At 59.1% G+C, this 111,271-nt stretch carries 109 protein-coding genes and 2 tRNA genes (2 of these 111 only partly in view); 53 read left to right on the top strand and 58 right to left on the bottom strand.

Features of this window, described 5'->3' with window-relative positions; translation table 11 throughout:
* On the top strand, positions 1-627 hold the 3' portion of the coding sequence (locus C5F71_RS20210; protein ID WP_070995105.1) for a LysR family transcriptional regulator. It extends 312 nt beyond the left edge of the window; 627 of the gene's 939 nt are visible here — the last part of the coding sequence; its start codon lies beyond the left edge, outside the window; the stop codon is at positions 625-627.
* A 251-nt stretch (positions 628-878) separates the two neighbouring features.
* On the opposite strand, the gene C5F71_RS20205 is transcribed toward C5F71_RS20210, so the two are convergent.
* From C5F71_RS20205 to C5F71_RS20195, 3 genes are read right to left on the bottom strand one after another with little or no spacing between them, the layout of a single operon-like run.
* Positions 879-1,421 (bottom strand): DUF2937 family protein, encoded by a 543-nt coding sequence (locus tag C5F71_RS20205; protein ID WP_029292341.1) that lies wholly within the window; start codon positions 1,419-1,421, stop codon positions 879-881.
* An 11-nt stretch (positions 1,422-1,432) separates the two neighbouring features.
* A complete protein-coding gene (locus C5F71_RS20200; RefSeq protein WP_029292340.1) occupies positions 1,433-2,209 on the bottom strand; it encodes a class II glutamine amidotransferase in 777 nt (258 codons plus the stop codon).
* A gap of 30 nt (positions 2,210-2,239) precedes the next feature.
* The gene (locus tag C5F71_RS20195; RefSeq protein ID WP_029292339.1) at positions 2,240-2,704 is read right to left on the bottom strand and encodes a hypothetical protein; all 465 of its coding nucleotides are present in this window, start codon (positions 2,702-2,704) and stop codon (positions 2,240-2,242) included.
* A 90-nt stretch (positions 2,705-2,794) separates the two neighbouring features.
* Here C5F71_RS20195 and C5F71_RS20190 point away from each other — a divergent pair, with 90 nt between their 5' ends.
* Positions 2,795-4,849, top strand: coding sequence for a S9 family peptidase (locus C5F71_RS20190; RefSeq protein WP_104911805.1), 2,055 nt, complete (start codon positions 2,795-2,797; stop codon positions 4,847-4,849).
* On the opposite strand, the gene C5F71_RS20185 is transcribed toward C5F71_RS20190, so the two are convergent.
* On the bottom strand, positions 4,846-5,136 hold the full coding sequence (locus C5F71_RS20185) for a hypothetical protein (RefSeq protein ID WP_029292337.1): 291 nt from the start codon (positions 5,134-5,136) through the stop codon (positions 4,846-4,848). The genes C5F71_RS20190 and C5F71_RS20185 overlap by 4 nt on opposite strands.
* Before the next feature lie 81 nt (positions 5,137-5,217).
* On the opposite strand from C5F71_RS20185, the gene C5F71_RS20180 reads away from it, so the two are divergent.
* From C5F71_RS20180 to C5F71_RS20165, 4 genes are all read left to right on the top strand, one after another.
* A complete protein-coding gene (locus tag C5F71_RS20180) occupies positions 5,218-5,904 on the top strand; it encodes a spermidine synthase (RefSeq protein ID WP_070995103.1) in 687 nt (228 codons plus the stop codon).
* Between the two features lie 71 nt (positions 5,905-5,975).
* Positions 5,976-6,350: a YajD family HNH nuclease gene (locus C5F71_RS20175; protein WP_003210675.1), complete on the top strand. Its 375-nt coding sequence runs from the start codon at positions 5,976-5,978 to the stop codon at positions 6,348-6,350.
* 182 nt (positions 6,351-6,532) lie between these two features.
* Positions 6,533-7,000, top strand: a complete 468-nt coding sequence (locus C5F71_RS20170) for an RNA methyltransferase (protein ID WP_003210674.1) — start codon at positions 6,533-6,535, stop codon at positions 6,998-7,000.
* 69 nt (positions 7,001-7,069) lie between these two features.
* On the top strand, positions 7,070-7,411 hold the full coding sequence (locus C5F71_RS20165; protein WP_029292335.1) for a DUF2892 domain-containing protein: 342 nt from the start codon (positions 7,070-7,072) through the stop codon (positions 7,409-7,411).
* Between the two features lie 104 nt (positions 7,412-7,515).
* On the opposite strand, the gene C5F71_RS20160 is transcribed toward C5F71_RS20165, so the two are convergent.
* Entirely contained in the window at positions 7,516-8,748 is a 1,233-nt protein-coding gene (locus C5F71_RS20160) for a hypothetical protein (protein WP_070995101.1), read from the bottom strand.
* Between the two features lie 12 nt (positions 8,749-8,760).
* A complete protein-coding gene (locus C5F71_RS20155) occupies positions 8,761-9,210 on the bottom strand; it encodes a YcgN family cysteine cluster protein (protein WP_029292333.1) in 450 nt (149 codons plus the stop codon).
* Between the two features lie 154 nt (positions 9,211-9,364).
* On the opposite strand from C5F71_RS20155, the gene C5F71_RS20150 reads away from it, so the two are divergent.
* Complete coding sequence (locus C5F71_RS20150) at positions 9,365-9,958, top strand: nitroreductase family protein (protein WP_029292332.1); 594 nt, start codon at positions 9,365-9,367, stop codon at positions 9,956-9,958.
* Between the two features lie 47 nt (positions 9,959-10,005).
* On the opposite strand, the gene C5F71_RS20145 is transcribed toward C5F71_RS20150, so the two are convergent.
* From C5F71_RS20145 to C5F71_RS20120, 6 genes are all read right to left on the bottom strand, one after another.
* On the bottom strand, positions 10,006-13,413 hold the full coding sequence (locus tag C5F71_RS20145; RefSeq protein WP_104911804.1) for a hypothetical protein: 3,408 nt from the start codon (positions 13,411-13,413) through the stop codon (positions 10,006-10,008).
* 135 nt (positions 13,414-13,548) lie between these two features.
* The gene (locus C5F71_RS20140; RefSeq protein ID WP_104911803.1) at positions 13,549-14,481 is read right to left on the bottom strand and encodes a D-2-hydroxyacid dehydrogenase; all 933 of its coding nucleotides are present in this window, start codon (positions 14,479-14,481) and stop codon (positions 13,549-13,551) included.
* A gap of 113 nt (positions 14,482-14,594) precedes the next feature.
* Positions 14,595-14,888: a YcgL domain-containing protein gene (locus tag C5F71_RS20135; RefSeq protein WP_029292329.1), complete on the bottom strand. Its 294-nt coding sequence runs from the start codon at positions 14,886-14,888 to the stop codon at positions 14,595-14,597.
* On the bottom strand, positions 14,885-16,018 hold the full coding sequence (rnd, locus tag C5F71_RS20130) for a ribonuclease D (RefSeq protein ID WP_070995099.1): 1,134 nt from the start codon (positions 16,016-16,018) through the stop codon (positions 14,885-14,887). The genes C5F71_RS20135 and rnd overlap by 4 nt, the downstream gene beginning before the upstream one ends.
* A gap of 122 nt (positions 16,019-16,140) precedes the next feature.
* Positions 16,141-16,797 carry a class I SAM-dependent methyltransferase gene (locus C5F71_RS20125; protein ID WP_104911802.1) on the bottom strand — a complete coding sequence of 219 codons (657 nt, stop codon included), beginning with the start codon at positions 16,795-16,797 and terminating at the stop codon, positions 16,141-16,143.
* Between the two features lie 90 nt (positions 16,798-16,887).
* Positions 16,888-18,261 (bottom strand): glutamine synthetase family protein, encoded by a 1,374-nt coding sequence (locus C5F71_RS20120; RefSeq protein ID WP_104911801.1) that lies wholly within the window; start codon positions 18,259-18,261, stop codon positions 16,888-16,890.
* Between the two features lie 657 nt (positions 18,262-18,918).
* Here C5F71_RS20120 and C5F71_RS20115 point away from each other — a divergent pair.
* Positions 18,919-19,761, top strand: coding sequence for a cache domain-containing protein (locus tag C5F71_RS20115; RefSeq protein ID WP_104911800.1), 843 nt, complete (start codon positions 18,919-18,921; stop codon positions 19,759-19,761).
* A gap of 203 nt (positions 19,762-19,964) precedes the next feature.
* Here the strand turns inward: C5F71_RS20115 and C5F71_RS20110 are convergent, their stop codons facing one another.
* Positions 19,965-21,419 carry an MDR family MFS transporter gene (locus C5F71_RS20110; RefSeq protein WP_256588163.1) on the bottom strand — a complete coding sequence of 485 codons (1,455 nt, stop codon included), beginning with the start codon at positions 21,417-21,419 and terminating at the stop codon, positions 19,965-19,967.
* Between the two features lie 116 nt (positions 21,420-21,535).
* The gene (pobA, locus tag C5F71_RS20105; protein WP_104911799.1) at positions 21,536-22,729 is read right to left on the bottom strand and encodes a 4-hydroxybenzoate 3-monooxygenase; all 1,194 of its coding nucleotides are present in this window, start codon (positions 22,727-22,729) and stop codon (positions 21,536-21,538) included.
* Positions 22,730-22,908: 179 nt separating this feature from the next.
* On the opposite strand from pobA, the gene C5F71_RS20100 reads away from it, so the two are divergent.
* Positions 22,909-23,823 carry a helix-turn-helix domain-containing protein gene (locus C5F71_RS20100; RefSeq protein ID WP_029292322.1) on the top strand — a complete coding sequence of 305 codons (915 nt, stop codon included), beginning with the start codon at positions 22,909-22,911 and terminating at the stop codon, positions 23,821-23,823.
* Here C5F71_RS20100 and C5F71_RS29090 read toward each other — a convergent pair.
* Together C5F71_RS29090 and C5F71_RS20095 are read right to left on the bottom strand one after the other, a co-directional pair.
* Positions 23,797-23,970, bottom strand: coding sequence for a hypothetical protein (locus C5F71_RS29090; RefSeq protein WP_166647834.1), 174 nt, complete (start codon positions 23,968-23,970; stop codon positions 23,797-23,799). The genes C5F71_RS20100 and C5F71_RS29090 overlap by 27 nt on opposite strands.
* A 99-nt stretch (positions 23,971-24,069) precedes the next feature.
* Entirely contained in the window at positions 24,070-24,975 is a 906-nt protein-coding gene (locus C5F71_RS20095) for a LysR family transcriptional regulator (RefSeq protein ID WP_029292321.1), read from the bottom strand.
* Between the two features lie 113 nt (positions 24,976-25,088).
* Between C5F71_RS20095 and C5F71_RS20090 the strand changes: the two genes are divergently transcribed.
* Positions 25,089-25,955 (top strand): MBL fold metallo-hydrolase, encoded by an 867-nt coding sequence (locus tag C5F71_RS20090; protein WP_029292320.1) that lies wholly within the window; start codon positions 25,089-25,091, stop codon positions 25,953-25,955.
* 34 nt (positions 25,956-25,989) lie between these two features.
* Positions 25,990-26,604 carry an NAD(P)-dependent oxidoreductase gene (locus C5F71_RS20085; protein WP_104911798.1) on the top strand — a complete coding sequence of 205 codons (615 nt, stop codon included), beginning with the start codon at positions 25,990-25,992 and terminating at the stop codon, positions 26,602-26,604.
* Positions 26,605-27,136: 532 nt separating this feature from the next.
* Here the strand turns inward: C5F71_RS20085 and C5F71_RS20080 are convergent.
* On the bottom strand, positions 27,137-28,441 hold the full coding sequence (locus C5F71_RS20080) for an IS4 family transposase (RefSeq protein ID WP_104910675.1): 1,305 nt from the start codon (positions 28,439-28,441) through the stop codon (positions 27,137-27,139).
* A gap of 399 nt (positions 28,442-28,840) precedes the next feature.
* On the opposite strand from C5F71_RS20080, the gene C5F71_RS20075 reads away from it, so the two are divergent.
* Together C5F71_RS20075 and C5F71_RS20070 are read left to right on the top strand one after the other, a co-directional pair.
* Positions 28,841-30,028 carry a cyanate transporter gene (locus C5F71_RS20075; RefSeq protein WP_104911797.1) on the top strand — a complete coding sequence of 396 codons (1,188 nt, stop codon included), beginning with the start codon at positions 28,841-28,843 and terminating at the stop codon, positions 30,026-30,028.
* Positions 30,029-30,165: 137 nt separating this feature from the next.
* Entirely contained in the window at positions 30,166-31,122 is a 957-nt protein-coding gene (locus tag C5F71_RS20070) for a LysR family transcriptional regulator (RefSeq protein ID WP_029292317.1), read from the top strand.
* 17 nt (positions 31,123-31,139) lie between these two features.
* Here C5F71_RS20070 and C5F71_RS20065 read toward each other — a convergent pair whose 3' ends face one another.
* Entirely contained in the window at positions 31,140-32,042 is a 903-nt protein-coding gene (locus C5F71_RS20065) for a LysR substrate-binding domain-containing protein (RefSeq protein ID WP_029292316.1), read from the bottom strand.
* A 129-nt stretch (positions 32,043-32,171) separates the two neighbouring features.
* On the opposite strand from C5F71_RS20065, the gene C5F71_RS20060 reads away from it, so the two are divergent.
* Positions 32,172-32,363: a hypothetical protein gene (locus C5F71_RS20060; RefSeq protein WP_029292315.1), complete on the top strand. Its 192-nt coding sequence runs from the start codon at positions 32,172-32,174 to the stop codon at positions 32,361-32,363.
* Positions 32,364-32,396: 33 nt separating this feature from the next.
* On the top strand, positions 32,397-32,789 hold the full coding sequence (locus tag C5F71_RS20055; RefSeq protein WP_092234331.1) for a VOC family protein: 393 nt from the start codon (positions 32,397-32,399) through the stop codon (positions 32,787-32,789).
* A gap of 28 nt (positions 32,790-32,817) precedes the next feature.
* Here C5F71_RS20055 and C5F71_RS29085 read toward each other — a convergent pair whose 3' ends face one another.
* The gene (locus C5F71_RS29085; RefSeq protein WP_166647833.1) at positions 32,818-32,964 is read right to left on the bottom strand and encodes a hypothetical protein; all 147 of its coding nucleotides are present in this window, start codon (positions 32,962-32,964) and stop codon (positions 32,818-32,820) included.
* A 167-nt stretch (positions 32,965-33,131) separates the two neighbouring features.
* On the opposite strand from C5F71_RS29085, the gene C5F71_RS20050 reads away from it, so the two are divergent.
* The gene (locus C5F71_RS20050; protein ID WP_092234328.1) at positions 33,132-34,106 is read left to right on the top strand and encodes a nitronate monooxygenase family protein; all 975 of its coding nucleotides are present in this window, start codon (positions 33,132-33,134) and stop codon (positions 34,104-34,106) included.
* 784 nt (positions 34,107-34,890) lie between these two features.
* Here the strand turns inward: C5F71_RS20050 and C5F71_RS20045 are convergent.
* Together C5F71_RS20045 and C5F71_RS20040 are read right to left on the bottom strand one after the other, a co-directional pair.
* Positions 34,891-35,421: a PadR family transcriptional regulator gene (locus C5F71_RS20045; RefSeq protein WP_104911796.1), complete on the bottom strand. Its 531-nt coding sequence runs from the start codon at positions 35,419-35,421 to the stop codon at positions 34,891-34,893.
* Positions 35,397-36,326, bottom strand: a complete 930-nt coding sequence (locus tag C5F71_RS20040) for a LysR family transcriptional regulator (protein WP_070996410.1) — start codon at positions 36,324-36,326, stop codon at positions 35,397-35,399. The genes C5F71_RS20045 and C5F71_RS20040 overlap by 25 nt, the downstream gene beginning before the upstream one ends.
* A 117-nt stretch (positions 36,327-36,443) precedes the next feature.
* Here C5F71_RS20040 and C5F71_RS20035 point away from each other — a divergent pair, with 117 nt between their 5' ends.
* From C5F71_RS20035 to C5F71_RS20025, 3 genes are all read left to right on the top strand, one after another.
* Positions 36,444-37,244 (top strand): oxepin-CoA hydrolase, alternative type, encoded by an 801-nt coding sequence (locus C5F71_RS20035; RefSeq protein ID WP_104911795.1) that lies wholly within the window; start codon positions 36,444-36,446, stop codon positions 37,242-37,244.
* Between the two features lie 129 nt (positions 37,245-37,373).
* Positions 37,374-39,059, top strand: a complete 1,686-nt coding sequence (locus tag C5F71_RS20030; protein WP_029299048.1) for a long-chain-fatty-acid--CoA ligase — start codon at positions 37,374-37,376, stop codon at positions 39,057-39,059.
* 3 nt (positions 39,060-39,062) lie between these two features.
* A complete protein-coding gene (locus C5F71_RS20025) occupies positions 39,063-40,247 on the top strand; it encodes an acetyl-CoA C-acyltransferase (protein ID WP_104911794.1) in 1,185 nt (394 codons plus the stop codon).
* Positions 40,248-40,633: 386 nt separating this feature from the next.
* Here C5F71_RS20025 and C5F71_RS20020 read toward each other — a convergent pair whose 3' ends face one another.
* Both C5F71_RS20020 and C5F71_RS20015 read right to left on the bottom strand, forming a co-directional pair.
* Positions 40,634-41,836: a 3-oxoadipyl-CoA thiolase gene (locus C5F71_RS20020; protein ID WP_104911793.1), complete on the bottom strand. Its 1,203-nt coding sequence runs from the start codon at positions 41,834-41,836 to the stop codon at positions 40,634-40,636.
* A 2-nt stretch (positions 41,837-41,838) separates the two neighbouring features.
* Complete coding sequence (locus C5F71_RS20015; RefSeq protein ID WP_104911792.1) at positions 41,839-43,371, bottom strand: 3-hydroxyacyl-CoA dehydrogenase; 1,533 nt, start codon at positions 43,369-43,371, stop codon at positions 41,839-41,841.
* 160 nt (positions 43,372-43,531) lie between these two features.
* Between C5F71_RS20015 and C5F71_RS20010 the strand changes: the two genes are divergently transcribed.
* The 3 genes from C5F71_RS20010 to C5F71_RS20000 all read left to right on the top strand — a co-directional run bounded on the left by C5F71_RS20010 (position 43,532) and on the right by C5F71_RS20000 (position 46,216).
* Positions 43,532-43,960, top strand: a complete 429-nt coding sequence (locus C5F71_RS20010) for a PaaI family thioesterase (RefSeq protein ID WP_092234306.1) — start codon at positions 43,532-43,534, stop codon at positions 43,958-43,960.
* Positions 43,957-45,288 (top strand): hypothetical protein, encoded by a 1,332-nt coding sequence (locus C5F71_RS20005; protein WP_256587938.1) that lies wholly within the window; start codon positions 43,957-43,959, stop codon positions 45,286-45,288. The genes C5F71_RS20010 and C5F71_RS20005 overlap by 4 nt, the downstream gene beginning before the upstream one ends.
* Positions 45,289-45,427: 139 nt before the next feature.
* A complete protein-coding gene (locus tag C5F71_RS20000) occupies positions 45,428-46,216 on the top strand; it encodes an IclR family transcriptional regulator (RefSeq protein WP_029299054.1) in 789 nt (262 codons plus the stop codon).
* Between the two features lie 49 nt (positions 46,217-46,265).
* On the opposite strand, the gene C5F71_RS19995 is transcribed toward C5F71_RS20000, so the two are convergent.
* From C5F71_RS19995 to C5F71_RS19965, 7 genes are all read right to left on the bottom strand, one after another.
* The gene (locus C5F71_RS19995; RefSeq protein WP_104911791.1) at positions 46,266-47,210 is read right to left on the bottom strand and encodes an electron transfer flavoprotein subunit alpha/FixB family protein; all 945 of its coding nucleotides are present in this window, start codon (positions 47,208-47,210) and stop codon (positions 46,266-46,268) included.
* A gap of 16 nt (positions 47,211-47,226) precedes the next feature.
* Entirely contained in the window at positions 47,227-47,991 is a 765-nt protein-coding gene (locus tag C5F71_RS19990) for an electron transfer flavoprotein subunit beta/FixA family protein (RefSeq protein WP_104911790.1), read from the bottom strand.
* Positions 47,992-48,022: 31 nt separating this feature from the next.
* Complete coding sequence (locus C5F71_RS19985) at positions 48,023-49,162, bottom strand: acyl-CoA dehydrogenase family protein (protein WP_070995823.1); 1,140 nt, start codon at positions 49,160-49,162, stop codon at positions 48,023-48,025.
* A gap of 12 nt (positions 49,163-49,174) precedes the next feature.
* The gene (locus C5F71_RS19980) at positions 49,175-50,371 is read right to left on the bottom strand and encodes an acyl-CoA dehydrogenase family protein (RefSeq protein ID WP_029299057.1); all 1,197 of its coding nucleotides are present in this window, start codon (positions 50,369-50,371) and stop codon (positions 49,175-49,177) included.
* A 40-nt stretch (positions 50,372-50,411) separates the two neighbouring features.
* A complete protein-coding gene (locus C5F71_RS19975; RefSeq protein ID WP_104911789.1) occupies positions 50,412-52,517 on the bottom strand; it encodes a 3-hydroxyacyl-CoA dehydrogenase NAD-binding domain-containing protein in 2,106 nt (701 codons plus the stop codon).
* A 173-nt stretch (positions 52,518-52,690) separates the two neighbouring features.
* Complete coding sequence (locus tag C5F71_RS19970) at positions 52,691-54,055, bottom strand: MFS transporter (RefSeq protein ID WP_050493012.1); 1,365 nt, start codon at positions 54,053-54,055, stop codon at positions 52,691-52,693.
* Positions 54,056-54,112: 57 nt separating this feature from the next.
* On the bottom strand, positions 54,113-55,366 hold the full coding sequence (locus C5F71_RS19965) for an OprD family porin (RefSeq protein ID WP_104911788.1): 1,254 nt from the start codon (positions 55,364-55,366) through the stop codon (positions 54,113-54,115).
* A gap of 845 nt (positions 55,367-56,211) precedes the next feature.
* Between C5F71_RS19965 and C5F71_RS19960 the strand changes: the two genes are divergently transcribed.
* Complete coding sequence (locus C5F71_RS19960) at positions 56,212-56,943, top strand: hypothetical protein (protein WP_104911787.1); 732 nt, start codon at positions 56,212-56,214, stop codon at positions 56,941-56,943.
* Positions 56,944-57,064: 121 nt separating this feature from the next.
* On the opposite strand, the gene C5F71_RS19955 is transcribed toward C5F71_RS19960, so the two are convergent.
* The 8 genes from C5F71_RS19955 to dapA all read right to left on the bottom strand — a co-directional run bounded on the left by C5F71_RS19955 (position 57,065) and on the right by dapA (position 62,859).
* Positions 57,065-57,664 carry a DUF4326 domain-containing protein gene (locus tag C5F71_RS19955; RefSeq protein WP_104911786.1) on the bottom strand — a complete coding sequence of 200 codons (600 nt, stop codon included), beginning with the start codon at positions 57,662-57,664 and terminating at the stop codon, positions 57,065-57,067.
* Positions 57,661-58,104, bottom strand: coding sequence for a DUF488 family protein (locus C5F71_RS19950; protein WP_104911785.1), 444 nt, complete (start codon positions 58,102-58,104; stop codon positions 57,661-57,663). Before C5F71_RS19950 ends, C5F71_RS19955 begins: the two co-directional genes overlap by 4 nt.
* Before the next feature lie 8 nt (positions 58,105-58,112).
* Positions 58,113-58,787, bottom strand: coding sequence for a hypothetical protein (locus C5F71_RS28965; RefSeq protein WP_158682878.1), 675 nt, complete (start codon positions 58,785-58,787; stop codon positions 58,113-58,115).
* 382 nt (positions 58,788-59,169) lie between these two features.
* Positions 59,170-59,259: transfer RNA gene (locus C5F71_RS19940), tRNA-Ser, on the bottom strand.
* An 83-nt stretch (positions 59,260-59,342) separates the two neighbouring features.
* Complete coding sequence (purC, locus tag C5F71_RS19935) at positions 59,343-60,056, bottom strand: phosphoribosylaminoimidazolesuccinocarboxamide synthase (protein ID WP_003211975.1); 714 nt, start codon at positions 60,054-60,056, stop codon at positions 59,343-59,345.
* Between the two features lie 28 nt (positions 60,057-60,084).
* Complete coding sequence (locus tag C5F71_RS19930; protein WP_032857872.1) at positions 60,085-60,843, bottom strand: MBL fold metallo-hydrolase; 759 nt, start codon at positions 60,841-60,843, stop codon at positions 60,085-60,087.
* 4 nt (positions 60,844-60,847) lie between these two features.
* Positions 60,848-61,963: an outer membrane protein assembly factor BamC gene (bamC, locus tag C5F71_RS19925; RefSeq protein WP_104911783.1), complete on the bottom strand. Its 1,116-nt coding sequence runs from the start codon at positions 61,961-61,963 to the stop codon at positions 60,848-60,850.
* Positions 61,964-61,980: 17 nt separating this feature from the next.
* Complete coding sequence (gene dapA, locus C5F71_RS19920) at positions 61,981-62,859, bottom strand: 4-hydroxy-tetrahydrodipicolinate synthase (RefSeq protein WP_070995812.1); 879 nt, start codon at positions 62,857-62,859, stop codon at positions 61,981-61,983.
* A gap of 260 nt (positions 62,860-63,119) precedes the next feature.
* On the opposite strand from dapA, the gene C5F71_RS19915 reads away from it, so the two are divergent.
* Positions 63,120-63,680 carry a glycine cleavage system protein R gene (locus C5F71_RS19915; RefSeq protein ID WP_029299075.1) on the top strand — a complete coding sequence of 187 codons (561 nt, stop codon included), beginning with the start codon at positions 63,120-63,122 and terminating at the stop codon, positions 63,678-63,680.
* An 11-nt stretch (positions 63,681-63,691) separates the two neighbouring features.
* Positions 63,692-64,165: a peroxiredoxin gene (locus tag C5F71_RS19910; protein WP_070995811.1), complete on the top strand. Its 474-nt coding sequence runs from the start codon at positions 63,692-63,694 to the stop codon at positions 64,163-64,165.
* Positions 64,166-64,252: 87 nt separating this feature from the next.
* Here the strand turns inward: C5F71_RS19910 and C5F71_RS19905 are convergent, their stop codons facing one another.
* The gene (locus tag C5F71_RS19905) at positions 64,253-64,492 is read right to left on the bottom strand and encodes a sulfurtransferase TusA family protein (protein WP_029299077.1); all 240 of its coding nucleotides are present in this window, start codon (positions 64,490-64,492) and stop codon (positions 64,253-64,255) included.
* 95 nt (positions 64,493-64,587) lie between these two features.
* On the opposite strand from C5F71_RS19905, the gene C5F71_RS19900 reads away from it, so the two are divergent.
* On the top strand, positions 64,588-66,021 hold the full coding sequence (locus C5F71_RS19900; RefSeq protein ID WP_029299078.1) for a M48 family metalloprotease: 1,434 nt from the start codon (positions 64,588-64,590) through the stop codon (positions 66,019-66,021).
* A 73-nt stretch (positions 66,022-66,094) separates the two neighbouring features.
* Here C5F71_RS19900 and C5F71_RS19895 read toward each other — a convergent pair whose 3' ends face one another.
* The 4 genes from C5F71_RS19895 to rpoE all read right to left on the bottom strand — a co-directional run bounded on the left by C5F71_RS19895 (position 66,095) and on the right by rpoE (position 69,952).
* On the bottom strand, positions 66,095-67,525 hold the full coding sequence (locus C5F71_RS19895) for a DegQ family serine endoprotease (RefSeq protein WP_092234285.1): 1,431 nt from the start codon (positions 67,523-67,525) through the stop codon (positions 66,095-66,097).
* A 252-nt stretch (positions 67,526-67,777) separates the two neighbouring features.
* Entirely contained in the window at positions 67,778-68,734 is a 957-nt protein-coding gene (locus tag C5F71_RS19890) for a MucB/RseB C-terminal domain-containing protein (protein WP_092234282.1), read from the bottom strand.
* Positions 68,735-68,750: 16 nt separating this feature from the next.
* Positions 68,751-69,338, bottom strand: coding sequence for a sigma-E factor negative regulatory protein (locus tag C5F71_RS19885; RefSeq protein ID WP_029299081.1), 588 nt, complete (start codon positions 69,336-69,338; stop codon positions 68,751-68,753).
* Between the two features lie 32 nt (positions 69,339-69,370).
* Positions 69,371-69,952, bottom strand: coding sequence for an RNA polymerase sigma factor RpoE (gene rpoE / locus C5F71_RS19880; protein ID WP_003172477.1), 582 nt, complete (start codon positions 69,950-69,952; stop codon positions 69,371-69,373).
* Between the two features lie 469 nt (positions 69,953-70,421).
* Here rpoE and nadB point away from each other — a divergent pair, with 469 nt between their 5' ends.
* Complete coding sequence (nadB, locus tag C5F71_RS19875) at positions 70,422-72,038, top strand: L-aspartate oxidase (protein WP_104911782.1); 1,617 nt, start codon at positions 70,422-70,424, stop codon at positions 72,036-72,038.
* On the opposite strand, the gene C5F71_RS19870 is transcribed toward nadB, so the two are convergent.
* Together C5F71_RS19870 and C5F71_RS19865 are read right to left on the bottom strand one after the other, a co-directional pair.
* A complete protein-coding gene (locus tag C5F71_RS19870; protein WP_092234256.1) occupies positions 72,007-72,459 on the bottom strand; it encodes a hypothetical protein in 453 nt (150 codons plus the stop codon). The genes nadB and C5F71_RS19870 overlap by 32 nt on opposite strands.
* Positions 72,443-72,697 (bottom strand): succinate dehydrogenase assembly factor 2, encoded by a 255-nt coding sequence (locus C5F71_RS19865; protein ID WP_017736358.1) that lies wholly within the window; start codon positions 72,695-72,697, stop codon positions 72,443-72,445. The genes C5F71_RS19870 and C5F71_RS19865 overlap by 17 nt, the downstream gene beginning before the upstream one ends.
* 137 nt (positions 72,698-72,834) lie before the next feature.
* On the opposite strand from C5F71_RS19865, the gene C5F71_RS19860 reads away from it, so the two are divergent.
* Positions 72,835-73,776, top strand: a complete 942-nt coding sequence (locus C5F71_RS19860) for a folate-binding protein YgfZ (RefSeq protein ID WP_092234253.1) — start codon at positions 72,835-72,837, stop codon at positions 73,774-73,776.
* 36 nt (positions 73,777-73,812) lie between these two features.
* Positions 73,813-74,634 carry an HDOD domain-containing protein gene (locus C5F71_RS19855; protein ID WP_029299085.1) on the top strand — a complete coding sequence of 274 codons (822 nt, stop codon included), beginning with the start codon at positions 73,813-73,815 and terminating at the stop codon, positions 74,632-74,634.
* Between the two features lie 131 nt (positions 74,635-74,765).
* Here the strand turns inward: C5F71_RS19855 and C5F71_RS19850 are convergent, their stop codons facing one another.
* Both C5F71_RS19850 and C5F71_RS19845 read right to left on the bottom strand, forming a co-directional pair.
* Positions 74,766-76,151 carry a sensor histidine kinase gene (locus tag C5F71_RS19850; protein WP_065943869.1) on the bottom strand — a complete coding sequence of 462 codons (1,386 nt, stop codon included), beginning with the start codon at positions 76,149-76,151 and terminating at the stop codon, positions 74,766-74,768.
* Positions 76,144-76,815, bottom strand: a complete 672-nt coding sequence (locus C5F71_RS19845; protein ID WP_029299087.1) for a response regulator — start codon at positions 76,813-76,815, stop codon at positions 76,144-76,146. Before C5F71_RS19845 ends, C5F71_RS19850 begins: the two co-directional genes overlap by 8 nt.
* 246 nt (positions 76,816-77,061) lie before the next feature.
* On the opposite strand from C5F71_RS19845, the gene C5F71_RS19840 reads away from it, so the two are divergent.
* The 5 genes from C5F71_RS19840 to C5F71_RS19820 all read left to right on the top strand — a co-directional run bounded on the left by C5F71_RS19840 (position 77,062) and on the right by C5F71_RS19820 (position 82,531).
* Positions 77,062-78,354 carry an OprD family porin gene (locus C5F71_RS19840; RefSeq protein WP_029299088.1) on the top strand — a complete coding sequence of 431 codons (1,293 nt, stop codon included), beginning with the start codon at positions 77,062-77,064 and terminating at the stop codon, positions 78,352-78,354.
* A gap of 44 nt (positions 78,355-78,398) precedes the next feature.
* Positions 78,399-79,382, top strand: a complete 984-nt coding sequence (locus tag C5F71_RS19835; protein ID WP_029299089.1) for a tripartite tricarboxylate transporter substrate binding protein — start codon at positions 78,399-78,401, stop codon at positions 79,380-79,382.
* A gap of 144 nt (positions 79,383-79,526) precedes the next feature.
* A complete protein-coding gene (locus C5F71_RS19830; RefSeq protein ID WP_029299090.1) occupies positions 79,527-79,985 on the top strand; it encodes a tripartite tricarboxylate transporter TctB family protein in 459 nt (152 codons plus the stop codon).
* A gap of 1 nt (position 79,986) precedes the next feature.
* Entirely contained in the window at positions 79,987-81,501 is a 1,515-nt protein-coding gene (locus C5F71_RS19825; RefSeq protein ID WP_029299091.1) for a tripartite tricarboxylate transporter permease, read from the top strand.
* Positions 81,494-82,531 carry an AbrB family transcriptional regulator gene (locus C5F71_RS19820; RefSeq protein ID WP_029299092.1) on the top strand — a complete coding sequence of 346 codons (1,038 nt, stop codon included), beginning with the start codon at positions 81,494-81,496 and terminating at the stop codon, positions 82,529-82,531. Before C5F71_RS19825 ends, C5F71_RS19820 begins: the two co-directional genes overlap by 8 nt.
* Positions 82,532-82,668: 137 nt before the next feature.
* On the opposite strand, the gene ung is transcribed toward C5F71_RS19820, so the two are convergent.
* Positions 82,669-83,364 (bottom strand): uracil-DNA glycosylase, encoded by a 696-nt coding sequence (gene ung / locus C5F71_RS19815; RefSeq protein ID WP_166647838.1) that lies wholly within the window; start codon positions 83,362-83,364, stop codon positions 82,669-82,671.
* 131 nt (positions 83,365-83,495) lie between these two features.
* Between ung and C5F71_RS19810 the strand changes: the two genes are divergently transcribed.
* Positions 83,496-84,608 carry an enoyl-CoA hydratase/isomerase family protein gene (locus C5F71_RS19810; protein WP_104911781.1) on the top strand — a complete coding sequence of 371 codons (1,113 nt, stop codon included), beginning with the start codon at positions 83,496-83,498 and terminating at the stop codon, positions 84,606-84,608.
* Positions 84,609-84,630: 22 nt separating this feature from the next.
* Here the strand turns inward: C5F71_RS19810 and C5F71_RS19805 are convergent, their stop codons facing one another.
* Positions 84,631-85,059: a DUF3757 domain-containing protein gene (locus C5F71_RS19805; RefSeq protein ID WP_029299095.1), complete on the bottom strand. Its 429-nt coding sequence runs from the start codon at positions 85,057-85,059 to the stop codon at positions 84,631-84,633.
* A gap of 143 nt (positions 85,060-85,202) precedes the next feature.
* Positions 85,203-85,562 carry a hypothetical protein gene (locus C5F71_RS29410; protein WP_104911780.1) on the bottom strand — a complete coding sequence of 120 codons (360 nt, stop codon included), beginning with the start codon at positions 85,560-85,562 and terminating at the stop codon, positions 85,203-85,205.
* Between the two features lie 218 nt (positions 85,563-85,780).
* Between C5F71_RS29410 and C5F71_RS19795 the strand changes: the two genes are divergently transcribed.
* The 4 genes from C5F71_RS19795 to C5F71_RS19780 all read left to right on the top strand — a co-directional run bounded on the left by C5F71_RS19795 (position 85,781) and on the right by C5F71_RS19780 (position 88,180).
* Positions 85,781-85,993, top strand: a complete 213-nt coding sequence (locus C5F71_RS19795; protein WP_029299097.1) for a cysteine-rich CWC family protein — start codon at positions 85,781-85,783, stop codon at positions 85,991-85,993.
* The gene (locus tag C5F71_RS19790) at positions 85,993-86,685 is read left to right on the top strand and encodes a pseudouridine synthase (protein WP_104911779.1); all 693 of its coding nucleotides are present in this window, start codon (positions 85,993-85,995) and stop codon (positions 86,683-86,685) included. Before C5F71_RS19795 ends, C5F71_RS19790 begins: the two co-directional genes overlap by 1 nt.
* 299 nt (positions 86,686-86,984) lie before the next feature.
* Positions 86,985-87,869: an alpha/beta fold hydrolase gene (locus C5F71_RS19785; protein ID WP_029299099.1), complete on the top strand. Its 885-nt coding sequence runs from the start codon at positions 86,985-86,987 to the stop codon at positions 87,867-87,869.
* A 237-nt stretch (positions 87,870-88,106) separates the two neighbouring features.
* A tRNA-Gly gene (locus tag C5F71_RS19780) sits at positions 88,107-88,180 on the top strand.
* Positions 88,181-88,572: 392 nt separating this feature from the next.
* Here the strand turns inward: C5F71_RS19780 and C5F71_RS19775 are convergent.
* A complete protein-coding gene (locus tag C5F71_RS19775) occupies positions 88,573-89,415 on the bottom strand; it encodes a hypothetical protein (RefSeq protein WP_104911778.1) in 843 nt (280 codons plus the stop codon).
* Positions 89,416-89,883: 468 nt separating this feature from the next.
* Here C5F71_RS19775 and C5F71_RS19770 point away from each other — a divergent pair, with 468 nt between their 5' ends.
* Complete coding sequence (locus tag C5F71_RS19770) at positions 89,884-90,405, top strand: TetR/AcrR family transcriptional regulator (RefSeq protein WP_236708733.1); 522 nt, start codon at positions 89,884-89,886, stop codon at positions 90,403-90,405.
* Between the two features lie 159 nt (positions 90,406-90,564).
* Here C5F71_RS19770 and C5F71_RS19765 read toward each other — a convergent pair whose 3' ends face one another.
* Positions 90,565-91,881 carry an RES family NAD+ phosphorylase gene (locus C5F71_RS19765; RefSeq protein WP_056847368.1) on the bottom strand — a complete coding sequence of 439 codons (1,317 nt, stop codon included), beginning with the start codon at positions 91,879-91,881 and terminating at the stop codon, positions 90,565-90,567.
* A 207-nt stretch (positions 91,882-92,088) separates the two neighbouring features.
* Here C5F71_RS19765 and C5F71_RS19760 point away from each other — a divergent pair, with 207 nt between their 5' ends.
* Positions 92,089-92,445: an MbcA/ParS/Xre antitoxin family protein gene (locus tag C5F71_RS19760; RefSeq protein WP_094995180.1), complete on the top strand. Its 357-nt coding sequence runs from the start codon at positions 92,089-92,091 to the stop codon at positions 92,443-92,445.
* A gap of 64 nt (positions 92,446-92,509) precedes the next feature.
* A complete protein-coding gene (locus tag C5F71_RS19755) occupies positions 92,510-93,412 on the top strand; it encodes a viroplasmin family protein (RefSeq protein WP_094995179.1) in 903 nt (300 codons plus the stop codon).
* Positions 93,413-93,487: 75 nt separating this feature from the next.
* On the opposite strand, the gene C5F71_RS19750 is transcribed toward C5F71_RS19755, so the two are convergent.
* On the bottom strand, positions 93,488-94,279 hold the full coding sequence (locus tag C5F71_RS19750; protein WP_056847371.1) for a hypothetical protein: 792 nt from the start codon (positions 94,277-94,279) through the stop codon (positions 93,488-93,490).
* 454 nt (positions 94,280-94,733) lie between these two features.
* Between C5F71_RS19750 and C5F71_RS19740 the strand changes: the two genes are divergently transcribed.
* Positions 94,734-95,792, top strand: a complete 1,059-nt coding sequence (locus C5F71_RS19740; protein ID WP_104911777.1) for a tyrosine-type recombinase/integrase — start codon at positions 94,734-94,736, stop codon at positions 95,790-95,792.
* A 175-nt stretch (positions 95,793-95,967) separates the two neighbouring features.
* Here the strand turns inward: C5F71_RS19740 and C5F71_RS29405 are convergent, their stop codons facing one another.
* Positions 95,968-96,798, bottom strand: coding sequence for a hypothetical protein (locus C5F71_RS29405; protein ID WP_256588171.1), 831 nt, complete (start codon positions 96,796-96,798; stop codon positions 95,968-95,970).
* Between the two features lie 492 nt (positions 96,799-97,290).
* Here C5F71_RS29405 and C5F71_RS19725 point away from each other — a divergent pair, with 492 nt between their 5' ends.
* Positions 97,291-97,932, top strand: a complete 642-nt coding sequence (locus C5F71_RS19725; protein WP_104911776.1) for an HAD family hydrolase — start codon at positions 97,291-97,293, stop codon at positions 97,930-97,932.
* Between the two features lie 407 nt (positions 97,933-98,339).
* Positions 98,340-99,416 carry a hypothetical protein gene (locus C5F71_RS19720; RefSeq protein WP_177410411.1) on the top strand — a complete coding sequence of 359 codons (1,077 nt, stop codon included), beginning with the start codon at positions 98,340-98,342 and terminating at the stop codon, positions 99,414-99,416.
* 173 nt (positions 99,417-99,589) lie between these two features.
* On the opposite strand, the gene C5F71_RS19715 is transcribed toward C5F71_RS19720, so the two are convergent.
* The 3 genes from C5F71_RS19715 to C5F71_RS19705 all read right to left on the bottom strand — a co-directional run bounded on the left by C5F71_RS19715 (position 99,590) and on the right by C5F71_RS19705 (position 101,290).
* On the bottom strand, positions 99,590-100,087 hold the full coding sequence (locus tag C5F71_RS19715) for a hypothetical protein (protein WP_104911775.1): 498 nt from the start codon (positions 100,085-100,087) through the stop codon (positions 99,590-99,592).
* 145 nt (positions 100,088-100,232) lie between these two features.
* A complete protein-coding gene (locus C5F71_RS19710) occupies positions 100,233-100,547 on the bottom strand; it encodes a hypothetical protein (protein ID WP_104912642.1) in 315 nt (104 codons plus the stop codon).
* Positions 100,548-100,558: 11 nt separating this feature from the next.
* Entirely contained in the window at positions 100,559-101,290 is a 732-nt protein-coding gene (locus C5F71_RS19705; RefSeq protein WP_104911774.1) for a metallophosphoesterase family protein, read from the bottom strand.
* 309 nt (positions 101,291-101,599) lie between these two features.
* Between C5F71_RS19705 and C5F71_RS19700 the strand changes: the two genes are divergently transcribed.
* The 6 genes from C5F71_RS19700 (at position 101,600) to C5F71_RS19675 (ending at position 108,477) form a co-directional block, all read left to right on the top strand.
* Positions 101,600-102,034 (top strand): helix-turn-helix domain-containing protein, encoded by a 435-nt coding sequence (locus C5F71_RS19700; protein ID WP_256587937.1) that lies wholly within the window; start codon positions 101,600-101,602, stop codon positions 102,032-102,034.
* A 541-nt stretch (positions 102,035-102,575) separates the two neighbouring features.
* Positions 102,576-104,207, top strand: a complete 1,632-nt coding sequence (locus C5F71_RS19695; protein ID WP_177410410.1) for a dsDNA nuclease domain-containing protein — start codon at positions 102,576-102,578, stop codon at positions 104,205-104,207.
* 101 nt (positions 104,208-104,308) lie between these two features.
* Positions 104,309-106,450 (top strand): DEAD/DEAH box helicase, encoded by a 2,142-nt coding sequence (locus tag C5F71_RS19690; RefSeq protein ID WP_104911773.1) that lies wholly within the window; start codon positions 104,309-104,311, stop codon positions 106,448-106,450.
* 97 nt (positions 106,451-106,547) lie between these two features.
* The gene (locus C5F71_RS19685; RefSeq protein ID WP_104911772.1) at positions 106,548-106,877 is read left to right on the top strand and encodes a hypothetical protein; all 330 of its coding nucleotides are present in this window, start codon (positions 106,548-106,550) and stop codon (positions 106,875-106,877) included.
* A gap of 58 nt (positions 106,878-106,935) precedes the next feature.
* Entirely contained in the window at positions 106,936-108,336 is a 1,401-nt protein-coding gene (locus C5F71_RS19680) for a hypothetical protein (protein WP_104911771.1), read from the top strand.
* 33 nt (positions 108,337-108,369) lie between these two features.
* The gene (locus C5F71_RS19675) at positions 108,370-108,477 is read left to right on the top strand and encodes a helix-turn-helix domain-containing protein (protein ID WP_371923353.1); all 108 of its coding nucleotides are present in this window, start codon (positions 108,370-108,372) and stop codon (positions 108,475-108,477) included.
* A 394-nt stretch (positions 108,478-108,871) separates the two neighbouring features.
* Here the strand turns inward: C5F71_RS19675 and C5F71_RS29395 are convergent, their stop codons facing one another.
* Complete coding sequence (locus tag C5F71_RS29395; protein WP_256587936.1) at positions 108,872-109,003, bottom strand: hypothetical protein; 132 nt, start codon at positions 109,001-109,003, stop codon at positions 108,872-108,874.
* A gap of 859 nt (positions 109,004-109,862) precedes the next feature.
* Between C5F71_RS29395 and C5F71_RS19665 the strand changes: the two genes are divergently transcribed.
* Together C5F71_RS19665 and C5F71_RS29390 are read left to right on the top strand one after the other, a co-directional pair.
* On the top strand, positions 109,863-111,155 hold the full coding sequence (locus C5F71_RS19665) for a site-specific integrase (RefSeq protein WP_256587935.1): 1,293 nt from the start codon (positions 109,863-109,865) through the stop codon (positions 111,153-111,155).
* Positions 111,152-111,271: the 5' portion of a hypothetical protein gene (locus C5F71_RS29390; RefSeq protein WP_256587934.1), read on the top strand. Its footprint extends 918 nt past the window's final position; 120 of the gene's 1,038 nt are visible here — the first part of the coding sequence; the start codon lies at positions 111,152-111,154; its stop codon lies beyond the right edge, outside the window. The genes C5F71_RS19665 and C5F71_RS29390 overlap by 4 nt, the downstream gene beginning before the upstream one ends.

Below are 111,271 nucleotides of genomic sequence, written 5' to 3'. Positions count from 1 at the left end.
CTCAGCCCGCTGGTGACCGAACTGATGGACCACTTCCCCCTGGTGGAAATCGAGCTGGTCGCCGATACCGCGCTCAACCTCAGCGATCAGCTGCAAAAAGGCTTTCTCGATCTGATCCTGCAAACCGACCTGCTACGCCAGGAATCGGTGCGCAGCCTGGAACTGGCCAGCCACCCCATGGGCTGGATCGTCGCTAGCCATAGCATCTACAACCGTGACTACGCCTCCCTGGCCGAGTTGGCCCAAGAGCGGATCATCACCTATTCGAAAAACTCCCACCCGCACCAGGACGTGTTGAGCCTGATGCAGGCCCATGGCGTGGCGGCGCCGCGTATGAACTGTGTGAATTCGGTATCGGCCATCACCCGCTTGCTGCGCGACGGCTTCGGTATCGGCGCGCTGCCGCCGGTGCTGGTCAGCGAAGAGTTGGCGCGGGGCGAACTGGTCATGCTGCCCATGACGCAACGCTTACCAAACCTGCAGGTGGTGGTGTCGTGGCGGGTGGGCGTGGAGTTGGTGGAGGAGATTGTTGCGTTGTGCCAGAGCGTCGTGGCGCGGTATGCCGAGGAAGTGGGTGAAGAACGCATGGTGCTCAGTCACCCACCCTCACTGAAGAAACCCGATTGAAACGGCAGGGACTGGCTTGCCTGTAAACCGCAGCATTTTTGCCGCAACGCGTAAATCCAAGCAGCCAGGGCCGCTGTGGCGAGCGGGCTTGCCCCGCGCTGGGCTGCGAAGCAGCCCCAATAAGCCCGGCGCGTTTCTTCAGATAAACCGCAATGGCCGGGTTTGGGGCTGCTTCGCAGCCCAGCGCGGGGCAAGCCCGCTCGCCACAGGGGAGCAAGCCAGGGTCTACAAACCCCGTTCCATATTTGGACTTACAAGCCTTTGAGGTCCCGCTCTTCAATCGGTCGGCTCTGGCGCAGACGCTTGCCACCCAGTACCACCCAGTCGATCAGGCGGAACAGGCATTCCAGGCCGAACGACAACAGCATCGCACCGCCCAGGCCCCAGCCCATGGCTTCGGGGGTCAGGAGGATCTGGTAGCTGTAGCCATTCCAGGTCTCCTTGCGGATATCCGGGTCGGCGGCCACCGCCACCTGCAAGGCGCGGATGTACCACGGCCCCTGCATGGCCTGGAACTGCTTGTCCAACGCCACCTGGCGATCGAGCAAGGTGCCAAGGCTGTTGGCATCGCTGCGGAACACCGGATCCTCACTGGCGCGGTAATGCGCCACCAATGCCTGCAAATCGCCATTGAAGAACTGCTGCGCAGTGCTTTCAAACCCGCGCAGGCCGGTCTGGGCTTCGATCAAATGGGCTTCGACGCGCTTGGCGTAGTCGTTGATAAACCCCGGGACTTGCACCCCGACCAACAAGCCGATGGCAAACAACACCAGGCGCAGATAGCTGAGCAACATAATCGACGTCCTTATGCGGTTGTACCCTGGCGCACGCATTCACCGCGCCGCCACAGGCTCCACTGGCCCGGTTCGTAGCGGGTCCAGGTCTCGTTTTCGGTCAAGGGTTCGGTGGCAATCACCGTTACGACATCGTTTGGCGTGGTTTCGGCCTGAAAATCGACGATCACGTCGACATCTTTCAGGCGCGCAGGGCCAAATGGTGCGCGACGGGTGATCTGCGCCAGTTTGGTCGAGCAGTAGCAGAACAGCCAGTCACCATCACTGAGCAGGCAGTTGAACACGCCTTTGCTGCGGTATTCGGCGCAGGCGGCGATCAGGTCCGGCAGCACTTGCTCGATATCCACCGGTTCGGGAAACGCCTCACGAATACGGTTGAGCAGGTCACAGAACGCCGCTTCGCTGTCGGTATCGCCCACCGGCCGGTAGAACGTGGCCTGGGGCGTGAAGTCGGCCAACTGGCCGTTATGCGCAAAACACCAGTTGCGCCCCCACAATTCGCGCACAAACGGATGGGTGTTGGACAGGCTGACCTTGCCGACGTTGGCCTGGCGGATATGGCCAATCACCACTTCGCTCTTGATCGGATAACGCTGCACCAGCAGCGCCACCTCAGACTCGCTGCTGGCCGCCGGGTCCTGGAACAGCCGCAGGCCACGGCCCTCGTAGAAGGCAATGCCCCAGCCGTCGCGGTGCGGCCCGGTACGCCCACCGCGCTGCATCAGCCCGGTGAAGCTGAACACGATATCGGTCGGTACGTTGGCACTCATGCCCAATAATTCACACATGCCAGGACTCTCGATGCAGGGCTTACAACGTTAAAGACGCGGCTCGACCCGCATGCCACTGACAGGGGCCGGCGGACGGCCATAGGGTTCGTCGTCTTCTGGCTCGGCCGCGACCGCTGCCGCAGCGGCGGCCTTCTGCTCACGCCGGGCCTTGGCGGCACGCTCGATGGGCCAGCGGATCAGCACAAAGACCAGGTACAGGCCAAAGGCGATCATCGCGTACATAAGCAAATCGGAAACCGCTCGCCAGGCGTTATTGCCCACCTTGAGCAGTAGATCCAGGGCGGTGATGGCCACGGCCGGGGCAAACTGCTCCTTGACCGGGTCGACAATGGTCGGGCTTAACAGCAGCACCGCCATCAGCAACCGCAGCGGTTCGCGCAGCCAGCGCCAGATCCAGCGGGTCAGGCGAAACCACACCAGCAGGCAGCCCAAAGCGGCGAAGGCGTAGAGGCCCCAAGCGGTCAGATAGTCGTTCTCGGTCATGGTGTCCATGGCAAGGTAGGCAAACAGGCCCGTATGATAACGGCTTTTCCGTGCCACGGCTGCAATGCCGTCGGCCCACTGCCAGACAGAGAGTGATCCATGCCTCCATCGACCCACATCACTGCCGCCCCGATTGCCCGCAGCGCCCCAGGCCAGGACCCGTATGCCTGGTTGCAGGAACGCGACAGCAGCGAGGTGCTCGACTACCTCAAGGCCGAGAATGCCTGGCAAGAGGCACAGCTCGATGATCAAAAAGAGCTGCGCGAAACGCTGTTTCAAGAGATCAAGGGGCGCATCCTCGAGACCGATCTGTCACTGCCCTCGCCCTGGGGGCCCTACCTGTACTACACGCGCACCACCGCCGGTGACGAATACCCACGTCACTATCGCTGCCCGCGCCCGGCCGATGACAGCCAGCAGATCGATGAAAGCGCCGAAGAATTGCTGCTGGACCCGAATGTACTGGCCAATGGCGGGTTTTTCTCCCTCGGTGCCTTCAGCATCAGCCCGGACCATAAGCGCCTGGCCTACAGCCTGGACACCAATGGCGAAGAGATCTACACCCTGTACGTGAAGGAATTGTCTTCAGGCAAGGTCAGCGAACTGACGTTCGAAAATTGCGACGGCAGCATGACCTGGGCCAACGACAGCCTGACGCTGTTCTTCGGCGAACTGGACGACACTCATCGCCCACACAAACTGTATCGCTATCGCCTGGACGGTACCGCTGCCGAACAGGTGTTCCACGAACCCGACGGCCGCTTCTTCCTGCATTGCTACCGCTCCAGTTCCGAGCGCCAACTGCTCCTGGCCCTGGGCAGCAAGACCACCAGTGAAATCTGGGCCCTGGACGCCGAGCAGCCGCAACAGGCATTTGCCTGCCTGGCGCCACGGGTTGAAGGCCATGAATACGATGTCGACCACGGCAAGCTGGACGACCAGTGGACCTGGTTTATCCGCAGCAACCGCGACGGCATCAACTTTGCGCTGTTCCAGGCGCCGGACAACGGCAGCGTGCCCAGCGAAGAGCAGTGGCACAACCTGATTGCCCACGATGACGCGGTGATGCTCGATGGCGTGACGCTCAATGCCCGCGCCATGACCCTGAGCCTGCGCATTGGCGGCCTGCCGGTGATCGACGTGCACCCACAAGGTCTGCCGAGCTATCGCGTGGAACTACCAGACGCGGCCTACAGCCTGTATGTGCAAAACAGCCTGGAGTTCGACAGCGACAAGATCCGCCTGCGTTACGAAGCGCTGAACCGCCCGGCGCAGGTTCGTCAGTTGGAGCTGGCCAGCGGCGCACAGCAGGTGCTCAAGGAAACCCCGGTGCTGGGTGAGTTCAACGCTGACGACTACGTAAGCCAGCGCCTGTGGGCGACGTCTGCCGATGGCACCCAGGTGCCGATCAGCCTGGTGGTCAAGCGCGACCAGGTGGACCAGCCAACGCCGCTGTACCTGTATGGCTACGGTGCCTACGGTTCCAGCCTCGACCCGTGGTTCTCCCATGCACGCCTGAGCCTGCTGGACCGGGGCGTGGCGTTTGCCATCGCCCACGTGCGCGGCGGCGGCGAACTGGGCGAAGCCTGGTACCGCGCCGGCAAGCAGGAGCACAAGCAAAACACCTTCAGCGACTTTATTGCCTGTGCCGAACACTTGATCGCCCAAGGCCTGACCACTTCCAAACAATTGGCCATCAGCGGCGGCAGCGCCGGCGGGCTGTTGATCGGTGCCGTGCTCAACCAGCGCCCGGAACTGTTCCAGGCAGCGATCGCCGAAGTGCCCTTTGTCGATGTGCTCAACACCATGCTCGACCCGGACCTGCCACTGACCGTCACTGAATATGACGAGTGGGGCAACCCACAGGAGCCCGAGGTGTACGAGCGGATCAAGGCCTATGCGCCGTACGAAAACGTCAGCGCCCAGGCGTACCCGGCGATGCTGGTGATCGCCGGCTATAACGACAGCCGAGTGCAGTACTGGGAAGCCGCCAAATGGGTAGCCAAGTTGCGCGCCACCAAGACCGACGACAACCTGCTGCTGCTCAAGACCGAACTGGGCGCCGGCCATGGCGGCATGAGCGGGCGCTACCAGGGCCTGCGTGACGTAGCCCTGGAATACGCCTTTGTGTTCAAGGCCCTGAGGTTGGTTTAAGAACCCGCTGCCGGCGCCTTCGGCTTGCTGTCGCTTTGCTGCAGGCCGGGCAAGGTCTGGTCCTTGGGCGGCTTGGGCATTTCAATCGGCGGCAACAACGGCGCCCCGGCCCCTTGTGGCTTGGGTGCCATCGGCGGGGTGACTTGCGGATAGGGGGTCGGCGTTGCAGTACCCGGTGCACCCGTGGTGGTCGCCGGTGTGTTCGGCACGGGTTGCAACTGCTGGGCATGTGCGGCACCCAATGTGAGCACACTCCCTACAATGACCGCTAGAATGCTGCACTTCATCGATGGCTCCATGGCCTGACTGTTAACCAGTCCCAAGGCTACTCCCAACCGCGCAAGAATGCCCTTCCCAATGAGATTTCCATGAAACGTTTCGTGCTGCTCGACACCACCCCCATCCCCGACAACGGCGGCGCCCTGTGCCTGTTCGAGTACGGCGAGGATTTTGTGATCAAGATCCAGGGTGGCGACGGCGGGCAATTGATGAACACGCGCATGCACGGTTCCGAAGACGCCCTGGCAGAAATCCCCTGTCGCAAAGTTGCCGGGCGCCCCGGCTCGCGGGTATTGATTGGCGGCCTGGGCATGGGGTTCACCCTGGCCTCGGCGCTCAAGCACCTGGGCAAGACGGCGCAAGTGGTCGTGGCAGAATTGGTGCCGGGCGTTGTGGAATGGAATCGCGGCCCTCTTGGAGAAAAATCCGGCAACCCGTTGCAGGATCCGCGCACCGTGATCCGCCTGGAAGACGTGGCCAAGGTCCTGCAGGCCGAGCCCCAGGGCTTTGATGCGATCATGCTCGACGTCGACAACGGCCCCGAAGGCCTGACGCAAAAAGCCAACAGCTGGCTGTACTCCGCCGGTGGCCTCAGCGCCTGCGCCAAGGCCCTGCGCCCCAAGGGCGTGCTGGCCGTGTGGTCGGCCAGCGCCGACAAGCAGTTCAGCGACAAACTGCGCAAGGCCGGCTTCAAGGCCGAGGAAGTGCAAGTCTTCGCCCATGGCAACAAGGGCACCCGGCATACCATCTGGATTGCCGAGAAGCTCAAGGGCTGAGGCAAATTGCCAGGCGAGCAGCTAGAATCAACGTCATCCGTGATCTATCCAATAAATGAACAGGAGCCATGATGAGCTCGACCAACCCGCCCTCCCACACCGCCAAGCTGGACCGCATCCTCGCCGATGCCCAGCGCGACCGGGAAATGGGCTACCGCGACAAAGCCCTGAAAATGTACCCCCACGTGTGTGGCCGTTGCGCCCGTGAGTTCGCTGGCAAGCGCCTCAGCGAACTGACCGTGCACCACCGCAACCACAACCATGACGACAACCCTCAGGACGGTTCCAACTGGGAGTTGTTGTGCTTGTACTGCCACGACAACGAACACTCGCGCTATACCGACCAACAGTATTTCGGCGAAGGCTCCACCAGCAGCCCGACCATCGCCAAGGCTACGCACAACCCGTTTGCGGCGTTGGCGGGGTTGATGAAGAAGGACGACTGACGCTCGGCGCTGAACGCAACGACGCTATCGCGGGCAAGCCCGGCTCCCACAGGTGAATGCATTTCAAATGTGGGAGCCGGGCTTGCCCGCGATGACAATCCCCCAGACCCGCCATTTCTATACCGACCGCTGTTCGAGCAATCCCCGTATAATCGCGGTTTTTCTCGAAGGCACCCTCTCCCGTGGGCAATAAACGCTACAGCTGCATCGGTCTGTACAACCCCAAATCCCCCGAAAACGTTGGCTCGGTCATGCGTGCCGCCGGCTGCTATGGGGTGGCTTCGGTGTTCTACACCGGTAAACGTTATGAGCGGGCCCGGGACTTTATTACCGACACCAAGAAGGTCCACCACGATATCCCGCTGATCGGCATCGACGATCTGAAGAAAATCCTGCCCCTGGGCTGCATCCCGGTCGCCGTGGAACTGGTAGAGGGCGCTCGGCCGCTGCCGGAATACACCCATCCTGATCGGGCGCTGTATATCTTCGGCCCTGAAGACGGCTCCCTCGACAAAGAGATCCGCGACTGGTGCGAAGACGTGATCTACATCCCGACCACCGGCTGCATGAACCTGGCAGCCACCGTCAATGTGGTGCTCTACGACCGCCTGGCCAAGGGCAATAACACCCGTTCGGGACCCAAGTACTGAGTTTTTGGGAACATCCTTGAACTGCCGACAGTCAGTTGCATATCAATGGCCCTTTGTTGGAGACAGACCATGAGCGACAGCAGAACCCTCAAACCTGTGATTGAATCGACGCCGTTCCAGACCCAGCCGACCCAGAACGTCCAGGGCTGGGAGCGCATTGGCTCCCTGGCCGGTGGCGTGGTGATGATGGGCAAGGGCATTCGCCGGGGCGGTTTTTTCGGCCTGATCCAGGTGGCGATTGGCGGCGTGGCATTGGCGCGTGGGATCAGCGGCCATAGCTCGGCCAAGTCGCTGCTGGAAAAAAGCCGTCAGGATATCAATAGTGTGCGGACCAAGATCGAGCGGGCCGGCGAGGAATTGAAGAACCTCAAGACCCGGGCTGAAGTGGCTGCCGAAAAAACCACCGGCTGACACCAATCAAAATGTAGGAGCTGCCCAGCGATAGCGTTACCTCGGTACACCTGATGGACCGAGCCGCTTGCATCGCTGGCAAGCCTGCTCCTACACGGGCCCGGTCAGTGCAGCAGCTTGCTGTCGAGCACCACGGACGATTCGCCGATCACGCTTTCAGCCAACTGCACAAACTCCTTGGTGCTGATACTGTCCAGGCGCATCAGCGCTTGGGTCAGGTCATCCAGTGAGCGCTTGTTGTGGGTTTTCAGGCGAATTTCGCGATCCAGTTCTTGCAAAACCACCACCGCCCGCGCCACCGTGGCACCGCTGACGTGCTCGCCACGCAAGGTCGTCACGCCCTTGCCATCCTTGCTCAGGCGCGCCTGGATCGCCACATAACGCTCATCGCTGATACCACCCGCGCGCCGCAGCAGCTCGATGGCGTAGTACTCCGAAAGCCCCTCACTGATCCAGTCACTGCCCTGGTGGTCGTTGAACCGTCCGATGGCTTGCACCACTTCGCGAATCAGCGGGCTGCTGCCGTTCTCGCTGACCAGCGGCGTGCGGCTATTGAGGTATACCGAATCGCGTGCGGCAAACGCGCCACGGCGCATTGGGTCGCTGGCGCCCACTACCAGCAGCTTGGCCGGGTGCCTGGGAAACGCCGCTTGCACCTGAGGCCAGACGAACGTCAGCAACGTCAGCACATCCATACGCCGCATGGCCTGGCCCTTGGGCGACGCCACGGTGACTTCGGTTTCGCCCAGGCGCACACGGCGGCTGCCCAGACTGCCGGCGAGCATCCAGCCAGTGGGCCGGTCGAACAGACGGGACACATTGTCGATACGGAATTTGTGCTTGCCGATCCGCGGCCAGGGCGTCTCGACGCTTTTCCACCCCGCCGGCAGTTCGAAGGTCAGCCGCGACACCAGTTCCACGCCATCCTGCTGGTCCAGACGGGCCGCCGGCACCAGGTCCTCGCCGCGAAACAGCGCCCAACTGGGGGTCATGCGTGATTCGTAGATACCGGCCTTGCGCGCATGGCTCAAGCGCACGCGGTAGGTCAGGCTGGCCTTGTCGGCGCCCGGCTGCCACAGGCCACGACTGGCCCCCGCGTCAGGCCTGACCTGCCACTGGCCGTCGGCCTTGAAATCGCTGTAGTCACCGTCGCGCCCCAAGTCGAAGTCCAGGCTGCGCACCGCCGAGCCCTGGGACAGGCTTAAACGGACTTCGGCCTGATCGCTCTGGGGCAAGAGTTTGACGTGATAGTCGAGGTCGACCTTTTTCGCCGACCACGCCGACGCGCTCAACCCCAACAACAGCAGGCTCACCGCCAGCTTGGCTTGGACCGTCATACGCTCTCCTTTTCAGCCTGCGCGGAAAATCAGGTAATCCTCCCAATCATCCTCGGGCACGCTGCCTTCGCTGAGCATGCGTCCGGACTGGGAAATGCGTTCGTGGTGCACGGCATCGCGATCACCGCAGACCAGGTGGTGCCAGAGCGGCAGGTCCTTGCGCTCACTCACCAGGCGATAGCCGCAGGTCGGCGGCAGCCATTTGAACTGATCGGCTTGGCCCGGCGTGAGCTGGATGCAATCAGGGACCGAGTCGCGGCGGTTAGGGTAGTCGGTGCACTGGCAGGTTTTCAGGTCCAGCAGTTTGCAGGCGATACGCGTGTAGTAGACGCTGTTGTCGTCTTCATCTTCGAGCTTTTGCAGGCAGCACAGGCCACAGCCGTCGCACAGCGACTCCCATTCCTCCTGGTCGAGGTGCTCAAGGGTTTTGCGTATCCAGAAAGGTTCGACTTTGGCGGCCATGGCTCTACATCAGTTTCGGTATGTTAAAAGGCCGCCAGTCTAGTGCCCAAGCCCCCTGGGGCCAAGCGCTTACGACTACCGGTAGGGCAAGACTTGTCAGGTACGCGGTGGCGCAGTAGCTTTGAAGGCCGGTTTTTTCCATCAGGATGCGCTTATGAGCACTGAAGCACGCGTTGCCGATTATCCGATCCACCCGCAGTTCACCGAACGTTGGTCGCCGCGTGCGTTTACCGGGGAAAGCATCCCGGAGGAAACCTTGCTGAGCTTCTTCGAGGCCGCGCGCTGGGCGCCTTCGGCCTACAACTCGCAGCCTTGGCGCTTTCTCTATGCCCGTCGCGATACGCCGGACTGGCAGCGCTTCCTTGGCCTGCTGAACGAATTCAACCGTGGCTGGGCGCAACATGCGTCGGCGCTGGTGATCGTGGTCTCGAAAACCGATTTTGCGGTGCCGGGCGCCAGCGAAGAAACCCCTGCCCTGTGGCACACCTTTGATACCGGCTCGGCCTGGGGCCACCTGGCGCTGCAAGCCAGCATCAGCGGCTGGCACACCCATGGCATGGCCGGTTTCGATCAGGAACTGACCCGCAAGGAACTGAAAATCCCCGAGGGGTATGCGCTGCATGCGGCGGTTGCCGTGGGCAAGCTGGGAGACAAGTCGACCCTGGCGCAATACCTCCAAGCCCGTGAAGCTCCAAGCCCGCGCCGGCCATTGAGCGAGTTGGTGGCCGCCGGGGACTTCAACCTTTAAGCCTGCCCCCCCCGCCGCTGACAAACGGCGGGGTGTCCAGCCCCCCATCAAGAAGGTTTAGCGACAAGGCCACTGTAGGCCACGCGCAGCGCCTCTTTATGCCTGTTATATGTGTCCATGACCACCGGCACCATAAACTCCAAACCCAGGGAATCCATATCCACCGGGTAAACTTTCTGGTCTTTGGCAGAGTACATAAAGTTCTTTAATTGCAGGTCATTGTGATAGATATCCTTGGCTTCCATTTGCGCCAATACATCATCCAGCAATGAGCGCGCCTCGGGTGGCAGGCCATTGCGCTTGAACATGCTGAGATCCACACCCTCGATCCGCCCCATTTTTATATATTTACGCCCATCCTCGATGATTACCCTGGCAAAACCCTCGCCGTAATATTTATTCAGCGATACCACTTCCGTATTGATGTACTTATCCGATGGCTTGATTGATGTAGGCCCCAGATCCTTGTAGACACTTTTGCCATCAAGGCTCGCGTAGATAATGCCCTCGCCACCTTGCCCGATCACAGCGCCCAGATCGGCTGCCACCGGCATCGGAGCAGCGCCCAACAGATTCAGGCGCTGCCATTGATCACCTTGTACGTGCTGGACCAATAGCGGCGTCTGCCGACCACGGTGATAGATCCGTGCCTGCACCACGCCCTCTTCGGTACGGGTGACTTGCCGAACCTCATACACAGCCGTCTCACCGGCACTGTCGGTATGGCGGATATGCGACAAGTGACCGTCAGCCGCAACATAGACCCCCTGGCTGTTGCGCGACAACCCGGCTATTTTCGAGGGCGCAACGCTGTACTCGACGAGCATCCTGTTGCCCAACTCGCTGCCCGGCGCGAGACGTGCCATGGCAAGCGTGCCGTCCACGGCCCTGGTCTGGGCCACAAAGTCCTGCAGAGGCCCACCATAGGCACGTAGCCTGTCGGCATCAAAGGCATACCATTTGCCGTTATGCAGGACGGCCCCTCCTTCGACACTGCGCCCTGCCACCTTGAACCTGCCGGTGGCCGCTGCGCCATAGTCGTTGCTGACAGCCTTCAACAGGTCATAGCTGCCGGAAGTGCCCCTGAGCCTATTGACCCCGCCGACACCTTTGGCGAGCCCTTTGCCGACCAGCCTGGCACCGCCGACGCTCAAGTCACCCAACCCGCCAAGCGGGTTCAAGGCGCCAATCGTGGCCGCACCAATGATCTTCGCTCCCTGCAAGGCCTTGGCCGTCCCGGATATGGCTGCGCTGCCCAACTTGCCAAGCTTTCCGGCGACGCCCGCGCCGGCAGTCAGGAAGCCAAAGATATCCAGCGCCAGGTCAAAGGCGCCCTCGCCATAGTTGCCCTGCTGGAAATTGACAATCGCCGAACGCAGCGGAACGAGGTTCAATAAAAACGTTTCAACAACCTTGGCCCTGCCCCGCTGTGCGTCCAGCGTGGTGTGCCCTCCCGCGTGTTCCTTTATCGCGGGATCATCAAGATCAAGGTGTTCGACAAATGCCTGCGCAATGTACTGAGTGCGTGCCGTCGCAAAACTATCAAGTAGCGGGTTACCCACGGGTGTTGTTTGTTCTTGTTGCTGGGCTTGGCTGGCGGCAGGTGTGAACGCCTTGGTCTCGCAGACCAGGTTGGCATTTCTGGAACGACGCTCCTCGGCTTGCCAGGGCTCAGTTGGTCGAATAGTGCCTTGGGCAAAGTTTATTTCGTACGCCGCGGTCTTTCCCTCGCGTTCGGTTTTTACCAGCAGCTCCACCCCCTTGGGATGATGGGTTTTATCGGAGAACCCCAGCCCTAGCGTATGGGATGAACGTTGATAGAAGGCGATCTTTCCATATTCAAAGTTCTTTCGGTCCTCCAGGGGAAGCTGCGCGATCAAGTGTTTGATAGCCGTGGTGACCGCCGCTTTTTTACTCTGGATGACGTCATTGAACTGCTGGTTGAACGACTCGGTTGTGCCAAACCGGTAGTTGGCATTCAACTCGGCCAGGGGGATGCGGCTGTCCGCCGAATAGAACAAGGCTGGAGAAGGCAGGTCCATCATGGCGATATCCAGCAACGAATGGAGGCCGACCAATCGGGTGGCCGGCGTTCCCGGCGCTCCTCGCGGGTAGCTTGTGGTGCTGATCAACCTTTCTTCAAAAAGCCCACCGAGATCGCCAAACCGTTGTTTGAGTTCGGCCAGCGCCAGTGCCTTTCGACTAGGGAGGGCCTGGTCCAATGACCGGCTGGCACTGATCATTTGCTGCTGGCGGGTGTTGAAGGTGTTCTGGAGGGTGTCCAGTTCTTGGACGGTGTAGCGTTCGTCCGCCTTGCGCACCAGCAGGCCATTGACCACCCCCCAGTCCACCAGCGCAGCCTGCTGTGCACGCTGGGTGATATCCGGATCAGCCAGCCTTGCGCGCTCGGCCTGCTGCATGACCTGCACAAAGGTCATGTTCGGTACTTTGCCCGGCGACTGGGCCTCGATGGTCGCCGCCGCAATCGCCAGGCTGGCCCAGGCCGAACTGCCATAGGTCACGCTGGCGGGGATGTCTTTGATAAGAAATTCGGGAGCCGCTTTGGCCAGCAACAGATAGGCGCCCACCCCGGCCATTTCCGGGCTGGTCTTGCCTCCAGCGCTCAGGTGCTCGCTCAACCCCGCTACCACCGTTGAAGCGGGTTGGCCCCAGCGCTTCTCGCTGGCCAGGTCGAAACCCGCCACCTTGTTGCGCTGGGGAGCGCCGATGGGCTCGGGATCCATCTGTACAGCCATGGCAGCCAGCAAATAGTCGCCGGCACTGCGGTCAGTGGCTATCCCGCCCATTTGTTGCTGCAGGTACTTCCCCAGCCGCTGCCCCTGGCTGGAACTGACCAGCGACTCCAGAGCCTTGGCGGGGTTGCCCAGCACAGGCGCGGCGACTGGCTGGCCAGCGTGCAGGAAACCCAACAGCCCCTTGCCTTGCCTGCCTTGTGGCTGCTCACCCAGATAACTCTGGGTCAACACGCCAAGTTTGCGCTGCTCAGTTGGGCTCAAGGGCACCGGCCAGGACAGCCCACCGCCAAAATCGCCAAGAGGGTGCTCCAGGGCTTTTTCATCCAGCGCCTGGGCCAGGCTGGTGAGATGAAAATGACTGGAGGGCAGGAATAAACCCAGATGCTTGATAAAGGCTGCCAAGGTGATGCTGCGACCGGTCTCCAGCGCATGGGACGACTCAGGGTCGATGCCCATCGGTGTGCTACCCAGTGCCGCCAGCACTGCCTGAGGCGCAGCGTCTACGCCCAATCGGGTGGCGACCTCGTGGAGCTTGCGCGCCAGGAGCTTGAGGTTTGCCTGGTCTGCCAGCCCGGCCCGCAGACCCGCCGGCTGCTTGGTTCGGGCCGGGATGACCTGGGCGCCTGCATCAACAGTGGTCGGATCAGGTTGCGGCTGCAGCGGGCGGGAAGCGTCAACGGCGCGATCAGCCGCAGGCATGAGAAGCGGGGATAGTGGCGGGGGAACAACGCGCAAAACGAGCATGGAGAGGCCTCCCTTCTTAAGGTCAGAGAGCCTCCCACTTTTGCCGCCAGCGATAAAATCAGATGGGTGCCACGCACTGTGTGGGGTTTTTCAATATCCCCGCTCGAAACTCACCTCGCCCCGCAGCGAATCCTTGGCCTGGTACGCCCGCAGGTTTTCGACAAACAGCGCCACCATCCTGCGCGGGCATGTCGGCGCGGAACTGTGGCCCGTCAGCAGCAACCCCCAGGCGGTCCAGAACGGATGGCGCTGGGGCAGTGGCTCCTGGCGGCAAACGTCGATCACCGCACCGGCCAGGTGACCTTCCTTCAAGGCCTCGACCAGGTCGGCATCCACCACCGCCACGCCACGCCCGACGTTGATAAACAACCCGGTCGGCTTGAACTGCTTGAACAGCGCTGCGTCGTACAGGTCGTGGGTGTTGGGCGTGTTGGGCAGCAGGTTGACCACATAGTCCACCTCGCCCACCAGGCGGCCCAGTTGATCCGGCCCGACCACCTCGATAAACGGTGCCTGCTCCCGGGCTTGGCTGGCGATGCCGTACAACTCCACGCCAAAGGGCAGCAGGAACTGCGCCACGCTCTGGCCGATATCGCCGGTGCCGACGATCAGCACCTTGCGCCCCGCCAGGCTCTGGCCCATGCGGTTGTCCCACTTGCGCTCGACCTGGCTCACCAGGCGCGCCAGCACTTCACGCTCGTGACCGAGCATATAGGTGAGCACGTACTCGGCCATCACCTGGCCAAAAATGCCGACGGCACGGGTCAGCCGATAATCCCGTGGCAGGCCATCGGCCAGCAGCGGCGTGATGCCGGCCCAGGTCGATTGCAGCCACTGCGGGTGATGGCCCTGGCGCAGCAGGGTTGCCAGCAGGTCCGGCTGGCCCAGCCACACCGGGCAATCGGCAGCCAGGCTCGACAATTGGGCCGAGTCGCCACTGGTCAGGACTTCAATATCCGGCGCCGCTTCGCGCAGCAATCGGGCGTACAGCGGGTGGTCCTGTTCTGCTATCAGAACGCGCATGGTTCAAACCTTTCAAAAACAGTGCAGGCGGCCACCGCCAGCAAACTGACTGCAGGGCTCGGGGCTCGCCAGGTCATTCGATTCAAACGTGTCCCGAACGGGACACTGGTCGATCACATCGGGTCGTTACGGCGCAGCAACTCTTCGGGCAGGTGTTCGATGTACTCGTCATCCGGCGGTGGCATTTGCAGGTGGTAACCCTGCTTTTCGAGGTTGGCCAGGACCGCCACGATATCCTCCTGCTGCAGCTTGCGTTCCGGCGTCAGTACCAGGTTGAACGCGTGTACCGGCTTGCCGAACACCGTCAGCAGGCCTTCGGGCACGCGCTCGAGGGCATCGCTCTTGAGCACGTAGAGGTACATGCCGGCGCGTTTCGGGCTGCGGTAGATGGAGCAAATATGTTTCAAGGCTGTTCTCCGGCAGTGGCCAGGCTGTCCAGCAGCGCCTGGCCCATCAACTCGCGGCGCCAGCCACGCAGCGAGTCAGGCAATTGGTAAGGCCCATCGGGGTAGCCGCTCTTGACCAGCGCCTCAAGGGTTTTCTTGCGCAGCATCAGTTCCGGGGCCATGTCCAGGCGTTCGGCGAAGGTCTGGCCCAGGGCGCGCAGTTGCTTGATCAGCACCGCGGCATCCACCGGCAACGGCTCGGGTACGGCCGGTGGCCATTGGTCCATCGGCACACTGGCGGCACGCTTGATCAGGCCCAGCAGAAACTCGCCGTCCTGGCGCACGGTGCGCGGGTGCATGTCTTCGATTTTGCCCAGGGCAGCGAGGTTATCCGGCTGCGACTTGGCCAGGGGCCATAGTGAGTGTTCGCGGATGATGCGGTTGCGTGGCAGGTCGCGGGCACGGGCCTGCTGCTCGCGCCAGGCGCACAGTTCGCGCAACACGGCGAGCTGGGCCCGGGACAGTTTCCAAGCCAGCTTGGCGTCGCGGTAGACCTCGTAGGGGTCGATTTCCCGGCGCAGGTTGGCCACCAGTTCGGCGCCATCTTCCAGGACCCAGGCGTACTTATCGTCGGATAACCGCGGACGCAGGAGCGTATAGACCTGCGCCAGATGCACCGCGTCTTCGGCGGCGTAACTGACCTGGGTCTCGGACAGTGGCCGCTGCAGCCAGTCCGAACGGGTCTCGCCCTTGGGCAACTCGATATCCAGCACCGCTTGCACCAGGCGCGAGTAGCCCATGGAGAAGCCGAGGTTCAGGTAGGCCGCCGCCAATTGCGTGTCGAACAATGGCACCGGCAGGCTGCCGGTCAGGCGCAGCAATACTTCCAGGTCTTCGCTGCAGGCGTGCACCACCTTGATCACCGCTGGATTTTCCAGCAGCGCGGCCAAGGGCTGCCAGTTATCGATGGTCAGGGGATCGATCAGATAAGCGCGTACACCATCCCCGATCTGGATCAACCCGGCGATGGGATAGAAGGTGTCGACCCGCATGAATTCGGTGTCGAGGGCGACGAATGGCAACTGCTGCCATTCGGCGCAATGCTGGCCGAGGCTATCGTTGTCGCAGATCCAGTGAATATCGATGGCCACACGGCTCTCCCTTGAAGAATGGCGCGCAGTATATATCGCCTGAGGGTCTTTCGAGCACCCGCAGTGTGCCAGCCATCATGAAAACTCTGACAGGAGACGAAGAATAGTCCGACGTGCGCGGCTTATCCTCTTTTACGCAGCACATAAACCCGCCACAAGGCCGAGCCGGGCATGAACTCTTGCTGGTTCAGCACCGTGAAGCCCGCCTGGCGGAACTCCGCTTCCACCTCGCTGCGATGGGCCAGTAAAGGTTGCCCCGCGCCTGCCGGGTGGCGTTGACGATGGCGGCTGTCGCTGTCTACCGAGACAATCACCGTGTCGCGGCTGACCCGGTGAAATTCGCGCAACAACGCCAGCCGCGCGTCAGCCGTGGGGACGTGGCGAAACAATTCCAGGCAAAAAATGCAGTCCACCGCGTTGGCCGACAGGCCGATGGAAAAGGCCGAGCCCTGAAACGTCTTGATCCGCCGCAGAAATGCCGCGCCATGGTGGCTCTGTGCATGATCGAGCATGACTTGGGAGGCGTCCGAGGCCAGGATCACGCGGTTGCTGTGCTCAGCCAGCACCGGCCAGAAACGCCCCGCCCCGCAGGCCAGGTCCAGCACCAGGCCGGGCTCCCCCGCCACCTTCAGGGCCTGGCGCACCAGGCGCTCATCGCGCCATAACCACAAGCGCCGCAGCAAACCAGGCGGTCGCGTGTCACCACAGACCCGAGCGTGGTCACGATCACAGCGCGCGGCGAATTCAGCCTCGATGGACGATAAGAGGGGTGGTGACATCACGGGACTCATGTAGATGAACCGGTCTCTACGGACACTGGAACTTGAGCTTAACCACCCCTGCGTGAAAAAAAGGTCGAAAGGCCATCGTCACGCCTGGTGCAGGTACCAACGCCAGTCCTGCTCACCCACTTCGCCCATGAACTGCCGGTACTCGGCCCGCTTGACCGCCAGGTACACGCCGAGGAACTCCTGGCCGAACGCCTCACGCGCCCAGGCCGAACCTTCCAATGCGCGCAAGGTGGTCAGCCAATCGGTGGGCAGCAACGCCTTGCCCTGGGCATAACCGTTGCCCGTCACCGGCGCGCCCGGATCGCGCTGCTCGCGAATGCCTCGGTGAATCCCCGCGAGAATGGCTGCCGCGGCCAGGTAAGGGTTGGCATCGGCGCCGCAGATGCGGTGTTCGATATGCCGCGAATACGCCGGCCCGCCTGGCACACGCAGGCTCACCGTGCGGTTGTCGACGCCCCAGGTGGCGGCCAGCGGCGCGTAGCTGTTGCTCTGGAAGCGGCGGTAGGAGTTGGCGTTGGGACAAAACAGCAGCAAACAGTCGAGCAAGGTACTGAGCATCCCGCCGACCGCCTGGCGCAACAATGGCGTACCGTCGGGCGCCTCGCTGGCAAACAGGTTGTTGCCGTCGGCATCCGCCAGGCTGACATGCATGTGCATGCCTGTGCCGGCCAGGTCGTCGAACGGCTTGGCCATGAAACAGGCCGTCATCCCGTGCTTGTGGGCCACGCCCTTGACCAGGCGTTTGTAACGCACCGCCTCGTCCATCGCCTGCAACGCATCGCTGCGATGCTCAAGGGTGATCTCCACCTGGCCTGGGGCGTATTCGGAAATTGCCGTGCGCGCGGGGATGCCTTGCAGCTTGCAGGCGCTGTACAGGTCGGCCAGAAACGGCTCGATCTGCTCCAGTTCCCGCAGGCCATAGACCTGGGTCGAGCGCGGGCGAGCGCCATCCACATCCCGCGCCGGTTGCGGGCGGCCATTGCTGTCGGGTTTCTGGTCGAGCAGGTAGAACTCCAGTTCCGCCGCCATCACCGGGTAATAACCGTCGGCCTTGAGCCCGTCGATGACCTTGGCCAGCAAGTGCCGGGGATCGGCAACCGTCGCCGGCAGGCCTTCCTCGGGGTGCATGCTGACTTGCACCGCAGCCGTGGGAATCAAGCGCCACGGCATGCGTTGCAAACTGCCGCTGATCGGGTAGGCACGGCAATCGATATCGCCCACCTCCCACACCAGACCGGAGTTTTCTACGTCATCGCCATTGAGGGTCAGGCCCAGGATGGTGCTGGGCAGCGGCCGACCGCTTGCATAGACCGCCAGCAGTTCATCACGGTGCAGCAACTTGCCCCGGGGCACGCCGTTGCTGTCGAGGATGAACAGTTCGAACATCTCGATATCGGGGTTGTGGTCAAGAAAGGACTGGGCTTCGTGCAGGTTGGCAAAGACGGTACTCATGGCAGCTCTCTTACGTTTGCGTCAGGCAGGCGCGCACGACGGCACGCCCTGGATGGGCATAGGTATCTACACAACTTTCAGAAACTGACGAACTCCCCCGTGGCGAGCGGGCTTGCCCCGCGCTGGGCTGCGAAGCAGCCCCAATAAGCCCGCCGCGTTTCTTCAGATAAATTGCGATAGGCGGGTTTAGGGCTGCTTCGCAGCCCAGCGCGGGGCAAGCCCGCTCGCCACAACTGCGCTATCTGCCTGGACCTAGGTGTTGCGGCAAAGTTGTGTAGATACCTATGCCTGGATGGGGGCAATCAGCGTAAGGGCGTGGTGTCTGGCGGGCGGGCGTGGCGGCAGTGCCACAGCGCCCAAAAGGCCAGTTCAGAGGGCAGTGCATCAGCACCCAACCGACATACCGGGCAGCAGGGCGCGATGGCGCCAGGCGAGGCCTCGGGGTGAGCGTCGGGGGAGCCGTCCATGCAGTGATCACAGTGAAGAGATGAGCACCAGCGTCACACGGTGCAATAAGTCGTTAAATTCACCCTTGATGGAGTTTGGATGCGACCTCACTAAACATTCAGAAGCGACTTACATCGTTTGCTGAATATTCATGCATAGCTCACAGCCGTCTACGCTGTTGGGACATTCACAAGAACGAGGGACGGGTCAATGAAGGGAATGCTCCGCGCCACCTGGCTGCTGTTGCTGTTGTGTGCCAGCCAGGCCCACGCCGCTACCGCGCAGGAACAGGACGCCCAGGCCGCCAAAGCGCTGCTGGAGAAGGCTCTGGCCTACTATCATGACAACGGTGACAAGGCCTTCGCCGCCTTCAGTCGCCAGGGCGAGTTTGTCGACAAGGACCGTTATGTGTTCGTGGTCGATACCAAGGGCGTGCTGCTGGCCAGTGGCGGCCCGTCATCGGCGTTGATCGGGCGCGACGTGTCCAAAGTGCTCGGCCCGGACCTGCGCCAGTCCTTCAAGGAAGCGCTGAACATTCCGGAAGGCAATGGCATCCAGCAGGCCGAATACCGCTGGCAGAACTGGAACGATGGCAAGGTTGAACGCAAGCATGTGTTCTACCAGCGCATCGGCCAGCACATCCTGGCCGTCGGCTATTACCTGCCCCGCGCCACGCCCGAACAGGCCAAGGCCCTGCGGGACAAGGCGGTCAAGGACCTGGAGAAAAACGAAGCGGGCACCTTGAAGGCAATCAACGCGCTGCAAGGTGGCTTCCTGCAGGACGACCTGTATGTGTTCGTGGTCGACCTGGATACCGGGCGCTACGTGGCCCATGGTACCGACCTGCGCCTGATCAACACCGACTTTGCCAAGGTCAAGGACCCGGACGGCAAGCCCGTGGGTGAGCCGATCCTGGCACTGATGAAGGAGCAGGGTCAGGGCGAATATGAGTACCGCTGGAAAAACCCGGTGACCGGCAAGGTGGAAGACAAGCATGCCTACCTGCGTAAGAGTGGGCATTTTCTAGTGGCAGTGGGTTACTACAGCCCATAAAGCGCCCGCGCTAAAGAATCCCCGTGGCGAGGGGGCTAGTCCCCCGTTGGGCTGCGCAGCAGCCCCAAAATATGCCACCCCGGTGTGTCAGATAAAACTCGGTGAGGCTTATTGGGTTGGGGCTGCTGCGCAGCCCAACGGGGGACGAGCCCCCTCGCCACGGGCGGGGTTCGCGCTTAATTGAGCGTCCTGGGTCGAAGCGTTTATCGCGCCTTGTCCTCACGCCCACGCAACAGGTGGTTGGGCATGGCAATCGCCGCCGCCAGCCCCAGCAGCGACACCGCCGCACTGATCATCAATAAACGCCGGAACGTACTCAGCAACTCCCCACGCAAAGCATCCTGCGCCGGGCCGGGCGCGGCATTGAGGCCATCGAGCAGGACGTTGCCGGAACTGCCTTCAGCCATCATCGAGCCACCGGCCAGATGGGCAATACTCGAATCCTGCAACAACGCCAGCAGCAAGGCCGACATGCATGCCACGCCGACCGCGCCACCCAGGGAGCGGAACAGGTTGGTGGTGCTGGTGGCGACGCCAATGTCGTGTTGGGCCACCGAGTTTTGCGTGCCCACCAGGGATGTCGGGAACTGCATGCCTGAGGCAATGCCACTGAGCACCATGAACAGGCTGCTCAAGACCAGGGACTGGGGTGCGCTGAAGGCCATGCCGAAGATCGCAATCGGCGTGAGCACTGCCCCGGCCAGGATCATGGGTTTGTAGCGCCCCGTCACCGAGGTCATGCGCCCGGCGAAGAACGCGCCCATGGGCAAGCCCATCGCCAGCGGCAGCAGGTGCAGCGCAGCGCTGTCGGCGCCGGCGCCCGTGACGCTCTGGTAGCGCAGGGGCATCAGTACGATCAGCGAGATGGCCTGGAAACTGGTGAAGAAAATCGTGCACCAGCACAGCACCGCGCTGCGGTTGGCGAACAGGTGCATGGGCAACAACGGCTCCCGCGCCCGGCGCTCGTGCCAGACAAACAGCGTCAACGCCACCAGGGCACATGCCAGCAGGCCCAGCACTTGATCATCGCGCCAATGATGGCCCTGGCCGATTTCGGTGATGCCCAGCAACAACGCCGTCAGGCCAACGATCATCAGCAGCGTGCCAAGGTAATCGATGATCGGCTTGCGCTGTGGCACCGGCAGCCCCACCAGGGTGCGATGGGCCACCCACCAGGCGCCCGCGCCCAATGGCAGGTTGATCAAAAACACCCAGCGCCACGACAGGTACTCGGTCATATAGCCGCCCAGCACCGGCCCGGCCACGCTGGCGACGGCGTACATGCTGCTGAAGTAACCCTGGTAACGCCCGCGCTCGCGGGGTGGGATGATGTCGCCGATGATCGCCTGGCTCACGGAAATCATCCCGCCCGCGCCAATGCCCTGGAGGATACGCGCCAGCACCAGTTGTTCCATGCTTTGCGCCATGCCACAAAACAGCGAGGCGACGGTGAACAGGCCCATGCCGATCAGCATCATGGGCCGGCGCCCGTACAGGTCGCCGAGCTTGCCGTAGATCGGCACCGCCACCGTCATCGCCACCATGTAGCCAGAGATGACCCAGGCCAGCAGGTTGACGTCGTTGAACTGGGCGGAAATGGCCGGCATCGACACCGCCACGATGGTCTGGTCCAGGGCGCCGAGGAAAATCGCCAACATCAGCGCGGCGAGGACACTGCGTACGGAAGGTGTGGGTTGAGTCACGGCAGAACCTGCAGGCAAGGCCACGGAAAAAGAGGCCCGCGGCAATGCCCGTCATGTTACTCGATAGCCAGCTATTGGATAGCTTCGTAGGGAAGTCCGACGTAATTTTCTGCAATGGTTTTACGCCCGGCCTCAGACTCGACAAAGTACTCCAGCTCGCTCTGGGCGATACGTTGGCTGAAGCCATCCGCCTCGGGAAACTGGTGCAGCATCGAGGTCATCCACCACGAAAACCGCTCGGCCTTCCAGATACGGCGCAGGCAGATCTGTGAGTATTTTTCCAGCAGTTCCACGCGCCCTTCCCGGTACACCTTGCACAGGATCGTAAACAGGGTGCTGACATCACTGGCCGCCAGGTTCAGGCCCTTGGCCCCGGTGGGCGGCACGATGTGGGCGGCGTCTCCCAGCAGGAACAGGCGCCCGTACTGCATGGGCTCCACCACGAAACTGCGCAGCGGGGCGATGCTCTTTTCGATCGACGGCCCGGTGACCAATTGCGCCGCCAGATCCGTGGGTAAGCGCGCCTTGAGTTCATCCCAGAAGCGCTGGTCGGACCACGCGTCAATCGACTCCGCGGCCGGCACTTGCAGGTAATAGCGGCTGCGGCTGGACGAACGCATGCTGCACAGGGCAAAGCCGCGCGGGTGCTTGGCGTATACCAATTCGTCGTGGACCGGCGGGGTGTCGGCAAGAATGCCCAGCCAGCCGAAGGGGTAAACCCGCTCGAAGGTCTTGAGCACGTCGCTGGGGATCGACTGACGCGCCACGCCGTGGAAGCCATCGCAACCGGCGATGTAGTCACAATCCACGCGTACCTGCTGGCCTTGATGCTCGAAGGTCAGCCAGGGCCGCTCGCCCTTGAGGTCGTGGGGTTGTACGTTGCGTGCTTCATACAAAGTGATGGCGCCGGCCTGCTCGCGGGCGGCCATCAGGTCGCGGGTGACTTCGGTCTGGCCGTAGATCATCACGGTCTTGCCGCCGGTCAGGGATTTCAGGTCGATGTGTTGCAAACGCCCATTCAGAGCCAGCTCGAAGCCTTCATGCACCAGGCCTTCGGCGTCCATCCGCTGGCCGACGCCCGCGTGGCGCAACAGCTCGACCATGCCCTGCTCCAGCACCCCGGCGCGAATCCGCCCCAGAACATAGTCCGGGGTCTGCCGCTCAAGAATCAGGGTTTCAATCCCGGCGTTGTGCAGCAACTGGCCGAGCAGCAGCCCCGAAGGACCGGCGCCGATGATGGCGATTTGGGTTTTTAGCGTTTTCATTATTTTTATGACCCGCCTGCTTCCCCCGAACGTAACCGGTGAAAGCGTTGTCAGTGGTTTTGGTACTGGCATTTTTCCCTTGAGTGACCGCCACAAGAAGGTGAAAACTGAGCCAAAGCCTGCGCTTTTCGCCAATCGGGGCGATTACCGAACCACTGTCCTGAGTATCGGATAAAAACATGACCAAAAATGCCAGCCCCGCGATTCCAGTGTTCAAACTCTACGGGGAAAGCCAACAGTGGCCGACGCCAGACTTGCTGCACTGTGAAACCATCTCCCGGCGCAGCCGTGAGTACCAGTGGGAGATCCAGCCCCACCGGCATGCGGACCTGTGCCAATTGCTCTACGTGTACAAGGGCCAGGCGCAACTGGAGATCGAGGGCCAGCGCACGACGCTGACGCAGTCGACCCTGCAGGTGCTGCCGCCGCTGTGTGTGCATGGGTTCCGGTTTTCCGAGGATGTCGAAGGATTTGTGGTGACACTGGCCGCGCCACTGGTGGCGCACCTGCAAGGCCAATTGGGTTCGGCGGTGGACGGCTTGAGCGCCCTGGGCAGCTACCCGGCGGGCCAGGACAGTGACTATCTCAATAGCCTGTTTACGCGGTTGCAGAACGAATACAGCGACGACTTCCCGGCCCGGGACATGATGATGCACGCCCTGGTCAGCGTGCTATTGGTGTGGATCAGCCGCCAGGCCATCCAGCGCCGCCATCCACGGGCCCCACGGGGCCGTGAATACTTCCGGCGGTTCACCCAGTTGGTGGAGCAGCACTACCGCGAACACCCGAAAATCGAAGACCTGGCGCACAAGCTGGGGATCTCTGTATCGCACCTCAATGGCACCTGCCGCGAATTGGGCGGGCAGCCGGCCTTGCAGATCATGCATGACCGTCAGTTGCTGGAGGCCAAGCGCCTGCTGACCTACACCAGCATGACCATCAACGAAATGTCTGAGGTTTTGGGGTTTTCAGATCCGACCAACTTTTCACGCCTGTTCCGACGACGCGTGGGGTTTTCACCCAAGGCATTTCGCGAACAGCTGAACGCGGCGCCTATCGATGGCGTGTCAGCGCAGAGCGCTCAACGTCGCTGAGTAGGTGCATTGCCCATGGTTGCAGCTCGCGGCCATGCCCGGTTGCTGGCGGGCCTGTTCGGCGCGGTAGGCGGCGGTGCCGTACAGGGCTGTGGCGAAGGCGCACAGGGCAAAGATCATCAGGTACTTTCTGGTTTTGATCGTCATGGCGGTGACCTCCGGACAGATCAAGAAGGTGCTGTCTTAAGCATAGGTCAGCCAGGGCGAGTTGCCAGTATTGACGGGTATTCAGGCGCCTTATCGGCCCTACAGCCCCGCATCCCATTGCGGCTCGGGCGGGAAGCGCAATACCAGGAAATCCAGAAGGCTGCGCAAGGCCTGCGGCATGTGCTTGCGCGAGGCGTAGACCGCGTACATGTTCATCCGCCGGGGCTCGGCATGGGGCAGCAGGCGGATCAGTTGCCCGCTGCGGATGTAATCGCCGGCCTGATAGGTCGGCAACATCGCCACCCCCGCGCCGGCCAGGGTCAGCCGTAGCAAGGTGCTGGCCTCATTGGCGCTGATATTGCCGTGCACCGGCACCGACACCGGTTCGCCATCCTCCTCGAAATGCCACAGGCTTTTGCCGAAGTAAGAATGGGTCAGGCAGTTATGCCCCGCCAGTTCCTCTACCCGCTGGGGTTGCGGGTGTTCCTGCAGATACGCCGGCGAAGCGCAGATCACCGAGCGGCATACCGTCAGTTGACGGGCGATCAGGTTGGGATCCAGGTCATTGCTGGTGCGGATCGCCAGGTCAATGCGCTCATCCACCAGGTTCACCGTGCGATCGAGCATCTGCAGGTCAATGCTGACCAACGGGTAACGCTTGACGTAATCGGCCATCGCCTCGGCCAACTGCGCCTGGCCAAACGAGGTGCTGACACTCAGGCGCACCAGGCCACGGGGGGCGTCGTCCGGTTCGCTGACGGCGGCCTGCATGTCGCAGGACAATTCCAGCATCTGCCGGCATCGTGGCAGGGTTTCGCTGCCGGCGGCGGTCAGGCTGAGCTTGCGGGTGGTGCGGTGCATCAAGCGTGCGCCGACCCAGTCCTCCAGCTCCGCCAGATAACGCGACACCACAGGGCGCGACAGGTCCAGATGATCGGCGGCGGCAGATTGGCTGCCCAGGTCGACCACGGTGACAAACACGCGCATTGCTTGAAGACGATCCATGATTTGCCCGATTTCAGAAACAAACTATGTTCCAGCATCGCATTTTTTGCTGCGTTCAGTGCAACTAAGCTCTGTCCATCGCCTGCCAAGGCACCCCTGACCTGGACCTGAACATGCTCACCACCCTCAAGCGCTTTGTATTGGCCACTACCGTTCTCGGCTTTGCCGCCCACGCCGTCGCCGCCGACCTCACTCTCGATGTCTACAACCCGGGCGAATCGGCGATCTTCCCCGTCAGTTCAGTGCTGGTCAGCGGCGAGAAAGACGCGATCCTGGTGGACGCGCAGTTTGGCAAAGGCCAGGCCGAACAACTGGTGCAGAAAATCCGCGCCAGCGGCAAACAACTGACCACCATCTATATCAGCCATGGCGACCCAGACTACTACTTCGGCCTCGACACCCTGGCCAGCGCCTTCCCCCAGGCCAAGATCCTCGCCCCGCAGCCAGTGGTCGACCATATCAAGGCCACCGTTGCCGGAAAGATCGAATACTGGGGTCCGAAAATGGGCGACGACAAGCCGGCCAAAACCATTATTCCCCAAGTCCTCGAAGGCCATAGCCTGACGCTTGAAGGGCAAGCACTGGAAGTGATCGGCCTGGACGGCCCGCAGCCGGATCGCAGCTTTGTCTGGATCCCATCGATCAAGGCCGTGGTCGGCGGCGTGGTGGTCTCGCAAAACATCCACCTGTGGATGGCCGACACCCAGGGCGCGAAATCCCACGCCGATTGGCTGGGCACCCTGCAACGTATCGAAAAACTCAAACCGGTCACCGTGGTACCCGGTCACTACCTGGGCACACCTTCGGCCAAATCTGTCGCCTTCACTGCCGACTACATCAAGGCGTTCGACGTAGAGACCGCCAAGGCCAAGGATTCCACCGCACTGATTGCGGCGATGAAAAAACGCTACCCGCACCTGGCCGATGAAAGCTCTCTGGAACTGAGCGCCAAAGTCGCCAAGGGCGAAATGAAGTGGTGAATTGATCCAACCTTTACCCACCCTGGAGAACGTCATGAGCAAGATTGCAATCATTGGTGCCACCGGCCGTGCCGGTAGCCAACTGCTGGAAGAAGCCCTGCGTCGCGGCCACACGGTCACTGCCATTGCCCGTAACACTGGCGCTATCGCAGCGCGTCCCGGCCTGACCGTCAAACAGGTCGACGCCCTGGACGCGGCAGCTCTGCAACAGGCCATCAGCGGCAGCGACGTGGTGATCAGCGCCGCGCACTTCGCCACCCTGCCCGCTGCCGCAGTGATCGGCCCGGTCAAACAGGCCGGCGTAAAGCGTTTGCTGGTAGTGGGCGGTGCGGGTTCGCTGCTGTTGCCGGGCGGCGGGCGGGTCATCGACAGCGAAGGTTTCCCTGCCGAATACAAGGCCGAGGCCAGTGCGGGTGCGGTGTTCCTCGACACCTTGCGCCAGGAAAAGACGCTGGACTGGACCTTTCTTTCGCCCTCGGCAGAGTTTGTCGAGACTGAGCGCACCGGCACGTTCCGCCTGGGCCAGGACGACCTGCTGGTGAGCAGCGAAGGCCGTAGCTGGATCAGCTTTGCCGACTTCGCCATTGCGTTGATCGATGAAGTGGAAACACCGAAACATTCGCGCCAGCGTTTCACCGTAGGCTACTAAGCACACACCCTGTGGCGAGCGGGCTTGCCCCGCGCGGCATGAGTATCTACACAACTCTTTGATGGTTCTTTGGGTTGTGTACATATCCGTTGCTGCGGTCACGGCGGCTATGGGTTCCGCCCTGACAGCCGACCTGATCGGTGAGGCTTACGCGTATACCTGTGGGAGCTGGCTTGCCTGCGATAGCGGTCGATCAGTCAATATATTTATCGGCTGATACACCGCTATCGCAGGCAAGCCCGCTCCCACAGGGGAATGCAGCTTCGCGCTCTGGCGTTGCTGTTGATCTGGCTTTTGATCTTAGGCGCCCCGTTAAACCACGATGGCCGCAGGCAGGTATTGCGCAGTGGGCACCCCGGCAGGATGCCGGGGTAGCCGCGACACGGCCATGGATGGCCGATCGCGGCGGGCCCACGGAGCAATGCCTGACTGCGGGCATGCCGAGCCTAGGCGAGGCACCGAGTGGTGGGGCAAGAGCGTTTTGCTTACTTTTGCGCTGTTCAAAAGTGAGCCGCCGTAAGGGCCAGCCCTTTCAAGGTCTTTTGAGCTTAGCTGCCTTGAGTACCCGATCCGTCGACACGTGAGCATTCGCGGCTTTGCCTTCCAGCCACTCTTTGGGTTTAGGCACCTTTGGCCCCCGTTTGCTCTTGGCGACCGCTTTAGGTAGGACGTTTTTCGCCAGCGTCAGTAAGTACGGAGCCAATCCTGCTTCAGGAATTGGGATCGATAAGGGCTCTGGCGGCAAGGCAATCTGCATGCCTTCATATCCGCTGCGTACCTGTACCGTCAGGTGGAAAATCGATGCTTCCCAATCGTCGGGCAGGATCTGGCGATGAGCCTGCTCAACGCTGCGTTTGAGCACCGCCAAAACGTTGTAAGCCAACACGGCCGACGCAAACCCCAACAGGGCTGCTTTGGGGTTGCCCAAGGTTTCGATTTCACTGTCCAACACCGCTTCCAGGCGCTGGAACATCCCTTCGATACTCCAGCGACGGCGGTACAAATCGGCGATTTGCTCGGCACTGATAGAGTCAGGCAAGTTGCTCCAGAACAGCAGCGTGGTGTCGCCGGATTCGGTGGGTTTTTGCAGCTTCAGTTCGACTCGCCGCCACTGGCAACCACCTTTTACTTCGATGATTTGCTCGCGCACGCTGCCTGCCGCAACCGCGATAGGCTCCTGCCAATCGCCTTCCTTAAGCAGACGTGGATGTTTGCTCTGTTCGCGGATGATGAACGAGGCCCCGGTATCTTCACAGGCCCCCATGACCGGGAGTGTGCAGTAGAGTCGATCAGCCATCCACAGTTGTCCCGCACTGGCTTTTTCCAGCAATGGCAGCACGCTGACGCGTTCGCTGGCATAGGCATCTTCACAAGGCTGAAGATCGACGACCTGGTCCAGATCGGGGTCGTAAACCACAACGGAAAAACCAGGCCGGGCGGCGCCCCGTTCCCTGCGCAAAGCGCCCAGGCGCTTTTCGCTGGAAGGCAGGTGGTTACCGTCAACGACCCTTAATTGCCAGCCAGGCAAAATGGCTGAGTGCCCCAGCTCTTTTATCGTCGGGGCCAAGCGCTCTGCGCTCCCGGTGACCAGGGCGCGCAGCAGCGCAGGCTCTGTGCGGCTGACCTTGTCATACAGCGCCGCCAAGCTAACAGGAAGGTCTTCCATCTGCCGCGCGGCGGCATGCAGAGAAGGTCGCAAGCCCAATGAAACAAGGGACATCAGTTCAACAATGGTTGAAAACAAAAGCTCGCGTGGGTACTGCCGCTGACGATGTTCTTCGAACACCTGATCGACCCATTCAGCAGGAACAGCCTGTTCCAATATCACTTTGGTCATGACACTGGCCGGTGCTTTTTTCTCAAACCGCGCTAGAACTTCTGCCCACATCGATTTCGTTCCCCTGACTGGCGTTTTGGGGGATTTTATCAAAGACCTTGAAAGGGCTGGCCGTAAGGGCGGAACCCATGGCCGCCGTTACCGCAGCAATGGATATGCCCCCTACATCAGCCCAAAACCCAGAGCCCAGAAGTATCAGAGAGTTGTGTAGATACTCATGCCCGCGCGGGGCTGCGCAGCAGCCCCACAACCAGTCTCTGCGCAATATCTGATTGCCACAGGTCAGGTGTGCAATCGACAAAGCAGCGCCTGTTTTTTCAATAGCCCCTGCGACTTTCTCATTTGCCCCCCGCCCTGGGTGGCCGCCTAATAGCGACCTTGTCCGCTCAAGGCCCGCCCATGGAAAACGTCCACGCTAAACCCACCACCGCCCTCTGGCTGATGCTCAGCGTTGTGCTGGTGGCCCTGAACCTGCGCCCGTCCATGGCGGCGGTCGGGCCTTTGTTATCGTCGATCCGCGCCGATGTACCCCTGAGTTTCAGCACCGCCTCGTTGTTGACCATGCTGCCAGTGATGGCGATGGGTTTGGCGATGTTCTTTGGCATTGGCCTGGGCAAACGGTTGGGTGAGCATCGCAGTATCGTGCTGTCGCTGGTGGTGATTGGCCTGGCCACCCTGTCGCGGTTGTTTCTCGACTCTGCGGCCGAATTGATCCTCAGCGCCATTGCCGCCGGCGTGGGCATTGCGTTGATCCAGGCGTTGATGCCCGCGCTGATCAAGTCGCACTTTCGTGACAATGTTTCGCTGTTCATGGGCCTGTACGTCACAGCGATCATGGGTGGCGCAGCATTGGCGGCATCGTTCTCGCCGTTCATCCAGGTGCAAACCGGCAGTTGGCGCATCGGCCTGGCAATCTGGGCGGTGCTTGCGGTATTGGCGCTGCTGCTCTGGTACGCCCAGCGCGCAGCGTTGCCACCCCTGCCCCCAGCCGGCGCCGGCCCCCAGGAGTCATTTTTCGGTAATCGCCGTGCGTGGTTGCTGGCGATTTTCTTCGGCCTCGGTACCGCCTCCTACACCTGCGTACTGGCATGGCTGGCGCCGTACTACGTCGAGCAGGGCTGGAGCGAACAGAACGCCGGGCTGCTACTGGGCTTCCTGACGGCCATGGAAGTGGTGTCCGGGCTGATCACCCCGGCCATCGCCAACCGGCGGCAGGACAAGCGCGGCGTGGTTGCCGTGTTGCTGGTGCTGATCATCGCGGGCTTCTGTGGCCTGATCCTCTCGCCGCAGCACCTCACATTACTGTGGCCGTGCCTGCTGGGCCTGGGCATTGGCGGGCTGTTCCCCATGAGCCTGATCCTGTCGCTCGACCATCTGGACAACCCACGCCGCGCCGGTGGCCTGACGGCATTCGTGCAGGGCATCGGCTACCTGATTGCTGGCGTATCGCCGCTGATTGCCGGGATGATCCGCGACCAACTGGGCAGTTTCGAGTGGGCCTGGTGGTCGCTCACCGCCGTGGTGGTGGTGATGTTACTGATCGTCCTGCGCTTCGACCCACGCCACTATGCACGGCATATCCGCTAGGGCGTCGTGTTCCAAACAGTATCTGTCCCACAATGAACATAGAAAGGTCCGACAGACCTTTCTATTGGTACGAGCGTTCCGTTAACATTTTGTCTTGTTTGCGCTGCGGTCGCGCAACAGACTCACGGACGGAACGAATGCTAAACAGCAACTTGCTTAGAAAGCTCGATATGCAGGACCTGATGGTGTTCATCGCGGTGTATGAGCAAAGCAGCGTCACCGATGTGTCCGAAACCCTGTTTGTCAGCCAGTCCACCGTCAGTTACAGCCTGAAGAAGCTGCGCACCAGCTTCGAGGACGACTTGTTTATCAATACCCGTGCCGGCATGCGCCCGACCTACAAGGCCAGCACCATGTATGGCCATGTGCAGAAAATCCTCGAAAGCATCAACCTCTGCCATGCGGGTGCGCAGACGTTCGACCCCAAGCAAAAAACCGTCACCTTCAACCTTTGTGCGCCCGAGTACTTCGAACAACTGATCCTGCCCAGATTGTTGAAAGACTTCGATCATGCCGACCTGCCGGTGATCGTCAACGTGCAGAAGCTGGAAACCGAGATTCCCATCGAAGCGCTGCGCGACGGGCGCCTGGACCTGGTGATCTGCTTCGGCCCGCACTTTCATCGCGAGCACAAGGACCTCAGGACCGAGATGCTGCTGGAGGACGACCTGGTCTGCGTCTTCGACAAACGCGCCGCCCCGCGCGAGCCGGCGTTCAGCCTGCAGTCCTTTGTGGCACGGCGCCACGTATTCCCCACGCCCTGGACCTCGGACACCAACATGATCGACGGCTGGCTGGCCCGCCAGGCCCACAAGCGCCAGGTCATCGCCCGCGCCAACAGCTACAGCGCGGCGCTGAAGATGATTGCCGGCACCGACTTCATCGTCACCCTGCCCCGACGTGTGCAGCAGTTGCTGGCCGTGGAGCCGCAGTTTGGCCACTGCGAGGCACCCAACGGCCTGCCGGGGTTTACCCTGGATATGCAATGGAACGACGCCAGCGAGCAGGAAAGCGCCAACCTGTGGTTTCGGGAACAGGTGGCCAGAGCCGCAGCAAGCCTCAAGCTGGAAGCGCTGAAAGAAGCCCATGCATAGCGTGCAATCCAACGTTCTCAGCCCTTCATAAAGGCTTCCAGCCGTGAGCGCATCCAGCGCTCGGCGGGGTCGCTGTCAACGTGGCTTAGCCAGACCATGGACAGGTCCAGGGTCGGCGTGTCGAACGGGAACGGCTCGCAAAACAGGTTGCCCGCCGCCGCCATGGCCTGGGCCGCATAGTCCGGCAGGCTGGCGATCATATCGGTGCCGGCCAACAACGCCGGCAAGGAGCTGTATTGCGGCACGGATAACACTACGTGCCGCTTGCGACCGATCTCTGCCAGCCACTCATCGGCAAAACCCGCAACATTGGCGGTGTGGGACACCAGCACATGGGGCCGTGAGCAATATTCATCGAGGGTCAGCGGCTGGTCCGAGGGATCGGCGCGTAGCACGCTGGGGCGGATATGGCGCAACAACTTGCGCTTGGCATTGGCCGGCAGGCCGCGGGTCTGGGTGATGCCCACGGTAATATCGCCCGCTGCCAGCAAATCCGGGATGCGCCAGTAATCCACATGCTGCACCACAAATACCACCTGCGGCGCTTCGGTGCGCAGGGCACGCAGCAGCGGTGGCAACAGGCCGAACTCGACGTCATCGGACAGGCCGATGCGAAAGGTCATGGTGCTGACAGACGGGTCGAAATCATGGGTAAGACTCAACGCCGCCGACAGCGAATCCAGGGCCGGCGACAGATGCAGGATAAGTTCCTCGGCCCGCGCCGTGGGTTCCATGCGATGGCCGACGCGGATAAACAGCGGGTCGTTGAACAACGTGCGCAGGCGGTTGAGGGCGGCGCTGATCGTCGGCTGGCCGAGAAACAGCTTCTCTGCCGCGCGTGTCACGTTGCGCTCGAGCATCAGCGTTTCAAACACCACCATCAGATTGATATCGGCCTTGCGTAATTCATTGCGATTCATGGCACGCGCACCACAGCCCAAGACAGCCGGCAGTTTAGGAACACAGCGGGCCCTGCGTCTATGTGCAGACTATCCAAGCCAAGGGTTTGGGACTATAAATCAGCTTCCACGGCAACCGAGAACATCACCGTGCTGGTCATTCTTGTCCTGGCTGTTCTGATGGCCGGGATGTGCATCTGGTCCATCAAGTTCATCGCCCACCCTACCGCCAGAACACTGTTGCGGGTATTTGTAGGGTTGTGCCTGGCCGCTATCGTTGCGTACCTGGTGCTCGCGTCGGGGTTTCCTACGGCCTTGCTGGTATCGGCAGGCATTCTTTAATCACCATCTCACTCAAGCATGGAGCGCTTAACCATGAAGTTCGCCTACACCATCGTCTATGTGCCCGACGTCGCCGCGTCCCTGCAATTTTTTGAAAACGCCTTCGGCTTCAACCGGCGTTTCCTGCATGAATCAGGCACCTATGGCGAGCTGGATACGGGTGGCACCACCTTGTCCTTTGCGGCCCATGAGCTGGGGGAGATGAATTTTCCCGGCGGGCACGTGGCAGCCCACAGCTCGAAACAACCACTGGGCATGGAGTTGGGGTTCGTCACCGATGACGTGCCGGCCGCCCACGCCAAGGCGCTAAGCGCCGGTGCAAGCGAGCTGACGGCGCCAAGCAGCAAGCCCTGGGGCCAGGTGGTGTCGTATGTGCGTTGCCCGGATGGCACGCTGGTGGAACTGTGTACGCCGATCCAAGGCTGACACGCACCTGGCAAGCCGGCTGTTGCCGTCAGGGTTTCAGCGGACGCTCCTGATCGCGCTCGGACAGTTCCGTACCATCATCCGGGTGCTTCCAGGTCTGTGGCTTCTCTTCCTCGCGACGCTGCCGGGCGCGCTCCTGCTGCGTCTCGTCGTGCGGCTTGGGTTCATTGTTCATACCGTCCTCCCGTCCTTAAGATTGAGTCCCGCTTAAGCAGCATAGAACAGCAAACGCATTTCTTGCGGGCAGCGAGCGCTGCAACTATGCAACTGGTTGCATATTAAAATTCACCCTGCTAATTTCTCCTCGCCAGGTACCCGACCCCCGATCCGATTGGAGCCGCCATGACTCTCCCCGCTGTGTTGCAAGGCCGTCTTTCGATTCCAGTGGTGTGTTCGCCGCTGTTTATTATTTCCAGCCCGCAGCTGGTAATCGCCCAGTGCAAGGCGGGCGTGGTGGGTTCGTTCCCGGCACTGAATGCACGACCGGCACCTGTGCTGGAGGAGTGGCTCAAACAGATCACGACCGAGCTGGCCGCGTACGATGCCCTGCATCCGGACAAGCCCTCTGCGCCGTTTGCGGTCAACCAGATCGTGCACAAGTCCAATGATCGCCTCGAACACGACCTGGCCCTGTGCGCCAAGTACAAAGTCCCGATCATCATCACGTCCCTGGGTGCGCGGGTGGATGTGAATGACGCGGTGCACGCCTACGGCGGCATCGTGCTGCACGACGTGATCAACAATACCTTCGCCAAAAAAGCCATCGACAAAGGCGCCGACGGCCTGATCGCCGTGGCTGCGGGCGCCGGTGGCCATGCGGGGAAGATTTCGCCCTTTGCGCTTATCCAGGAAATCCGTGAATGGTTCGACGGCCCGCTGCTGCTTTCGGGGGCCATTTCCCACGGCAATGGAATTCTCGCCGCGCAGGCAGCAGGTGCGGACCTGGCCTACATAGGCTCGGCATTTATCGCCACTGAAGAAGCCCATGCCCAGGCGGCCTACAAGCAGATGATTGTCGAGAGCTCGGCCGATGACATTGTGTACTCCAACCTGTTTACCGGCGTGCATGGCAATTACCTGCGCCAAAGCATCGCCAACAGCGGCCTGGACCCGGATGAACTACCGGTGTCCGACCCTTCGGCAATGAATTTCGGCACCGGTGAAGGGGCCAAGGCCAAGGCATGGAAAGATATCTGGGGCGCAGGCCAAGGTGTAGGCGCGGTCAAGTCGGTACTGCCGGCGGGCGGTTTGATCGAGCGGCTCAAGGGCGAGTATCAAGCCTCACGTAAACGCCTGGACCTCAGCGCGACTCATTAACGAAGAACAAAAGTGGGAGCTGTCGAGCCCTGGCGAGGCTGCGATGGCGGTGGGTCAGGTGACATCTTCGGTGCCTGTGTTGCCGCTATCGCAGCCTCGCTGGGGCTCGACAGCTCCCACAGGGGATTGGCGCTGGGTCGGGGATTTCAGTCTGGGTGGAGATCAAGGGTGGGAGCTGTCGAGCCCCAGCGAGGCTGCGATGGCGGTGGGTCAGGCGACATCTTTGGTGCCTGTGTTGCCGCTATCGCAGGCTCGCTGAAGCTCGACAGCTCCCACAGGGGATTGGCGGTGGGGCGGGGATTTCAGTCTGGGTGGAGATCAAGGGTGGGAGCTGTCGAGCCCCGGCGAGGCTGCGATGGCGGTGGGTCAGGCGACATCTTTGGTGCCTGTGTTGCCGCTATCGCAGCCTCGCTGAAGCTCGACAGCTCCTACAGGGGATTGGCGCTGGGTCGGGGATTTCAGTCTGGGTGGAGATCAAGGGTGGGAGCTGTCGAGCCCTGGCGAGACTGCGATGGCGGTGGGTCAGGTGACATCTTCGGTGCCTGTGTTGCCGCTATCGCAGCCTCGCTGAAGCTCGACAGCTCCTACAGGGGATTGGTGGTGGGGCGGGGATTTCAGTCTGGGTGGAGATCAAGGGTGGGAGCTGTCGAGCCCTGGCGAGGCTGCGATGGCGGTGGGTCAGGCGACATCTTCGGTGCATGTGTTGCCGCTATCGCAGCCTCGCTGGGGCTCGACAGCTCCTACAGGGGATTGGCGGTGGGCCGGAGTCGAACCCTGCCTGGCCTCACGCCTCAATCAATGGCAATAACTCCTCCGCCCAGGCCAGCCAGCTTTCTTCGAGCATGATTCCGCGCCGCAGCACCACGTATTGCAGGCGCTGTGCGTGGGTCAACGAAGCAGACGAAAAGTCGCGCTGTTCAATCTGCCGATATGTCTCAAGCATGGCCTGGTGTTGCTTGAACAGGCGCAGCACTTCCTCACGCAGGCCCAACGGCCCGATGACCGCCTCGGCACGTAGCTTGATCAGCAGTGCCTGGCTCTGGTCCCCCGACTCTTGCGGCTCGCCCGCCCAACGCTGCAACTCTTCGCGCCCCGCAGGTAGCACCTGGTAGATTTTTTTGCGCCGCTTGTCGGCCTCGGGACAGTCCTGCGCCATGAGCCAGCCGGCCGTGACCATGCGCCCCAGCTCACGATAGATCTGCTGATGGGTGGCCTGCCAGAAGTAACCAATGGAGCGGTCGAACCGATTGGCCAGCTCATACCCCGTCGAGGGCTTTTCCAGGAGTGAGGTCAGGAGTGCGTGTTGGATGGACATGGGGCGCAGTCTATCTCCGTGGTTCTGGAGCGGGCGAGCATGAAGTCGATGAACGTCGATGTCGCGCGAGTGTGGTGGTGGTCGGGCATGTAGAGCATATACATGTTGGTGCCGAAGATGCTCAGACGCCAGGCGTCCAGTGCGGTAACCAGCGTGCCCTGGCGTACGTCGTCCTGCACCAGGTAGTCCGGCACCAGCCCTACGCCCAGCCCGGCCAATACGGCTTGGCGCAGGAACAGAAAGTTCTCTGAAATCAGGGTGGGCTCCAGCAGTACCTCATGGCGCTCATCGTCCAGGTACGCAGCAACGCGCAATTGTCGGCCGACCACCGCCGCGGTAATCAGCGGTGCGGTGCGCAAGTCGCTCAGTTGTCCGGGCACGCCATGTTCCCGGGCATAGGCCGCCGAGACGCAAGCCACGTAGCGCAACACGCCCATGTCCCGAGCTACCAGGTTTTGCGGCGGCTCGGACATGACCCGTACTGCGATATCCACTTCATCGCGCATCAGGTCTTCGACGCGATTTTCGAACATCACATCCAGCACGATCCCCGGGTACAGCCGCTTGAAGTCCAGCAGCCAGTCGGCCATCACCCATTGCCCGTAACCGCTGGGCACACTCACCCGCACCCTGCCCTGCAAGCTCTGGCCCAGCGATGAGACCGACTCTTGCGCCGCCAGCAGTTCATTGCGAATGGCCCGCCCGTGCTCATACAGGCGCAGGCCGATCTCGGTCGGCTCAATGCGGCGCGTCGTGCGCCGCACCAGTTGCAAACCGATCGACTGCTCCAGGCGGCTGAGGTGGTAGCTGATATTGGCCCGGCTGACTTTAAGTCGCCGTGCGGCCTCGCTGAGGTTGCCTGCATCGATGATTTCGACCAGCAAGGTAAGCGACTTGAGGTCCATGGGGATCACTGTCAAAGGATTTTGAACAGCCTGTCAATCAGGGCTGTGATTGTCAATGAAGCTTTGCCTTCCGATAATCCTTGGGATAACCAGCCACTGAGCACAACAGGTGAAACCATGGGTGAACCGATTCTTGTGGGGCGTGAAGGTGCTGTCCTCGTGCTGTCCAATAACAACCCCGCCGCACGTAATGCACTCACGCCCGAGTTCTATGCCGCATTGCCCCAGGCCCTGGCCCAGGCCGAGGCAGACCCGTCGATTGGCGCCGTGGTGCTGACCGGGGTTGGCGGCCATTTCTGCGCCGGCGGCGATCTGCATCGGCTGGCATTGCGTCGGGCCATGACGCCAGCGGAGCGCCGGGTCAATCTTGAAGGCCTGCATGACCTGATCCGCGCGCTCCAAAATTGCAGCAAGCCGGTGATTGCCGCCGTCGAAGGCGCCGCCGCCGGCGCCGGCCTATCGATTGCGTTGGCTTGCGACATGCTGGTCGTGGCGCGTAACGCGGCGTTTTCGGTGGCCTACGTCAAGGTTGGCCTCACGCCCGATGGTGGTGCCACGGCGTTCCTCGCCGAATTTGTTTCGCGCCAGGTACTGACGCAACTGTGCCTGACAGGTGAGCGTATCAGCGGTGAACGCTTGCATGCCTTGGGCGCGGTCAATGCGCTGACCGAACCCGGTGACGCGCTCCCGGCAGCCATCATCCTGGCAACCCGGATTGCCGCTGGCCCACAGCGAGCAATGGCACGCATCAAGACCCTGTGCCGCCAGGCCAGCCGCACGACCCTGGAACAACAGCTGGAGCTGGAGGCCAACCATATGGTGGTGTCCATGGGGGACGATGAAGCTGCCGAAGGGATTGCCGCATTCTTTGACAAACGCCCCGCAGACTTCAACGGCTTACGAATAACCGATCAATAGTTCCGCATAGCGAAACACGATTCCATATATTTGACATGCAGCCGCATTGCGTGCAAATCTCCAGCGAGATGGCACCGCCATACCGCCCGCATATCGATTAACCCAGACTCATAACAATAGGGTTTTAGAATGTTCAACCGTCACCTGCCCCATTGGCCGGAGGGTGCGCCCCACCACCTGACACTGCCGGATACCAGCCTGTTCTGTAACCTGGAAATCTCTGCCCGGCGTTATCCGCAAAAGACCGCGATCATCTACTACGACACCCTCATCACCTACGCCCAGTTGCTTGATGAGGTCGAGCGGCTGGCCGGGTATTTCCAATCCCAGGGGGTCAAGCGCGGGGACCGAGTCCTGTTGTTCATGCAGAACTCGCCGCAGTTCATCATCACCTACTACGCCGCGCTGCGCGCCGATGCCATGGTGGTACCGCTCAACCCCATGAGCCGCGCCAGCGAGCTGGAACACTACCTGCACGATACTGACGGCGAGATCGTCGTCTGCGCCCAGGATCTCGCGCCGTTTGTCACGCCGCTGCTCGGCCGCTTCAAGCTGCGCCACGTATTGACCACGGCCTACTCAGAGTACCTGCGTACACCCACCGACCTGCCCCTGCCGCCCGAGTTGCTGGCCCCGGTTGAAACGGCAACGTTGCCGGGTGTGACACGCTGGCAGGCCGCCCTCGATTGCGGGCAACGCCCCGGCCCCCACCTGAGTGACGCCGACGATCACTGCGTGATGCCTTATAGCTCAGGCACCACCGGCGTACCCAAGGGCTGCCTGCATACCCATGGGTCGGTGATGGCGACAACGGTGCACCGCCAAGCCTGGACCAACCGCAATTGCGAAGACGTGGTGCTGACCACCCTGCCGCTGTTCCATGTCGCCGGTATGCAATCGTCGATGAACGGGCCGATTTTCAGTGGCGCCTGTGTGGTGGTCATGACCCGCTGGAACCGTGAAGTCGCCGCACAGTTGATGCAGCGATATCGCGTCAGCAACTGGTCCAATATCGTCACCATGGCCGTGGATTTCCTGACCCAGGACGGGCTCGACCGCTATGACCTGTCGAGCCTCAACTACATTGGCGGCGGCGGCGCGGCGATGCCCGGCCCGGTCAAGGACAAGCTCAAGCAGTTGCTGGGCCTGGACTACATCGAAGGTTACGGCATGACCGAAACCATGGCCGCGACCCATATGAACCCCAAGGCGCGCAGCAAATCCCAATGCCTGGGCATTCCGGCGTTCGACGTCGACTCACGCGTGATCGACAGCACCACCGGCCTGGAGCTGGCGCCCCACGAAGTGGGCGAAATTGTCTGCCGGGGCCCGCAGGTGTTCAAAGGCTACTGGCGACTCCCGCAGGACACCGAAAAAGCCTTTATCGAACTGGAAGGTAAACGCTTCCTACGCACCGGCGACCTCGGCTACTACGATGAAGACGGCTACTTCTTCATGGTCGACCGCATCAAACGCATGATCAACGCCTCCGGCTACAAGGTCTGGCCTTCGGAAGTCGAAAGCCTGATGTACCGCCATCCGGCGATCAAGCAATGCTGCGTCATCTCCTCCCCCGACGCACGCCGAGGGGAAGCGGTCAAAGCCCTGGTGACCCTGCACCCCGGACAACAGGACACCACGGCCAGCGACATCATCGAGTGGTGCAAGGCCAACATGTCGGCCTACAAAGTCCCCGTCACCATTGAGTTTCGCGAGCACCTGCCGCAATCCGGTGCCGGCAAACTGCTCTGGCGCCAATTGCAGGATGAAGAATGGGCCGCCCACACCCCCTCCGTTACTGGCACAGGAAGCTGATTGATGTCTGACGCCGTTATTGTCTCCACCGCGCGTACCGCCCTGGGCAAATCTTACCGGGGCGCCCTGAACAACACCCACAGCATCGACCTGGCCGGCCATGTGATCCAACAGGCCGTGGCCCGTGCCGGAATTGATCCAGGGCTGATTGAGGATGTGATCCTCGGCGCGACGTTCCAGGAAGGCGCCCAGGGCAAGAACATGGCACGCCTGGCGGCCATCCGTGGCGGGTTGCCTACCACCACCGCGGGTTTGTCGATCAACCGTTTTTGCAGCTCGGGGCTGCAAGCCATCGCCCTCGCGGCACAACGTATCGTGTCGGAAAAAGTCCCGGCGATGATCGCCGGCGGCGTGGAATCCATCAGCCTGCTGCAAAACGACAAGCTCAATACCTATCGCAGTCAGAACCCCTGGCTGCTGGAGCACAAACCCGAGCTTTACCTGTCGATGATTGAAACCGCCGACATCGTTGCCCATCGCTACAACATCAGCCGCGAGGCCCAGGACGAATACGCCCTGCTCAGCCAGCAGCGCACCGCCGCGGCCCAGGCCGCCGGTTTGTTTGATGCCGAGATTGTTCCTTTCACCACGCACATGCTGGTCAAGGACAAACACAGCGGCGAGGTCAGCGAGCAGCCCGTCACCCTCACCCAAGACGAATGCAACCGCCCCTCCACCACCCTGCAAAACCTGGCCCTGTTGGAGCCGGTGCGCGGAGCCGGGCAATTCATCACGGCGGGCAATGCCAGCCAATTGTCCGATGGGGCATCGGTGTGCCTGGTCATGCACAGCCTCTACGCCGAACGCAATAACCTCGAGCCGCTGGGGATTTTCCGGGGTTTTGCCGTGGCCGGTTGCGAGCCGGACGAAATGGGCATTGGCCCGGTCTATGCCATCCCGCGCCTGCTCAAGCGCAACGGGCTGAAGATCGACGATATCGACCTGTGGGAGCTCAACGAGGCCTTCGCTTCGCAGGTGATCTACTGCCGGGAAAAGCTCGGCATTCCCTTGGAGAAGATGAATGTCAACGGCGGTTCCATCTCCATCGGCCACCCTTATGGCGTCACCGGCTCACGCCTGACCGGCCATGCCCTGATCGAAGGCAAACGGCGCGGCGCCAGATATGTGGTGGTGACCATGTGCATCGGCGGCGGGCAAGGCGCTGCCGGGTTGTTCGAGGTGGTCTGACGCAGAACCCGCGTGCGAAGCTGCATCTGTGTGGGAGCTTGCTCGCGAAAGCGGTGGGTCAGTCAGAATCTATTTTTCTGACCCGCCGCCTTCGCGGGCAAGCCCGCTCCCACAGGGGATCTGTGCCAGGCGCAGAGTCTTTGCCAACCCATCACATGGAGGAGCTGGCTTGCCTGGGCTACACAACTTTCAAAAACTGACGACTCACCCTGTGGCGAGCGGGCTTGCCCGCGCTGGGCTGCGTAGCAGCCCCACCCCAGGCACCGCGGTTGTTTCAGGCATACCGAGCCGGCAGGTTTTGGGGCGGCTCCGCCACCCAGCGCGGGCGATGCGGCGTTCCGACAAGCCCGCTCACCACAACAAGTCCGCATTTGCATGCAGTGGTTTCAGTCAAGCCGTTCGATCACGCAGGCAATGCCCTGGCCAATCCCGATGCATAGGCTCACCAATGCGTAGCGCCCTTGTTGGCGCTCCAGGCTGCGCAAGGCGGTCAGGGTCAAGCGGGCACCGGAGGCGCCCAGCGGGTGGCCGATGGCGATGGCACCGCCCTGGGCATTCAAGCGTGGGTCGTCGAAGGCCAGGCCCAACTCCTTGGCGCACCCCAGCACCTGGGTGGCGAAGGCTTCGTTGATTTCAATCACGTCCATATCCGCCAGGCTCAGCCCGGCACGCGCCAAGACTTTGCGAATCGCCGGTACCGGCCCCAGGCCCATCACCCGTGGTGCAACCCCCGCGACCGCACCGGCCACGATCCGTGCCCGTGGCTTGAGCCCGTGACGCTCACCGATAGCGCGGTTGCCCATAATCAGCGCCGCCGCGCCATCGTTGATCCCCGAGGCATTACCTGCCGTGACTACACCGCCCTCGAACAGCGCACCCAGACGGGCGAGCGCTGGCTCATCGGTGCTCGGCCGTGGGTGCTCATCGGCGACCACCGCCTTGGGCGGCAACTTGCGCCCCTGGGGCACCAGGACCTGCAGCAGTTCCTCCTCGTAAAAACCCTCGGCCAGCGCCTTGGCATACAACGCCTGGCTGCGCGCCGCGAACGCATCACTGTCGCCACGGCTGATACCCAGATCGTGCGCAATGTTATCGGCGGTCTGCGGCATGCTGTCGGCGCCGAATTCAGCCTCGATCCGCGGGTTGGGAAAACGTGCACCGATGCTGCTGTCAAAAACCTGGAACGCCCGGGAGAAGGCCGCCTCGCTCTTGCCCACGACAAACGGCGCACGGCTCATGCTCTCGGTGCCGCCGGCGATAAACAGCTGGCCTTCATCGCACCGGATCATCCGATTCACATCCAGCACCGCCGCCAGCCCCGAGCCGCACAAGCGGTTGACCGTCAAGCCACCGGTGGTCAATGGCAAACCCGCGAGCAACGCCGCGTTGCGGGCGACGTTGCGCGCATCTTCACCGGCCTGGCAGGCACAGCCCGCCACGACGTCTTCGTAGTCCTCGGCAGCGAACGGGCTACGCGCCACCAGGGCGCGGATGACCTCACCCAGCAAGTCATCGGGACGCACGCTGGCCAAGGCGCCGGCGCTGCGGCCAAAAGGTGTACGCAGGCCATCATAGATATAAGCAGACATGGTTATTGCTCCTGCACGGCAGAGGGTTGATCGGGAGTTTGCAGGCTCAGGCCCAACTGGACCCGGCGACGCAGCCAGGGGCTGGGACGGTAGCGCGGCTCCTCATAGCAGCCTTGAATGCCACGCAGCACCGCGAGGATTTTGTCGGCGCCATAGAACTCGGCGAAGGCCAGTGGGCCGCGCGGATAACCCAGCGCCAGCATCACCGCGCGGTCGAGGGTGGCCGGGGTGGCGATGCCGCGCTGGACGATTTCCGCTCCCAGGTTGGCCACGCTTGCCACTACCCGCTGGATGATGAAACCGGGTGAGTCATTGATCACTTCCACCGGTACCCCGTTGCTGCCCAAGGCCTGAACCGCCTGGGCTTCGAATGCCGGGTCCAGCGCAGGCTGGCGCATCAGCACCAGGCGTTTGGAGAAGTCGCAGAAGGTGTCCAGGGCCAGGGTACGCTCGGCGGGCAACCCTTGGCGCGCGATCACGCTGCTGGCATCTTCCCCCAGCGGGGTGATCAGGCAGATCGCATTGGCCGAGGGTTGAGCGGCCTCTTCGAGCATCGCCCCACTGGCGCCGAGCAAAGCCGCCACTTCACCCCTCACCTGCGCATCCTGGCTGTCGAGCCAGAAGCTGCGGTCAACCGACACATGCGCGCGTTTGGGCTGCGGCGAACGCAGTTGCTGGCCATCGACATAGCGGTAAAAACCCTGCCCATCACTCTTGCGCCCCAGCAAACCTGCGGCCACCCGCTGGGCCGCCAGGTAAGACGGGGTATAACGCGGATCACCATAAAACTGCGCGTAGATCGACTCCATCACGCCATGGGAGATGTCCAGGCCGGTGAGGTCAAAAAGCTCGAACGGCCCCATGCGAAACCCCGGGCCATCGCGCAAGATGCGGTCGATCTGCTCGAAATCGGCAATGTTCTCGCCAAGGATACGCAACGCTTCAGTGCCATAGGCACGACCGGCATGGTTGACCAGAAAGCCCGGAGTGTCTGGGGTCTGAGCCGCAAAGTGACCAGCCGCCTCGGCCAACGCACACAGGCGCTCCACCACCTGCACCTGGGTACGTTCGCCGCGCACTACCTCGACGATCTTCATCAGCGGTACGGGGTTGAAGAAGTGAAAACCGGCAACCCGCTCGGGGTGCTGGCATCCGCTGGCGATCTGCGTGACGGACAGCGACGACGTGTTGGTAGCCAATACCGCGCTCGGCGCAACGATGGCTTCCAACTGGCGAAACAGCTCTTGCTTGGCCTCCAGGTTCTCGACGATGGCTTCGATCAACAGATCGCAACCGGCCAAGGCTTCCAGGCTGGCAGCAGGCTGCATGCGCGCCAGCGTCTGCGCCAACTGCTCGGGGCTGAGCTTGCCCTTGGCCACCTGGCGCTCCAACAGGTCCTTGTTAAAGCTCAGCGCCTGTTCGACCGCTTCAGGGCGCACGTCATACAGCAGCACCTCACAGCCTGACGTCGCAAACACTTGAACAATGCCACGGCCCATGGCGCCGCTGCCAATCACACCGATACGTGAAAACATGGTTTCTCCGATTTTATGTTTCGCTGTGCAGAACCTAATTCCGTATTGACTAGAATACTAATTATTGTCAGGCTCAACTTCAATCTAAAAAAGGCTCTTTGCGGAACATACCGTGCATAGCAAGTGCCGCCGTTCACCCATAACAAAAAGAGAACACACCATGACCGTCTCACCACCCGCCGACCTGCAAGGCCTGTTCAGTGGATTCGCCGCGTACCTGGGCCTTGATCTGGTTGAATACGGCCAGGCGCAAACCGTCATCGCGCTGCAGGTGCGCCCCGAGCATCTCAACCAGGCCGGCAACCTGCACGGCGGTGTGATTGCCGCCATGGCCGACGCAGCGCTGGGCATGTGCGGCACCTGGAACATCGACCCGGACCTGTGGCGCTTGTCCCTGACCCTGTCACTGAACATCAACTACATGGCTCCCGCCCCCGCAGGCAGTCGGGTTCGGGTCGTCGCCCGGGTCCGGGGCGGCGGGCCGAAAATCTACATGGCCGCGTGTGATGTGCTCGATGCCGAGGACCACCTGTTGGCCAGCGCCGAAGGTGTGTTCAAGCGTAGCCGCCTGCGCCGCCTGCCCGCGTGAAGCTGACACGCCTGCTGCCACTGGCCCTGCTCTGCGAACTGGTTGCCCTGGGCACGCGTACCAGTGCGTTCAGCCTGATCGCGGCGCTGCTGTTCGGATTGTTTTTTATCCGCCACTGGCAGTCGCTCATGCCCTACCCTCGGCGCCTGGGCCTGGCGACGCTGGTGTTGCTCGCGATCTGGCTGGTCAAGGCCCCGCTGGATCTGCCCGCCGTCCAGCGCATGAGCAGCGCTGGCGCCTATTACGCAGCGTTCATTGGTGGATTGGGGCTGATGGGCTGCCTGGTCAAGCGCCTGCCGGCACTGCGGGAGGTGCATCGTTTTCTGTTGCGTGGACCACGTTCGCTGCTCTATCCGCGCTATCTGCTGGCCGCATTGGGGCTGGGGTCAATCCTCAGTTTCGGCATGCTCAACCTGATGTGCTCGACCCTGCACAGCTACCTGCAGCCGTTTGCGGCGGATCATCCGGGCCGGCGTGATGGCCAGCGCGGCGTGCTGACCGCTGCCATTCGCGGTTTTGCCCTGGTGCCGTTGGTTGCGCCGACCAGTATTGTCGTGGCGATCATCACCCGTGAAGTGCCGAGCCTGGCCTGGGCCGACCTGCTGCCTTACGGGGTGATCGCCACGGTGCTGCTCATGCTCATTGGCGCACGCACGGAAAACCGCCACTTGCAGACCCTGGTCGACGAATCACCCGAAATCCCCGCCGCGTCTCTCAACCCGCTGGCGCTCGGCACCGCCGTAGGCATTGGTGCGATTGTGGCGCTGGCCAGCCTGAGTTGGCTGAACATCACCCAGGCATCGCTGATGGTGGTGCCGCTACTGGTCAGCGGCTGGCTGTTCCTCGAAAGCCCGCGCAAGGCCTACGACGAATTGGCCGAGCATCTGGCGGGCATGCGTAATGAGATTTTTATATTTGGCTGTTCGGCGCTGTTCGGTGCGCTGTTCAATCAACTGGTTTCCCTGGAGCAGGTGGTGCCGTTGCTCGGTGGCTCCTCTCAGGTTTTCTGGGTGCAATGCATGGCGTTGCTGGGCGTGGTGGGGCTCGCCCTGGTCGGTATTGCGCCGATTATCACCCTGAGCATTTGTGCCGGCTTGCTGGCCCAATTGCAGGTGGCCGGCGTCAACCCACTGGGGCCTGCCGTCAGCCTGGTCTGCGCGTTTTCCCTGGCGATGCTGCTCTCGCCCTTTGGGCCTGCGGTGCTGATCCTGGCGCGCACGGCTGGCACCTCGGCGTGGACGATTGTCCTCACCTGGAATGGCCGTTTCGCGCTGATCGCCATTCCGGTGTTGCTGGCCCTGTCGTGGGTCGTGCAATGGTTCCACTAGCGGAACAGGATTCCGCTATGCTGCCACTTTGCGCGACTATATAAGTCGTTGCATTGAAATCGCGACGGTTACTGCCCACACTGCCGGGCATTATCGACTAACCTCTTCCACTGCCTGTCCGCTGCCCACACGAGCCTCCATGACTGAAGAAATCGAAACGCCCGAGAACGAACCCAAGGACCGGAAATTCGTCGAAGCCCTGAGTCGCGGTCTCGAAGTGCTGCGCGCGTTCACCCACGGCAACGTCACCCGTGGCAACCAGGACATTGCGCGGATTACCGGCCTGCCCAAGCCCACGGTTTCGCGCCTGACCTACACCCTGACGCAACTTGGCTACCTGAGCTACAACCAGGACGTTGAAAAGTACCAACTGGACTCTGGGGTGCTGGCCCTGGGTTACGCCTACGTCAACAACCTGCGGGTGCGCCAGCTGGGCAAGCCGCTGATGGACGAGTTCGCACGGCGCACCAACACCACCGTTGGCCTCACCTGCCGCGATCGCCTGTCGATGATCTACGTGGAAAGCTGCCGCCCACCCGACGTCGCCAGCCTGCGTATGGAAGCCGGTGTGCGCCTGCCGCTGAGCACCACTGCCGCAGGTCGCGCCTACCTGGCCGCCACGCCGGAAAACGAGCGGGCGCATCTGATCGGCGAAATAGCCAAGAAAGCCGGTGACGAATGGCCGGCCCTGGAAATCTCGTTGAATGAATCGTTCCGCGAGTATGAAGAGTTCGGTTTTTGCCTGTCCCTCGGCGAGTGGGACCGCAACGTCAACGCCGCAGGCGTTCCGCTGCGCCTGGCCGACGGCAGCATCATGGCCCTGACCTGTGGCGCGCCGAAGTTCCAGCTGCCTACCGACACCCTGCAAAGCTCCCTGGCACATCAACTGGTGATGTTGGCCAGGGACATCGAAAGCCTGGGCGCCTGATCGCCATTGCTCATGCAGGCGCGCAACTGATCGCGCCTGCATGAGCCATCTACAGGCTAGCGCTCAACGCGGGAACCGCCTCGAACAAGTCCGCCACCAGACCGTAATCAGCCACCTGGAAGATCGGTGCTTCTTCGTCCTTGTTGATCGCAACGATCACTTTGGAATCCTTCATACCGGCCAAGTGCTGGATCGCGCCGGAGATGCCGACGGCGATGTACAGCTGTGGCGCCACGATCTTGCCGGTCTGGCCGACCTGCATGTCGTTGGGTACGAAGCCTGCGTCGACCGCCGCGCGCGAAGCGCCGACTGCCGCGCCCAGCTTGTCGGCCAGGGCGTACAGGTGCTTGAAGTTGTCACCGTTCTGCATGCCACGTCCGCCGGAAACGACGATCTTGGCAGCGGTCAGCTCAGGACGGTCGGACTTGGCCAGTTCTTCGCCAACAAAGCTGGAAGTGCCAGCATCGTGGGCAGCAGCAACTGCTTCAACGGCAGCCGAACCACCTTCGGCGGCAACTGGGTCGAAACCGGTGGCACGCACGGTGATGACTTTGACGCCAGCCGTCGATTGCACGGTGGCAATGGCGTTACCGGCGTAGATCGGGCGCTTGAAGGTGTCGGCACTTTCGACCGAAACGATCTCGGAGATCTGGTCAACGTCCAACTGCGCAGCAACGCGTGGCAGGATGTTTTTGCCGTTGGAAGTGGCGGCAGCCAGGATGTGGCTGTAGCCAGAGCCTCCCGCCTCTAAACCAAGAGCAGCAATCAGAGGGGCAACGTTTTCCGGCAACTGGTGCGCGTAGGCAGCGTTATCGGCCAGCAGTACTTTGCTCACACCCGCGACTTTTGCTGCGGCTTCAGCCACGGCGCCAGCGCCTTGACCAGCGACCAGTACGTGGATGTCGCCACCGATTTTGGCGGCAGCAGCAACGGTGTTCAGGGTGGCCGGGGCCAGCACCTTGTTGTCGTGTTCGGCGATTACCAAGATAGTCATTATCAGGCTCTCCAATTCAAAGCACCTTCGCTTCGTTTTTCAGTTTCTCGACCAGTTCAGCCACCGACTTGACCTTGATACCCGCGCTGCGTGCAGCTGGCGCTTCGACTTTGACGGTCTTGTTGGTGGAGGCGGTGGAAACGCCCAAAGCATCCGGAGTCAGCACTTCGAGAGGCTTTTTCTTGGCTTTCATGATGTTTGGCAGGGACGCATAACGCGGCTCGTTCAAACGCAGGTCGGTGGTGACGATGGCCGGCAGTTTCAAGGAAACCGTCTGCGCGCCGCCGTCGATTTCGCGGGTCACGGCAACGCTGTCGCCGCTGACTTCGACTTTGGAAGCGAAGGTGCCCTGGCCGTAACCGGTCAGTGCAGCCAGCATCTGGCCAGTCTGGTTGTTGTCGCTGTCGATGGCCTGTTTGCCAAGGATCACCAGTTGCGGCTGTTCCTTGTCGACAACGGCCTTGAGCAGCTTGGCAACGGCCAGCGAGGTCAGTTCTTCAGCGGATTCGACGAGTACGGCGCGATCAGCACCCAGCGCCAGAGCAGTACGCAACTGCTCTTGAGCAGTGGATGGCCCTACGGAAACGACGACGATTTCAGTCGCAACGCGCCCTTCTTTTATAGAGAGTTCTTTCAGGCGTACGGCTTCTTCCACGGCGATTTCGCAGAAAGGGTTCATCGACATTTTGACGTTAGCCAGATCGACGCCGGAATTGTCCGCCTTGACGCGAACTTTCACGTTGTAATCGACCACTCGTTTGACTGCGACGAGGACTTTCATAGGGACTCCCTCAGAGTGAAAAATGGGCGGTTCATGCGGCATCGAGCAACGCGGCATAGGCCTTGAGGTGATGGTCGTCATCACCGAACTGATGGCTGAGCATCACCAGGCGTTTGGCGTGGTGCGCCAGGGAATATTCCCAAGTCATGCCAATCCCGCCGTGTAGCTGGATCGCCTGCTCGGCGATGTTGCGCGCGGCGCGGGTGACGATGAACTTGGCGGCGGCCAGGGTCCGGGTGCGTTCAAGGCTGTGCGCTTCATCGCAGTAGCACGCTGCCAGGATGGCCATGCTGGTGGCCTGTTCCAGTTCGGTGCGCATGTCGACCATACGGTGCTGCAGCACCTGGAACTGCCCGATTGCCACACCAAACTGCTGGCGCGTCTTCAGGTAGTCGAGGGTCAGGCGACAGGCTTCCTGCATGCTGCCCAGGGCATCGGCGCACTGTGCGGCAATGGCGCGCCCTTGCTGATAACGCAACGCTGCCAGTGCCTGGCCGGGCTCACCCAATACCTGATCGGCAGAGACGGTCACCTTGTCCAGGTAAAGGTCGCAGGCTTTGCGGCCATCCACCGTGGGATAGGTGCGGCGCTCGACGCCAGCGGCCTGCGGATCGACCAGGAACAGGCCGATGCCGTGCTCATCGCGACTGTCACCGCTGATCCGCGCGCTGACCAGAATCAAGCCGGCCTGGTGCCCACCTATCACCACCGCTTTCCTGCCGGTCAGTGTCCAGCCCTCGGCCGTCTGTTCGGCACGGGTCTGCACATCGTTCAGATGGTAGTGACTCTGTGGTTCTTCAAAGGCCGTGGCCAGCAGCAATTGACCGCTGGCCACTTGTTGCAACAGGTTTTGCTGGGCCGGACTGCCGAGTTGCATCAGCAAGCCGCCCGCATAAATCACCGACTCCACATAGGGTTCCAGGCACAAGCCTCGGCCGAATTCGGTCATCAACAGCATCGTGTCGACGCCGCCCCCGCCAAAACCGCCCAAGTCCTCGGGAAACGGCACTGCCGTCAGCCCCAACTCACCCAACTGCTGCCAGAAGGCCAGGCTGAAGCCCGCGTCGCTCTGGGCATAGTGTTCACGCGCCTCGAAGCTGTAGGCGTCGCGTACCAGGCGTGTCGCTGTGTCTTGCAGCATTTGCTGCTCTTCGGTCAGTTTGAAGTCCATGGTCAGAGCCCCTTACAGTTCGAGAATCATCTTGGCGACGATGTTTTTCTGGATTTCGTTGGAACCGCCGAAGATCGACAGCTTGCGCAGGTTGAAATACTGGCTGGCCAACGCCACGCTGTAGTCGGCGTGCAGGGGTTCGCCCGGGTAATCCAGGCCCAACTCTTCTTCCAGAAACGGCAACGCGTACGGCCCGATCACCTTGCGCAGCAAGTGGCTGATGGCCTGGCGGACTTCAGTGCCCTTGACCTTGAGGATCGAACTTTCTGCCCCCGGCACCCCGCCGTCCTTGGCCGCAGCCAGGGTGCGCAGCGTGCTCATTTCGGCAGCCATGAGTTGCATTTCCAACTCTGCGACCTGGGCGCGAAACAGCGGGTCGTCGAATATCGGCCGACCTTCGCTCATCTGCTTGCGGGCAATGCGCTTGAGGTGGGCCAGCGCCGCTTTCGAAGCACCGATTCCCGCAAGGCCGGTGCGCTCGTAGGTGAGCAGGTATTTGGCGCATGTCCAGCCTTGGTTTTCTTCGCCCACCAGGTTCGCTACGGGCACCTTGACGTTGTCGAAGAACACCTCGTTGACCTCGTGCTCGCCGTCCAGGGTGATGATCGGCCGCACGCTGATACCCGGGCTGGTCATATCGATCAGCAGAAAGGAAATACCCCGCTGCTTCTGCGCCTGGGGGTCGGTGCGCACCAGGCAGAAAATCATGTTGGCGTGCTGGCCCAGGGTGGTCCAGGTCTTCTGGCCATTGACGATGTAATAGTCGCCCTCGCGCACCGCGCGGGTTTTCAGCGAGGCCAGGTCAGAGCCGGCGCCTGGCTCGGAGTAGCCCTGGCACCACCAATCGGCACCGTTGAGGATGCGTGGCAGGTAGTGGTCTTGTTGCTGCGGCGTGCCGAACTTGATCAGCACCGGCGCCACCATGTTGACCCCGAACGGAATGCTGCGCGGAGCGCCCACCAGTGCGCATTCCTCATCAAAGATATGCTTTTGCACAGCACCCCAGCCGGTGCCGCCAAAGGCCACTGGCCAATGGGTGGCGTACCATCCCTGCGCGTTCTGGATTGCCTGCCAGCGCAGGTGATCATCCTTGGACAAGGGCTTGCCCAGGCGCACCTTGTCGGCCAGGTCCTGGGGCAGTTTGTTCTTCAAGAAGGCCCTGACTTCATCACGAAACGCCAGTTCTTCAGCGGTAAAATGAATATCCATGTTGTTTCTCCAAGCCATTGATAGACCGTGAAGCAGGCCGTTATGAATCCAGTTTCCAGTCAGCGAAGCGCCGCCCTTCTGCCGCCAGTTTTTCCAGCAGCGGCGCGGGTTCCCACCAGGCGCCGAAGCGTTGGTGGAACTCGCGAATACGGGCCAGTACCTTTTCCAGGCCAAGGCTGTCGGCATAGAACATCGGCCCGCCTCGCCAGGCGGCAAAGCCATAGCCATTGAGGTAGATGACATCGATGTCGCTGCTACGTCGGGCGATGCCTTCCTGAAGGATTTTTGCGCCCTCGTTGATCAAGGCGAACAGGCAGCGCTCGACGATGTATTCATCACTCAGGGCGCGGCGCTCGATGCCTTTGTCGCGGGAGACGGCTTGCAGCAGCGGCAACAGGTCAGGGTTGGGCTCGGGACGACGGGAGCCGGGGGCGTAACAGTAGAAGCCCTTGCCGGTCTTCTGGCCGAGCATGCCGGCCGCGTACAACGCGTCGAGGACGCCGGGCAACGGATAGTTCGCGGGCAGCGTGGCGCGCTGGCGCTGGCGGATGCTCCAGCCGATATCCAGCCCCGACAGGTCCCGCATGGCATTGGGGCCCATGGCCATGCCGAAGGTCCGCAAGGCCCCGTCGACTTGCTCGGGAGTGGCGCCCTCCTCCAACAGGAACTCGGCCTCGCGGCCATACTGGAAGATCATGCGGTTACCGACGAACCCGTCACAGACGCCTACCACCACGGCAATCTTGTTGAGCTTTTTGCTCAATTGCATGACGGTGACCAACACGTCGAAAGCGGTGTGCCGCCCGCGCACGACTTCCAGCAGGCGCATGACGTTGGCCGGGCTGAAAAAGTGCAGGCCCACCACATCCTGAGGCCGTGAAGTGAAACCGGCGATGACGTCCAGGTCCAGTGACGACGTATTGCTGGCGAGGATCGCGCCGGGTTTGCAGACCAGATCCAGGCGTTCAAACACCTGCCGCTTGACCTCCAGGCTTTCAAACACCGCCTCGATGACCAGATCGGCAGTGGCCAGCTCGCTGTAGTCCACCCCACCATGCAGCAGCGCCAAACGCTGCTCCATCACGGCAGGGCTCAAGCTGCCACGGGCGACACTGGCTTCGCAGGTCTCGCGGGCACGCTGCAATGCCCGTTGCAGAGCCGGCTCATCGACTTCCAAGAGCAGCACGGCAATGCCCGCGCTGACAAAACTCAAGGCGATGCCCACGCCCATGGTGCCGCCACCGATCACCCCGACGCGTTCAACGTTACGCACGGGCGTGTCCTTGGGCAGGTCGTCGATCTGGGCACATTGGCGCTCGGCAAAAAAGGCGTGTACCAGCGCCGCACGCTGCTCAGAGGCCAGGCACTCCTGGAACAGTGCGCGCTCGCGTTGCAAGCCTTCGGCCAGTGGCAGCAAGGTCGCCGCCTCGACCGCCGCGACGCAGCGTGGAGGGGAAAAGAACCCCGGTAAACGCTGGCTGACCTCCACGCGTTTGGCGGCGATCAACGCGGCGTTGTCCGCGCCCTTGAGGGCGGCGGTTTGTTCACCGGTGCGCCGCACACCCAGGCCGTTATCCAGCATGCGTTGGGCAAAGGCGATGGCGGCGGTGCGAGGGTCACCGTCGAACAGTTCATCGACAATGTGATGTTCCCGGGCGTGAGTGGCGTTGATGGGCTGGCCGGAGACAATCATCTCCAAGGCCTTGGCCACACCGGCTAGACGGGGCAAGCGCTGGGTGCCGCCCGCGCCCGGTAGCAACCCGAGCTTGACCTCCGGCAGACCGACTTTGGCATCGCGGCGGGCGATTCGATAATGGCAACCCAGGGCCATTTCCAGACCTCCGCCCAGGGCCGTGCCGTGAATCACCGCGACACAGGGTTTGTCGCTTTGTTCATAGGCGTTGACCACTTCCGGCAGGCTCGGCGCCTGAGGCGGCTTGCCGAATTCCTTGATATCAGCCCCGGCAATGAAAGTGCGGCCAGCGCACAGCAACACCAACACCTTGGCCTGCGTGTCGATCTGGCCCTGGTGCAAGGCGCGCAACAGACCTTCACGCTCGGCTTGACCGAGGGCATTGACCGGCGGGTTGTTCAGGGTGATCAGTGCAATCTCGCCTTGGCGCTCGTAGCTCACGCTGGAATTCATCTGAACCTCGATATCTTGTTTTTATTGAAACCATGTTCCGCATTGCGGAACATGTGGATCGATTTTATCAAAGAGCCATGTTTTGGCAAACGGTTTCTGGAAAGATTTCCGACGAAAAAAAAGCCGACACCCCACGGGGGTGCCAGCTTGATCGAGCGCGAGAAATTGCTGACTCAAGCGTCAGCCGCTGGCACCTGCCGCCCAGGGACCACCAGCGTGGGATCCTTGGGCGCCCAGCTTTTGAGACGCTCCAGGCTCTCGCGATACGACCGCAGGCCGCTCATCAGAATCACCACTGCCAGCACCAGCGAAACGCCCGTCACCACTGCCAGCGAGTAGCGCAGCGCCGAGTCGCTGCCGAACACATAATCGGTACCCAAGGCCACGGCCGTCGGGCCAATCCCCAGGCCGATCAGGGTCACGGCAAACTGATAAAGCGCCGAGGCCTGCCCACGCATCGGGCTGGGCACCACTTCTTGCACGGCCAAAGGACCGACGCCAAAGGGCATGCTCACGGTAAACACGTGAAGGGCCATCATCACCAGGGCCAGGTTCTTGTCATCCACCAAATAGCCCAAGTTCGACGGCAAGGTCAGCACAGCAGCCAGGATTGCGATACGCAGGGGAGCATCGCGGTGACCGCGCTTGATCAGCCAGTCGCACAACCGGCCGCCCACCAACAAGCCAAGGGAGCCGCAGATCGCCAGCATACTGCCGTAGATCACCCCGACCTCAGGTACGCTCATGTCGAACGAGCGCACAAAAAATGTCGGGATCCAGGCACTGCTGCCGTAGGCCGTAAACGTCAGGCAAGCAAAGCCCAGGTTATGGCAAAGCATGGTGCGGCGGTTTTTACGCAGGTAATCGACGAACTCCGAAAACGGCAGCTCCAGGCCCGCCCCCACGCCATGGCGCACCGGCTCGCGCAACAACAGCAAGCACAGGGAGAAGACCACGCCAACCGCGCCGAGAATCAGGAACACCATTTGCCACGGGCGCACCGTGCCGATAAGCGGCAATGTCATATCACCCTGGCTGGTAGCAAAGTGCACCGCCACCCCGCCCAACAACAGGGCAACGCCCGAACCCAGGTAAATCGCCGTCGAATACACGCTGAACGCCGTACCGCGACGCTCAGGGGTGAAACTGTCGGAGATCATCGAGTAAGCACAGGGCGCCAAGGAGGCTTCGCCTGCTGCCACGCCAATCCGGCAAAAAAGGAACTGCCAGTAACCTTTGACCATCCCGCAAGCGGCCGTCATGCCGCTCCACACCAGGATCCCGCACATCAGCAGGTTACGCCGGCTCTTGCTGTCGGCAATCCGCCCCAGCGGGATGCCACAGAGGGTGTAGAAAATCGCAAACGACAGCCCCATCAACAGGCTCATCTGCGTGTCACTGATATCCATGTCGTGACGGATCGGTCCCACCAGCAGGTTGAGAATCTGCCGGTCCACGAAGGATAAAACGTAGGCCAGCATCAGTATGCTGACGGTGAACCAGGCGCGTATACGTGATGGATAAAGTGCGTTCTTCATAGCCGCTACGACCTCATTGTTGTTATAGACCCGCCTGGCGGGCTGTCACCGACTCGACTACAGGAGTGGCAGGGTGTAACTGATGATCAGGCGGTTATCGTCCAGATCACTGCCAAAGTGATTCATGCGCAAAGACGAGTTACGCCATTTCACCCCCAGATTTTTCAACGAACCGTCCTGGAACACGTAGGCAATGTCCGTATCGCGCTCCCACTCAGAGCCCGTCGGCTTGCCAGCGCCCAACTCAATATCGCTGCCGTAGACGTAACGGGTCATGAAGGTCAGGCCCGGAATACCCACAGCGGCAAAATTGAAGTCGTAGCGAGCCTGCCAGGACATCTCATCCCGGTTGGCAAAATCGTTGTTGGAAATAAAGTTGGGCAAGAACGCATCGGCGCCATGGATATAGGCGTAGCCAGTGTCGCCACTCATCTTCTGATAGGCCAGACCAAACGCGTGGCCGCCCAGACTGTAGGTGAGCATCGCTGACACGGCAGTGTTATCGATATTGCTCTGGCCTTCGTTGTAGGACCTGGCATAACGCAAGTCACTCTTGAGCGACTGCCCTTCCCCAAGGGGCAGCACATGCAACAGGCTGAAATTGTGCTGGCGGTAAAAACGGTCGAGTTCACCGTAGAAGTAGCTGCCACTTAACTGGTTGCTCCACTTGTAACCGACGCCTGCGAAGTTGAACTCATCAGTGCTGGCGCCTTTGCTGACACGAATGCCCTTGGCGTTGGCCACTGACGGCGTCAGGTCTTCGCGGTTCGTGGAATCGCGCTGGGTCACCTGGCGGATCTGCCCCGCATCAAGGGTGGTGTTGGCGAACTCCTGGGAATTCAGATGTACGCCTTCGAACGTCTGCGGCAACAAGCGGGTGTCGTTGAACTGAACAACCGGCAGGCGCGGATGCAAGGTCCCGATCCTGAGCAAACTCTTGGACGCCCGCACCTTGGCCGTCAGGCCAAGGGAGCCCCTTTCATCCACCGCACGGCCATCTCGCTGGCGAGGCAACAAACCGGAACCGGCACGGTCCTGGCTGGAGTCGAGCTTCACGCCAACCAAACCGATCGCATCCAGCCCAAAACCAACAGGGCCCGCGGTAAACCCAGATGCGTAACGCAGCAAAAAGCCCTGGGCCCACTCTTCCTGCTTGGACTGGGTGGTGCTGGCCTGGCTGTAGTCGCGATTGATGTAAAAATTACGCAGCTCGACGCTGGCCTTACTGTCTGCGAAAAAGTCCGCATACGCCGACGCAGGCACAATGCAAACCAGGAGACACGTAGCAATGACGCAGGAATGGCGCTCCATGATGCAGCCCTATTTTTGTTGTTATGTGTGAAGTCCCTCGCCCCTCGCCAAGGACGAAGGAACGCTACAGCTTTGACAATTCAATCAATTTCGCTGTGCGGAACTGTATTTTGAATTAACAACAAAATATAAGCATTTCACCAATTTTAAGTAAAGGGCTGACGGGAAAACAAAATCACAAAATGTGTATGTGATTGTTTTTTATGGGTTTACCTGAATGAAAACCGGGGAGCGATTATTGGAAGTGTTTCGCTAGGCAAAACGCTGGGGAGAAATCGTCAAAACAGGGTGGCAAAACTGGGGAGGCAGGCGTTGGAAGAGAGGGAGACGGAAACGAAAAAGCCCCGCAGAAATTAATCTGCGGGGCTTTTCTATGTGATGGCGGAGAGATAGGGACTTTTCGAATCGTACTTTCCAGCCCTTTAAAACCAATAGGTACAGATACTTTCTGGCATTTTGCTAAAAATTCTTGCTGCAAATTTTCAAAAAATAAAATAGCCCTTCGTCATAAAAACCTTCCATGGAAGTGTCGAAAAAGCTCGATAAACGGAGCGTTACCACCAGATAACTGGTATTCCCGCCGATCCCTCCTGCCCTTTCGGCATAAAAACAGAAGAAGAAAAGCGAAAAAAGCGGAGAAAGATCGACAATATCAAAAACCATTAATCGTACGTAAATACCTCACACTTAAACAGTAGGATTCCGAACCTTTAGAAAAACCCATCCCCTCAACTGGCTTATACATTCAACCGTATCGTTTTCCGATGATTGCCAATTTATCTTCCGACGTATAACATAAAGAAACTGCCCATATTATTTTTACACAGCTTTCAGGATGATAGCTTATGGTTATTAGCGATCTTATTGCCCCAATCACTTACGAAGAAAGAATTGTGGTTTTTTTTGATGTGCTTGGCTGGAAATCACACATCTCCAATGCAGGAAACGATCCGGTAAAAATCGGACAACTTGCCCTCATCCCCAAACTACTGAAAAGCTCACCACTTCTTCAAGCTACCGGTTCAGGAGAGGCAAAAATCACCTCATTTTCTGATTGCTGCGTAATCAGCCTTCCATATAAAGAGGAGTTTCTACCGCAAATAATATATGGACTATCTAATATTTTCATAGGATCTGCAATATGTGGATTTCTTTTGCGAGCAGGAGTCACAATTGGACAGTTACATCATCAAGAAGATATAGTTTTTGGTCCAGCCCTCAACAAGGCTTACCAACTGGAGTCAAAAGGCGTATATCCAAGAATAATTTTGGATGATGCAATTTCCGAATTAAACCATTTAGACATCATTCCGGACATGCTAGACAACGATAGCCTCGGGCTTTTTGTTGACCCTTACAAACTATCGTTTACCAAGTCAAAACATCTCATAACGAGTTCATTCCCAAAGGACGATTTTATGGGAGTAGCAACAGATAATGGAGTTACCATCTATACCCTTCTTCTACTTCGCCTTGAAGAAATATTAGCTAAAACCGAGAAGGATGAGCATCGAAAAAGAGCAAATTGGGTTTACGCACGAGTTCGGCAACAATTCAAAACCATACTCGGCGGCTAGCTTTAACCGATAACAAATTTAGCTTATGAAAACAACTGATAAATTATCACAAGCACCGTCCAAAAATGAATTTTAAGAAACGAAAAAACTGCCATCCACAGGCAGGATTCGGGTCGAGACCTCATTTACCATCGTCTTGAGAATTTAGGTAATTGGCGATTACGTCACCATGACAAGCTGCAGGCTTGCAGTGACAGCCGAGCGTCTTACCTCTGAGCTTTTCGATGTTCTCATCAAACTTTTCGGGTAGTTTCAAAAAACGCTTATCAAAATCATAAGCAAACTTGGCTATTACCTCATCACGGGTGCCTTCTTTACCCATTTGGTAAGGATTGCCCCATAGGGTTCCCCTACCAATGTAAACATCATAGCTATCACCCATATCTTTATTAGAAACTTTGGTGATTTTTAAATTTATCACTCTTGTCGGTATTTCCATGTCAAGCAATTCATTATGAAGAATATAAAAACAGTTTCTTTCTTCATCTTGGAAAAGAATAGCGTGCGTGACTTCCTTCAACGCGTCTTTATCTGAGACTAAAGCGGTTGCCTGCAAACCTTTGGACTTTGAATATGTCTCGATAAATTCGTTTTCGTCACGAACGAAAATCAGCTCTACTTTTTCAAGAGAGCTGATAATTTTATCGACTTTCCTTTCAAATTTAGAATATGAACGGAAGTCAATAGGATATGCGATTAAGACCTTTGCTTCTTTGCTCATACTAAATCTTTGACAACCGCATCAGATTGATTCCAAGCTTGCTTAAGGTAATTTGCAACCAGTCGTCTGTGGCACTGGTGCGGTTGATGCTCGCTACAAAGCAAGCACCCCTCATCAATGATTTCTGGCTTTACGTGTTTTTCAATATTTCGCTTCGCCATAAGATTGAGGAATTTATCTTCATACTGTTGCCAAGAAATTTCCTTTTTCTGATATGGCGACAAAATTTCTTTTGTGGGTGCCAATTCTGGCAAATGTACGTAGTCAACGTCGCATATTTCTTTTAAAAAATATTTCAAGTCGTCTCTTTTCGCAAAACCTGAGAGTTGAGAAATATTGTTCAATCGAACGTCAACAACCCGCTTTGTGCCCGACAATTTAATAAGTGAAAAAAACCGTTCAGCTTTTTTCTCTGTAAATCCTATTGTAAATATTTTCATTTTCATCCTCAGATCACAGCGGCTATCAATTTATAAGCAAACCCATTGCTCACGTCACCAAGGCTAACCGTGAAATAGCTGATACCTTCTGGAACATATTCACCGGCACCTTGCCGCTGATAGTAATTTTCCACATCACAATCAGTGATGATAAGAGAATAGTTAACTCTATTATACGAAAATGTTGCCCGTGCCTTTAGCGTCCTATCCCCGCGATACGCACCTTCTGCAGAGACTCTAACCCTGATATTTTGAGGGCGAATTAGGTAGAGGCTGGGTCGAGGATGGAGAAGGATCTCAGCCGGAACCTTATCATTGCAGCCTGAATAGCTGTGATGATTGTTTTCCCATAAGGCAAGTGGCGTATCCACAAGACCTGCAAGGTCAGCAATTGAGGCCTGCCCATTCTGAACCCAAACGGGTGGATGCTGAATCACATGATTCTCTTGTTGAAACACATGCCCATGAGCATTGGAAAAGGATATAGATAAAAGATCACGTAACTGAGCAAATTGGCCCGTTTGGCATGTCCGTTCTGGGTCTGAGATCGAATCTTGTGGGCGATTGCTTACAGGACGTACCCAAGTGCCATGGTGATCACCACCCCATATTTTTCCAGCGATGCACTTGCCTTGCGGTTTTCGTGAGTTGGCCAAACAAACAATCTGAGCTTGATAAGGCATGTCGGCTTCCTTTCCGTGATGGCGATGTGCCTTGCGTATCCTCGCCTCAGCCCATCATGGATGGCAAGCCCTACTTTGGTGAATCCACAACAGGAAAGGTCCATCAAGCGATCTATGTCGCATCGTAAGAGCCTCTAACGAAGACTCGTTCGCGTGCTGTACGTCGCGACGCCAACCCCGCCGTTTCGCACCATAGCCGGTCACAGAGGTTAACGGCCTATGAGGTTGGAAGGTGGAACTGATCTATTCAATCAAAAAATACGGACGAAAAAAAACAGCAATTTGGCTACTGTAGCTTGGCAAAAAAATGCCGCAAGCTACTGCTACAAATTACTGTTTTTGCACCTTCGTAACTAATTTATTTACAAAGGTTTTTATGTAATGGCGGAGAGATAGGGATTCGAACCCTAGGTACCGGTGAAGGTACAACGGATTTCGAATCCGTCCCATTCGGCCACTCTGGCATCTCTCCAACGGCGCGCATCATAACAGCCTGTTACTGGGAAGCAAAGCTCTCAGTGGATTTTTTTCCGTGCTATCAGATGCTTGCGTCGATTACAGCGGTACACCGAGACGGTTGGCGACTTCTTCGTAGGCTTCGATAACGTCACCGAGGCCCTGGCGGAAGCGGTCTTTGTCCATCTTCTTGCGTGTGTCCTTGTCCCACAGGCGGCAGCCGTCTGGGCTGAATTCGTCGCCCAGGACGATGGAGCCGTCGTGGAATACGCCGAATTCCAGTTTGAAGTCCACCAGCAGCAGGCCAGCATCGTCAAACAGTTTGCTCAGGACGTCGTTGACCTTGAGCGACAGTTCTTTCATGCGTGCCAGCTGTTCAGCAGTGCCCCAGCCGAATGCCACGACGTGGGATTCGTTGATGAACGGGTCGCCCTTGGCGTCGTCCTTGAGGAACAGTTCGAACGTGTAAGGGTTGAGCTTGAGGCCCTCTTCCACGCCCAGGCGCTTGACCAGGCTGCCGGCTGCGTAGTTACGCACGACGCACTCGACCGGGATCATGTCGAGTTTTTTCACCAGGCATTCGTTGTCGCCCAGCAGTTTGTCGAATTGGGTCGGAATGCCGGCCGCTTCGAGTTTCTGCATGATGAAGGCGTTGAACTTGTTGTTCACCATGCCCTTGCGGTCGAGCTGTTCGATGCGCTTGCCATCGAACGCCGAGGTGTCGTTGCGAAACAGCAGGATCAAGCGGTTGGCGTCGTCGGTCTTGTAAACCGACTTGGCTTTGCCGCGGTAGAGTTCTTCACGTTTTTCCATGATGGGCTCCGCTTGGTAAGTAGATGGGCTAGGCGATATGTCGCCAGTCAAGCCCTGAATCTTGATCGGCCAGTTGCAGCCAGTCCGGGTCGCACCCGAGGGTGTCGACAAAACATTGCCGGGCAAGCTGCGGCAGGTTGTTCTTGCTGCTCAGGTGGGCCAGGACCAGGTGTTGCAGGTCTTGCCAGCCCAACTCATACACCAGGTACGCCGCCTGGTGGTTGTTCAAATGTCCCAGCTCGCCACCCACCCGTTGCTTGAGAAAGTACGGGTAGTGACCGCGCGCCAGCAGGTCACGGCAATGGTTGGACTCGATCATCAACGCATCGAGGTCACGATAGCCTTCCAGCACCTTGGCACAGTAGGAACCCAGGTCGGTAAGCAGGCCAAAGCGGCGCTCGCCGTCACTGAATACATATTGCGTGGGCTCGTGGGCATCATGCGCCACAGCAATCACGTCGATGCTCAAGGCACCGATCTGCAGTTGCTCGCCACCGGCCAGGAAACCTGCGGGTTCAATGGGTTTGCGCATCCCGCGCAAGGTGCCGCGACTCAGGTACACCGGAAGATTGTAGCGCCGAGACAGCAAACCCACGCCATGCACGTGGTCGGCATGTTCGTGGGTCACTAGAATCGCGCTCAACTGCGCGGGGTGAACCCCCAGGCGCAGCAGGCGTCGCTCGGTTTCCCGCAGGGAGAAACCACAATCCACCAGGACGTACGTGTCGTCGTGGGCTACTAGCGTGCCGTTCCCTTGGCTACCGCTGCCGAGAACAGCAAAACGCATCGGATCAGCCCAGGTTGTCCTGAATCACGCCCAACACTTTGCGCGCCGTTTCTGCTGGCGCCACGGTGTTGATGTTTTTCTCGACGGTGACTTGCACGTTGTCGCCGACCTTGCTCAAGCGCACTTGATAACGCTCGGCGCGGGTCTCGATCTCTTCCTTGGTCGGCTCGCTGCCGAACAACTTGCTGAAGAAACCACGCTCTTCGTCTTTCTTCTCGGCCTTTTCTGCCACGTTGATGTAGTACAGGCCCAGGCTGCGGTTGATGTCTTCGACGCGCCATGGCCCTTGCTCCAGGGCACGGCCGACGCTGGCCCAGGCACGGTCCAGGTCTTCACCCAGGTTGAGCACAACGTTGCCGCTGCCGTCTTCGGTGAGGCTGACACGGCTAGGGGTGTCGTAGTCACGGGCGGCGAGCAGCGAGACGGAACCGCCCTTCTCGGAGATGCGGCTCATGCTGGCAAGCATCTCGTCGACCAGCGCGGCATCGACACCGCTGTTGACCGAACGGTTGGTGAAGTCGACGTTGGCGGTGCTGCCCGCAGGACGCTCGGCGCTGACCACGTAGACTTCACTGGTATTGCGCTGCACGCCTGGCTCGATGCGCACGCGGATGCGGCTTTCGCCATCAGCGGCGACGCCACTCGCCTGCAAGCGCTTGGCCATGTTGGCCGACAGCTCACTCGGCTGCTGCCACGCGGTGGTGAATTCACCGGTCTGCGGGCGTTGCTCGTCGATACGGAAGCCATTGTCCTGGAAGAACTGCACCGCCACCGGCCAGACTTCGGCAGGTGGGCGCTGGGCCATGATCCAACGCGAATCGCCGCTTTTCTGCAGGCTGTAGTCGCTGGCATCGGCCAGGGCCGAAATCGGTTGTGGACGCGGTACTTCGTACTCGCCCTTGACGGTGTCGTCGGCTACGTTGCGCGGGATCGGCAGCAACGGGTCAAGGCGCTTGGCGACGTTGACGTCCGGCGGCAATTGCATCGGTGCGGTTTGTTGTGCTTCCAGGTAATCGCTGCCGCGGTCACGGAAGTAGCCTTCCGGGCCCCAGATCCAACCGCAGCCACTGGTGCTGGAGATAATCAAGGCAAGTGCGGAAAGTCCGGCCAATCGCTTCATGCGTAGTGCTTCCTCAATTAAACCAGGACGCCGGACTGGCGCAGGGCCTGTCGCAGCGGTTCGTGACAGGCTGGGCTGAGTTGGGTGAGCGGCAGACGGATACCGTCCGGCATCAGGCCCATTTCATGCAGCGCCCATTTCACGGGAATAGGGTTGGATTCGATGAACAGTGTTTTGTTGAGCGGCATCAGCTTTTCGTGAATCGCGCGGGCGGTCACGGCGTCGCCGGCGATGGCAGCGGCGCACATCTGGCTCATGGCACGCGGGGCAACGTTGGCGGTTACCGAGATATTGCCCTTGCCGCCCAGCAGAATCAGCTCCACCGCCGTGGCGTCGTCGCCGGAGTACAGCAGGAAGTCACTGCTCACGCCGGCCAGGATGTCCTTGGCGCGCTGCAGGTCGCCCGTGGCTTCTTTGATACCGATGATGTTCGGCACGGTCGACAGGCGGATCACGGTCGCGGCCTGCATGTCGCACGCCGTGCGCCCTGGCACGTTGTATAGGATCTGCGGGATGTCGACGGCTTCGGCGATGGTCTTGAAGTGCTGGTACAAGCCTTCCTGGGTCGGCTTGTTGTAGTACGGCGTCACCAGCAGGCAGGCATCGGCACCGGCTTTCTTGGCGTTCTTGGTCAGCTCGATCGCTTCGCGAGTCGAGTTGGCGCCCGTACCGGCAATGACCGCGATACGCCCTGCAACGCGCTTGACCACAAACTCGATCACCTCGATGTGTTCTTCCACATCAAGCGTGGCCGATTCACCCGTGGTGCCGACGGCCACAATGGCGTTGGTGCCTTCTTGCAGGTGAAAGTCCACCAGTTTGCCCAGGCTGTCCCAGTCGAGATTACCTTGTGCATCCATGGGTGTGACCAGTGCCACCATACTGCCCGCAATCATGCAACCGCTCCTGCCGGAAAAAGAGAGCCGTAATGGTACTGGCGCCAAGATGCTTGCACAAGCGAAGTACCCTCTGAGGATGCGTTCTGGATCAACTTAGTTGCCGGCAATGCCATCATTGGGCCAAAGCACGGCCAACTGCCACTGAATATGCAATGAAAACGCCACGTCCTAGCCCTTGGCGGCGCTTTTCGCTACCCTTGATCCTTTGATCGGTACCGCACGCTCGTATCGACCGCTCATCGCTTTAGGAATGCTGCATGTCCACCCCCACAGTCCGCGAACAATTCCTTGTTATCAGTGCCCTTGGCGCCAACCCCATGGAGCTGACTAACGTCCTGTGCCGCGCCAGCCATGAAAACCGCTGCGCCGTCGTGACCTCACGCCTGACTCGCCATGGCGAATGCAGTGCGCTGGTCCTGCAGATTTCCGGAAGCTGGGATGCCCTGGCGCGCCTGGAAGCCGGCTTGCCGACCCTGGCCAAGAAGCACGACTTCACCGTCAATGTGGTGCGCAGTGCGGCCCTGGAGAACCGTCCCCAGGCGCTACCGTATGTGGCCTACGTCAGTTCGGCCTACCGTTCGGACATCGTCAATGAACTGTGCCAGTTCTTTATCGACCATAACGTCGAACTGGAAAACCTGACGTTTGACACTTATCAGGCCCCTCAGACCGGCGGCACCATGCTCAACGCCACCTTTACGGTGACCTTGCCGGCAGGCGTGCAGATCAGTTGGTTGCGTGACCAGTTCCTGGATTTCGCCGATGCGCTGAACCTGGATGCACTGATCGAACCCTGGCGCCCACAGAACCCAATGTAAGGAAGTTTTCCATGGCGGTAGTCATCGACACACCGGTCGCCGATTTCCAAGCCCCGGCGACCAGCGGGCAGACGTTCAGCCTCGCGGGACTCAAGGGCAAGCAAGTGGTGATCTACTTCTACCCCAAAGACAGCACGCCAGGCTGCACCACTGAAGGCCAGGGTTTTCGTGACCAGTACGCTGCCTTCCAGGCCGCCAACACCGAGGTGTTTGGCGTGTCCCGGGACAGCGTGAAGTCCCATGAGAACTTCAAGGCCAAGCAGGCCTTCCCCTTCGAGCTGATCAGCGACAAGGACGAAGCGGTTTGCCAGCTGTTTGATGTAATCAAGCTGAAGAAACTGTACGGCAAGGAATACATGGGGGTGGATCGCAGCACCTTCCTGATCGACAAAAATGGCGTGCTGCGCCAGGAATGGCGCGGCGTGAAGGTGCCGGGGCATGTGGATGCCGTCTTGGCGGCGGCGCAGGCGCTGGACAAGGCTTGATGTAGTGGATGGCCGTTAGATAGCTATCGCTGGCAGGCCAGTTCCTACATTGGATCGGTGGAGCCGGGCTTGCCCGCGATGGGGCCATCAGGCCTTGCGCAACCAGTAACGATACACACCGTTATCGGCCTCTTCGTGCAACAGCGCATGCCCCGCCAGCTTGGCAAACGTGCGGAAGTCGCGCTGGGAACCCGCATCCGTGGCAATCACCTTGAGTACCGCACCGCTGGCCAGCCGATTGAGCTCCATCTTGGCCTTGAGCAATGGCAACGGGCAGTTCAGGCCGCTGGCATCGAGCTCGGCGTCGTGGTTTACAGCATCGGTCATGGTTTTGCTCCTGGCGGCATCAAGGGGTGCTTAGAATATCTGGTCCCAGGCTCAGTGTCCGGCTACAGTAAGGTCTTTGTCGAAAGGCTTTGTGCATGACTTTTTTGCGCCCTACCCTGCTGACGCTAGCTTGCCTGCTTGCCTCTCCAGGCTTCGCCGACGATCTGCCGTCACTTGGCGACGCCAGTTCTGCCATTGTCTCGCCACAACAGGAACACCAACTGGGCCGGGCCTGGCTGGCATTCCTGCGCGGGCAGGTCTCGGTCCTCAATGACCCGCAACTCAAGGATTACGTCGAAACCAGCGTTTACAAGCTGGTGGAGACCAGCCAGGTCAATGACCGGCGGCTGGAGTTCATCCTGATCAATAGCCCGCAACTTAACGCGTTTGCCGCACCGGGCGGGATTGTCGGGGTCAACGGCGGCCTGTTCCTCAACGCCCAGACCGAAGGCGAATACGCCTCGGTCATGGCTCACGAACTGGCGCACTTGTCGCAACGCCACTTCGCCCGTGGCGTGGAAGCCCAGCAACGGATGCAGATCCCGATGATGGCCGCGCTGCTCGGCGGGATTATCGCGGCAGCCGCCGGCGCCGGGGATGCCGGGATCGCTGCGATTGCCGGCAGCCAGGCCGCGGCCATCCAGGAGCAACGACGCTTCTCCCGGCAAAATGAACAGGAAGCCGACCGCATCGGCATCCTCAACATGGTCAAGGCCGGCTACGATCCGCGCTCGATGCCAACCATGTTCGAGCGCTTGATGCGCCAATACCGCTTCGATGCCAAGCCACCGGAATTCCTGCTGACGCACCCGGTCACCGAATCGCGGATCGCCGACACCCGTAACCGCGCCGAGCAAGCCAAGACCGGCGGCACCGAAGACAGCCTGCGTTATCAATTGATACGCGCCCGGGTCCAGCTGTATTACGAAGACACACCTGGGCTGGCCGCCAAGCGCTTCCGCGCCCAGCTGGATGAGAACCCAAAAAGCGATGTGGCGCGCTACGGCCTGGCCATCGCCCAGATCAAGGGCACCCAACTCAATGAGGCGCGGGAAACCCTCAAGCCGCTGCTGGCCAAGGCGCCCAACGACATCACCTACAACCTGGCGCAGATCGAGCTGGATATCACCAACAATCGCATGCCCGACGCGCAGCAACGTACCGATCGCATGCTGGCCCAGTACCCCAGCAACTACCCGTTGAACCAGGTGCGCGTGGACCTGCTGCTCAAGCAGAACCGTACGGCCGACGCGGAAAAGGCCCTGGAAGGCCTGCTCAAGTCGCGTTCCGATGATCCGGATGTGTGGTATCAGGTCGCCGAGACTCGCGGCCTGTCCGGCAATATCATCGGCTTGCATCAAGCCCGCGCCGAGTACTTCGCGCTGGTGGGCGACTTCCAGCAAGCGATCCAGCAATTGGACTTTGCCAAGCGCCGCGCCGGCAGCAATTTCCCGCTGTCGTCACGCATCGATGCGCGCCAGCGTGAGTTGATCGAACAGGAGCGCATCGTCAAAGGCATGATGAGCTAAACCCAGCGCCCACAAAAAAGCCCCGCTCTCGACTATCGAGAGCGGGGCTTTTTATTGACCCGCTACTAGCGCATTACTCCGCCAGTTTGAAGGTGATGAAGCTGGCGCGCCCTTGACGCAGGACCCGCATCGACACCGAGCGATTCTTCGGCAGCGCCTTGGCGATGTCGGTGAACTCCTTGGTGGAATTGATGGCCTGGTTGTTCAAGTGGGTAATCACGTCACCGGGTTGCAGGCCGATCAGGGCGGCCGGGCCGTCCTGAACTTCCTTGATCACCACACCGCTCTTGAGGTCGAAGCTCTTCTTCTGTTCGTCGGTCAACTCCACCACGGCGATGCCCAGGCGGTTGCTGCTGCGCTCGGCGCCGGATTTGCCGCCCAGCGCGAGTTCCTGGCCTTCTTCCGGAATGGCTCCGACAGTCAGTTCAACATTCTGACGCTTGCCTTCGCGGATCACTTCAAGCTTGGCCTTGCCACCTGCCTTGAGTGCGCCTACCAGATGCGGCAGGTCAGCAGACATGACAATCGGCTGGCCATTCATGCTGAGAATCACATCGCCAACCTTCAAGCCGCCTTTGGCAGCCGGGCCATCATCCTGAATCTGCGCGACCAGGGCACCAGCCGGCTTGTCCAGGCCAAAGGATTCAGCCAGGTCTTTGTTCACTTCCTGGATAACCACGCCCAACCAGCCACGGCTGACCTTGCCACCGTCCTTGAGTTGGTTGGAAACGTCCAGGGCCACATCAATCGGGATAGCGAAGGAGACCCCCATGAAACCACCGGAGCGGGTGTAGATCTGCGAGTTGATCCCCACCACTTCGCCCGCCAGGTTGAACAGCGGGCCACCGGAGTTGCCCGGGTTGATCGGCACGTCGGTCTGGATGAACGGTACATAGTTCTCGTTCGGCAGGCTGCGGCCGATAGCGCTGACGATGCCTTGGGTCACCGTATGGTCAAAGCCAAACGGCGAACCAATGGCCACCACCCATTGCCCGGCCTTGAGGTCCTGGGATTTACCCAGTTTCAACACCGGCAGGTCCTTGCCTTCGATCTTCAGCAAGGCGACGTCGGAACGTGGATCGGTGCCGACCAGCTTGGCCTTGAGCTCACTGCGGTCAGCCAGGCGTACGAGAATTTCGTCGGCGTCGGCGATCACATGATTGTTGGTCAGGATGTAGCCGTCGGGCGAAATGATAAAGCCCGAGCCCAGGGATTGCGCTTCGCGCTGACCACCGCCACCACGGGGCGAGCGCGGCTGGGGCATGCCACGCTCGAAGAACTCCCGCAGCATGGGCGGCAGGCCTTCAAGGTCGGGCATCTGCTGGTTCGAGACTTTACGATCCGGCAGCTTCTGGGTGGTACTGATGTTCACCACGGCAGGCGAAGCCTGCTCCACCAGTTGGGTGAAGTCAGGCAACTCCGCCGCTTGCGCGGAAACGGCCTGACCCAGCACCAGCACCGTGGCGACTATGGATAGGTAAGATTTCAAACGTGGTATCGACATACAGCTCCCGTTACGACGAGCAGGGTTGGGCGACAGGGTTCAATAAACGCCGAAGACTACTACTAGCGACGTCAACATTGCGTGAACAACACAAGGCCAGGGCCGAGGAGTTCTGACCTATAAAAAACATAAGGAGATTTTGCAAGTGAAAATACTCTCCAGAAGTTTCATGTTCTCGGCAGAAGAACAAGGCAACCTTCGCCTGTCTCCTGCAGCACTGTGAACGATCTGGATGAGCATAGGATTAACGGTTCAAGGCTTTTCGGGCGCCGGGCCACTGCGAACAGACAGGATTATCCGTTCGGCGGTCCCCATCGGAATCTCCCCGACAACCGTGGCAACGATGTCGCCCTCAGGCGTACTCATGCGACGGGATACCGCAACCGTAGGACCAAGCTGAACGCGGCTTTCGGTAGCAGCCTCGCCCGTCACAGGCTCAAGGAACAGTGAAAAACGCGCGAGCCCATCGTCATACATCAAACTGTTTACAACCACCTGGGTCTTGGGATCCTTGCGCGCGTCACTGCGGGTCAACTCGAACCCTGGCGGCAACCATTGCGGATGCCAAGCCTGGGCCTGGCCCGTTGGCGCTGACGCCTTATTGCTCGCAGGGGTCAACGGCTTGCAGTCGCTGCCTGGCTGCAAATCACGCGCATCGGGGGTTGTGGTCTTCAGTTGGGTGAACTGGAATCGCTCCAGCAATTGCCCCTTATCGTTAATCAGCAACGACTTGAGAGGCAGCGCGGTTTCACGATCCAGGTGCAACTCAAATCCGTAGCGGTACTGGTCACGCGGGGTCAGCGACACGATCACCGCTTTACGGCCGGCCACTAGCGACTTTCCGCTGACGACAATCTCGTAGAAAGGGTTGAGTTTTTGTGGGTCGAATTCGTGGGCGGAAGCGCCCGGGGAGTTATCGACGCCGGCCACCAGACTGCCGGAAACGCATTGGATGCGCCCATCGATACGCACAAGCTCCTGAGCCGATCCATCGAGCTGCAACAAGCGCTCATGAACCTGCCCGTTCTGGACGCGATGCCAGATCTCATGGGTAGAAAAACTACCGTTACGCTCGTAGATAAACGTGCCTTGGTAGCTTTGCTGCCCTGCCCGCCCAAGACGTTTCAGCCAATCCTGGCCTTCGTCGGCTTGGGCAGGAACTGCAAACCAGCCACTGAGCAAAAGCGCAAGGAGCGGTATGGCACGCATAAAGCTCCTTAGCGGTTTAGCGGTTTTCCAGGTTTGCAGCGCGAGCGTAAGGCAAGGCGCTTTCGGTGCCTTTTACCGCCGACTCCTGAGCGTGTTGACGCAGGTAGCCTGGCAGACGCTGGTCCTGCCAGCCGGATTGCCCTTGCAGCACGCCATTGGCCATCGGGCCTGGTGCTTCAGAGCTTTCCTTGTAGCCGGCCAGTACAGCTGGACCCTTGACCTGCGGACCGGCCATGACCGGTTGCTGGGTTTGCTGGGCCAGTTCGGCACCGGCGATCTCGTCCTGGTTGTACAGGCGCACACCAGCCAGTACGGCCACAGTCACCGAGGCAGCAACTGCCAAGCGACCCAGGCTACGCCACGGACCACGTGCAGCTTTTGCCGGAACGGCTTCATCGGCCAGCGCAGCAGAAACGGCCGCAGCAATATCCAGACGAGGGACTAGTAGATCCTTGTGCATCACCGCCCGAGCGACTTGGTAACGAGACCAGGTATCACGGGTTTCGGCGTCATCAAATGCATTGAGCACTCGACGAAGTTCCAGTTCATCCGCTTCGTTATCCATCACTGCGGACAGCGATTCCTGCAGGGCATCACGACTCATGGCGGTTCCTCTCTTGGCTGTCGCCGCTGTCTTTAGTTTTCCTGCAACAACGGTTGCAGGGCTTTATCGATGGCTTCCCGAGCCCGGAAAATCCGGGAGCGTACGGTCCCCACCGGACATTGCATGACGCTCGCAATGTCCTCGTAACTCAGACCATCGAATTCACGTAAAGTTAACGCCGTACGCAAATCTTCTGGCAGTTGCTGAATAGTGCGATGGACAGTGCCTTCGATCTCGTCGCGCAGCAATGCACGCTCCGGCGACTCGAGATCTTTGAGGCCGTGATCACCATCATAAAATTCAGCATCTTCCGAACTCACATCACTATCTGGCGGGCGGCGACCGCGAGAAACCAGATAGTTCTTCGCCGTGTTGATGGCGATGCGGTAAAGCCACGTGTAAAACGCACTGTCACCGCGAAAATTACCGAGTGCACGGTAAGCCTTGATAAAGGCTTCCTGTGCAACGTCCTGCGCTTCATGGGTGTCGTGCACAAACCGCACGATCAACCCGAGAATTTTGTGCTGGTATTTCAGCACTAGCAGATCAAATGCTCGCTTGTCGCCGCGTTGAACGCGCTCAACAAGCTGCTGATCCTCTTCCTGGGTTAGCATGAACACTCCTCGTTGTACTTGAAGGAGGCTTGCATAACTAAACGATCAGGCTTGCAAACATAGACTAGGACTTTTCGCAAAAGTTCTCCCCCTTCAAGCAAGTTTCCGGTGGGCTCTGTTTTGGCACACACGAAAAACGCAGCGCGGGCATAGCCGGCTGCGCGAATAATCTTGTCGCCGGTTTTCTGACGCTCCCATGCTCCAGGCCAATCAGTAAAACCAACGTTTTCCCAGCTTTCGGGCATCCTGTAATGGAGTCGGGCGGGATACAAAAGTTCCCATCTCCCTACCGGACCGCCTCATCAAAGCCGTGCAGTTCGTTCACCGTAGTCTCACAATGCCACGAATGCCCGGCTATTGTGCCGATAGCCCCCTCTATATACTAGTGGGCCGTGTGACCCTTTGATTCGCCGATCCAGGCGTCCTGTTTGCGCCACCCCTTCGGATCGCTTTTTGCGGAATCCCATAAATGAGCCAACAGTTTCAACACGATGTCCTGGTGATTGGTAGCGGCGCCGCAGGCTTGAGCCTTGCACTGACCCTGCCGAGCCATCTGCGCGTAGCTGTATTGAGCAAGGGCGACCTGGCCAACGGTTCGACGTTCTGGGCCCAGGGCGGAGTTGCTGCCGTGCTGGATGACACCGACACGGTGCAATCCCACGTTGAAGACACCCTCAACGCCGGCGGCGGCTTGTGTAACGAACAAGCAGTGCGTTTCACCGTCGAGCACAGCCGCGAAGCCATCCAGTGGCTGATCGACCAGGGCGTGCCGTTTACCCGTGATGAACATGCGGGCAGTGATGACGGTGGTTTCGAGTTCCACCTGACCCGTGAAGGCGGCCACAGCCACCGGCGCATCATCCATGCCGCCGATGCCACCGGCGCCGCGATCTTCAAGACCCTGCTGGCCCAGGCCCGGCAACGGCCGAATATCGAACTGCTGGAGCAACGGGTCGCCGTCGACCTGATCACCGAAAAACGCCTGGGCCTGGCCGGCGAGCGCTGCCTGGGGGCCTACGTCCTCAACCGCGCCAGCGGTGAAGTCGATACCTACGGCGCGCGTTTCACCATCCTGGCATCAGGTGGCGCCGCCAAAGTCTACCTCTACACCAGCAACCCCGACGGTGCCTGCGGGGATGGCATCGCCATGGCCTGGCGGTCGGGTTGCCGGGTGGCGAACCTGGAGTTCAACCAGTTTCACCCCACCTGCCTGTATCACCCCCAGGCCAAGAGTTTCCTGATCACCGAAGCCCTGCGGGGTGAAGGCGCCCACCTGAAGCTACCCAACGGCGAGCGCTTCATGCAGCGCTTCGACCCGCGTGCCGAACTGGCACCACGGGATATCGTGGCCCGCGCCATCGACCACGAGATGAAGCGCCTGGGCATCGATTGCGTCTACCTGGACATCAGCCACAAGCCAGCCGACTTCATCAAGACTCACTTCCCGACGGTCTACGAACGCTGCCTGGCCTTCAATATCGATATCACCAAAGGGCCGATCCCGGTGGTCCCGGCGGCGCACTACACCTGTGGCGGGGTGATGGTCGACCAGCAAGGCCGCACCGACGTCCCCGGCCTGTATGCGATTGGCGAAACCAGTTTCACCGGCCTGCACGGCGCCAACCGCATGGCCAGCAACTCGCTGCTCGAATGCTTCGTCTATGCCCGCTCCGCAGCCGCCGACATCCTCGAACAACTGCCGCGCATCCCGGTCCCGGCCGCCCTGCCCCGCTGGGACGCCAGCCAGGTCACCGACTCGGACGAGGACGTGATCATCGCCCACAACTGGGACGAGCTGCGGCGCTTCATGTGGGACTACGTGGGGATCGTGCGCACCAACAAGCGCTTGGCACGGGCGCAGCATCGTGTGCGGTTGTTGCTGGATGAGATCGACGAGTTCTACAGCAACTACAAGGTCAGCCGTGACCTGATCGAGTTGCGCAACCTGGCCCAGGTCGCCGAGCTGATGATCCGCTCGGCCATGGAGCGCAAGGAAAGCCGAGGCCTGCATTACACGCTCGACTACCCGCAGATGCTGCCAGAGGCCCTCGACACTATCCTGGTGCCAACCACCTACGCCGACTGAACTTCAAGCGTACCCGCAGGCGCCGATGGACATCGGCGGCCTGCGAAGCATGGGGTACGCACACCGAGCGCACCCGCCACTCCCCCGGCAACCGGTAGCGCAGCACCACGATCAGCGGCAACGCCAGGCTGTCAGGGCACAACTGTACGGCGTGCCAGCCTCGCGCCGCGCTCCACAATTGCCAGCCGTCGGCATTGCGGCGCAGGCCACGAACCGACGAACGGTGGGTCAAGCGAATATGACGCGGCAAGGTCCACAAGGCATGGGCCAGGCACGCCAGTACACCCAGTAGAGTAATTAAGACAGGTACAGCCAGCAGGTACAGCGCACCGAGTGCCAGCACCTGGGCAAGGAGATACGCCGCCAGCAACCGCCCGCAGGCCTGCCAGCGGCATTCAAAGCTATTACTTGGGCTGGACACGATCCAGGATCATCCGGACCATGCGTTGCAGCTCCGGATCTTCCGATTCGGCACGTTCCATGAACCAGCCGAACATATCCTGATCTTCGCAGGTCAGCAGCCTGACGTAGAGGTCGCGATCCACCTTATCGAGAGTCGCATAAACCTCTTTGGTGAAAGGCACCAGCAACACATCCAACTCCAGCATGCCGCGACGGCTGTGCCAGTACAGGCGATTGATTTCTACATCTTCGACCATGGAGCGCTCCTCAAATAGGGCGCAAGTATACAGGCCCACGCCCCTTGGAACAGTCGGCTTTGGTCGGGCTTATGAAACTACCCATTTACCGGGCGCCCCTCTATGATGCACCCATGACTTTCCAACTGCGATGACCCATGGCTGACTCTGCTTTTTTCTGCCCCCTGTCCCACGAAGGCGTCCTGGCCGTTCGCGGCGCTGACGCGGCCAAGTTCCTCCAGGGACAACTGACCTGCAACCTCAACTACCTCAACGACACCCACGCCAGCCTCGGCGCGCGCTGCACCCAAAAGGGCCGTATGCAGTCGAGCTTCCGTATCGTGCTGCAAGGTGACGGCGTGTTGCTGGCCATGGCCAGCGAACTGCTGGAGCCACAACTGGCGGACCTGAAAAAATACGCCGTGTTTTCCAAGTCCAAGCTCACGGACGAAAGCGCCGCCTGGGTTCGCTTCGGCCTGGCCGACGCTGACCAGGCAATCGCCAGCCTGGGCCTGGATTTGCCAGCCGAGACCGACAGCGTGGCGCGCCATGAAGAGCTGCTGGCCATTCGCGTCTCCCCCGGCCGCGCCGAACTCTGGGCGCCCGCCGCGCAAGCCGAGCCGCTGCGCAACCAACTGGCCGCAACACTTGCCGAAGGCGATCTCAATGCCTGGCTGCTGGGGCAGGTCCGCGCTGGCATCGGGCAGGTCATGGCCCAGACCCGCGAGCTGTTCATCCCGCAGATGCTCAACCTGCAGGCAGTTGGTGGCGTAAGTTTCAAGAAAGGCTGCTACACCGGCCAGGAAATCGTCGCCCGCATGCAATACCTGGGCAAACTCAAGCGGCGCCTGTACCGCCTGAGCCTGGATGGCGACGTATTGCCCGAACCAGGTACACCACTGTTTGCCCCCAGCCATAACAGTGCCATCGGCGAGGTGGTGATTGCCGCCCGGGCCGACGAAGGGATTGAACTTCTGGCGGTGCTGCAAGCCGAAGCAGCCGACAGTGGCGATGTGCATTTAGGTACGCTGGAAGGCCCGGGTCTCAAGTTGCTCGACCTGCCCTACCCACTGGACCGTGATCGCGAGATCCAGCGTTAATCGCCACACCCTTTTGCAGCACCCTAGAGAGCATGAATGAACAAACTGGCGGAAAAAGTCCAACAGGCGTTGGTGATGGCCATCGATAACGATGACCTGGTTCTGCCCACGTTACCGGAAGTGGCCCTGAAAATTCGTCAGGCCGCCGAAGACCCCGAAGTCAGCATCAGTCATTTAAGCAAAGTCATCAGCCGCGATACCGCCCTCACGGCGCGGCTGATCAAGGTGGTCAACAGCCCGCTGTTGCGTGCCTCCCAGGAAGTCACCGACCTGCACACCGCCATCACGCGCCTGGGCACCAACTACAGCAGCAACCTGGCGATCGGCCTGGTGATGGAACAAATCTTCCATGCCCGCTCAGAAGCCGTCGAACAGAAGATGCGTGAAGTCTGGCGCCGCAGCCTGGAAGTGGCGGGCGTCTGCTACGCCTTGTGCCGCAACCACAGCCAGCTCAAGCCGGACCAGGCTGCGCTCGGCGGGCTGGTGCACCAGATCGGCGTATTGCCGATCCTGACCTACGCCGAAGATCACTACGAACTGCTCTCTGACCCGGTCAGCCTCAACCATGTGATCGATAGCATCCACCCGCTGCTGGGGGACAAACTGCTGCGTGGCTGGGACTTCCCGGAAATGCTGGTGAATGTGCCCGCACACTACCAGGACCTTGAGCGCGACTCGGCCAGCCTGGACTATGTCGACCTGGTGCAAGTGGCCGTGCTGTATTGCCACAAGAACACCAACCACCCGCTGGCCCACACTGCGTTGTCGAACTTGCCGGCATTCAAGAAGCTGCGCATCGACCCGCTCAATGAAGTGGTGCGCACCGAGCTGGATGAAGCACGCTCAATGTTCTACTGACCCCCTGTAGGAGCGGGCTTGCCCGCGATGGTCGTCAACGATGGCGTTGGGCGCCTGGCACTCTGCGGCGGTCTGTCGCCCGCTATCGCAGGCAAGCCAGCTCCCACAGGTAAGCAGCTCGGCCCTCGCTGTCAGCCCGCGATAAAACTTACCCGCACCTTGAGCCCTTTGAGCTCGCCATCATGCAGGCTGATCTGGGCCAGGTGCGCGCGGCAGATCTCCCCGACAATCGCCAACCCCAGGCCTGACCCCGCGCCCTGCTGGTTGCGCCGATAGAAGCGCTCGAACACCCGGTCGCGCTCATCCAGCGGAATGCCTGGGCCATCATCTTCCACTTCCAGCACCGCCGGCGCGGTGACCCGCAGGATCACGTTGCCACCTGATGGCGTGTGCGCCAGGGCGTTATCCACCAGGTTGCTCAACAGCTCGTTCAGCAAGGTCGGCTCGCCGCGCAACCACACCGGCTGATCCGCCTCCAATGCCAATGCCACGCCGCGAGCATGGGCCAGGGGCGCCATGGCCATGCCCAATTCACGGGCCAGTTGACTGAGGTCGAGCAACTGCGCCCCCCCTTCAGCAATCGCCCGCGCACCGTTTTCGATGCGTGCCAGGGACAGCAACTGATTGGCCAGGTGGGTCAAGCGATCCGTACCTTGCGCCGCCGTCTCCAGGGTGCTGCGCCAGATGGCCGGCTCCTCGGCGCGCAGGCCCAATTCCAGCCGGGCCTTGAGCGCGGCCAATGGGGTGCGCAACTCGTGGGAAGCGTCGGCAATAAACTGGGCCTGGCGCTCGAACTGCCCGCGCAGGCGTTCGGTAAAGTGGTTCAAGGCCCGCACCAGCGGCCCCAGTTCGTGCTGCACTTCAACCAGCGGCAGCGGCCGCAGATCATCCGGCTGGCGTTCTTCCACCGCCGTGCGCAATCGCTCCAGCGGGCGCAGCGCCGCACTTACCGCAAACCACACCAGCAGCAAGGCGCCAATGGCCAGCATCCCCAGGCGCAGCAAGGTATCGGCCATCAGGCTGCGGGCCATGCTGACGCGGGCTTCGTCGGTTTCTGCCACGCGGATTTCGGCCATGCCATTCATGTTCGGTTCCGACACCGCCTTGAGCAGGCTCACCACCCGCACATTCTGCCCCTGGTACTTGGCGTTATAGAAACGCGCCAAGGCCGGATAATCGTCGGTGCGCGGCGTGCCCGGCGGCGGGCCTGGCAGGTGTTCGTAGCCAGAAATCAGCTTCTGGTGAATATCATTGACCTGGTAATAAATCCGCCCGGCACTGTCATAGGCGAATGTGTCCAGTGCCACGTAGGGCACATCGGCGCTGAGGGTGCCGTCGCGCTGGGACAGGCCGGCGGCGATGGTCCGCGCCGAGGCCAGCAACGTGCGGTCGTAGGCGGTGTCTGCCGCCTCGCGACCGTTCCAGTAGGCGCTCAAGCCGCTGGCCAGCATCAACACCACCAACAGCAATGCCAGGTTCCACAGCAGGCGCCATCGCAGGCTGCTGTGCTTACGCATCACGGGCTTCCAGCAAGTATCCAAGACCACGGAAAGTGACGATGGCGACCGGCTGCCCATCGAGTTTCTTGCGCAAGCGGTGCACATAGATTTCGATGGCATCGGGGCTGGCTTCCTCATCCAGGCCAAACACCTGGGACGCCAGTTGCTCCTTGCTCATGACCCGACCAGGGCGGGCGATCAGCGCTTCGAGCACCGCCTGCTCACGGGAGGTCAACGTCAGCAGCTCACCACCGAGGGTGAAACGCCGGGTTTCCACGTCATACACCAGCACGCCACAGGTCTGCTGCCGCTCGCCACCCAGCACGCTGCGGCGCAGCAGCGCCTTGACCCTGGCTTCCAGTTCAGTCAGTTCAAAGGGTTTGGCCAGATAGTCATCGGCGCCCAGGTTAAGGCCATGTACCCGGTCCTTTACATCGCTGCGGGCAGTCAGCATCAACACCGGAAGATTTTTGCCACGGGCCCGCAGGCGCGCCAGCACCTCGAAACCATCCATGCGCGGCAAGCCCACATCGAGAATCGCCACGGCGTATTCCTCGCTGCTCAAGGCCAGGTCCGCCGCCACGCCATCGTGCAACACATCCACCGTCAACCCCGTGCTCTTGAGCGCCTGGGCCACACTTTCGGCCAGTTGCAGATGGTCTTCGACGAGCAGGACACGCATGGGTTTGTACCTCGTTGAGGGGTGGCCGGTGCCACCCTTTGTTTACCAACTCGCGGCGCAGTTTACAGCCGCGGCCTGTGCTGTGAAGCCCGAAAACATTGAAAGGACGCTGAAAGGTTAGTGAAAGGTTCGCCCATTAGCATCCGGAAACGGACGGTTACACCTTCCGAGCTATTTCACCCATAGCGCCCGAAAAACGCCTCGAAGCGTTTTCGCCTCATAAGAACAATAACGGAGTGCATCACGATGCTGTCGACACAGCCCCAGGCTTGCCCGCCTGTTCGTTTTTCCCGCCTGACCCAGACCGCCCTCGCCAGTGCCGCTGCCCTTGCCGGCTTTTCGCCGCTTAGCCAGGCTGCCTTCTTTGAAGACAGTAGCGCGACCCTGGAAACCCGCAACATGTACTTCAACCGCGACTTTCGCGACGGTACCAGCGCCCAGCAGTCCAAGCGCGACGAGTGGGCCCAGGGCTTCATGCTCAACCTGCAATCAGGCTACACCGACGGCACTGTCGGTTTTGGCGTAGATGCGCTGGGCATGCTCGGGGTCAAGCTCGACTCCAGCCCCGACCGCACCGGCAGCGGCCTGCTGCCCACCCACGATGATGGCCGCGCCGCTGACGAGTACTCCAAGCTGGGCCTGACCGGCAAAGTGAAAATCTCCGCCACTGAGCTTAAGGTCGGTTCGCTGATCCCCGAGTTGCCAATCCTCAAGGCCAACGACGGGCGCATCCTGCCGCAGACCTTCAACGGTGGCCTGCTGACCTCCAAGGAGTTCAAAAACCTGACGTTCACCGGCGGGCGCCTGGACAAGGCCAAGGACCGCGACGACACCAACTACGAGGACATTGCCCTCAACAACAAGAACAGCCGCTTCCTCAGCGGAGCCACCGGCAAGCACTTCAACTTCGGTGGCGTGGACTACAAGTTTGCCGAGAAGATCACCGGCAGCTACCACTTCGCCCAACTGGACGACGTGTACCGCCAACACTTCCTCGGCGTGGTCGCCTCAACGCCCATGGGCCCGGGCACCTTCGGCACCGACCTGCGCCTGGCCATCAGCGATGACACCGGCAGCGCGCGCGGCGGCAGCATTGACAACAAATCCCTCAACGGCATTTTCAGCTACGCCCTCAACGGCCATAAACTGAGCGCCGGCTACCAGCACATGTCCGGTGATAGCGCATTCCCGTATGTGGATGGCAGCGACCCGTACCTGGTCAACTTTGTACAGATCAACGACTTTGCCGGCGCCGAAGAACGCTCCTGGCAGGCCCGTTACGACTACGATTTTGCCAAGCTGGGGATCCCCGGCCTGAGCTTCATGAGCCGCTACTTGTCCGGTGACAACATCAAGCTCAAGAATGGCGACACCGGCAAAGAGTGGGAACGCAACACCGAAATCAAATACGTGGTGCAAAGCGGCGCGCTCAAGGACGTGGCCGTGCGCCTGCGTAACGCCACCTACCGCTCCAACTACTCGGCCCGGGACGCAGACGAAGTGCGCGTGCTGGTCAGTTACAGCGTCGCACTGTGGTAACCCTGAAAGTCATACCCCCAATAACAACAATGACGGAGTTCCCCATGTCCTCATCCCTGCGTAAATTTGCCCTGGCCGCCGGCTGCATGTTGTTCGCCGGCCAACTGCTGGCCGCCGATGAACCCAAGCGCCCGGAGTGCATCGCACCGGCCTCCCCCGGCGGCGGTTTTGACCTGACGTGCAAACTGGTGCAAAGCGCACTGGTCAACGAGAAGCTGCTGAGCAAGCCGATGCGCGTGACCTACATGCCTGGCGGCGTGGGTGCGGTGGCCTATAACGCCGTCGTGGCCCAGCGCCCCGCCGATGCTGGCACGCTGGTAGCCTGGTCCAGTGGTTCCCTGCTGAACCTGGCCCAGGGCAAATTCGGGCGGTTCGATGAAAGCGCAGTGAAATGGCTGGCCGCGGTTGGCACCAGCTATGGCGCGATTGCGGTGAAAGCCGATTCGCCCTACAAGAGCCTCGATGACCTGGTACAGGCGCTGAAGAAAGATCCGAGCAAAGTAGTGATTGGTTCCGGCGGCACCGTCGGCAGCCAGGACTGGATGCAGACCGCCCTGATCGCCAAGGCTGCCGGAATCAACCCCCGCGACCTGCGTTATGTGGCCCTCGAAGGCGGCGGTGAAATCGCCACTGCCCTGCTCGGCGGGCATATCCAGGTGGGCAGTACCGACATCTCCGACTCCATGCCCCACATCCTCAGCGGCGATATGCGCCTGCTCGCGGTGTTCTCCGAAGAGCGCCTGGACGAGCCGGAAATGAAGAATATTCCGACCGCCAAAGAGCAAGGCTACGACATCGTCTGGCCGGTGGTACGTGGTTTCTACCTTGGGCCAAAAGTCAGCGATGCCGACTACGCCTGGTGGAAGGATGCGTTCGACAAACTGCTGGCCTCCGAAGAGTTCGCCAAGCTGCGTGACCAGCGCGAGCTGTTCCCCTTCGCCATGACCGGCCAGGAGCTGGACACCTACGTGAAGAAACAGGTGGCTGACTACAAAGTGCTGGCCAAAGAGTTCGGCCTGATCCAGTAATCGCCCCTGTCATGTAATGCCCCTGTAGGAGCGAGCTTGCTCGCGAAAAACGTCAACGAAAACGCGGTTCAACTGGTTTGACGCGGCGCTTTCACGTTCTTCGCGAGCAAGCTCGCGCCTACAAAGGTGGCCTTGGAGTTTCCTATGCTCTTACAACGCATTTTCGCCGCAGTGCTGCTGCTGGCCTGCGCCGGCCTGGCGCTGATGGCCTGGCCGTACCAGGCGTCCTTTTCCTACGAACCCGTGGGGCCGCGGGCCTACCCGCTGCTGATGCTCGGGCTGATGAGCCTGGCACTGATCTACATGCTGTTTCGCCCGCAGCCGACCAAGCACACCGAAGAAGAGCCCGCCCTCGACCGTCAGACCCTGTTCAAGATCGGTATCTGCGTCGCGCTGCTGATCGTGTTCGCCGGCACCTTCGAACCCTTGGGTTTTATCCTCAGCAGCATGCTGATCGGCATCCCCATGGCGCGCCTGTATGGCGGCCGCTGGATGCCCAGCGTGGTAATCGTCAGCCTGATGGCCATTGGTCTTTATCTGCTCTTTGATAAAGCCATGGACGTGCCGCTGCCCCTCGGTCTGCTCGACGTTCTGGAGAACTGATATGGATACTTTTGGCTATTTGGGCCAGGGCTTCGGCGTCGCACTGAGCCCCTACAACCTGGTGACCGCGCTGTGCGGCACCCTGATCGGCACCGTGGTCGGCCTGCTGCCGGGCCTGGGCCCGATCAATGGCGTGGCACTGTTGATCCCCATCGCCTTTGCCCTGGGCCTGCCGCCAGAATCGGCCTTGATTCTGCTGGCAGCCGTGTACCTGGGTTGCGAATACGGCGGGCGTATCAGCTCGATCCTGCTGAACATCCCAGGCGAAGCTTCCACCGTGATGACTACCCTGGACGGCTACCCAATGGCCCGCAAAGGCCTGGCCGGCGTGGCCCTGTCGTTGTCGGCATGGAGTTCGTTTATCGGCGCGTTTATCGCCACCTGCGGCATGGTGCTGTTTGCCCCGCTGCTGGCCAAATGGGCGATTGCCTTCGGGCCGGCGGAATACTTCGTGCTGATGGTATTTGCCATCGTTTGCCTCGGTGGCATGGCCGGTGACAAACCGCTGAAGACCTTTGTAGCGGCGCTGATCGGCCTGTTCCTGTCGGCGGTGGGTATTGACGCCAACAGCGGCGTTTACCGCTTTACCGGCGACAATATTCACCTGACCGACGGCATCCAGTTTGTGGTGCTGGTACTGGGCCTGTTCTCCATCAGCGAGATCCTGCTGCTGCTGGAAAAAACCCATCGTGGCCAGGAGGCGGTAAAAGCCACTGGGCGGATGATGTTCAACCTGAAGGAAGCTTCTGCGGTATTTGTAGTTAACATCCGCTGTGGCCTGCTGGGCTTCATCATGGGCGTACTGCCCGGGGCGGGTGCCACCCTGGCGTCAGCCGTGGCCTACATGACCGAGAAACGCCTGGCCGGTGCCAGTGGTAAATTCGGGCAAGGCGACATGCGTGGCCTGGCCGCGCCAGAAACCGCCATCGGCGCCTCCGCCTGCGGTGCGCTGGTACCGATGTTGACCCTCGGCGTACCGGGCTCGGGTACCACGGCGGTGATGATCGGCGCGTTGTCGCTGTACAACATCACCCCTGGCCCGCTGTTGTTCCAACAGCAGCCGGATATCGTCTGGGGCCTGATCGCTTCGTTGTTTATCGCCAACATCATGCTGGTGATCCTCAACATCCCGATGATCCGCATCTTCACCCGCATCCTCGCCGTGCCGAACTGGGCACTGGTGCCGGTGATCGCCATCATCACCGCGATTGGTGTGTACGCGGTCCACGCCACCACCTTCGACCTGTTCCTGATGGTGGGTATCGGTATCTTCGGCTACATCCTGCGCAAGCTGGACTTCCCGCTGTCACCAGTGTTGCTGGGCTTTATCCTCGGCGGCCTGATGGAGCAGAACCTGCGCCGGGCGCTGTCGATCTCCAACGGCGATTTGCAGATTCTCTGGTCGAGCCCGATCACCTTTGGCGTCTGGGTACTGACGGCATTGATGCTGGCCTTCCCGCTGATCCGCATCTACCGCAAACGGGCCCTGCAGCGTCGCGCCGTGGCCGATGTCTGAAGTCACCTTTAAACAATGGTGGGCAACACCGCTGGTCGGTCTGGCCGGCGGTTACCTGGCCAGCCTGGTCGGCTGGCCTTTGCCGTATATGGTCGGTTCGTTGCTGGCGATCATCCTGGTGCGCTGCCTCACGCCCTGGCAGTTGGGCGAGATTCCCGGCGGTCGCAAATGTGGGCAATGGGTGGTGGGCATCGGTATCGGCCTGCACTTCACCCCGATGGTGATCGAGCAGGTGATGAGCCACTTTGGCCTGATCTTCTTCGGCGCGCTGGTCACCAGCCTGTCGAGCATTGTCGGTGTGTGGTTGATGCGCCGCAGCGGTGAAGACCGTGCAACGGCGTTTTTCTCGAGTATGCCGGGCGGCTCCGGCGAGATGGTCAACCTCGGTGCGCGTAATGGCGCGGTACTCAGCCGCGTGGCAGCAGGCCAGAGTCTGCGGGTGTTGTTGGTGGTGCTGTGCGTACCGGCGATCTTCAAATATTTGCTCGGCGGCGGCGCACCACAATTTCACCCGGCACCCGTGGACTGGGCCTGGCTGGCCGTGCTGTTTCCCATCGGCGCCCTGGTCGCCTGGGGCTGGCAGCGTCTGCACCAGCCCAATCCGTGGTTGTTCGGGCCGTTGCTGGTCAGCGCCATTGCCAGCATCACCTGGGATCTGCACATCGGCCTGCCCGATGGCGGCAGTCAGGTCGGCCAATGGTTGATCGGCAGCGGCCTGGGTTGCCACTTCAACCGGCAGTTCTTTCGTCGGGCGCCCGCCTTCATGGGCCGCACCTTGATCGGCACAGTGCTGACCATGTTGATCGCCACCCTGGCGGCGGTAGGTTTGAGTGCGCTGACGCAGTTGGATCTGCGCTCGCTGACGCTGGGCATGATGCCCGGTGGGATTGCCGAAATGAGCCTCACGGCCGAGACCCTGCAACTGTCGGTGCCGTTGGTGACGGCAATGCAGGTGATGCGGTTGTTGTTTGTGCTGTTCCTCGCGGAACCATTATTCCGCCACTGGAACCGCCAGCCGGACACCGTCTAAAACCTGGCACAACCCTAATGTGTGCGGGCTTGCTCGCGAAGGCGGTGGCTCAGTTGATAAATACTTGACTGATCCACCGCCTTCGCGAGCAAGCCCGCTCCCACACAATCACGCCTCACATCCTTTGGTGTTGGGCCTTAGATGGGCGGCAAACGCCACTCGATCGGCGTCTCGCCATTCTGCTCAAGAAACTTGTTCGTCCGGCTGAAATGCCCGCAGCCCAAAAACCCGCGATACGCCGACAATGGCGACGGATGCACCGAAGTCAGCACCAAATGCTTGGTGGCATCAATCAGCTTCTGCTTGCCCTGGGCATGCGCCCCCCACAGCAGGAACACCAGGTGCGGCTGATGCTCGCTGACCACTTCAATCACCCGGTCAGTGAAGAACTGCCAGCCCTTGCCCGCATGGGCGTTGGCTGTCGCACGTTCCACGGTCATGGTGGTGTTGAGCAGCAACACGCCCTGGTCGGCCCAGCTTTGCAGGCAACCATGGTTGGGAATGTCGATATTGAGGTCGCGCTTGAGCTCTTTATAGATGTTGAGCAGCGACGGCGGCGTCGGCACGCCCGGCTGCACCGAGAAGCACAGGCCATGGGCCTGGCCCGGGCCGTGGTAGGGGTCCTGGCCGAGGATCACCACCTTGACCTTGTCCAGCGGCGTGGAGTTGAGCGCATTGAAAATCAACGGGCCCGGCGGGTAGATCTCTTTGCCTGCCGCATGCTCCTGGCGCAGGAACTCGCGCAACTCGTTCATGTACGGCTGCTCGAACTCCTCGCGCAGGGCGTGTTTCCAGCTCGGTTCGAGTTTGATACGGTCGTCGGAAGTCATCAGAAACACATCATGTAAAAAGAGTGGGCGAACCCTAGGAAAGCCCACCCCACTTGTCAATTGATCTGACGCATAACCGGCACATTCCCACGAAGGGATCATACTCAACGTTCAATTTACCGATTGAGGTCATGATGAATCTGCACTTCGAAGAGCTCACTGGCACCGATGGGGCCCGTATCGGCATCGCCAGCCTGGACGCGGAAAAATCCCTCAATGCCCTCTCCCTCCCGATGATCCTGGCCCTGGGCGAACGCCTGGACCACTGGGCCAGGGACCCGCAAATCGTCTGCGTGCTGCTGCGCGGCAACGGAGCCAAGGCGTTCTGCGCCGGCGGTGAAGTGCGCAGCCTGGCCCAGGCCTGTCGTGAGCAGCCGGGTGAAGTGCCGGCGTTGGCTGCACAGTTTTTTGCTGCGGAATATCGTCTCGACTATCGCTTGCATACCTACCCCAAGCCACTGATCTGCTGGGGCCATGGCTATGTGCTGGGCGGCGGCATGGGCTTGCTGCAAAGCGCAGCCATCCGCGTGGTCACACCGAGCAGCCGCCTGGCCATGCCGGAAATCAGCATCGGCCTGTACCCGGATGTGGGCGCCAGTTGGTTCCTCTCACGCCTGCCGGGCAAGCTCGGCCTGTTTCTCGGTCTCACTGGGGCCCATATGAATGGTCGCGACGCCCTGGACCTGGGCCTGGCCGACCGTTTCCTGCTGGATGAACAACAGGACGAGATGCTCGAAGGCCTGCTGCAGTTGAATTGGCAGGAGCAGACGGCGATGCAACTCAACAGCCTGTTCAAGGCCCTGGCCCAGGAAGCCGTCAGCCAGCAGCCCGCGCCGCAGTGGCTGCCACGACGCCAGCAAATCGACGATTGGCTGGATGTGGGCGACGTGTGCGGCGCCTGGCGCGCGTTGAGCCAGTTGCGCGAGCATGCCGACCCGCTGTTCAGCCGGGCCGGCAAGACATTGAGCGAGGGCTGCCCACTGACCGCCCATCTGGTGTGGGAGCAGATCCGACGGGCGCGCCACCTGTCCCTGTCAGAGGTTTTCCAGATGGAGTACACCTTGAGCCTCAATTGCTGTCGGCACCCGGAGTTCAGTGAAGGGGTACGGGCACGTCTGATCGACAAGGATCAGCAGCCCCATTGGCATTGGCCGGATATCAAGCGCGTTCCCGAGGCGGTGGTCGAGGCGCACTTTCACAAGGCCTGGGAAGGACGCCATCCGCTGGCGGACCTGTCTGACGTATGACAGAGCGGCGTCAGGCAATTGGCTAGTTTTGGGGGTTATCGAGGGTGAACGAACAGTTGTCGGGCTGGCTGTCCGTACATATGTAGATTTGCTGGTCAAACGGCCCACGGGCCGGCACCCAGTGGGTGGAATCACTCAGTGACATACTGGGGCGTGGCTCGGGCGCCTGGAACCTGAGGTTGACCCACTGGTTGTTGGCCGCCTTGTAGGTGCAGTATTCCAGATGCCCTCGCCTGCGCTCCCCGGCCTCGGTCGGCGTAAAAACGGCGCCGACAAACGTGTCCACAAAGCCCGGAAACTCAACCTTGGGGCTTTTCCAGACGCCGTTGTCACTTTGCAAATAACCACCCGTGCGCTTGATCGACGAGGGATAGGGGCAGCCGAACTCTGCGCTGGCATCAGCGATCGGAAAAACGCCTAGTAAACATAGAATGACTACCCGGCTGATCATGTGTCATTCCAGTGCGCTGCTGAGGTATTGCCACTTAGTTAAGTCCGAGAAGGGTGCGCAAGATAGCTGTGAAATATGACAGTGGAGACAAACGGTCGCCCACAAAAAACGGCGCTTTGCGCGCCGTTTAAAGGAATAGATGTTTACCGGTGCCCGCCGCGGCCCCGGCCATGTTCGCCACCACGGCCGTCTCCTCGCCCATGACCACTGTAGCCGCGGTGATCGCCCCAACCCTGGTTTGGGTAGGGCCGGTAGCCCGCTCTTGGCCCCGCTGGGTAGTAACGGGGTGCCGGCTGGTAATAACGAGGCGCGGAATAGTAGCGCGGGGGCGGTGCGTAATAGCCGCGCCGATACTGGTAAGACGGCCCGCCGCCGTAGTAATAGACCGGCGCCGGCGCGGTGTAAACTTCGGATCGATAGTAGCTGGAGCCTCCATCGTAATAGGGCACACAGGCAGAAAGGGTCAAGCCGAGCACAGCGGTGAGGAGCAATCGACGATACATGGCGGCCTCCTGGACCGCGGAAGAGCCCACACCAGCGACGCTGGAGGGCGACACACAGCCTTCGCTGAATGACGAAATATCTGACATCAAAAACAGAATCTGGTGCGACCTGGACATAGATTGAAACATCTGTGGCGCAATAAACCGCCCAGGGCTGTATCGTGCCAGGTATACCGGGTTTCACCGCAATCTCGACTGAATCACGCCTGAACCGACCGATGACCACTCCCACACTTTGCCCGGCCTGCGGCGCCCGCAACGACTGCACCCTGGCCGACCCACGCACCGCTGACCGCGCCTGCTGGTGCTACAGCGTCACCATCGACCCCAAGGTGCTCGAAGCCCTGCCGATGGCGCTTCGCAACAAGGCTTGCCTGTGCCCGCGCTGTGCCCAGGTCGATGCCCAATTGCGCGGGGCCGAGCCCCAGTAATGCGCATCGACCGATTTCTCAGCAACCTGCCGCGCTTCAATCGCCAGCAGGTGCGCCTGCTGCTGGCTGAGCGGCGGATCCAGGTGGATGGACAGCCGGTAAACGATCCACGGCATGACGTTCGCGAGTTCAGCCGGGTGGAATGTGATGGCCAACTCCTGCAAGCCGGCAAACCCGCGCGGTACTTCATGCTGCATAAGCCGCCTGGCTGCGTGAGTGCCACCGTCGACCCGCAACACGCCACCGTCCTCGACCTGCTGGATGAACCCGACAAGGGCGACCTGCATATCGCCGGCCGCCTGGACTTCAACACCACTGGCCTGCTGCTGCTCACCAATGACGGCCAGTGGTCGCGACGCCTGACCCAGCCCCAGACCAAACTGCCCAAGGTCTACTACGTCGAGACCGAACAGGAGATTGGCCCGGACTATGCCGCAACGTTCAGCGCCGGCCTGTACTTCGCCTTCGAGGACCTGACCACCCAACCGGCCGATCTGCAGGTGCTGGGCCCCAAAAGTGCGCGCCTGAGCATCATTGAAGGGCGTTATCACCAGGTCAAGCGCATGTTCGGGCACTTCAACAACAAGGTCACGCGCCTGCACCGCGAGCGCATGGGGCCGCTGGTGCTGGATGAACAGCTCGCCCCCGGCCAGTATCGGCCGCTGACCGAGGCTGAAATCCGCCAGATATGACCGTTGGGCCGGTGATCGGCAAAACTCCAGCGTGAAACTGGCGACCTGGCCCGCCTCCTGCTTGAATCAAATCGCCAGCCGCAATCTGACTGGCAAGTCACAGCCTCTTCCAAGAAACACATTGCCTGCCCGCACTCCCTTGATTGCAGGCGTTGCAGGCAAGCTGCCCGCCATAACAACACCCGTCGGCGAGTTTCATCGGACCGACATGGGCCTCCCTTCCAGGCGTATGCCTACCTGTCACAAAGCTCGTGCAGAGTGATCTGCGCGCACCACCCGCTTGCCAGGAGTCTTACGACATGAGGCCAGAAATCGCTGTGCTGGATATACAGGGTCAGTATCGGGTTTACACGGAGTTCTATCGCGCGGAGGCTGCTCAAAAGACCATCATCCTGGTCAACGGCTCCATGGCCACCACCGCGTCTTTTGCCCAGACCGTGAAAAGCCTGTATCCGCAGTTCAACGTGGTTTTGTACGATCAGCCCTACGCCGGTCGCTCCAAAGCCCACAACCGTCATGAGCAAATGCTGACGAAGGACAGTGAAGGCCAGATCCTCCTGGAACTCATCGAGCACTTCGCCGCCGAACATGTGCTGTCCTTCTCCTGGGGCGGTGTCGCCACCCTCGTCGCCCTTGCCCAGCGGCCTCGGCGAGTGGAAAAGGCCGTCATCAGCTCGTTCTCTCCGGTGATCAACGCGCCGATGCGCGACTACCTGGAGCGCGGCGTCGACTACCTCGGCAGCCTCGACCGCCACAGCGTCGGGCACCTGGTCAACAGCACCATCGGCAAACACCTGCCGCCGCTGTTCAAGCGCTTCAACTATCGGCACGTCAGCACCCTGGCCGAGCACGAGTATGGGCAGATGCACTTCCACATCAGCCAGGTCCTCAACAGCGACCGCCAGTGCTACCTCAAGGCTGCGCGGCAGATCGACATTCCGGTGTTGTTCTTGAATGGCGAATGGGACGAATACACCAGCGCCGAGGATGCCCGACTGTTTGGCCAGCATGTGGCCAACAGCAGCTTTGGCACCATCCAGGCCACCGGGCACTTCCTGGACATGGAGCACAAGGCCGCGTGCAACGACAGCCGGAAGGCATTGATGGGCTTTTTGAAACCGCAACAGTCGGTGAGTCGACTGCGGTATCACCAGGGGCAGGCTGTGCATGCACTGGCGATTTAAAGGCTGGACCCTGGGCGGGTATGACGCTGTGTCGCTGCCCAGGGTTGGCTGAAAGTTTGGACGGACGCTCGCAACTTGCACATTTTTCAAAGAAAAACTTCAAATCGCCGCGCACATCTGGTACAAAGTCAGCCGCTTTGAGCGGGTATAGTTTAGTGGCAAAACGAAAGCTTCCCAAGCTTTAGTTGAGGGTTCTTATTGGACACCCGTCTTTGGTGCATGGTAAAAACGCGTAATGCGGGTATAGTTTAGTGGTAAAATGAAAGCTTCCCAAGCTTTAGTTGAGGGTTCGATTCCCTCTACCCGCTCCACCTTCTAGCCAGTGTTTCCGGGCCTTCCAGGGGATCCCCCCCAATCAGGAAGCCCCTCCAAGCCTCATGGCAACGCCTCGATCCCAGCTCCCCAGTACCTCCCCTAGAGTCACCAAAATTTGGTGCACCGTCGACGCCGTCCAGAATGACGAATCGACAGATCATCGCCCTCCTCGTGCCACCCAATAAACCCCAAAAAGCTCATTTCGTACCTAGCCTGGATCGCCGACAAGCTCATCATCGTGCGCTCAAGAATGCAGTCCCGGAATGCTACCCAGGAAGACGATCCAGAACTCCCGAGAGGGAGTGAGCGGTATGGCCAGCCCTCCCCCTCAAAAAATCACCTGGACGTATACAGGGCTCGAAACGACCACCAGCATCCATTCCAATGTTCAGTCGATCCCCATCTTCCGTCCGAGCTCCTGACCACGATCACGATCGCGCTCACGTTGGCGGTAACGCTTTACAAAGCTGGCTTCGATCAGCTCTTCGACTCCCAACCCAAGTCCGCAGTTTACCAACGACGCCATAGAACTATCGCTCAGTGAAAAATCATTGGGAATGAAGCCAATATTCTCAACCCTGTTCCTATCAAGTTCTGCCTCAAATGCTTTCAAGAAGTCAGCCAGCCCAGGGCGACGAGCTTCAGTTGCTGCACTTGCAGCGGAGTCATCAGCAACTGTTACTGCATTAGCCGCATTGATACCAATCTGCGCCACCACTTGAGTTATGGAAGGCCAATATTTGAGATCATACTGATAGGTCAACTTCTCCAACTTACCTTTCACGTGAGACCTGAAAAGCCCATTATCCTCAGAGGCTTCTTCAACGACATCCATAATATGGTAGTAGGTATCACTACTAAAACTGGACATCTCTTTAACCTCGGTGCGCCGCGAGAGCAACTCCGAGAGCAACTCTGAAACTTTTGCAATTCTCACATTCAACTCAGTGAGCATCTCCCGATCCTCGCGAGCTTCTTTGATCTTTCCAGGATTCCAGGAGTACACAGTGGTTGTGAAAACATCAAAGAATGAACTTAGCGCCCTAGGCTGTTCTGCCAGCGTGGCGTGCAGCTCGACGTAGACATCAGCAAGCTCAGTGGTGCGTCCCAGCAGACTCTCGATGATTCGGTTGATACTGCGCCAGGTACCGTTTTCCTCATTATATTTAAAGTCCTCACGCAATATGCTTTCACACACATCGATTGCAGTGGCACGACCTTTAACATCCATTTTAGAAACCTCTATTAATTGATAATCAGATGATAAAGTCTCAGCCGTGAGGTGTCGGTACCTATCCGAAAAAAAACCTTTCCGTCATGGGTACCCTCAGCGCGCCCCACCAAACGTCAAGCCTGAGCAGAGCATCAAGCCCAAGTATCAAGCCAAAACCAAAGCTGAAGCGGCAGATGATGAAATAACGTTCTTGTCCAAATAATCCGAAAACAACTAACACCAAGCCCCGCAGCCCAAGCAGCTTTACTTTACACCCCAGTAAAGTTAATTAGGCGAAACATGGGTGGCGGATCGCATCTCTTTCAGTAACACTTAACCGACTCTACATAGGTAACTGATATGAATGTGGCCACCTCCTCCCCCGTCGACGACTTGCTCAACCCAGGCGAAAGCGCATCACGCCCAGTCCGGATTCTAGCGGCTGCGGGCAGGATGTTCATTGAGCACGGGTACGAAGGAGCCAGCATGGAGGAGATCGCCAAGGCTGCAGCGGTGACCCGCCAGACTCTGTATAACCGCTTCCCCGATGGCAAGGAGTCGCTTTTCGTGGCGGTGGCAGAGCGGATGTGGAAAGCCTTCCCCGTCATGAACGTTGCAACAGATGAGCGCGCGCTGTCCGACCCGAGGAGAGGCCTCATGCAGATCGCCACCGAGTTCGCGTGCTTCTGGTCTGGCCCGACAGCCGCCGACTTCCTACGCATGGTCATCATGGAAGGCAGACGATTCCCTGTGCTGTCCAGCCGATTTGACGAGGTTATCCAAGCGCCGGCAATGACCGTCATCAGCGACTACCTGGCCGAACTGGCACGCAGAGGTACCTTGGCAGTTCAAGAGCCTGAAACTGCCGCCTGCGACTTCATGGAGATGCTCGATGGTCGGGTTCTCTGGAAACAGGTCAGAGCCAACAGCGAGCCGCTTGCCCGCGAGGAGATCGAGCAGATCGTGGAGCGCACCGTGGACGCCTTCCTGCGATCGCTCCGGCACTGAAATCCTAGAGATCAGCGAAAGGCCTGCAACACCCGCAAAAACCGGAAAACTTGCCAAAACACCCGAACACGCACGATCAGTCCACACACCGCAGGCCTAGAGGCTTCTAGAGCCACGCGCCCCGAACCCTGACGCCACAGACCACAGACCTAAACTCAATCAGAAATCCCCATCCAGCAGCCCCTCCATACCTGCTGGAAGCGAATGCGCGCTACTTGGTGGAGTCAGCAACGGCAACAGCTTGTCCTCCGGCAGCGCCTGATCATCTGTGTCGTACTTCACCTGCCGGATCCCGTGGTAGACGAGGCTGTCACTGACATACTCGATGCAAGGCCCATCGGACTCCTTGGGGCCTCTGACCATATAGCCGTTCCGAACCCTTCCCATCGAAGCGGTAGCATCGCAGGCGACGTGCGAGAACAGCACAATGTTGCTGCCGGCGCTCTCCTGCACGGATTTGAAGATCACACCATCAATACGGGGCTTACAGTGGGTGGCCAGGTACTCAGCGATGACTTGAGTAGTTAGATAGTCGCGCTCTGCTCCAGGAAGCACCGGCACCGTGATTGCGTCATGCAGATACCTCAGGAAATCCCGCCGCCCTACCTTCGAATGGTATTTGGAGTCAAAGAAGCTTGGCATGGGCCCTAGATCTGCTTTTTCAAAGCGTCCGAAATCCAACACCTTGACCTCCCTGACCAACCTGAATTCGCCACTCACGACGGTGCCGCCAACCGGGGGACGGAGCTCAGCGACACAGGTCTTGCGCTCGAATGCTCCGTAGAAGGCAGGAACACCTGCAGGGTTCATCCTGCCCTCTCCAGCTCGCTCCTTCGGGGGAGCTCCGAGATTACGCGCAGGGTTGGCTGTGATCTCGGAAACACTCTCGCCGCCCATGCAGGTTCGGGCGCGGAAGATCGACGGAGAGTTTTCAGGCGTGAGCAACCGCACCACGGCATTTTCATCGGACGAGGCTGAGTACTTATCCAGATCTTTGAAGATCCAGCCCAAGAACGCCTTGGCGCTGTCGTTGAAGAAGCGTATTCCATGCTTCATACCTTCCTGGAACTCGCACCATTGGTGGCCGATGTCATTCAAGCTGAAACGTTGTCTGGAGTACTGAATGTCGTCACTGTATGACGTCAGGCGCCGGCTCACTGCAGCCACGATCGGCTCGATGTTGTCGCAGCCAAAGATTTCGCTTACCCAGTGTTCGATGCTCTCGCCTTCTTGATGGTCAATCCGACCACCGTTCCAACGCCAAACGTGATCACCCTCTGTGATGTAGGTACCAAGGATTTCGGTGACACGAGAGACGATCTCAGCGAGTGGCACGCACTTGCGTTTCGAGTTGCAAAGGCTGCACTGAGCGGAGGCCCCACTGCGCTGGATCTGCCGCCCTAGAAAGCGGTCGTGCACGCACTGATAACACACTCCCTTGGTAGCCTGTCCGTCTTTCACATTTTCCATTCGCATGGTGCTGGCAGTACCTGAACCTGTTCATCAAGGGGGCATGATGACTGAAGCGCCGCGATTGGAATACCATCCAAAACGGCTCAAGGCCCAAATTGCTCTGGAATAACGCCGCCCTCAACATCGGACAGGGTGTCCTCTAATGCGCTGCCAGATACCCAATCCGGACGCTGCCATACTCCAGACATTGAGCCCACTCAAGGAATCGGCATGCTGATCGAGTTCGACCTCAACCATAATGACGCGCAAGCCCTGTTGCGCCACTGCACAGAACACAAGCCAAACTCTGAGGATTTTCGAGAAAATGCTCGCCTAAGGGAGGCTTTGGAAACGCTCGCGGAGGCGATCAATGACGCGATGAGTCCAAGCAAGGACGGCCCGGAGTCGTCGGAAACGATTGATCCACGGCTGCTTGATGCAGCGATGGCAATCTTCGGCGACAAGAAAAGTGCGGTGGACTGGCTATCGCAACCCTTACGAGCGTTGGGAGCGAAACGCCCGAGGGATGCCCACATCGACGACGCCTTGACACTTCTTGCGCGCATTGAGCATGGGTTCGGTGCCTGAAAGCATTGCGAGGTCTGCAGATCACCCCGCAGGCCCATTAAGTGATTCAGGGAGGTTGCACAGGATGGCCAAGAAGCCGAAGTTCTACGCTGTTGTCCACGGACGGAAACTCGGGATTTTCAATAGCTGGGAAGGTGGGGCTCGCTTGTCCATTGACCGTTTTCCGGAAGCGAAACACCAGTCGTTCGCAACGCTTGAGCTCGCTGAGGAGTGGTACCGCCAGAACACCCCCACGCCAGGCTCGAACCACTCACCGGTTCTTCACTTCAGCACGCAAGCGTCCGCGCAACTGCCGACCGTCATTCCACAACAGCCTCAACAGCCGACCTTGGACGGCGTGGTTGCCAAGGACTACGTCGTCTACCTGATCATCGATCCGGTAACAGAGGAGCCGTTCTACGTAGGGCAGACAGGCGACTTCGAAGCCCGGCAGCGAGGCCATCTTGGGAAAGCCAACCATGACTGCAAACGCGCGGCAGCCAAGATCGCCCAGATACTCGATGACGGGATGACCCCAGCATTCAAAGTTGTAGAAACCTGCGAATCTGAAGAGGCCTCTTTGGAGGCCGAGACACGCTGGATCGAGCACTGTACCGCCAGGGGTATCACGGTTTGGAACCGCACGAGGGAGCATCGCCAAATCCAAGCATTACACATGAAGCCCAGAATCGAGTTTGATCGAATTATCGGGGACGGCCCCTTCACCCTCGGCCCCTACCCATACGACTCCAGGTTTGAGCTGAAGAGCAAGCTCAATGCCTTCTTGGCCAAGTCTGCCCAAGGTGCGATAAAGCTGGGCATGGCCACCGAGAAGCTCAGGTTGATCTGGAAACTCACCCGCCAGGCAGGGGAAGTCAGCGAATTTCGCATCGTCAAGAACGCATCCAAGCATCAGCTCGAAGCAGTCCTCGTGTCCGGATCAACCGTGAACTTTGACTACGGCGCCGCGATCGACCGCCTCCCCTGACCTGCTGCAACCAGGTGACGAGAGCCCCCTCCAGCACCGGATCCGAGCGCATAGAAGAAGCGCACCTGATGCACCTCAGTCACCTCCTCCAAAGACCGGATTATCCAAGCCCAAGAAATCCGCCATCCAAGTTCGCTCCTCGTCACTGGGCTCGTAAGAATAAGCAGTCTTACCCTCAACTTGTTCAGGCAGTTCACGCCAATATCTTGGTTCAGCCACACCGTCCAAAAACACCAGCTCGCAGGACACATAGCACATCCATATCCCTGCCGTCAGAAATTGAATATTCAACTGTAACGATTCTTCATCGCCTGTGTATTCGCGGATGGGCGTGAACTGCTTATGCAAAGTTCCAATATGTGTGAACTCTCGACTCAGCAAGCCGTAGATGTGGCCGAATGGAGGGAAGACGCGCTTGGCACTGGAAACGGCGCGCGGAGACTCAAATTTGTGCTCTTGGTACTTTTGAAAGTCTTCCGGAAATTGCATGAGATGCAGGGCTACGGCCATGGTTTCAATGGCTGAGCGCACGACCGGCCCAGGCTGCAAAACGAAGCCACCACGAAGCATATAGGCCGCACCAACCATGGAGTTCAGGGCATTGGAGAGGAGTTCTGCACACGCCATGCGAAGCTTATCTTCGTTGCGTTCGGCCCTGAACATCCCCGAAGCCCAGATAGCGGAGCAATGGGTAAAAAGTGCACTCATTTTTTCAAGGTCAGCACTATGTAGCGCATCAAAACTTTTAGCAATTCTATCAGCGTCGCGAGTTATTTGATTAATGAGCATTGACCTACGAAACTCGTATATCTTCTCGTTAGCTGGATCAAAAACCACTGCACAAGTATCAGGATGCTGTTCCCACATAGATCATTCCTTGTTCGTTAAGAGTCTTCAACCTGCGACGCTGATACCTTTAATCCGCCAACCCATGTGAGCGAACCGGCTCAGGCAATAGGGTGCTGAAGCCAATAAGAATAAATTGCGCAATCAATATCAGCAGTACCCGTCCTGTGAAGCATAGCTCGCAACCCAAGACAGTTTCCCCGTTGCCCTCTGTACAATGACTTCCATCAGGGCAGCCGAAAAAATCCCCCTCATGGTCAAGCCTAGCAAGTTGACAAGCCTGACAAGCCTGTCAAATTGGCAAGTCCCTGAGTGTTGATCAGCACCAGAAGCGATGCTACCGTACCGACCACGGTCTTCCTGGATCGAGCGGTCGGCATGCAAAGCCTTTGCGCCTCAGGTGTTTCTCCCTTCTTTCGCACGCACTTCGACAATTGTCAGCGGGCAGCCGACACCGTGACATTGGAGAATTGCCATGCGCGTTCCGGTCTATCCCGAAGATCTGCTCCCCCAAGCCGCCTTCAAAAGACTCGCCAAACTCATCCAGAAACGGTGGCCAGGCCAATCACCCGTCCAGCTCTCTTTTGCCCGAGAGACCCTGTCCAAGGGACTAGGGTATGCCAATTACCACGATCTCATGAAAGAGTCCGTCAACTGGCCTCAGTATGCAGAAACGCCTGCCCTGAGTACCACGCACACCCAGCTCGCGGCTGAGATTTCTTCGGTATTGGCCTTGGCCAACGACACCTCAGTACCGCGCAGCGCGCTTGACCCTTTTGTCGAGACGCTCCCGTTGAAAGTGCTTAGCACGTTCAAGGGGGCTGCCTCACGAGGCGTGGAAGTGACCAAGAGCCCAATGCCTGATTTAGACCAGACTGAAATCTGTCCTGTGAACACCACCGCCCCAGAGTCAGAAGTCCCGCGCTACACGTGTCCACCTATAACGCACAAGCCATCGAAGCTCCAGGCCATTTCGTTGGGACTGGATATCTTCACTCACAGTGATGCGATCAAGCGGATCGTTGAAAACTCAGGAAGCCTTCGCGACCGGAGCCTTTTTGCATTGCTGGAGACAGGGCTTCGGGGGCACGTCATCCTTGGTACCAAGGTTTCCCAGGTTGTCAGCTTGAAAACCCAAATGCCTTCGAGCAAAGAGATATCCATTGAGATCACGAAAGCGAAACCACCACTAACTCTTGCGAACACAGCTGTAATCGAGAAGTACATTAGGGAGGAAAATCTCTCTGCCGATGACTATCTCTTCCCGAGTGATGACCGGAAGCAACCCATGTCGACATCGCAACTGCTTCGGATTTTTCAGTCGTGGGAACGAGGGGCTCAACTCCCCCGCTCAACACTCACGCCGAGCACCTTGAGACGGGCAGCTATGGCACAGCTAGCAGCGTCCACCCCACCGCAACAGCCTGGCAAGCGAATCGCCGGTCAGCTGGGTCACTCCTCCAGTTCCATGGCCGAACACTACGTTTCACTCACTACGACAGGCGCTGATGCCTCCTTGAAGACTGCCAAGTAAACCGGGAAAGCCTCTGAGTCTTGAAAGACCCAGGAGCACACGGGAAGGCCGTGAGGACTAGCATGGACGACCCACATCTAACAGCATGCTAGGCCTGGGCACATAGAGCTGCGTGGAGCGCTTCAATCGGCGAGCCTTGGGGTAGTGACTTCCAAGGCTCGTTACGAGCGATACGTTACTCGTTGTCTCCGAACGTCAGATCCAACGCAGTCTCCCACGCTTCGCCTTGCTCAAGCGTTGCCACCTTTCTGATGAACTCATCAATGATGGCTTCCTGCTCATCCTCGGTCTGTGCAGCTCCGAGCTTGCCGTCCAATTCTTGAGTGAGTCGGCTGCGATTTTCTGCATGGCTTTCGATGCTCCACTGCTCAAGCACACGATCCAATGCGGCTTTGTTTGCAGCCATCGTGCATGAGTGTTCCGCCCTGAACGATTGCGGTGTCCTCGGGAGGTAGCCAGAGGGTGCTATCCCCTCGATCACGAACCGAGCAGGGCTCATTGATCGAGGATTGATGGCTAAACCTCGGAAGGGAATGCCCGTGGCAGGGCCGAGCACGACCGAGAACCGCCATCCGCCGAAAATCTCAATGAAGGCCACGATAAGGTCACCGACTTCAGTGACAATCAACGAATGCTCAAATCCCGAGAGCTCTGCGCCAATGCACTTATGATGGGGCTCGATCTTCGAGATGGTTGGCCACGGGTTGACGAAATCCCACCCGCAGAACTCGTTGATGGCCGGCTCGCCACAGATGATCGCGTCTCTCACATCAGGATCTATGACTGCGCGGGCCCGCTCATTGCCGTACAGCAGCACAAAGCCTGCAACAGCCGACTTTGCGATGCATTTCCACACCTTTATGCCATCAAACTTCGAGCCCAACTTGATTGGCGGCACTTTCCGCTCAATCATCATCGCGTTCGAGAAATCCGCCTGCAGCTTGCGCTTGTTCAGGATTGATTGTACCCGCTTGGCCTCGGCTTCATTCGGGACAGTCAGGTTCAAGACACTCCCAACCTGGAGGTCGCTCGGCACCTTAGGTGGCCTGATGAAGGGTATGAACCCAGGGGCTAGATCGAACGATGCCCCCTCTTCCAACACACCTGCATTCGCGATCGTGGGCGGAGGCTTTTTCCGACCTGTCCAGATTTGGAGACCATTTCGGACATGCTCAAAGGCATCAGCCAGGGCGTCATCAATCTTGCCAGTCTCTTGGCCTGCAAAAGCATTGTTGCATTTCGTGCAGGTGGCGCGGGGGGTAATCAGACGGCCCCCTAAAGCGGACAGAAAGATGTGTTCATCGCTACCAGGGTTCAAGTCGACATCGCAGAATAAGCACTTTTCCATTTTTGAGAGGCTTCCAGGTACGGAGTGATCAGTGAAACGAGACTCGGAGCTGTCCTTTTACGATGCGGCTCAGCTAAGCCCATTAGGCCCGAATACACGGTATCATTTCTGACCGCACGGGCAGTCGCCCTCGTTGATCAAGGCGCTCAAATGCCCGTCAAATTTGTCCTCTTCGATGCCTTCGGCACGCTTGTCCGCATCCCCAAAGCCACCCACCCCTATCGTCAAATTCTCAAGGAGGGCATCCGCCAGGGTCGCAGGCCGCGACCAGATGACCTTCACCACATCATGGCTCGTGCTCTGAGCCTGAGCGATGCGGCAGATCACTTCGGGATCAAGATTCCTGCAGATCGCATGGCCGAGATTCACGGTGCCTTGGAAGCAGAGCTGGACAGTATCGAAGCCTTCGAAGATGGGATTCGAGCCGTCGACAGATTGCAGGCTGAGGGCATCAAGATTGCCATCGCGTCCAATCTAGCAGCCCCATACGCAGAGCCTGTCCGGCGCCTGTACCCAACCATGGATGCCTATGGCTTCAGCTTCGCTGTTGGAGCCCTGAAACCCCAGCCATTTGTGTATCGAGCCACCTGCGAACTCATGGGGGCAGAGACCAGCGATGCCTATGAAGAAAACGCTGTGCTGATGATTGGCGATTCAGAAAAGTGTGACCGTGACGGCCCTATGGCCGTGGGCATTCGGGGATTTCTGCTGAACCGCAATGGGGGTAAAGATTTCACCAACCTCGATGAGTTTGCCGAATACTTATTGAAGGTGTCCCGCCCCATCGCTTAGCTCGGAACAAGCGTGCCCAGATGCACAAATTTATCTTCGCGATCTGGGCTCGGGAAACCCTGACTGCTCGTTGATGAACAGTCGTGGCGTTTCAAAAGCGTGATGCGCATCACAAAAATCCCGATATTTCTGATATTTTGGTTAAAAAACAACCAGACAGCCTGGAGCTAGGGACTTCCCTATCGGAGTAGCCATGGCGCATAAAATGGGTGCCGGCGTGCATCGCTCAAGGCTCATTTCACCGAATGGGGGGTCGGTGACCTTTCAGGTAGAAAACACGCCAGCCTGTGTGGTATTGATTCATCGTGCTCTGATTGAGGCATGGATTGACGCCGCGATGTGACCTTTCCTCAGGGAAGCAATTTGCGATATCAATAATTTTCGATGTGCATACTAAGGATGGAATAATGTCTATTGGTGAGATGGGTGTTCTGGAAAATGGAAACCTTCGAATAAACTCAAGTGATCACGGGCCTGTTACGCTCACTCGCTGGACGATCCAGCCGCTGAGCCTTGATGACTTAAATCGTTACAGAAATAACCAATCTATCGAGATCCTATTCACAGATCTTAGCGTTTTGGAAGACGGCCACATTACTGAAATCAAAGTAACCAGCCAGATTCCCGACCTGCTTCAGTCATACTGCTTGGTGAAGGGAGGGTGGTTGCCACCTAGTTTCGGAATGCTGAATCGCTTTATATTTGCCGATCGAAACTTCATAAGCAGGATAGGCAATTACTTCGAAAATAATCTAGCAAAGAAAGAAAGCCTCGCTGGATGGTTCGATGATTTAAGGCACTTCAATCTTAGCATCGATCTACTTCCATATGCGATGGAGGCGAACACGCAGCAATTCCCTTCAAAAGAAGAAATTGCAAGCCAGGTTAAAGAGGCCAGAGAAAAGCTTCAGCAGGCGGCGCCTGGCGTTCGTATTACACAGTATCCCGAACCTGTCGAGGATTACGCTTGGCGGCTTATGGATCACATGCGACCAAGCATTGAAAACCGTATGGCCTTTCTCATCGAGGTAGCGCCTCACGTCAAACCCTGCATCGCTACTGATAAAGTTTTGGAGCGCTGGAAAAACATTGCAGCGATAGCAGAAAAGTATGATTTGAAAACGGATATCGTGACAATTCTAGCGCTGATTGGCGTATCTGCCCCGAAGAAGGACTCACCAGGCCTAGGCGTACTCAAGATCACTGATCCGTATTTGGAAAAGTCAGCTTACAACGCCTGCCTAGACATCGCCATCATGGAAGTGTTTTTGAACCTACAGAAAAAAGACCCTGCAGGGCGCTATGCAATCATCACCAAAGATGCGCCTCTTGCTCGCTTTGGTGGTATTTTAAGTTCATTGACGTATGGCAAGTCAGAGAATGGTATCTTGAATATCACCACAAGCATTCCTGATGATCTCATTGAAAATAAGGATCCCGTGCTTCGCGCGGAATTTACAAGACTGCTTAGCGGCAAAGCCTAAGCGCCAAAACAGGAACGCCCGAGCAAATCGGGCGTTCCTTGTGCGCTGCCACTCAAGATTCCCTTCGAGAAGAAATGCCGAGGCCGAAGGTGCGGCAGGCGACGATGGTACGAACACCCACTCACAATACCTGGACGAGCATTACTGAGTCGCGATGTCAGCAGCCAAAGAAACTAGCGAACTACAATGCCATAGTCAGAAAAGTCACGGAGAATTCTTTTCCGGCTAAGCATCGCTGGCAGCTTGAACGTATTCCGATATCCATACCAGAATCCCATAGGAATGAGTATCAGCCCCACCCCATAAGTCGCCGTCGCAGCGATAACGCCCATTGGGATTGCCGCAATCGTCATTAAAATACCTTTCATAACTGTTGACCTGGCGATCAACTGCAGATCACTAAGGTCATATTCAACCTTTCCGCTAGCATTCTCGAATGCGATAACCACAATTGATTTCTTGGAAACATGCTTGTAAAACCATGTGCGTGGCACATTCATTGCCATCGCGCCATGTTGCCTCAAGTATTTCGGCATTACTACCTGCTTGAAGTAAAACGTCTGACCTTGTTCATCCTCAAGCCTAACCCGGCCATACAGTGCATCCAGGTCACCCGAGCCCTGCACATCATAGTTCTTCACTACTACTTTAATTTTCTTGAGGTCAGACATGGAACGTCCTTAATTCACTTGAACACAGGCCACCTACCCCACCGTTTTTTTGGCAGGAAAGGAAGCACTCTCAAAACTGATCATTTGCAGTTGCTAGAATGCCAACAGCGCTTGTCGAACTCAAGCACGCACATATAGCTTGCACTTAAAACATTGAGTCACTCAGTTCACTGGCAATAACAAAGTAGTCCGCACCACTTACACTTCGCATTAATTTGAATCCGCACCTGCGCTCAACCTCCTGCAGAGGGGGAGTTACTACAGTCATGGCATTTTCATTAACGCCCGACAAATCGTGAAAAACACTTGCCGCAAAGCGATCTCCTACCCTGGCCGCCCCGACCAAGTAGGCATCTACAGTCACACCCCAATCCAGATTTCGCGCCTGTACAACCTCGGTGGGAACAGTTTGATTAGGAGCCGAGCCACCTTCTTTGCCCCTGAACTCATACTTCAACATTGAACTCGACATCAGATCTCAATCTCAAAAAACGGATCGAAACCCGTAGGCTCATTTGGATAGCCTCGCGGATTTGAAATCAATCGGCAGCCGGCAAGTGTTACATCGACGGCATGGTGAGTGTGGCCGAATACCCATATGTCACTTTTCTCGATCAGGCTTGCCCACTCGTTGGTATAAGCGGCATTGAGATGCCCTTCATTTTGAGTTCCGGCCACAACCGAGGACGGGCAATGATGGGTCACGACAACCGTCTTGCCCTCATAGGGTTGATTCAATTGCTCAGTCAGCCACGCCTTGGCCAGCTGATTTCGGCTGACCAGATCATCTGGACGGATGCGACGGTAGTTACTATCTGTCCTGATCTGTTTGAAATCTGTCATCCACTCTCTCGCCATGTTGCTAGCGGCAACCTGGTCGCCAGTGCTCGTGAAGTCTGTCCAGCTCATCGTGCCAAGCACCCTGACGCCAGCCAACTCCAAGATCTGGTTTTCCAGAACATGCACGTGCGCCGCAGCGGCATCCCGCATCTTCTGCAGCGTGCGATCGAGATGACCGCCGTACAGCTCGTGATTACCCATGACGTAGGCGACCTTGCATTCGAACGACTCATTGGCCCACTGGACACCGCGAGTCTTTTTGTCGACGTCTCCAGCCAATATCACCAGGTCAACGCCTGAACAATCGGGGGGATTCCAAGGGTGAAATTCACGATGCAGGTCTGAGTAGATCCTGACTTTCAAACCTTCACCCTCCATAGGGTTTGCAACGACATAGCATAAGCAACTGACGATTTAACGGTTTATTGAACGCCGCTCCCACGCTGTCTTCCAAGGAAGCAAAGGCTTGGAGGGGTGCCAAGCTAATGACACCTCTCACAAGCCATCCATGACGTGGACGGCATAAGGCATCCACAGCGACGCGCATGATCGGTTTTATACACTATATGCTGTGTAACTGTACATCGCGCCGTGGCTACATCCTCAGTTTTAAGGGGATCTGCGTTGATAAGGCCGGCGCTTGCAGCAGTTATACGGACAGTCCGAGGAAGCTTGGGTCTGACCCAGGAAGGGCTGGGCCATGCTATCTCGCGCACCTACGCAGCGAAGATCGAGAATGCGGTCAGCTCCCCTACCCTCGACAAGTTCACAGAGCTCGCCGCCGCCCTAAACCTGAGCCCGGTTGCTTTGCTCTCCCTTGTCATTGCGACACGAGACAATGTCCCCACCTCGACCGTGCTGACAGAAGCAGCAGACCAACTGAAGGCGATAGAAGCGAAGATCAGCCCGAGCGATATCGCAGCGCAGTTGACCGGTAAAGAGATTGTGAAGCGCCCCGCCGCGCGCCCAGCCGATCCTCTGAAACTGCAGCAAGTGCTTGAGAGCAAGAATGCTGGGCTGACGAAAGCCGAAACCGCCAGGCAGCTTGGGATGAGCCGCTCGACGGTAGGCTTTCTATGGGATCGCTCCCCTACCACCGAAAACTAGGGGAATGTTGCTCAGGGCAATCAGGTATCCTTACCCCGTTCTGTAGCTTCGGTTATCGGTGGCCCTATATTTGGCGTACCGCTTTGGTGTTCACGAGCTTCAGCAGCCCAATGCCGAGAGTTGCTCATTGGGCTCTATCGCTCCTTGTTTGAATGGTATTCCCCGCTAACGATGCCTTGATCCGGGCCTTCCAGAATCTAGCCTACGGACGGTGTAAACCGAAAAAATGACCTGTAAACCATCTAGATTAACAAGTCATTTTCTGGGTTTACAGGTCGAGTTCGTTAGACTCGATTTGCGTCCAAACTGGGTCGCCAGCACTCACCAAATTTGGCTACCGCCCCGCTCACCTAGCGAACTTCTCAAGCGTATTGGGTACCTGCTTAATCGGTGCGGGCAATCGTCGGTTTACTCAATTTTGCCGATAGCCGGCCAATTGCTATTAGTGGTAGCGTTGCGTTATCAGCAGGCTCCGTATTTGTCACCTAGGTTGATCAATCGGATGCCCATTTCTGGAAATTACTCGCGATACAGGGATGTCATGGTGCGTATTACTAGCCCATCCAACAAAGGTGGGCCCGCTGCGAGGCAAGGCTTCAAGTATCAAGACCATGTAGCCGTCAGCTTCATTTTCAAGATGCTGCGCGATAGCAGTTACTCCCAAGTAGAGTGCGAGACCGCCGACGATATCGTGGCCGTATTTCAGTGCGCTGGGGAGCTCGTCAACGAGTACATTCAGGTCAAGACGACTGAGGGTGACCACAAATGGAATATGGAAGAGGTGACCAAGCTGGATGGCACCAAAGCCAACTCTTCCTTGCTCCATAAATCGCTGAATTGCGATGTTCGTTCTGGCCCTGCCCGCTTCCGAATTGTGACACAGCGCGACGTCGCAAAGATTCTCAACGGCTTCAAAACCGAGCTGGATAAGCGGAATCTGCCTGACACCACCACGGCCCGAGGCAAGGCCCTGCTCAAGAAGTTCAAGACATTCAGTTCCCCACAAAATCGGAGTTTTGCCTACTGGGCAGAGAACTGCGTCTGGCAGGTCTACGGGGATGTGGAGGCACTAGAAGCGGTCAACATCAAGGCCCTCTCCAAGCTTGCTGAGGATTTCGGGAACCGCCCCAACAATACCCAGATGCAGGCTATTTACGATGAGTTCTTGGAGATGGCTGACAAGGCTGCCACGGCCAACGTGAAAACAGCAGCATCGACGAAGATCATTCTGCGGGCTCCGGCTCTGGCCCACCTCAAGCAGCTACTAGAGGCCGCAGATGACCAGTCAACGGCTACAGCCAAACCCTACAAAAAACGTCCAGATCCCTTCCTGGTCGAGTTTCACGCAAGCACCGATGAAGGCCTGCTGCACACATTTTCCGGCTTCGACGTTCGCTACGCGCTGAAGGCATGGCGGCACGATGGTTTTGCTAAACACCTGGTCGAATGGCTCCCAGAATTCTCACTCAAGGCGAGCGAGATCGTGAACATCCTCGCGCACAATGCCGAGGCCATGCTCGCTCGTTCCATCAATGCCTTCAGCGACAGCGAGCTGCCTCGCGATAGGCTGGTCGCCGAACTGATCCTCCACGCCATCCTGCGCAGCCGCCAAAACAGCGAGCCCGTGGCATGCAAGGTTTTCTATAAATCCGGTGGCAAGCTCTCCGAATTTGGCAACGCCCACATTGTCCAGATACCTGGCCAGGACGATCAGCTATGGCTAGGGCTCGCGCGCCTGATTGAAGCAGGCAACATGGACGCGACGTTGGCCCAGATCTGCGGCGTCTTGGACGCTACCATTTCGGAAACGGTACTGTCGTCAGAACGCGAAATCATCATCAACCTGCGCGAGCCTCTTCACCATCAACCGAAAGCGGACGCCTTCAACCAGGCACTGCATCGAAACTCGCCAGTCGATGACATGCTGAACGTCCTCTGCTTCCCTATCCTGTTGACCTACAACAGTCACGCACTCTCATCAGGCTGGCTAGCTGATTACGTGAACCACCTCAGAAAAGAGATCGAAGCCCACTTCAGCACCTTCACCACCCAGTTGCCAGAGAACATCAAGCAAGTGAAGGTCATGGTGTTCCTCGTGCCAATGGAGAGCATCGAGAAGCTGACCAATGCCTTCAATGCTCGCTGCAAAACACTGGAAGACTTGCAGGTATGACCTCGGGCGTGCGGTTAATTTGCACAGCTGAAAACACTACAGGGTGAAGGTATTCCGAGCTGGCCAAGCCAACTTCGGCGATCTCAAGGAACGATGCGGTAATGAACTACGAAACGATCAAGAACAGTCTGGCCAACCTCAGTGATGAGGGAGCTTCAACAGTCGATGTGCTGCTCGCCATCAATACCATCGTCAACCGAAGCAACTCCGATTGGGAAGGACGCGACCTGGTGATCCGGGCGCTCGACAAATTCGCACTCTTTGACGCAGTCGAGCAATCGCTCCTGCTCAACATGGTGCGAGCTGTTGGGCTCTTTCCTTACATCACGCCCCACCTGAGCAACATGGCCTTGTCTGACCGCTTGGCTTACGAGGCTCACAGGGTTGAAGGTGTAGAGCCTGGCATGGTGTTTCATCACCTTCAGGCACACGTTTTCAGCTTGATCATGCAGGGTCAAAACGTCGTCCTGAGCGCCTCCACCAGTGTCGGCAAGAGCCTGGTCATCGACGCGGTACTTGCCCAGCGACGGTTCAAAAAGGTGGTGGTGATCGTTCCCACCATTGCGTTAATCGACGAAACCCGACGCCGCTTGGTCAAGCGCTTCCGGGACTTCAACCTGATCACGCATCCCAGCCAGGAAGCTGTGCCAGACGCCACTAACGTGTACTTGCTGACGCAGGAGCGAGTCATCCAGCGCCCAGACTTGGATGATGTGGGATTCTTCATCCTGGACGAATTTTACAAAATCGATTTGGCGAGTGATAAGAATGGAAGCACACGCGCCGTCGATCTGAGCTTGGCGTTCCACAAGCTCGCAAAGACCGGTGCACAGTTTTACATGCTAGGGCCGCACATTCAGAAGATCTCTGGGTTGGACGGTTACGAGTACCATTTCATCCCGTCCGACTACAGCACCGTCGCGGTCGATATCCAGAATTTCAATCTGGGCATGCGCTCTGAACAGCGCACACAAAAGCTCCTGGAGCTGGTCAGGACGCTGGAGTCCCCTACCCTGATCTACTGTCAGGCGCCGGCAAGCGCAAACAGAGTCGCTGAGTATTTGATCCAAGATGCCGGGTTGGCCCCGGTGCCGGAGACGCAAGAAATCGCTGCCTGGATCTCCAAGCATTACCACCCGGAATGGAACGTTGCCAGGGCGATAGCCCTGGGCATCGGGATACACCATGGCGGGGTGCCTCGCGCGCTGCAGCAGTACATCGTCAAGCTATTCAACGATGGCGTTATCAAGCGAATCATTTGCACATCCACGATGATCGAGGGCGTCAATACGTCGGCTGAAAACGTCATTATTTATGACCGCCGCCTCAAAACGTCCACGTTCGACTACTTCACCTACAAGAACATTTCCGGGCGTGCTGGCCGCATGAACAAATACTTCATCGGCAAGGTGTTCATGCTCGAAGCCCCGCCCGTTGAGCAGGGATTGACCGTCGAGTACCCCATCGGCCATCAGGATGAGACTTCACCTATCGGCCTGTTGATGCAACTAGAAAACGAATACCTCACGGACATCTCGCGAGGCCGGCTCCAGGAAGCGTATGCCAACGAGGTGCTGTCACCCGCGACCTTAATCGAAAATCGCCACATTCCTATCGAGCGGCAGGTCAAGGTCGCGAAAACGATCATAGGTGAGCTTCCAGACAACCACGAATTGTTAAGCTGGAAAGGCATCCCTGAGCCTGACCAGCTGAACTACTTGTGTGAGCTGGTCTACAGCCTGGAAGGCGAGAACCTGATGGAGTACCAGATCGCGTCCAGCTCTCAGTTAGCCTGGCACATCAACGAGCTCCGAAATCAGAAAAACCTGCCGGCCTACCTGAGCGAAGCGGTGGAAAATCGGTGGGTGAATGTATCAGCGAGCGAAGCTATTAACCTGCGCCTGAAATTCATTAGAAACATGGTGTGCTTCAGGTTGCCTCGGGACATCATGGCCATTCACAAAATCCAGGTCGACGTACTGGAGCAAGAGGGGTACGAACCTGGAGACTTCAGCTTCTTCGCTGAGCAACTGGAAAATATGTTCCTTGATCCCCTGCTCACCGCACTCGACGAATACGGAATTCCTACCCAGATCTCGACCAAGATCAAGCACCTGATCTTGCCATCAGAGCACCTGAACGACTTGCTGGCAAAACTGCGGTTGCTTGCCCCTCGGGTGGAGCGCCTCCAGCTCACCAGCTTTGAGAAAGATGTGATGCAATGGGCGGTCGCTGAGATGTGATGGTGGACGGGCGAGAACGGATGCTGGGAGGCTTATCGGGATTCAGGCCTTCCACCAATTGACGAGTCTGCCAGCAACCCTGCAGAGAGGAACGAAAATGCCAAACCCACTGGTCATCAAAGGTCAGCGTTTTTCATCCCAAATTGAGGCGGAGCGCTTTTTTTACGCCATGCGTGACAGAAACCTCGTCAGCGGTGGAGATATCAAAGGCTCCACTGAATTCGATTTGCTCGAAGAGCTGTACGTCCGGTATTGCCAGGCCACCAACTGGCCAACGCCAGGAAATCCTGTTGCGTTTTACGCGCGCAATATCGCGCGTGGGAGCGGCCCAAATGGTGGCACCACGCAGGGGTTCGTCGTGAAGTTCAGTGATGGGAGCGAGCAGGAGTTTTCCGTAAAGAAAGCAGTTAAGGCCTCGGCAACGTAATTACTCCTCCACCTCAACGAATGTCCTTCTGGCCATCTCAAGACAAGACTATCGACCCATGACGTATGCACTGATCGACAATGCCACACTCACAGCCGTCCAGCGCGCCACCGGGGCGGTAGCAGTCAAGACCAGCGACACGATCAACGGGGATCTGTGTGCTTTGGAGAACTTTCTGCAAGGCAATCTCTTCTACGATGATCTTCTCTGCATAGACAACTACAAGCCTGAGCATAGAGACAGTCGGAAACAGCAATTTCCTTACCTTCGGTTCTTGGCGCCCACTGAATTTGGTCTTGAGGAGGTGGATGCGGTCGCGCAAAAGGAAGCGGCATCAATCCGTCCCGAAATTCGGGGGGGAGAATTTGTGGATGAGGACTTCAGCGCCCTATTGGAGCAATTAAAAATGAACATGGTGTGCACCTGGGATCAAGCCTCCAGCGTGTATTACCTGACCATGAGGATGTTGGGCTACCGTGGCTCTGAGGAATACAGCAAGTACAGCGCTTTAAGTGCAGCTATTTTCGCAGAGTTGAGTGATGCAGGCGAAACGCGCGGGCGCTGGTCGAAGGACGTCAAGCTTGTAAGCTCGGATGGTCACGTGTTCAGTAAGTCAGAGTTCTCAGAAAGCAGCCGGGGCGACTATGGTGGCCCCACAAGGCAGTTGGAGATGTTCGTAGCCTCCCTAAATTGGCTCGCCTATAAATCCATTTATTACTCGACTGCCGCCAAACACTTGAAAGCTGACTCATTCATCCACCCCATCCGGCACGCTTATCAGGTGCACTGGATGAAAAAAGTCGGCGCCTTTGGCCATGATTTCACCGCCCGACTCCTGGCCAACCTCGCGGACAAGACAAGAACGAGCATTTCGGAAATCCAATCACACGGAGCAACCCAAACTGTTGCATTGGATCTGCCCTTGTTCTCGGCGTGGCTAACTCAATCTACTGGTAGCGTCTCCAATGCCATTGAGGCTGCCAGACAGCTCCGCAACGAAGGTCATTTCGTCACCATGCGTGAAACGCTCAAAGCCATTCGCATTGCGTTCGACGAGCAGGGCATTGCGAGCGGCAACAAGCGCGTTACGAAGCTCATGGACGACGTCGACAAGATTTGCGGCGACCTTAGACGTAGCTACGGTGTACGGTCTACTCAGGGCATTCAGGGCAGCTTTCTCATTAAAACGGCAAGCTCAGTCACCAGCCTATTCGGGATTTCACTACCTGACCGCGATTTCGCTCTCTCGACACCTGAGTTCATGAAAACAGAATCGACCAAAGCCTTCACAACCGTCGTGAAGGACATAACCAAGGAGCTCACCGCAATGGAGCGCCTAGGTGGTATGCGAGATCTCATGGCCAAGTCATTCAGGATTGAGGGCGAAGATCACGGCGGCCCCAAGGTTCAGGAACCGAGGTTCCGTTACGTAAAGTCCGGATGGCAAAAACCGATGTGAAGTCTGTCCGCGTTCTTGTGGCTTAGCTGTTAGATGCCGAGTTCCAGGGTGCTCATGGATCAGGGCCTGACTCAAGTTGAAGTTGCGAGGCGGCTTGGCGTCGCTAGGCGGACAGTCAGCAACCATCTCAAAAGAAAATAACTTCCAGGGAGATCGACTAAGCGCCGGTCAACAATATCAACAAACCGCTGAGGCCTGAATAGGTCGGAGCGGCTAACTCCCATCGCTATCATAGGTAACCACCCATCTAGTTAGAATGGCCGTGCAAACGTGTTGTCGCTGCCTCGTCAGCCATATCACTATGCCATCCAACTTGGTGCTCTGTCTCTCAGCGAGTAGTTAATGCTGAGGCAACTGCCCGCCCCGCCCCAGTTAACGAAAAGGAAATGCGCCGTGCATCTTGATGCATGTCGGTACCTGTTCAGATCATCACAGAACTGACTCTCCCATGGCGGGCTCGATCACTACTATCAGCAGCACTTACTATGACCCTGTCCGAAACGAGCGTGAAGATAGCCAAGTGGTAACGCGCCTCTCACCCCGTCGATGCACGGGCGCAGCCGATGGCCTTGCCCAAGGACTCCAAGGCCTTCTTGATCGAGTCCAGCGTGATGGAGCCCACCGCATAGCCCTTCAAATCGGTAAGAAGGTAGACGGCATTGTTCACATCTGGGGTCTGCGTACTTGAACACCATGTCGGTTGGATGCGTGTGCTCAGTCTTCTTCAAGGGCGTGTATGTTTCCTTCTTCACACAGGCGAAGTTGAGGTTCGCCGGCCCTTCTATCTTCCAGCGGAAGATACTGAAGATCTCGTTTGAAAACGAGCTCCGCGAGCCTAGCAATATTTTCGGTGCCACCGCTCGGCATGGTCGTTCCTGTCTTGAAATAAGCGCACAGAAACGGTAGCGAGTCGGGATCAAAGACCCTTGCCGGGAGGGCGCGTCCTGCTTTGGATATGGCTTCATGCCAGCATAAATTACCGCAAAACGCCGAAGTCGACCGTCGTGAAGATCGCCTCTGATATGGCTGTTCGTCGGGATGGCGGCATCCGGCTGATCCTTGGTGCGGCGCGAAAGTGGACGAAAAATCATGGAATTGATGGCCGGAGCACACTGACTGCTCAACGGCCTACGCCTGGCGTGCGATCGGGGCGCTGGGAGACGGAGAAACCTGAATTACGGGGCTTTGCGAGAATACGAGTGGTGGTTAAAAGTCGTGCTGAGTAGCAACATCCTGCGTTAAAAACGCAAAAAAAGGCATAAAAAACTCAACAATAAGAACATTATGTCATTTCAAATTTAACTTTACAGTCAATACCATTCCGCTCGCAAGATTAAACCATGATATGAGGTTACTGTCAATATATGCGTAAATCGAAGATTGCCCTAGTAGGCCATGGCTCGAATCAACCTCCCACCGCTTCCCAAAAACAGCTAACCGCTGGTAATAGCATTGAGGCGATGAACAGCCTTACGCGAGTCAAGTGCGAGCCACCCAGGCTCTACGAGACAGCCACAGGTGCACCATTGGATTTCTACAATGAGTTCACCGAGTACCTCTGGGGCGATATCGGCATCACTTACTCGCGAAACTCGGCTATCGCAATGGAGAGAGGTGGGCGGGTATTCACCGAATTCCTCTATGAGACCGGCGCCCTCTCTGGCCGACTCGACCCTGCGACTGCATCAAAAACCATGCACCTTTTCCCGTCATATCTCATCGACGGAGCGCAGGCCAAAGACCCGATCGTCCGCCAGGCATTCATCCGAACGGGCCGCAAAACGATCTCCCCCAAATCTGCCGGGCAATACATCGCAGGCGCCAATTGCATGCTGAACGTCTGCAGCGCAATCACGTTTGAGCAGGCAGAACTGACCTCCGTACTGACTGGTCTGCCTCCCCAGACTCAAATCAATGCGTTGCCGGAACTCAATCCCAGGGTGCGCAGCCCTCAGGAATTAGCTCGAATACACGCCAACACGCTGCAGGTCAAACCCACCCTTGGTGCTGGCGCAAAGATAGCCCGAGGCGGCCTGCGCGCCCCCAAGATCAAGAAAGACCGGACGGCCAAACACATTGGCCTCCCACATATCCTACCCATGCTTGAGAGCGCCCCAACGCCATTGGACGGTTTGATCTGGAGCTTGGGACTTGGCAGCCTGAGGCTCTCGGAAGCGGTTGGGGTTCGCCTGGAGGACGTTGACGCCCACAAGAGGATCATTCGCATAGAAGATCCCGATGGCCTGCGTGACACGACGAACAAGGAGCGCTTTGGGTTCAAGGGTCGCAAGACTGCTGTCGTGACGATGTTCGAGCCGTTCAAATCCATTTTCTGGCAGAAGCTGGCTGACTACATGGCTGTGCGCCCCTGCTCCGAAAGCCGCTGGCTGCTGCTGTCGCTTGATGAAGACACCTACGGTGTACCTCTCTGCGAACTCAATTCAAACAGCGTCAACAAGGCGATCAACCGCCGCATTCAAGCCACTCAGAAAAAACTGAAGTTCGTCGCTCCCCAGGGAAACTACTCGTCCCACGACTTCCGACACCTCTTCGGGGTTTGGGCGCGCAACTACGTAATGGTGCCGGGCCGACCCAAGCCGGGCCTCGACCTACCTGAAATTCAGTTGCTGATGGGGCACGCAGATCTCCGGAGTACCGAGATCTATGCCGCAGATCTGGGCATCAACACCCTTGTGGACGTCGATGCTGCCAACGAGCTCGTGTACCACCAAGGCAAGGGCGAAAGCATTGACCACTACCGTGGCCTGGCCTACGGGCGTTTGAGCGAAGAACTGCTTGAGCGGGGCCCAGAAGCGTGATCAACACCACCGACAGCCTCACCCTGCACGGCAATGATGTCCTACAAAATGCTGCGGCCATCTTGCAAGAACTGGCTCAGAAAGCCATGGATGCCGAGAGCGTGCCCGGGAAAGCC

Source organism: Pseudomonas sp. LG1D9, from assembly GCF_002949995.1.
GTDB classification, from domain to species: domain Bacteria; phylum Pseudomonadota; class Gammaproteobacteria; order Pseudomonadales; family Pseudomonadaceae; genus Aquipseudomonas; species Aquipseudomonas proteolytica.
Note: the sequence above shows the minus strand (reverse complement) of the source record. Positions and strands in the feature narration are given on the sequence as shown.

What these genes read in the sequence shown, in the direction of transcription:
- C5F71_RS20205 (WP_029292341.1), bottom strand. Translation starts at nt 1,421, where the DNA reads ATGTTGCTCAGCTATCTGCGCCTGGTGTTGTTTGCCATCGGCTTGTTG.
- C5F71_RS20200 (WP_029292340.1), bottom strand. Translation starts at nt 2,209, where the DNA reads ATGTGTGAATTATTGGGCATGAGTGCCAACGTACCGACCGATATCGTG.
- C5F71_RS20195 (WP_029292339.1), bottom strand. Translation starts at nt 2,704, where the DNA reads ATGGACACCATGACCGAGAACGACTATCTGACCGCTTGGGGCCTCTAC.
- C5F71_RS20190 (WP_104911805.1), top strand. Translation starts at nt 2,795, where the DNA reads ATGCCTCCATCGACCCACATCACTGCCGCCCCGATTGCCCGCAGCGCC.
- C5F71_RS20185 (WP_029292337.1), bottom strand. Translation starts at nt 5,136, where the DNA reads ATGAAGTGCAGCATTCTAGCGGTCATTGTAGGGAGTGTGCTCACATTG.
- C5F71_RS20180 (WP_070995103.1), top strand. Translation starts at nt 5,218, where the DNA reads ATGAAACGTTTCGTGCTGCTCGACACCACCCCCATCCCCGACAACGGC.
- C5F71_RS20175 (WP_003210675.1), top strand. Translation starts at nt 5,976, where the DNA reads ATGAGCTCGACCAACCCGCCCTCCCACACCGCCAAGCTGGACCGCATC.
- C5F71_RS20165 (WP_029292335.1), top strand. Translation starts at nt 7,070, where the DNA reads ATGAGCGACAGCAGAACCCTCAAACCTGTGATTGAATCGACGCCGTTC.
- C5F71_RS20160 (WP_070995101.1), bottom strand. Translation starts at nt 8,748, where the DNA reads ATGACGGTCCAAGCCAAGCTGGCGGTGAGCCTGCTGTTGTTGGGGTTG.
- C5F71_RS20155 (WP_029292333.1), bottom strand. Translation starts at nt 9,210, where the DNA reads ATGGCCGCCAAAGTCGAACCTTTCTGGATACGCAAAACCCTTGAGCAC.
- C5F71_RS20150 (WP_029292332.1), top strand. Translation starts at nt 9,365, where the DNA reads ATGAGCACTGAAGCACGCGTTGCCGATTATCCGATCCACCCGCAGTTC.
- C5F71_RS20145 (WP_104911804.1), bottom strand. Translation starts at nt 13,413, where the DNA reads ATGCCTGCGGCTGATCGCGCCGTTGACGCTTCCCGCCCGCTGCAGCCG.
- C5F71_RS20140 (WP_104911803.1), bottom strand. Translation starts at nt 14,481, where the DNA reads ATGCGCGTTCTGATAGCAGAACAGGACCACCCGCTGTACGCCCGATTG.
- C5F71_RS20125 (WP_104911802.1), bottom strand. Translation starts at nt 16,797, where the DNA reads ATGTCACCACCCCTCTTATCGTCCATCGAGGCTGAATTCGCCGCGCGC.
- C5F71_RS20120 (WP_104911801.1), bottom strand. Translation starts at nt 18,261, where the DNA reads ATGAGTACCGTCTTTGCCAACCTGCACGAAGCCCAGTCCTTTCTTGAC.
- C5F71_RS20115 (WP_104911800.1), top strand. Translation starts at nt 18,919, where the DNA reads ATGAAGGGAATGCTCCGCGCCACCTGGCTGCTGTTGCTGTTGTGTGCC.
- C5F71_RS20110 (WP_256588163.1), bottom strand. Translation starts at nt 21,419, where the DNA reads ATGTTGGCGATTTTCCTCGGCGCCCTGGACCAGACCATCGTGGCGGTG.
- pobA (WP_104911799.1), bottom strand. Translation starts at nt 22,729, where the DNA reads ATGAAAACGCTAAAAACCCAAATCGCCATCATCGGCGCCGGTCCTTCG.
- C5F71_RS20100 (WP_029292322.1), top strand. Translation starts at nt 22,909, where the DNA reads ATGACCAAAAATGCCAGCCCCGCGATTCCAGTGTTCAAACTCTACGGG.
- C5F71_RS29090 (WP_166647834.1), bottom strand. Translation starts at nt 23,970, where the DNA reads ATGACGATCAAAACCAGAAAGTACCTGATGATCTTTGCCCTGTGCGCC.
- C5F71_RS20095 (WP_029292321.1), bottom strand. Translation starts at nt 24,975, where the DNA reads ATGGATCGTCTTCAAGCAATGCGCGTGTTTGTCACCGTGGTCGACCTG.
- C5F71_RS20090 (WP_029292320.1), top strand. Translation starts at nt 25,089, where the DNA reads ATGCTCACCACCCTCAAGCGCTTTGTATTGGCCACTACCGTTCTCGGC.
- C5F71_RS20085 (WP_104911798.1), top strand. Translation starts at nt 25,990, where the DNA reads ATGAGCAAGATTGCAATCATTGGTGCCACCGGCCGTGCCGGTAGCCAA.
- C5F71_RS20080 (WP_104910675.1), bottom strand. Translation starts at nt 28,441, where the DNA reads ATGACCAAAGTGATATTGGAACAGGCTGTTCCTGCTGAATGGGTCGAT.
- C5F71_RS20075 (WP_104911797.1), top strand. Translation starts at nt 28,841, where the DNA reads ATGGAAAACGTCCACGCTAAACCCACCACCGCCCTCTGGCTGATGCTC.
- C5F71_RS20070 (WP_029292317.1), top strand. Translation starts at nt 30,166, where the DNA reads ATGCTAAACAGCAACTTGCTTAGAAAGCTCGATATGCAGGACCTGATG.
- C5F71_RS20065 (WP_029292316.1), bottom strand. Translation starts at nt 32,042, where the DNA reads ATGAATCGCAATGAATTACGCAAGGCCGATATCAATCTGATGGTGGTG.
- C5F71_RS20055 (WP_092234331.1), top strand. Translation starts at nt 32,397, where the DNA reads ATGAAGTTCGCCTACACCATCGTCTATGTGCCCGACGTCGCCGCGTCC.
- C5F71_RS29085 (WP_166647833.1), bottom strand. Translation starts at nt 32,964, where the DNA reads ATGAACAATGAACCCAAGCCGCACGACGAGACGCAGCAGGAGCGCGCC.
- C5F71_RS20050 (WP_092234328.1), top strand. Translation starts at nt 33,132, where the DNA reads ATGACTCTCCCCGCTGTGTTGCAAGGCCGTCTTTCGATTCCAGTGGTG.
- C5F71_RS20045 (WP_104911796.1), bottom strand. Translation starts at nt 35,421, where the DNA reads ATGTCCATCCAACACGCACTCCTGACCTCACTCCTGGAAAAGCCCTCG.
- C5F71_RS20040 (WP_070996410.1), bottom strand. Translation starts at nt 36,326, where the DNA reads ATGGACCTCAAGTCGCTTACCTTGCTGGTCGAAATCATCGATGCAGGC.
- C5F71_RS20035 (WP_104911795.1), top strand. Translation starts at nt 36,444, where the DNA reads ATGGGTGAACCGATTCTTGTGGGGCGTGAAGGTGCTGTCCTCGTGCTG.
- C5F71_RS20030 (WP_029299048.1), top strand. Translation starts at nt 37,374, where the DNA reads ATGTTCAACCGTCACCTGCCCCATTGGCCGGAGGGTGCGCCCCACCAC.
- C5F71_RS20025 (WP_104911794.1), top strand. Translation starts at nt 39,063, where the DNA reads ATGTCTGACGCCGTTATTGTCTCCACCGCGCGTACCGCCCTGGGCAAA.
- C5F71_RS20020 (WP_104911793.1), bottom strand. Translation starts at nt 41,836, where the DNA reads ATGTCTGCTTATATCTATGATGGCCTGCGTACACCTTTTGGCCGCAGC.
- C5F71_RS20015 (WP_104911792.1), bottom strand. Translation starts at nt 43,371, where the DNA reads ATGTTTTCACGTATCGGTGTGATTGGCAGCGGCGCCATGGGCCGTGGC.
- C5F71_RS20010 (WP_092234306.1), top strand. Translation starts at nt 43,532, where the DNA reads ATGACCGTCTCACCACCCGCCGACCTGCAAGGCCTGTTCAGTGGATTC.
- C5F71_RS20000 (WP_029299054.1), top strand. Translation starts at nt 45,428, where the DNA reads ATGACTGAAGAAATCGAAACGCCCGAGAACGAACCCAAGGACCGGAAA.
- C5F71_RS19995 (WP_104911791.1), bottom strand. Translation starts at nt 47,210, where the DNA reads ATGACTATCTTGGTAATCGCCGAACACGACAACAAGGTGCTGGCCCCG.
- C5F71_RS19990 (WP_104911790.1), bottom strand. Translation starts at nt 47,991, where the DNA reads ATGAAAGTCCTCGTCGCAGTCAAACGAGTGGTCGATTACAACGTGAAA.
- C5F71_RS19985 (WP_070995823.1), bottom strand. Translation starts at nt 49,162, where the DNA reads ATGGACTTCAAACTGACCGAAGAGCAGCAAATGCTGCAAGACACAGCG.
- C5F71_RS19980 (WP_029299057.1), bottom strand. Translation starts at nt 50,371, where the DNA reads ATGGATATTCATTTTACCGCTGAAGAACTGGCGTTTCGTGATGAAGTC.
- C5F71_RS19975 (WP_104911789.1), bottom strand. Translation starts at nt 52,517, where the DNA reads ATGAATTCCAGCGTGAGCTACGAGCGCCAAGGCGAGATTGCACTGATC.
- C5F71_RS19970 (WP_050493012.1), bottom strand. Translation starts at nt 54,055, where the DNA reads ATGAAGAACGCACTTTATCCATCACGTATACGCGCCTGGTTCACCGTC.
- C5F71_RS19965 (WP_104911788.1), bottom strand. Translation starts at nt 55,366, where the DNA reads ATGGAGCGCCATTCCTGCGTCATTGCTACGTGTCTCCTGGTTTGCATT.
- C5F71_RS19960 (WP_104911787.1), top strand. Translation starts at nt 56,212, where the DNA reads ATGGTTATTAGCGATCTTATTGCCCCAATCACTTACGAAGAAAGAATT.
- C5F71_RS19955 (WP_104911786.1), bottom strand. Translation starts at nt 57,664, where the DNA reads ATGAGCAAAGAAGCAAAGGTCTTAATCGCATATCCTATTGACTTCCGT.
- C5F71_RS19950 (WP_104911785.1), bottom strand. Translation starts at nt 58,104, where the DNA reads ATGAAAATATTTACAATAGGATTTACAGAGAAAAAAGCTGAACGGTTT.
- C5F71_RS28965 (WP_158682878.1), bottom strand. Translation starts at nt 58,787, where the DNA reads ATGCCTTATCAAGCTCAGATTGTTTGTTTGGCCAACTCACGAAAACCG.
- purC (WP_003211975.1), bottom strand. Translation starts at nt 60,056, where the DNA reads ATGGAAAAACGTGAAGAACTCTACCGCGGCAAAGCCAAGTCGGTTTAC.
- C5F71_RS19930 (WP_032857872.1), bottom strand. Translation starts at nt 60,843, where the DNA reads ATGCGTTTTGCTGTTCTCGGCAGCGGTAGCCAAGGGAACGGCACGCTA.
- bamC (WP_104911783.1), bottom strand. Translation starts at nt 61,963, where the DNA reads ATGAAGCGATTGGCCGGACTTTCCGCACTTGCCTTGATTATCTCCAGC.
- dapA (WP_070995812.1), bottom strand. Translation starts at nt 62,859, where the DNA reads ATGATTGCGGGCAGTATGGTGGCACTGGTCACACCCATGGATGCACAA.
- C5F71_RS19915 (WP_029299075.1), top strand. Translation starts at nt 63,120, where the DNA reads ATGTCCACCCCCACAGTCCGCGAACAATTCCTTGTTATCAGTGCCCTT.
- C5F71_RS19910 (WP_070995811.1), top strand. Translation starts at nt 63,692, where the DNA reads ATGGCGGTAGTCATCGACACACCGGTCGCCGATTTCCAAGCCCCGGCG.
- C5F71_RS19905 (WP_029299077.1), bottom strand. Translation starts at nt 64,492, where the DNA reads ATGACCGATGCTGTAAACCACGACGCCGAGCTCGATGCCAGCGGCCTG.
- C5F71_RS19900 (WP_029299078.1), top strand. Translation starts at nt 64,588, where the DNA reads ATGACTTTTTTGCGCCCTACCCTGCTGACGCTAGCTTGCCTGCTTGCC.
- C5F71_RS19895 (WP_092234285.1), bottom strand. Translation starts at nt 67,525, where the DNA reads ATGTCGATACCACGTTTGAAATCTTACCTATCCATAGTCGCCACGGTG.
- C5F71_RS19890 (WP_092234282.1), bottom strand. Translation starts at nt 68,734, where the DNA reads ATGCGTGCCATACCGCTCCTTGCGCTTTTGCTCAGTGGCTGGTTTGCA.
- C5F71_RS19885 (WP_029299081.1), bottom strand. Translation starts at nt 69,338, where the DNA reads ATGAGTCGTGATGCCCTGCAGGAATCGCTGTCCGCAGTGATGGATAAC.
- rpoE (WP_003172477.1), bottom strand. Translation starts at nt 69,952, where the DNA reads ATGCTAACCCAGGAAGAGGATCAGCAGCTTGTTGAGCGCGTTCAACGC.
- nadB (WP_104911782.1), top strand. Translation starts at nt 70,422, where the DNA reads ATGAGCCAACAGTTTCAACACGATGTCCTGGTGATTGGTAGCGGCGCC.
- C5F71_RS19865 (WP_017736358.1), bottom strand. Translation starts at nt 72,697, where the DNA reads ATGGTCGAAGATGTAGAAATCAATCGCCTGTACTGGCACAGCCGTCGC.
- C5F71_RS19860 (WP_092234253.1), top strand. Translation starts at nt 72,835, where the DNA reads ATGGCTGACTCTGCTTTTTTCTGCCCCCTGTCCCACGAAGGCGTCCTG.
- C5F71_RS19855 (WP_029299085.1), top strand. Translation starts at nt 73,813, where the DNA reads ATGAACAAACTGGCGGAAAAAGTCCAACAGGCGTTGGTGATGGCCATC.
- C5F71_RS19850 (WP_065943869.1), bottom strand. Translation starts at nt 76,151, where the DNA reads ATGCGTAAGCACAGCAGCCTGCGATGGCGCCTGCTGTGGAACCTGGCA.
- C5F71_RS19845 (WP_029299087.1), bottom strand. Translation starts at nt 76,815, where the DNA reads ATGCGTGTCCTGCTCGTCGAAGACCATCTGCAACTGGCCGAAAGTGTG.
- C5F71_RS19840 (WP_029299088.1), top strand. Translation starts at nt 77,062, where the DNA reads ATGCTGTCGACACAGCCCCAGGCTTGCCCGCCTGTTCGTTTTTCCCGC.
- C5F71_RS19835 (WP_029299089.1), top strand. Translation starts at nt 78,399, where the DNA reads ATGTCCTCATCCCTGCGTAAATTTGCCCTGGCCGCCGGCTGCATGTTG.
- C5F71_RS19830 (WP_029299090.1), top strand. Translation starts at nt 79,527, where the DNA reads ATGCTCTTACAACGCATTTTCGCCGCAGTGCTGCTGCTGGCCTGCGCC.
- C5F71_RS19825 (WP_029299091.1), top strand. Translation starts at nt 79,987, where the DNA reads ATGGATACTTTTGGCTATTTGGGCCAGGGCTTCGGCGTCGCACTGAGC.
- C5F71_RS19820 (WP_029299092.1), top strand. Translation starts at nt 81,494, where the DNA reads ATGTCTGAAGTCACCTTTAAACAATGGTGGGCAACACCGCTGGTCGGT.
- C5F71_RS19810 (WP_104911781.1), top strand. Translation starts at nt 83,496, where the DNA reads ATGAATCTGCACTTCGAAGAGCTCACTGGCACCGATGGGGCCCGTATC.
- C5F71_RS19805 (WP_029299095.1), bottom strand. Translation starts at nt 85,059, where the DNA reads ATGATCAGCCGGGTAGTCATTCTATGTTTACTAGGCGTTTTTCCGATC.
- C5F71_RS29410 (WP_104911780.1), bottom strand. Translation starts at nt 85,562, where the DNA reads ATGTATCGTCGATTGCTCCTCACCGCTGTGCTCGGCTTGACCCTTTCT.
- C5F71_RS19795 (WP_029299097.1), top strand. Translation starts at nt 85,781, where the DNA reads ATGACCACTCCCACACTTTGCCCGGCCTGCGGCGCCCGCAACGACTGC.
- C5F71_RS19790 (WP_104911779.1), top strand. Translation starts at nt 85,993, where the DNA reads ATGCGCATCGACCGATTTCTCAGCAACCTGCCGCGCTTCAATCGCCAG.
- C5F71_RS19785 (WP_029299099.1), top strand. Translation starts at nt 86,985, where the DNA reads ATGAGGCCAGAAATCGCTGTGCTGGATATACAGGGTCAGTATCGGGTT.
- C5F71_RS19775 (WP_104911778.1), bottom strand. Translation starts at nt 89,415, where the DNA reads ATGGATGTTAAAGGTCGTGCCACTGCAATCGATGTGTGTGAAAGCATA.
- C5F71_RS19770 (WP_236708733.1), top strand. Translation starts at nt 89,884, where the DNA reads ATGGAGGAGATCGCCAAGGCTGCAGCGGTGACCCGCCAGACTCTGTAT.
- C5F71_RS19765 (WP_056847368.1), bottom strand. Translation starts at nt 91,881, where the DNA reads ATGCGAATGGAAAATGTGAAAGACGGACAGGCTACCAAGGGAGTGTGT.
- C5F71_RS19760 (WP_094995180.1), top strand. Translation starts at nt 92,089, where the DNA reads ATGCTGATCGAGTTCGACCTCAACCATAATGACGCGCAAGCCCTGTTG.
- C5F71_RS19755 (WP_094995179.1), top strand. Translation starts at nt 92,510, where the DNA reads ATGGCCAAGAAGCCGAAGTTCTACGCTGTTGTCCACGGACGGAAACTC.
- C5F71_RS19750 (WP_056847371.1), bottom strand. Translation starts at nt 94,279, where the DNA reads ATGTGGGAACAGCATCCTGATACTTGTGCAGTGGTTTTTGATCCAGCT.
- C5F71_RS19740 (WP_104911777.1), top strand. Translation starts at nt 94,734, where the DNA reads ATGCGCGTTCCGGTCTATCCCGAAGATCTGCTCCCCCAAGCCGCCTTC.
- C5F71_RS19725 (WP_104911776.1), top strand. Translation starts at nt 97,291, where the DNA reads ATGCCCGTCAAATTTGTCCTCTTCGATGCCTTCGGCACGCTTGTCCGC.
- C5F71_RS19720 (WP_177410411.1), top strand. Translation starts at nt 98,340, where the DNA reads ATGTCTATTGGTGAGATGGGTGTTCTGGAAAATGGAAACCTTCGAATA.
- C5F71_RS19715 (WP_104911775.1), bottom strand. Translation starts at nt 100,087, where the DNA reads ATGTCTGACCTCAAGAAAATTAAAGTAGTAGTGAAGAACTATGATGTG.
- C5F71_RS19710 (WP_104912642.1), bottom strand. Translation starts at nt 100,547, where the DNA reads ATGTTGAAGTATGAGTTCAGGGGCAAAGAAGGTGGCTCGGCTCCTAAT.
- C5F71_RS19695 (WP_177410410.1), top strand. Translation starts at nt 102,576, where the DNA reads ATGGTGCGTATTACTAGCCCATCCAACAAAGGTGGGCCCGCTGCGAGG.
- C5F71_RS19690 (WP_104911773.1), top strand. Translation starts at nt 104,309, where the DNA reads ATGAACTACGAAACGATCAAGAACAGTCTGGCCAACCTCAGTGATGAG.
- C5F71_RS19685 (WP_104911772.1), top strand. Translation starts at nt 106,548, where the DNA reads ATGCCAAACCCACTGGTCATCAAAGGTCAGCGTTTTTCATCCCAAATT.
- C5F71_RS19680 (WP_104911771.1), top strand. Translation starts at nt 106,936, where the DNA reads ATGACGTATGCACTGATCGACAATGCCACACTCACAGCCGTCCAGCGC.
- C5F71_RS19675 (WP_371923353.1), top strand. Translation starts at nt 108,370, where the DNA reads ATGCCGAGTTCCAGGGTGCTCATGGATCAGGGCCTGACTCAAGTTGAA.